Raw genomic sequence first — 112,815 nt, forward strand, 5'->3', positions numbered from 1 at the left:
GACTCGGCGATGGAGGAGGCCACGTTTTTGACCCGCTTTGCCCGCAGTGTGACCCTGGTGCACCGCCGGGAGGAGTTCCGGGCGTCCCGGATCATGCTGGAGCGCGCCCGCGCGAACGAGAAGATCACCATCTTGACCAACAAGGCGGTCGAGGCGGTCGAGGGTGAGCAGACCGTGACCGGTCTGCGGTTGCGGGATACCGGCACCGGTGCGGTCTCGACATTGGCGGTGACCGGGGTGTTCGTGGCGATCGGGCATGATCCGCGCTCGGAGCTGGTACGCGACGTCCTCGACACTGACCCCGACGGGTACGTGCTGGTGCAGGGCCGCACCACGGCCACCTCGATTGATGGGGTGTTCGCGTCCGGGGACCTGGTGGATCGCACCTACCGCCAAGCTATTACCGCCGCCGGCAGCGGCTGCTCGGCCGCCATCGACGCCGAACGCTGGCTCGCCGACCACGAAGAGGCCAGCGCCGCCGCACAAGGCGACGCCACCGAATTTCCGGGCAGTACCGACACATTGATTGGAGCGCCACAATGACCGACGCCGAAAAAGCCGGTGCCACAATAGAAGTCTCTGACGCGTCATTCTCCACCGACGTGTTGTCCAGCAATAAGCCTGTGCTGGTTGACTTTTGGGCGACCTGGTGCGGCCCCTGCAAGATGGTTGCGCCGGTTCTGGAGGAGATCGCCAACGAGCGGGGCGAACACCTCACCGTTGCCAAGCTCGACGTCGATGCCAACCCGGAAACCGCACAGAACTTCCAGGTGGTCTCTATTCCCACCCTGATCCTGTTCAAAGACGGGCAGCCGGTGAAGCGGATCGTCGGCGCGAAGGGCAAGGCGTCGTTACTGCGTGAGCTCTCGGACGCGGTTCCCGACCTCGGCTGACATTCATTTAATTCGTCGCACCACGCCCCGCGCATAGCCTGGGGTTTTCCCGAATTTACGAGACGTCTGCGACAATACGGTTAGCTGTTGCCTACATCTGAGCTTGTCAGTCAGTCCCGGAGGGCCCTTGGTATGTCGAGTCCGCGCCGCGAATACGGCGACGCGCTGCGCTGTGGAGACCGCGGCGCTGCTGTGACCGAGATCCGGGCAACGCTGGCCACACTAGGCCTGCTGGATAGCTCCGAGGACGATCTCAACACCGGGCGGCACGTGGCCCTCGACCTTTTCGACGCCGAACTTGACCAGGCGGTCCGCGCCTTTCAACAGCATCGCGGTCTGCTGGTGGACGGCATCGTCGGCGAGGCCACCTACCGGGCGCTGAAGGAGGCCTCGTACCGGCTTGGTGCCCGCACGCTGTATCACCAATTCGGTGCCCCACTGTTCGGCGATGACGTCGCCACGCTGCAGGCACGCCTGCAGGATCTCGGCTTCTACACCGGTCTGGTCGACGGCTACTTCGGGTTGCAGACTCACAACGCCTTGATGTCGTATCAGCGCGAGTACGGGCTCTCCGCCGACGGCATCTGCGGCCCGGAAACGTTGCGCTCCTTTCACTTCCTGAGTTCACGGGTCACCGGTGGATCTCCGCACGCGCTGCGCGAGGAGGAGCTGGTTCGCTCATCCGGTCCCAAACTGTCGGGCAAGCGGATCATCATCGATCCGGGCCGCGGCGGCGCGGACCACGGCACGATCATGCAGGGCCCGTCGGGACCGGTCAGCGAAGCAGATGTGTTGTGGGACTTGGCCAGCCGCCTCGAGGGACGGATGGCCGCGATCGGCATGGAGACCTTCCTGTCCCGACCGGTCAGCCGCAGCCCCCTCGATGCCGAACGAGCCGCCACCGCGAACAACGTTGGCGCCGACCTGATGATCAGCCTGCGCTGCGAAAGTCAGATCAGCGCCGCCGCCAATGGGGTGGCTTCCTTTCACTTCGGCAACTCGCATGGATCGGTCTCCACCATCGGGCGCAATCTCGCCGACTTCATCCAGCGAGAAGTGGTGGCCCGCACCGGTTTACGTGACTGCCGCACGCACGGCCGCACGTGGGACCTGCTGCGCCTGACCCGGATGCCGACGGTCCAGGTCGACGTCGGCTACATCACCAACCCGCGGGATCGCTCGATGCTGGTCTCGACCCAGACCCGTGACGCCATCGCCGAGGGAATCCTCGCCGCGGTCAAGCGGCTCTACCTGTTGGGCAAGAACGACCGGCCCACTGGCACATTCACTTTCGCCGAACTGCTGGCGCACGAGCTGTCGGTGGAACGTACCAGCCAACTCGGCGGTTCCTAGCTTCTAACCACCCTGGGTGGTTTTCAACGCATTCGCCGTCGTGGACCCCGCGCCCACCGGCTGCTCCAGATGCGCGCTCTCCAGCAGGCGCTCCAGGGCCGCCTCCACTTCCGCCTTCCACCCGAGGCCCTTGTCGAGCTCGAGGCGCAGTCGAGGGAAGTACGTATGTGGCGCCACCACAACGAAACCCGTATCTTGCAAGAACTCGGCGTCCATGACGCAGTGGTCGACCGAGCAGTCGCCGACGGCTTCCAGGACAGGCCGCACGTCCGGACCGACGAGGTGCGGATCCTGCAATTCTGACGCCGCTGGGGTGCGGCCGAACGCTTCGAGCGCGCGGACGCCGCGGCGCACCAGTTCGTCGATGACGCGGGCGATCAAACCGTGCGGTAGGTCGTCGGCCGCCGGCCCGGGTTCGATGCCCATCGACGTCAACAGCACCGCGTCCGCGGACACCGGACCGGTCGGGAATCGCTGTGCCCGCGGCACCGCCCGCGGCGGCGCATAGAAGACGTAACCCAGGCACGGCGGCTCGGCTTGGCTTCGCTCGTCCGGGACGGCCGTCGCGACCTGCCCGCACGAGCCCCACTCCAGCATCACCATCGACAACCACGCCTCTTTTTCGAATTCGGGATCGGCGAGGTGGTCGTGATTACCGAGGGTCGCGGGATCGACTTCCCAGAAGACGCACCGGCGTGCGTGCTTGGGAAGCTGCTCGAATGCCTCGAGCCGTAGCGGCATGATTCGAGCGGACACTAGCCTCCTGGCTCCTGTGCGGTACTGCGGCGATCTGCACCGGCAGCCCCTCCAGGATAGGAGAGGTGGTCGTGATCGGGCCAGCTTTGGCCTGGCCAACAGGGGTTGGCGGGCCCGAACGGCCGGCGCCGCGCCGCCGCAACGGGTCTATAGTCGAAAGTTGTTGATGCGCATGCCGTTTCGTCGAGCCGGAGCCCCTAGGGTGGGTCAATTTTCCGCAGAAACGGCCTCGGTGTCACAGTGACGTAATTACACGGTGTCCTAGTTCATGCCTTGGGCGGGGACATGACGTCGATGATCCGCTGCAGATCGTCCACCGAACCGAACTCGACGACGATCTTGCCCTTGCGTTTGCCCAGACTGACCGTGACGCGGGTGTCGAAGGCCGTCGAGAGCTTGTCAGCAACGTCTTGCAGACCCGGCATCTGGATCGGCTTGCGACGCGGGGCGGTCGGCGTGGCCGCACCACCCCGGTTGGCCAAGGTGACCGCTTCCTCGGTGGCCCGCACCGACAGCCCCTCGGCGACGATCCGGGTGGCCAGCTCCTCCTGGGCTTCCGGGCCCGCCTCCAGCGACAGCAGAGCGCGCGCGTGTCCGGCCGACAGCACCCCGGCGGCCACCCGCCGTTGCACCGCGATCGGCAGCTTGAGCAACCGGATCATGTTGGTGATCAACGGCCGCGACCGACCGATGCGCGCGGCCAGTTCATCGTGGGTGACCCCGAACTCGTCGAGCAGCTGTTGGTAGGCGGCCGCCTCTTCCAACGGGTTCAGCTGCACACGATGGATGTTTTCCAACAGGGCGTCGCGCAACAGGTTGTCGTCGCCGGTCTCGCGCACGATGGCCGGGATGGTCGCCAGGCCGGCCTCTTGGGCCGCGCGCCAGCGCCGCTCCCCCATCACGATCTGATAACGCACACCGCTCGTGGAATCCTTGACCGCCCGCACCACGATCGGCTGCAAGAGACCGAACTCGCGGATGGAGTGCACCAGTTCCGACAGCGCTTCCTCGTCGAAGACCTGTCGGGGCTGACGCGGGTTGCGTTCGATGTCGGCGGGCGCGATCTCGCGATAGACCGCCCCCACGGAGGACGCATCCTGTGGCGGCGGTCCCCCGATCAAGACGTCGGCGGCGGCGTCGCCCATCCGCGGGCCGAGCGTCGCCCGTCCCGAGTCACCCTCCGCGGGTCCAGTCGGAATCAGCGAAGCCAGGCCCCGTCCGAGGCCACCCTTCTTGCGTAGCGGCTGCGTCATAGTCGTCCCTTCGCGGATGGTGGTCAATCGCGCTCGGCGAGTTCGCGGCTCGCATCGAGATAGCTCATCGCCCCGCGTGAGCCGGGGTCGTAATCGATGATGGTCATGCTGTAGCCGGGCGCCTCGGAAACCTTGACGCTGCGCGGAATGACCGTGCGCAACACCTTGCTTCCGAAGTATCGGCGTACCTCTTCGGCGACCTGGTCCGCGAGTTTGGTGCGGCCGTCGTACATGGTCAGCACGACGGTGCTCACCTCGAGCTTGGGATTGAGGTGGGCCTTCACCATCTCGATGTTGCGCATCAGTTGCGAGACGCCCTCGAGGGCGTAGTACTCGCATTGGATCGGGATCATCACCTCCGGCGCGGCGACGAGCGCGTTGATGGTCAGCAATCCGAGCGATGGCGGACAGTCGATGAAGACGCAGTCGAAGTCGAGGCTGTCGAGGTCGGCCAGCGCGGTGCGCAGTCGGTTCTCGCGCGCCACCATGCTGACCAATTCGATTTCGGCACCGGCTAGGTCGATCGTCGCCGGGATGCAGAACAGGCGCTCGTTGTGCGGACTCTGCCGTAGCGCGTCCTGCACGGCGACCTCGCCGAGCAGAACCTCGTAGGACGACGGAGTCCCGGATTGGCGGTCCGTGATGCCGAGTGCCGTGCTGGCGTTGCCCTGAGGGTCGAGGTCGATGACGAGGGTCTTGAGTCCCTGCAGCGCGAGGGCCGCCGCGAGGTTGACGGCCGTGGTGGTCTTCCCTACGCCGCCCTTCTGATTCGCGACTGTGAACACCCGGCGATGGGACGGCCGGCGCAGCGGCGGGTAGGTAGTGTGCAACACCCGCATCGCGCGCTCGGCGGCCGCCCCGATCGGGGTATCGAATTCGTCCGCTGTTTCACGTGAAACATTCGTCGCCGGCGCCGGGGCTGGTGCTGCCGCCTGCTGAACGTCTGCCGGCGCCTGCGGAGCCACCGGCCAATCTCCTGAAGAACTCATCGGGTTCCGGCCTTCCCGGTCCGTGCCGGCTTGTGGTGTGGCGGCTTTCCGCGTCGCGCTGAAACTACGGTTGCGGGGGGACGCAAATAGGTCGCGCCACATGTCACCACCCTGACATCAGCGGCGCCCGATGCTGCCATCACACGCCGGTACTGTTCAACTTCATCGGAAGCCCGCTCCCCCTTGATGGCGAGCATGCGCCCGTCGGGGCGTAGTAGGGGCAAGCTCCACCTCGTCAGCTTGTCCAATGATGCAACCGCTCGCGACACCGCAGCATCCCTCTCCCCGAACCGGTTGCGCACTCTCGGTTCCTCCGCACGGCCACGGACCACCTCGACGGCTAACCCTAGTTCGTTGACGACCTCGGTGAGAAATTCGCTGCGCCGCAGCAGCGGCTCGAGCAACACGACGTCCAGATCGGGTCGCGCGATCGCCAACGGTATCCCGGGCAGGCCCGCCCCGCTGCCGATATCGATGATCCGTTCGCCCGAGCCGAGGAGCTCGCTGAGGACCGCGCTATTGAGTATGTGGCGGCCCCAGATACGGTCGACCTCTCGCGGGCCGAGCAGCCCCCGCTCCACGCCCGCGGTTGCGAGCAGCTCCGCATAGCGCCGCGCGGTTCCCAGCCGGTCGCCGAAGATCGCGGCCGCGGAGTCGGGGGCCGCGCCGATCCCGGCGCCCTCCCCGGGAGGTTCCGCCGCGGCGTCGGCGCGACCGACATGTTTCACGTGAAACATCCTCTAGTTGGAGCGTGCACTTGCAACCTTCGGAGGCCGGGACGGGCGATGGGAACTACACCGCTGTAACTCTGGATCAGTCGTGCAGGACGACCACACGGCGCGCGGGCTCGACGCCCTCGCTCTCGCTGTGCACGCCGGCGACCGCCGCGACCGCGTCGTGGACGATCTTGCGTTCGAACGGCGTCATCGGTGCGAGCTCTTCGCGGTCCCCGGACTCGAGGACCCGGCGCGCGACCTTGTCGCCCAGCGCCGCCAATTCCTCCCGGCGCCGCCGGCGCCAGCTCGCGATGTCGAGCATTAACCGGCTCCGCACGCCGGTCTTCTGGTGCACCGCGAGGCGGGTGAGTTCTTGCAGCGCGTCGAGCACCTCGCCGCCGCGGCCGACCAACTTGTTCAAGTCGTCGCTGCCATCGATGCTGACGATCGCGCGGCTGCCCTCGACGTCCAAGTCGATGTCGCCGTCGAAGTCCAACAGGTCCAACAACTCTTCGAGGTAGTCGCCGGCTATCTCGCCCTCGGCGACCAACCGCTCCTCGAGATCATCGATTCCTTCCGCACCGGACTCCGCGGCATCCTCGGAGGCCGCCTGGGTGTCGAGCTCCGTGTCGGCGTCGCGCTCGGTGGTGTCAGCGTCTGTCATGTCTTCTCTCCCTCATTCCATGGGCCCCAGCCCAATTGGGATCGCCCTGTCCGGGCGGCCCCCGATAGCTATTCCGCCCGGATCAGCGTTTGCGTTTTTTCGGTCGCGCGCCGGGCCGCGGCGTGCGGTTGGTCGGGCCGTTGCCCGCGTCGCCCGCCGGGCCGTCGGCCACATCGGAATCCGCCGCCGCGGAACCTGATGCATCGGTGTCGCTGTCGGCCGTCGACGAGCCGTTCCCACCCGGTGATGCCGCCTTGGGATTCCGCTTCGGCTTCGCTCCCGGCGCCGGCGCGTTGGCCGCCCGGCGCTGGATCGCTTCCTGCTTCTTGGCTTCGTCCTCTTTTTCGATCATCCCGAAGACGTAGTGCTGCTGCCCGAAGGTCCAGATGTTGTTGGCGAACCAGTACAGGATGATCGCGAGCGGAAGGAACGGCCCACCGACCACCACGCCGAGCGGGAAGACGTAGAGCGCGAGTTTGTTCATCATCGCGGTCTGCGGGTTGGCCGCCGCCTCCGGGCTCTGCCGCGCCACCGAGGCCCGGCTGTTGAAGTAGGTCGCGACGCCGGCCAGGATCATCACCGGCAGGCCCACCGCGATCACGGCCGGCCGGCTGAAGAACGTGAACGCGTCCAGCCCGGTGCGCTGCGTCATGAAGGCACCGATGGGTGCGCCGAATAAGTTGGCGTCCAGGAAGTGTCCGACGTCGGTCGGGGTGAAGACGTAGTTTCCGGTCAGGCGGTTCTGCGCCACCGACAAGTGGGGCTGGCCGAAGCCGCCGGTGGTCCGGTTGAACGAACGCAGCACGTGATACAGACCGATGAACACCGGGATCTGCGCCAGCATCGGCAAGCAGCCCAGGATCGGGTTGAAGCCGTGCTCGCGCTGCAGCTTCTGCATCTCGAGCGCCATGCGCTGGCGGTCCTTGCCGTATTTCTTCTGCAGCGCCTTGATCTGCGGCTGCAGTTCCTGCATCTGGCGCGTGGTGCGGATCTGCCGCACGAACGGCTTGTAGAGCAGCGCCCGCAGGCTGAAGACCAAGAACATCACCGACAGCGCCCAGGCGAAGAAGTTCGACGGCCCCAGCATGGAGGCGAACAACTTGTACCAAACCCACATGATCCACGACACCGGGTAGTAGACGAAGTCGAGGCTGAAGAAATCAAACAAAAGATCCACTCTCCCCTCGCGCCGCCCGGACAACCCAAGCGTCGCTGGCGTTTTGGCAATTCACGTGGCTTTCCGGGCGGTCCGGTATCGGATCCCATCCGCCTTCATGCCATGGTCCGCACTTGGCGAGTCTGGCCGCAGCCAACCAGCTCCCCCGAATCAGCCCGTACTCATCGAGCGCATCGACCGCGTACTGGCTGCAGGTCGGAACGAAGCGACAGGTCGCCGGACGTAGCGGCGACACCATATGCCGGTACAGCTGGATCAGAAAAATCACTCCGCGCGCGGCGGCCCTTCCGGTCGTACGGGTGAACGCGCGCAGCCGCGCCGGTGCCGTCACGGCTTGCTCCCCGCCGCAGGCACCCGGCGCAGACACCGGCGCAGTTCCTGCTCGAGCCGGGCCGAGGATGCGGTGCGGCTGCTGGGCAGTGCACGGATCACCAACTGATCGGATGGGCCGAGCTCGCTCAGTAGCGTGCGCGCCACATGCCGCAGCCGACGCGAGACCCGGTGGCGTTCAACGGCGGATCCGACGGGCTTGCCCACAACCAGTCCGACGCGGGGCGCATCGATTTCGTCGCCGTCCACTCCCCGACGTAAGTGCACGACGACATCGGGCTGTGCCAGGCGAATCCCGTGCTTCACCGTCGCGTCAAAGTCAATTGACCGCGTCATGCGGTTGCGTGCGGGAAGCACCGCCGAAAGACCTGACGTTGCGATCAGGCAGAGAGCGCGCGGCGACCCTTGCGGCGCCGACCGGACACGATCGCGCGTCCGGCACGAGTGCGCATCCGCAGGCGGAAACCATGCACGCGGGCTCGGCGCCGGTTATTCGGCTGGAAGGTCCGCTTGCCCTTGGCCACGACGTTCTCCTCGTTGTGTTGCCATCCGGCCGCTCAGACGTTTCGCATCGGGCTCGTCTGCGGTTCGACCGGAGGTGGTCTTGGTGCTGCTGGCCGGCGCGGTCCCCAGGGTGGTTCGGGTCGCAGCCGTATCGCCGACTTTCGGGCGACTGTTTGAGGGTACTTACGAGGCTTCGCCTGGTCAAACCTGGCTTCCCGCAACGAACCCGCGCGGACGCCCGAAGAAAGATTTCCGTTTCGGTCACACCCGCCACCGACGTGGCTACCATAACGAGCCGAAGTAAGCCTCACGTACCCTAAACGACCCGATTGGAATGCAACGGAACGGTTGGCAGCCGAACGGAAAACTGTTAGCTTCTGCGAAGTCGTTTTAGACTGAAGCAGCGCTCGACAACGAAGCGAGGATGGTAGATCGACTAGCTGCCTAGACAACCTTTCGAGGTTCTCTTCCAGCGCGGAGATCGCGAGCCGTCGCCGGTAGGTTGTGGCTCACCTACGATCATCCTGTCCACACCTGTGTATAACTATGTGGACAGTTGTTTTGTCGCCAAGCGTGGTGTAACTCGGGTCGGGACGTTCGAGAACCAGGGAGATGCGTCGTTGACCGATGACCCCGGTTCCAGTTTCACGACAGTGTGGAATGCGGTCGTTTCCGAACTCAACGGAGAGCCCACCACCGACGGCATGGTCCCCAACCGCACGACTCTGGTCACTCCCCTCACCCCCCAGCAACGAGCGTGGCTGAATCTGGTTCGCCCGCTGACCATCGTCGAGGGATTTGCTCTGCTGTCGGTGCCGAGCAGTTTCGTCCAAAACGAGATCGAACGACATCTGCGGGCCCCCATCACCGATGCGCTCAGCCGCCGGCTCGGGCAGCAGATCCAACTCGGCGTCCGCATCGCTCCCCCGCCCGACGATGTCGACGATGCGCTCATCCCGCCGGCGGAACCCTTCCCCGGATCCGACCCGTCGTTCCCCGCCGACGCCGCGGCCGTCGACACCGAGGAAGCTTTCGAAAACAGCGAAACCGTCAGCGACAACCAGCCGGGCTGGCCCAACTACTTCACCGAGCGCCCGCACGCCATCGATCCGGCCGTCGCCGCCGGAACGAGCCTCAACCGTCGCTACACCTTCGACACCTTCGTCATCGGCGCCTCCAACCGGTTCGCCCACGCGGCCGCCCTGGCCATCGCCGAAGCGCCGGCCCGGGCTTACAACCCGCTGTTCATCTGGGGTGAGTCCGGTCTGGGCAAGACCCACCTGCTGCACGCCGCCGGCAATTACGCGCAGCGGCTCTTCCCCGGGATGCGGGTCAAGTACGTCTCCACCGAGGAATTCACCAACGACTTCATCAACTCGCTTCGCGACGACCGCAAGGTCGCGTTCAAGCGCAGCTATCGCGACGTCGACGTGCTGCTAGTCGATGACATTCAGTTCATCGAGGGCAAGGAAGGTATCCAGGAAGAGTTCTTCCACACCTTCAACACCCTGCACAACGCCAACAAGCAGATCGTCATCTCCTCGGACCGGCCGCCCAAACAGCTGGCCACCCTGGAAGACCGGCTGAGGACGCGGTTCGAGTGGGGCTTGATCACCGATGTGCAGCCCCCGGAGCTGGAAACCCGCATCGCCATCTTGCGTAAGAAGGCGCAGATGGAGCGGCTGGCGGTGCCCGACGACGTCCTCGAGCTGATCGCCAGCAGCATCGAACGCAACATCCGTGAACTCGAGGGCGCCCTGATCCGGGTGACCGCGTTCGCGTCGCTGAACAAGACGCCGATCGACAAGGCGCTGGCCGAGATTGTGCTGCGCGATCTGATCGCCGACGCCAGCACCATGCAGATCAGCGCGGCCACCATCATGGCGGCCACCGCCGAATACTTCGACACCACCGTGGAAGAGCTCCGCGGTCCCGGCAAGACCCGGGCGTTGGCCCAATCACGCCAGATCGCCATGTATCTGTGCCGCGAGCTCACCGATCTGTCACTGCCCAAGATCGGGCAGGCATTCGGGCGTGATCACACCACCGTCATGTATGCGCAGCGCAAGATCTTGTCCGAGATGGCCGAGCGGCGTGAGGTTTTTGACCACGTCAAGGAGCTCACCACTCGCATCCGTCAGCGCTCCAAGCGCTGAGTTCCCCACTCCCCCAGCGCACCGAGCGCTGATTTCGTGCCTTCGCTGCACGTGGTTTTGTAATTTTTTTCGAGAAACTTCACGCCCGTCTGTCACATCCGCCACACCCAAGGCATGTGCGCAGGGCTGTGCACAACGCAATCAAACGCCGGTGTAGTACCGGGCCTTGCGTGCACAGCCGTCGTTCGTCCCCATCCGCCCAACATGTCACCCACAGGCGTTGGTGCCGCGATGCACAACCCGATCATGGCGCTAGCTGCGCCGAGACCATGCTGTCCCCAGAATGCACAGGCCTTAATACTGGTACTGAGATCTCTTCATCGGTTCTTCTTTGAAATACAGGCTTGGGGACGCGCGGCAGGCACCCGTCGTCGGAGGCGTCGTCAGCTCGGGTTGTCGGGGTTTGCGATTAGCTTTCAAGATGGCGTCGGAGGATCTACGGTTGTTCTTCGACTGCCGTTGCGTTCGTCGTTGGCATTACGTGTCATCGGCGCGCGTGGCGGAGCCCCGTGCTAGCGGGGGGCGGCTAGCCAATGGATTCGAGAACGCTGGGTAGGTGAAGGGACGCTATGGACGCGGCGACGACAACGGCTGGCCTCAGCGACTTGAAATTTCGTTTGGTCCGGGAGTCTTTCGCAGACGCGGTGTCCTGGGTGGCGAAGAACCTGCCGTCCCGACCTGCGGTGCCGGTGCTCTCCGGTGTGCTGCTCTCGGGAACCGATGAGGGCCTGACGATCTCGGGATTCGACTACGAGGTTTCCGCAGAAGCACAGGTTGCAGCCGAAATAGCTTCTCCGGGAAGCGTTTTGGTATCCGGCCGGTTGCTGTCAGACATCGTGCGGGCGCTGCCGAACAAGCCGATCGACTTCTACGTCGACGGTAACCGGGTGGCGCTGCACTGCGGAAACGCCAGGTTCTCGCTGCCGACGATGGCGGTTGAGGATTACCCGACGCTGCCGACGCTGCCGGAAGAGACCGGGACGCTGCCCGCCGACCTGTTCGCCGAGGCGATCAGCCAGGTCGCCATCGCGGCCGGCCGCGACGACACGTTGCCGATGCTGACCGGAATCAGGGTCGAGATTTCGGGTGAGAAGGTGGTTTTGGCCGCTACCGACAGGTTCCGCTTGGCGGTTCGCGAGCTGACGTGGTCGGCGGCCTCGCCCGATATCGAAGCCGCGGTCCTGGTCCCGGCCAAGACGCTGGCCGAGGCCGCGCGGACGGGCGCCGACGGCTCCGAGGTCCGGCTGTCATTGGGTGCGGGGTCGGGCGTCGGCAAAGACGGATTGCTCGGCATCAGCGGTAACGGCAAGCGCAGCACCACCCGATTGCTCGACGCGGAATTCCCGAAGTTCCGTCAGCTGTTGCCGGCGGAGCACACGGCGGTCGCGACCATCAACGTCGCGGAGTTGACCGAGGCGATCAAGCTGGTGGCGCTGGTGGCCGACCGGGGCGCCCAGGTGCGGATGGAATTCAGCGAGGGCTCGCTGCGGCTGTCCGCGGGCGCCGATGACGTCGGCCGGGCCGAGGAGGACTTGGCGGTCGATTTCGTCGGTGAGCCGCTGACGATCGCCTTCAACCCGACCTATCTGACCGACGGACTGGGATCGGTGCATTCCGAGCGGGTGTCGTTCGGTTTCACGACGCCGGGCAAGCCGGCGCTGCTGCGTCCGGCGTTGAACGACGACAGCCACCCGACCGGCACGGGGCCCTACAGCGCCCTGCCGACGGATTACGTCTACTTGCTGATGCCCGTCCGGTTGCCTGGCTAGGTGTACGTCCGGCATTTGGGACTGCGCGACTTCCGGTCCTGGGCACATGTCGACCTCGAATTGCAGCCTGGTCGGACGGTATTCATCGGGTCCAACGGCTTTGGGAAGACGAATCTTCTTGAAGCGCTGTGGTATTCGAGCACCATGGGCTCGCATCGGGTGGGAACGGATGCGCCGTTGATCCGCGCGGGCACCGACCGCGCGGTGGTTTCTACGATCGTGGTCAACGAAGGCAGGGAGTGCGCGGTCGATCTGGAAATCGCGGCCGGCCGGGCGAACAAGGCGCGGCTGAACCGCTCACCTGTGCGCAGTACGCGCGAGGTGATCGGGGTCTTGCGGGCGGTGTTGTTTGCTCCCGAGGATCTGTCCTTGGTCCGCGGTGACCCGTCCGACCGGCGGCGCTACCTCGACGATTTGGCGACGGTGCGCCGGCCGGCGGTGGCCGGGGTGCGCGCCGACTACGAAAAAGTCCTGCGCCAGCGCACGGCGCTGTTGAAATCCCTGTCCGGTGCGCGCTACCGCGGGGATCAGAGCGCCCTGGACACGCTAGACGTCTGGGACAGCCGCCTCGCCGAATACGGCGCCCAATTGATGGCCGTCCGTATCGATTTGGTGAACCAGTTGGCACCCGAGGTGGAGAAGGCCTATCAGCTGCTGGCGCCGGGATCGCGCGCTGCCTCGATCGGTTATCGGTCCAGCCTGGGCGCCGAGGCCGCGGCAGACATCGCCGGCGCTGACCGCGAGTTCCTCGAGGCCGCGTTGCTCGCGGCGCTGTCGGCGCGCCGCGATGCGGAGCTGGTACGCGGCATGTGCCTGGTCGGACCGCACCGCGACGACCTGGAGTTGTGGCTCGGCGACCAGCCCGCGAAAGGTTTTGCCAGCCACGGGGAATCGTGGTCGTTCGCGTTGTCGCTGCGGTTGGCCGCTTACGAATTACTGCGAGCCGAAGAAAGCGACCCCGTGTTATTGCTCGACGACGTGTTCGCCGAACTCGATGCGGCGCGCCGCCGTGCGTTGGCCACGGTGGCCGAATCGGCCGAACAGGTGCTGGTCACCGCGGCGGTGCTAGAAGACATTCCGGCGGGCTGGGAGGCTCGGCAGGTGTACGTCGACTTACGGGACAGCGATTCGGGACGGATATCGGAGATGCGCGCGTGACCGGCACGGATGACGGTCCGCGTCCCACCGAGCCGTTGAACGCGCTGAGTGGGATCGATCTGGTGCGGCGCACCCTCGAGGAGGCTAGAGCGGCCGCGCGGGCTCAGGGCAAAGACGCCGGTCGCGGCCGCGCGAGTGCCCCCGCCCCGCGCCGGGTGGCGGGCCAGCGCCGCAGTTGGTCGGGTCCAGGACCCGATGTTCGCGACCCCCAACCGCTGGGCAGCCTGGCGCGTGATCTGGCGAAAAAGCGGGGTTGGTCTGCGCAGGTCGCCGAGGGCACCGTGCTGGGCAACTGGGCGACGGTCGTCGGACACCAGATCGCCGACCATGCCACGCCGACCGCCCTCAATGATGGTGTGCTGAGTGTGGTCGCCGAATCGACGGCGTGGGCCACCCAGTTGCGGATGATCCAGTCGCAGTTACTGGCCAAGATCGCCGCCGCCGTCGGCAACGGTGTGGTGACGTCGGTGAAAATCACCGGCCCGGCGGCGCCTTCGTGGCGCAAGGGGCCGCGTCATATCGCGGGAAGAGGCCCGCGCGATACCTACGGTTAGGGAGTTTGATGGCATCCGCGGATCCCCGGGGGGGTTCGTCCACAGGCCCCTGAAATCCGCCAGGACGACGCGGACCCCCTCGACGCACGTCGGGACGCGCCCAGAATAAAGAAATCGTGCGCACGGCGCGGTTAGCTGGGTAGAAACGCGGCCAGAAAATCGGTGCGGACGGCTGCTCACGCTAGACTGGCAGGATGCGACTGTTGCGGTGACTGGAACCGCCCGCATGAAACCCCAAGGAGAGCATTCCGACCGTGGCTGCCCAGAAGAAGAAGGCGCAAGAAGAATATGGCGCTTCAGCGATCACCGTGCTCGAAGGCCTGGAGGCCGTCCGCAAACGCCCCGGTATGTACATCGGGTCGACCGGTGAGCGTGGTCTGCACCACCTCATCTGGGAGGTAGTCGACAACTCGGTCGACGAGGCGATGGCCGGCTACGCCGACAAGGTCGACGTCCGCATTCTCGACGACGGCAGCGTCGAGGTCTCCGACAACGGCCGTGGCATCCCGGTGGCGATGCACGCCACCGGCGCCCCCACCGTCGACGTCGTGATGACCCAACTGCACGCGGGTGGCAAGTTCGGCGGGGAGAACAGCGGCTACAACGTCAGTGGTGGTCTGCACGGCGTCGGTGTGTCGGTGGTCAACGCGCTTTCGACACGGCTCGAGGTGGATATCGCCCGCGACGGCCACGAGTGGTCGCAGTATTACGACCGCGCCGTGCCCGGCACCCTCAAGCAGGGCGAGGCCACCAAGCGCACCGGCACCACGATCCGATTCTGGGCCGACTCGGAAATCTTCGAGACCACCGAGTACGACTTCGAGACGGTCGCGCGCCGGCTGCAAGAGATGGCGTTCCTCAACAAGGGTTTGACGATCAACCTCACCGACGAGCGGGTCAGCAATGAGGAGGTGGTCGACGAGGTCGTCAGCGACACCGCCGAAGCCCCCAAGTCGGCTCAGGAGAAGGCCGCGGAATCCACTGCGCCACATAAGGTTAAGCACCGCACCTTCCACTACCCCGGTGGGCTCGTCGACTTCGTCAAGCACATCAACCGCACCAAGAGCCCAATCCAGCAGAGCATCATCGACTTCGACGGCAAGGGCCCCGGCCACGAGGTCGAAATCGCGATGCAGTGGAACGGTGGTTACTCCGAATCGGTACACACCTTCGCCAACACCATCAACACCCACGAGGGCGGCACCCACGAAGAGGGTTTCCGCAGCGCGCTGACGACGGTGGTCAACAAGTACGCCAAAGACAAGAAGCTGCTGAAAGACAAGGATCCGAACCTCACCGGCGACGACATCCGTGAGGGCCTGGCCGCGGTGATCTCGGTCAAGGTCAGCGAACCGCAGTTCGAGGGCCAGACCAAGACCAAACTGGGCAACACCGAAGTCAAGTCGTTCGTGCAGAAGGTCTGCAACGAGCAACTCACGCACTGGTTCGAAGCCAACCCCGCCGACGCCAAGGTCGTGGTCAACAAAGCGGTGTCGTCGGCGCAGGCCCGCATCGCCGCCCGCAAAGCGCGAGAGTTGGTGCGCCGCAAGAGTGCAACCGACCTCGGCGGCCTTCCCGGCAAGCTTGCCGACTGCCGCTCCACCGACCCGCGCAAGTCCGAACTGTATGTCGTGGAGGGCGACTCGGCCGGCGGCTCGGCCAAGAGTGGCCGCGACTCGATGTTCCAAGCCATCCTGCCGCTGCGCGGCAAGATCATCAACGTCGAAAAGGCGCGCATCGACCGGGTTTTGAAGAACACCGAAGTCCAGGCGATCATCACCGCGCTGGGCACCGGTATCCACGACGAGTTCGACATCGCCAAGCTGCGCTATCACAAGATCGTGCTGATGGCCGACGCGGACGTTGACGGCCAGCACATCTCGACCCTGTTGTTGACGCTGCTGTTCCGGTTCATGCGGCCGCTGATCGAGCACGGCCACGTGTTCCTGGCGCAGCCGCCGCTGTACAAGCTGAAGTGGCAGCGCAGCGATCCCGAATTCGCCTACTCCGACCGCGAGCGCGACGGCTTGCTGGAGGCCGGCCAGAAGGCGGGCAAGAAGATCAACAAGGACGACGGGATCCAGCGCTACAAGGGTCTCGGTGAGATGGATGCCAAGGAATTGTGGGAAACCACAATGGATCCAAGCGTCCGGGTGCTGCGCCAAGTCACGCTCGACGACGCCGCGGCCGCCGACGAACTGTTCTCCATCCTGATGGGCGAGGACGTCGACGCGCGCCGCAGCTTTATCACTCGTAATGCCAAGGACGTTCGCTTCCTGGACGTCTGAGCGATCAGACCCGGCCCACCGTTGACCAACCAACGAGGAATACATGACTGACACCACGCTGCCGCCAGGCGACGACTCCGTCGACCGCATCCAACCGGTCGACATTCAGCAGGAGATGCAGCGCAGCTACATCGATTACGCGATGAGCGTCATCGTCGGCCGCGCGCTACCCGAGGTGCGCGACGGTCTCAAGCCGGTGCACCGCCGGGTGCTCTATGCGATGTATGACTCCGGGTTCCGCCCGGACCGCAGCCACGCCAAGTCGGCGCGCTCGGTCGCCGAGACGATGGGTAACTACCACCCGCACGGCGATGCGTCGATCTACGACACCCTGGTGCGCATGGCGCAGCCGTGGTCGCTGCGCTATCCGCTGGTCGACGGCCAGGGTAACTTCGGTTCGCCGGGTAATGACCCGCCAGCCGCCATGCGGTACACGGAGGCGCGGCTCACCCCGCTCGCGATGGAGATGCTGCGTGAAATCGACGAGGAGACAGTCGATTTCATCCCCAACTACGACGGCCGCGTGCAGGAACCGACCGTGCTGCCCAGCCGGTTCCCCAACCTGCTGGCCAACGGGTCCGGCGGCATCGCGGTCGGCATGGCGACCAACATCCCGCCGCACAACCTGCGCGAGTTGGCCGAAGCCGTTTACTGGTGCCTGGACAATCACGAGGCCGACGAAGAGGCCACGCTGGCCGCGGTCTGCGAGCGGGTCAAGGGCCCGGACTTCCCCACCCACGGTCTGATCGTCGGATCGCAGGGCATCCACGACGCTTACACCACCGGCCGGGGCTCGATCCGGATGCGCGGAGTCGTTGAGGTAGAAGAGGATTCACGTGGCCGCACCTCGCTGGTGATCACCGAGCTGCCCTACCAGGTGAACCACGACAACTTCATCACCTCGATCGCCGAGCAGGTCCGCGACGGCAAGCTGGCCGGCATCTCCAACATCGAAGACCAGTCCAGCGACCGCGTCGGTCTGCGCATCGTGGTGGAGATCAAGCGCGACGCTGTGGCCAAGGTGGTGCTGAACAACCTCTACAAGCACACCCAGCTGCAGACCAGCTTCGGCGCGAACATGCTCTCGATCGTCGATGGGGTGCCGCGCACCCTGCGGCTCGACCAAATGATCCGCTACTACGTCGCGCATCAACTCGATGTCATCGTCCGGCGCACCACCTACCGGTTGCGCAAGGCCAACGAACGCGCCCACATCTTGCGCGGTTTGGTCAAAGCGCTCGACGCGCTGGACGAAGTGATCGCCCTGATCCGCGCGTCGGAGACCGTGGAAATCGCGCGGGCCGGCCTGATCGAGCTGCTCGAGATCGACGAAATCCAGGCGCAGGCGATCCTGGACATGCAGCTGCGCCGGCTGGCTGCCCTGGAGCGCCAGCGCATCATCGACGACCTGGCCAAGATCGAGGCCGAGATCGCGGACCTGGAAGACATCCTGGCCAAGCCCGAGCGGCAGCGCGCGATCGTGCACGACGAGCTGTCCGAGATCGTCGACAAGCACGGCGACGAGCGTCGTACACGGATCATCGCCGCCGACGGCGAGGTCAACGACGAGGACCTGATCGCCCGCGAGGACGTCGTCGTCACCATCACCGAGACGGGCTACGCCAAGCGCACCAAGACCGACCTGTACCGCAGCCAGAAACGTGGCGGCAAGGGCGTGCAGGGCGCCGGGCTCAAGCAGGACGACATCGTGCGGCACTTCTTCGTGTGCTCCACGCACGACTGGATCCTGTTCTTCACCACTCAGGGCCGGGTGTATCGCGCCAAAGCGTATGAACTGCCCGAGGCCTCGCGGACGGCGCGCGGTCAGCACGTCGCGAACCTGCTGGCGTTCCAACCCGAGGAGCGCATCGCACAGGTGATCCAGATCCGCAGCTACGAGGACGCCCCGTACCTGGTGCTGGCGACCCGCAACGGTCTGGTGAAGAAGACCAAGCTGACCGACTTCGATTCCAACCGTTCGGGCGGAATCGTGGCGATCAACCTGCGCGACAGCGACGAACTGGTCGGTGCGGTGCTCTGCTCGGCCGACGAGGACCTGTTGCTGGTCTCGGCCAACGGCCAGTCCATCCGGTTCTCGGCGACCGACGAAGCGCTGCGTCCGATGGGCCGCGCCACGTCCGGCGTGCAGGGCATGCGGTTCAACACCGACGACTATCTGTTGTCGCTCAACGTCGTGCGCGAGGGCACCTACCTGCTGGTGGCGACGTCGGGCGGATACGCCAAGCGCACCGCGATCGAGGAGTATCCGGTGCAGGGCCGCGGCGGCAAGGGAGTCCTGACTGTGATGTACGACCGCCGGCGTGGCAGGCTGGTTGGTGCGTTGATTGTCGATGAGGACAGCGAGCTGTACGCGATCACCTCGGGAGGCGGCGTCATCCGCACCGCAGCGGGCCAGGTTCGCAAGGCGGGACGGCAGACCAAGGGCGTGCGCCTGATGAACCTGGGTGAGGAGAACACGCTGCTGGCCATCGCCCGCAACGCGGAAGAAAACGCGGACGAAGTCGTCGAGGAAAGCGCCGGTGCCGCGGAGTCGGACAGCTAGCGGTGCCGAGCCACTAGACTCAGCCCGACCAGACATAATGCGAGTGCCACCGCGTGGGCGGCCAGGGTAGGAGACCTAAGGAGTCGGGGTGACCTCACCGAACGAGCCGGGCGCCCCCAAAAAGGGGGACGGCCCCAACGGGGATGGTTCGGTCGAGCGTGCTGGGGTGCGCCGCGCCGCGCCGCCCGCGCAGGGTGGCCGCAGCCAAGAGGGCGGGGATGGACCGCCCTGGCAGCGCGGCGGCGCCCGGCCCCAGCAGCCGGTACCTCGGCAGAGCGAGCCGCCCACCGAGAAGCGGCCATCGGGCCAGGCCGGCGGCGTCGAGGCCCGGCTGAACCGTTTCATCTCCGGTACCGCGGCACCCGGCGCTCCGTCGCATGCCAAAGAGCCCGAGCCCGCGCGTGGTGAGGCGTCGCCGACGGAGGCCTACGCCAGCGAGCTACCGGATCTGTCCGGCCCGCTGCCGCGCGGCCCGCACCGCAAGCCCGCCCCCGAGCGGCCCGCGGAGTCGCCGAGCTCGTCGGGCACCGGCCGTACGGCCACCACCGAAACCCGGGACGGAAGGGACAGCCGCGACAACCGGGTGCAGGTGTCCCGGCGCACACGGGGCCCGGTGCGCGCGAGCATGCAGATCCGTCGCATCGACCCGTGGAGCACGTTGAAGGTGTCGCTGCTGCTCTCGGTGGCGTTGTTCTTCGTCTGGATGATCGCCGTCGCGTTTCTCTACCTGGTGCTCGGCGGCATGGGTGTCTGGTCGAAGTTGAACAGCAACGTCGGCGACCTGCTGAACAACACCAGCGGCAGCAGCGGTGAACTGGTGTCCAGCGGGACGATATTCGGCGGCGCCGTCCTGATCGGCTTGGTCAACATCGTGCTGCTGACCGCGATGGCGACCATCGCCGCGTTCGTCTACAACCTGACGACCGATCTGATCGGTGGCGTCGAGGTCACGCTGGCGGACCGCGACTAGCAGTGGATGCTGCACTTTTGGGAGTAGGGCGGGGATTGCGGTAATCTCGTCGCTCGGCCGTACGCGAGTACGGGCCTATAGCTCAGGCGGTTAGAGCGCTTCGCTGATAACGAAGAGGTCGGAGGTTCGAGTCCTCCTAGGCCCACAACCATGTGCCCGTCAAGACGTTGCGTAAGGCTCGCACTGCCATTGGGACTCATCGTCGTATTGGCAGCGGTGGCGTGGTCACGACGTGGAGTCGAGGTCTGGCACGTGGCTGTGGATGACCAAGGTCAGCCACCCAGTCACGATGAGGGGCCTTAGCTCAGTTGGTAGAGCACCGCCTTTGCAAGGCGGGTGTCAGGGGTTCGATTCCCCTAGGCTCCACAAGTCAAGGCCCCTGCTCTTTCACTGCCCTCGTGTAGGACGAGCCGAGAAACCGTTCCACCAAGGCGCGCTCGGCGATCGGATCTTTGAGCGGCCAGCCCCAGAGCGCCAGGAAGACGCGGATCAGCCACTGCGCCGCCAGCGGGTCGTCGTTGTCGGGCCCCAACATCTCGGCGGCCAAGGTCGTCACCGTGGGTGAGCTGATGACCCAATCGCTGACCGGGGCCGCGTGGATCGACCGCATGAGCTGAGCCAGCGGATCGGAGCGCAGGCGTTCGAGCGCCATGATCGTGGCGGTCACGACCCGCTCGGGGCCCCGAAGGTCCTTGATGGCTTGCCGTGTGGCGTCGATAATGCGGTCCGCTTGAATGCCGATAACGGCGTCGCGGATGGTCGCCTTGCCGCCGGCGTGCCGGTAGATCGTCGCGGGTGAGCAGTGCACCCGGGCGGCCAAGGCCTCGATCGTGAAACCGTCGTATCCCCGGCGTGCGATGAGGTCGGCCGCCGCGGTGTAGATCCGTTCGGCGGCTTCGCTACTGCGATCCCGGCCCACCAACCAGTCGTCACGCGGCATCCACCCATGCTCCACCACAGTGCACGACGGAGAAAGACATTTCGCAGCATGAGAAATTTGAGGCTACTTCTCTCATGCGTACCGCCTGTTCGTGACCGGTCGCCGAGATCGTGCACTGTCGACCTCGGCCGCGACGGTTCCTCAACTTCTCGGTACCCCGTTGACGCCCCCGGTGAGCTGCGTCGAGCCTGAAAACATGGCGGTCTTGGACAGCGCGATCGAATTTTTCAGCAGCGAGGCGATACAAGATCCCTACCCGCTGTTCGACCGCATGCGTGCCGAGGCACCTGTGCATCGCATCGGCGATTCCGTGTTCTATGCGGTATGCGGTTGGGATGCCGTACTCGAGGCAGTCGAGCGCGTCGAGGATTTCTCCTCGAATCTCACCGCCACGGTGGTCTTCCATGACGACGGTTCCGTCACCCCGCTCGACATGGGACCACCGGGAGCCCCGATGCATACATTGGCCACCGCGGACGACCCGGTCCATGCGATGCACCGGAAGATCCTGCTACCCCACTTGTCGGCCAAACGTGTTCGGGTGATCGAGGAGTTCGCTGCACAGACCGCAGACCGTCTCTGGGAGGAGAGCCTGCGTGATGGTCGGATCGAGTGGATGAGTGCGGTCGCCAACCGGTTGCCGATGATGGTGGTCTGCAAGCTGCTGGGTCTGCCCGACGATGATGTCGACAGGCTCATCCGGCTCGGCTATGCCACCACCACCTTGCTCGACGGGATCGTCACACCCGACCAGCTCGCGGCGGCCGGAGCCGCAGCAATGGAACTCTCCGGCTATGTCCTTGAGCACTTCGAGAAGGCAGGCGCCAATCCTGAAGGCGGTCTGATCGCCGATCTGGCCGCCCGCTACGCATCGGGTGAACTTGAACAGCTGCCTGCGCTCGGGATCATGCTCACCCTCTTCAGTGCCGCGGGAGAATCGACGGCGTCGCTGCTGGGCAGCGCGGCGTGGACCCTTACCGATCGCCCCGCGGTCCAGCAGCAACTTCGCGAAAACCCAGAACTACTAAGCGCTTTCATCGAAGAGACGCTGCGCTTTGAGTCGCCGTTTCGCGGTCATTACCGCCACGTCTGGCGCGACACCACACTGGGTGGGGTCCGGGTGCCGGCCGGCGCGCACTTGCTGCTGATGTGGGGAGCGGCCAACCGCGACCCAACGCACTTCGCGGATCCGAACGAGTTTCGGCTCGACCGCGCGTCCGCCAAGGGCCACGTGAGTTTCGGCAAGGGCGTGCATTTCTGCGTAGGCGCCGCGCTGGCCCGTTTGGAAGCCCACATCGTGCTGCGGATGCTGCTCGAGCGCACCGCATGGATCGATGCGACCGACATCGGTGCATGGCTGCCGAGCATCCTGGTCAGGCGCCGCGAACGGCTTCAGCTGGCTGTGCGGTGATCCTAGGGACGCGGTTGCACGTCGACGCTGGGCGGACGCGACTGCGGGTCCTGAGGCTTCGCCCGCACGGAGCGCCGAACCAGGCTGAACGCGACGGCGCCGCCGGCGAGGACCGCGACGGCCGCCCCCGCTAAGACCAAGGGGCGCTTGCCGCGACGCTGCGCGCGCCGCGCGTCCTGCAGCGCCTGGGGCAGGCTGGTGACGACTTCCTGTGCGGCGGCAAGTTCCTGGGCCAGGGTTTCCTGGGCCGCGGCGAGGTCTCGAGCCAGCTGCCCCTCTTGATATCGGCGACGCAGCTGCGAGGCGGTCGACTGCGCCGATTGCACGCTCAGGCCGACCACTCCCCGGGTGACGTCCACCGGGCCCTGTGCCGAATAGCTCAGGCCGCGCGCCAGTCGCTGCCGCGGGGTCAGCCGGGAATCCGTCTTCGCGCTCATCTGTCGCCCTTCCGTCCCGTGGATGGAGCCTGCCGTGCAGCCGGCCCGGTATCTGACCAGACTGCCAGCATAGGGACGTCGGCGTCGCCTTGGGTGAGACCGCGTGCGGCAACGCCCGCCCGTAGTGGCAGACTCTGATGCCGTGACCAACAGCCCCTTTCAGACTGCTACTGCCACGCTCCACACCAATCGCGGCGACATCAAGGTCGCCCTCTTCGGAAACCACGCGCCCAAGACCGTCGCCAACTTCGTTGGCCTGGCGCAGGGCACCAAGGAGTACTCGACGCAGAACGCATCGGGAGGCTCGTCCGGCCCGTTCTACGACGGCGCGGTCTTTCACCGGGTGATCCGGGGCTTCATGATCCAGGGCGGCGACCCGACCGGAACCGGCCGAGGCGGCCCGGGCTACAAATTCGCCGACGAGTTCCACCCCGAACTGCAGTTCGACAAGCCCTACCTGCTGGCGATGGCCAACGCGGGCCCCGGTACCAACGGCTCGCAGTTCTTCATCACGGTCGGCCAAACCCCGCACCTGAACCGGCGCCACACGATCTTCGGCGAGGTCACCGACCCCGAGTCGCAGAAGGTCGTTGAGGCGATCTCGACGACGGGCACCGACGGCAACGACCGTCCCACCGAGCCGGTCGTCATCGAGTCGATCACCATCTCCTGAGCCGGCGGTAGTCCGCGGGCCGGTCAGCCTTGCTGACGGCCCGCGTAGCCCGCTGCCGTGAGCGCGTCGAGCACCTCCAGCGGATCCGTTCCGAGGTCCCAGCGGGAGAACAGCACCAGGCCGCCCTCGGCTGTCTCGACCTCGAGCAGCCGCACTTTGCGCCCGTAACGGCGGAACTCGATGATGCGGATGATCTTGGTGTCGGACGGCTGCAATTCCTGCGTCCGAAACCAGCCGCGGAGCGCCAGGCCGCCCGGCGTGATTGCCAGCCTGGGACGCGCGTGCCACGACACGCTGGCAAACAAGATCAGACCCGCCGCGGCAACGCCCGCCAGAACGCGGCCCGGCGGGTCTGTGACCACGGTCACAGCCGCGATAGCCATCAGAACACCCGCGGCTCCACAACCAGCGATTCCCGCCGTGTGCGGCTGCCATTGTGTTTGCTGCATGCGGTCCTTAACCCCTCCCACCATGGCCTATGCAGTTATCCACATCAGCTATCAACAGTGGGGATAAATCACACGCGTGTGATTGGGTGGTTACAAAGTTGCTGACGCGATGACAAATCAGGCCGAAAATGAATTCATTAGGGCGACGGTCCTGCTCAGTGCCAGCGCATCGTGAGCAACAAACCGGTGATCATGAAAGCGAACGCGATCGCGTAGTTCCACGGCCCCAGTTGAGCCATCCAATTGAGAGCGGTCGGTGCCTGGCTCCCAACGGCGGCCAACTGGAACACCATCAGCCAGACGAGGCCGATCAGCATCAGACCGATGAACAGCGCGACGAACCACACGCTCGACGGCCCGACCTTGACTTTCACCGGGGTGCGGCTGACCGCGCTGACGGTGAAGTCGTTCTTCTTGCGGACCTTGGACTTGGGCATGATTACCTCGCGGATTACCTCAACGACACGGTGAGCGGGACGGGGTGCAACGATAAGCACTGCAGCTGCTGCACCCATAGCTTGGCTACGAGACTAACTCACCTGGGGCGGTGACCAGGAAATGGAGAGGCGATGATCCAGACGCGCCGGTCGCCATGGCGCTTGGGCGTCCCGGTCGTGTGTCTGCTGGCCGGACTGCTGCTCGCCGCCACCCACGGTGTCTCCGGGGGCACCGAAATCCGTCGCAGTGACGCCCCCCGGCTGGTGGACCTGGTCCGGGAGACCCAGTCGTCGGTGAACCGTCTCAGCGCTCAGCGCGAGGCGCTGGCGGGCAAGATCGACGCCGCGCACGGGCGGTCGTCGGATGCCGCGCTGGCGGCCATGCTGCGGCGCTCCGGCCAGCTCGCCGGCGAGGCGGGAATGAGCCCGGTGCACGGGCCGGGCCTGGTGGTCACCCTCGCGGACGCGCAGCGCGACGCCAACGGCCGTTTCCCCCGCGATGCCTCCCCGGACGATCTGGTGGTGCACCAGCAAGACATCCTGGCCGTGCTCAACGCGCTGTGGAGCGCCGGCGCCGAGGCGATCCAGATGCAGGACCAGCGGATCATCGCGACCTCGGTGCCACGCTGCGTCGGCAACACCCTCTTGCTGAACGGGCGCACCTATAGCCCGCCGTACACGATCACCGCGATCGGCAACGCGACGGCCATGCAGGCCGCCCTGGCCGCCGCGCCCCTGGTGATTCTGTACAAGCAGTACGTGGTTCGCTTCGGCCTCGGTTACGCCGAAGAGGTCAAGTCCGACGTGCAGGTGGTCGGTCATTCCGAGCCCGACCGGCTGCACTTCGCGCAGCCCAACGGCCCGGTCGGCTACTGAGGCCTACTGACCAGCGGCGCGAGCGCCGGCGGACGGTAACCTGGCACGATGCGGATCCTGGTTGTCGACAACTACGACAGCTTCGTGTTCAACCTGGTGCAGTACCTCGGCCAGCTGGGTGTGGACGCCGAAGTCTGGCGCAATGACGACACCCGGCTCTCCGACGAGGCCGCCGTCGCCCGCCAGTTCGACGGGGTGTTGCTCAGCCCAGGGCCGGGCACCCCGGAACGCGCGGGGGCGTCGATCCCGATGGTTCGCGCGTGTGCAACAGAGCGGACCCCGCTGCTCGGGGTCTGCCTGGGGCACCAGGCCATCGGCGTCGCATTCGGTGCGATTGTCGACCGGGCCCCCGAGCTGCTGCACGGCAAGACCAGCAGCGTCCACCACGGCAATATCGGTGTGCTGCAAGGACTTCCGGACCCCTTCACGGCGACTCGCTACCACTCGCTGACCATCCTGCCCGAGTCGCTGCCGCCAGTGCTTCAGGTCACGGCCCATACCGAGAGCGGCGTGATCATGGGCGTGCGGCACACCGAATTACCGATTCACGGTGTCCAGTTCCATCCGGAGTCGATCCTGACCGAGGGCGGCCACCGGATGCTGGCGAACTGGCTCGCCGACTGCGGATGGGAGCGCAACGACACGTTGGTGCGCCGGCTCGAGAACGACGTGCACGCGGCGGTGCGACCGTATTTCCCGGCCGACCCGACGGCTACTGACCGAACTTCAGCGTGATGATGCCGTCCCGGTTGACCCCGGAGCCGACCGGCGGGTTCTGATACACCACCCGATGGGACTGCGAGCCACCGGCGTCGACGTCGGCGCCCTTGTCCAAGATCCCCGTCCACCCCAGCGCGCGTAGCCGTGGCTCGGCGTCGGTCCAGAACATGCCGGACAGGTCGGGCATGATGAACTGGTTGCCCTTGGACACCTGCAACTCGATCACCGAGTCGACCGGAACCGACTGTCCCTTGGGCGGATTGGTACCGATCACCTCACCGGCCGGGCGGGTGCTGTCCACCTGCACCTGGGTCACCTTGCTGAAGCCGTAGACGGTGAGATTCTTCTGCGCGATGTCGACGTTCTGGCCCGCGATATCGGGAACCTGCTTGGTCTCCGGCCCGGAGCCGACGATCAGCGTGACGACGTTGGTGATCGCCGAGGTCTGATTGGCCGGCGGATTGGTCCCGATCACCTTGCCCAGCAGTTCCGGGGTCGACGGCGAGTTGGCCTGTTTGAACTTGCTGAATCCCGCGGCCTTGAGCTTGGTGACCGCATCGGAGTAGCTCAGCGAGGACACGTCGGGCACCTCGCGCTGTTCGGGCCCGGTGGAAACGTTGATGGTGATCTCGTCGCCCGCATTGACCGAGGCGTTGGCACCCGGGTCGGTGCCGATGACGTGGTCGGGCGGGATCGTGGAATCCGGCTTCTGCAGGGTGCGGGTCTTGAAGCCGCGGTTCTGCAGCGCCGCGATGGCGTCGGCGGACACCTGCCCGCGCACGTCGGGCACCTGCACGTCGCGGGCGCCGCCGCCGAACGTGTTGAAGGCGATGACGACGACGATCGTCAACACCGCCAGCGCGGCGACCGCGACGATCCAGCGGCCGACCGAGCCGACGCTGCGGTCCTCGCCCGCGTCGGAGAGAACCTGACGCGGCAACGGATCGGTCCGCGACGGGCCGACGGCGCCGGGAGCGGACGACAACAGCGAGCTGCGATCGGCGTCGGTGAGCACCTTTGGCGCTTCGGGCTTTTCGCCGTTGTGCACCCGAATCAGATCGGCGCGCATCTCCGCCGCCGTCTGATAACGGTTGTCGGGATTCTTCGCCAGCGCCTTGAGCACGACGGCGTCGAGGTCGGCGGAGATGCCCTCGTGGCGCTGCGACGGCGGGACGGGGTCTTCCCGAACATGTTGGTAGGCAACGGCAACCGGCGAATCACCGGTGAATGGCGGCTCACCGGTGAGGATTTCGTAGAGCACGCAGCCCAGCGAGTACACGTCGGAGCGGGCGTCGACGGTGTCGCCCCGGGCCTGCTCGGGTGAGAGATACTGCGCGGTTCCGATCACCGCGGCGGTCTGGGTGACGCTGTTGCCGCTGTCGGCGATCGCGCGGGCGATACCGAAGTCCATCACCTTGACCGCATTGGTGGTGCTGATCATGATGTTGGCCGGCTTGACGTCGCGGTGGATGATGCCGTTCTGGTGGCTGAAGTTCAGCGCCTGGCACGCGTCGGCGATGATCTCGATGGCCCGCCGCGGCGGCAGCGGGCCATCGGTGTGCACGATGTCGCGCAGGGTGACGCCGTCGACGTACTCCATGACGATGTAGGGCAGCGGCCCCGTGGGTGTCTCGGCCTCGCCGGTGTCGTAGACGGCGACGATGGACGGGTGATTCAGCGCGGCGGCGTTCTGCGCCTCGCGCCGGAAGCGCAGGTAGAAGCTGGGATCACGGGCCAGATCGGCGCGCAGCACCTTGACCGCGACGTCGCGATGCAAACGGACGTCGCGGGCCAGGTGAACCTCGGACATACCGCCGAAGCCGAGGATCTCGCCCAGTTCGTAACGGTCGGACAGGTGCTGCGGCGTGGTCATTGATGTGTTCCGTGTCGGGCCGGCACGTTGTGTAAGCCGGAGGTCCCTATTGTCCCGTCATCCGGCCAATCGAGTCGCATTTCGGCCCGGGCCCCCGAACCGCTCGGCGTCTTGCTCGGCGGCGGTGGTGCCGTGGCCGGCGGGGTCCCGGTGTCGGTCACCGTCGGTGGCTGTTGCTGCTGGTCGGCCTTCGAGTTGATGACGATGAGCACCGCGATGATGATCGCCAGGGCGCCTAGCACGCCGGCCGCCCAGAGCAGTGCGCGCTGACCCGAGGAGAAGGTACGCCGGGCCGGGGGGGTGCGGTGGCCGCCGGTGGTCGGCCGCGACCGACGGGGCGCCGCGCTTCGACTCGGCGACACCGCGGCCGCGCGGGTGGTCGGGCTGGACGGAATGGCGGCCGGTGAGGCGCGGCCGGCGGGCGGTGTCGCGCTGGGCCGCGGCGGACGACGACCGGCACGCACCGCGGCCACGGCGTCGGCGAACGGTCCCCCGCTGCGGTACCGCATCGCGGGGTTCTTCACCAGCGTGATCTCGATGAGCTCGCGCACATTGGGCGGCAGCTCGGCGGGCAGCGGCGGTGGGGGCTCCTTGATGTGCTTCATCGCCACCGTCAAAGCGCCGTCACCGGTGAACGGCCGCTTGCCCGACACAACTTCGTAGCCAACGACTCCCAGCGAGTACACGTCGCTGGACGGGGTGGCGTCGTGGCCCAAAGCCTGCTCGGGTGCGATGTATTGGGCGGTGCCCATCACCATCCCCGTCTGGGTCACCGGTGCGGCGTCGACGGCCTTGGCGATACCGAAGTCGGTGATCTTCACCTGGCCGGTCGGGGTGATCAAGATGTTGCCGGGCTTGACGTCGCGGTGCACCAGCCCGGCGGCGTGCGCCACCTGCAGCGCGCGTCCCGTCTGCTCGAGCATGTCCAGCGCGTGGCGCAGCGAGAGCCGGCCGGTGCGCTTGAGCACCGAGTTCAGCGGCTCGCCGTTGACCAGCTCCATCACCAGATAGGCGGTGCGGCCTTCCCCGTCCAGCTGGCTTTCGCCGTAGTCGTGGACCGCCGCGATCCCGGGGTGGTTGAGCATCGCGGTGGTACGTGCCTCGGCGCGGAACCGCTCAATGAACTCGGGGTCCTGGGAGAACTCCTGCTTGAGCACCTTGACCGCGACGCGGCGGCCCAGCCGGCTGTCTACCGCCTCCCACACCTGACCCATGCCGCCGGTGGCGATCAGGCGCTGTAGGCGGTACCTGCCAGACAGCGTCACACCAACTCGCGGGCTCATGGTCCTCCCTGTAGCGCGGCCTCGATCACAGCCCGTCCGATCGGCGCGGCGAGTGCACCCCCCGTCGCGGACAGGCGGTCGGCGCCATTCTCCACCAACACCGCCACAGCGACCTTTGGGGTCTGTGCGGGCGCGAAAGCGATGTACCACGCGTGCGGCGGGGTGTGCCGCGGATCGCTGCCATGCTCTGCGGTACCAGTCTTAGATGCGATCTGCACGCCGGGAATGGCCCCTTTCTGCTGTGCGACCTTCTCGGCGCCGACCATCAGCTCTGTTAGCTTAGCGGCGACCTGCGGCGACACGGCGCGCCGCTGCTCATACGGTGCCGTGGTGCTAATCGTGGTCAGGTCCGGCCCCTTGAGGCTATCGATCAGGTAGGGCTGCATCGTCACCCCATCGTTCGCGATGGTCGCGGCGATTTCGGCGTTCTGCAGGGGTGTCATCGCGACATCCTTCTGGCCGATGCTCGACATTCCCAGCGCCGCGGCGTCCGGAATGATCCCCACGGTCGACTCCGCGACCTGCAGCGGGATGACGCTGGGCGTGCTGTCCAGCCCGAACGAGCGCGCCATGTTGCGCAGCGCATCGGACCCGGTGAGCATGCCGAGCTGGACGAATGCGGTGTTGCAGGATAGGGCGAAGGCTTGCCGCAGCGACACCGTCGGCTCGTTTCCGCACGATTCCCCACCGTAGTTCTCCAAAGTCGCCGTGCTGTTGGGCAGCGGGATGGAGGGGGCGGCCGTCAGCTGCTCGGTGTCGGAGGCCCCGGCCTGCAGCGCGGCCGCGGTGGTGATCACCTTGAAGGTGGACCCGGGCGGGTACGTCTCCGAGATCGCGCGGTTGGTCAGTGGGTTGTTGGGGTCGTCACGCAGCTTCTGCCATGCCTGCGCCTGCACCTCGGGATCGTGCGACGACAGCAGGTTGGGGTCATAGGACGGCGAGGACACCATCGCCAGGATCCTGCCGGTCGACGGCTCGAGGGCGACGACGGCGCCCTTGCACGGCGGGCCGCCGCAGCCCTGTTGCATCGCGTCCCAGGCGGCGCGCTGGATCCGCGGCTTGATCGTGGTGTCGACGTTCGCGCCGCGCGGGTCACGGCCGGTGAAGAAGTCGGCCAGCCTGCGCCCGAAGAGCCGCTCGTCGGAACCGTTCAACAGCGGATCCTCGGCGCGTTCCAGGCCGGTGCTGGAATAGCGCAGCGAGTAGAAGCCGGTGACCGGTGCGTACTCCGCGGGGTTGGGGTAGACGCGCAGGAAGCGGTAGCGGTTGTCGGTGGCGGCCGAATAGGCCAGCAGCTGGCCGCCGGCCACGATCTGGCCGCGCTGGCGCGAATACTCGTCGAGCAGGACCCGCTGGTTGCGCGGGTCGGCACGCAACGAATCGGCGGCGAACACCTGCGTCATCGTGGCGTTGATCAACAGCAACACGATCAACGCCATCACGGTCACCGAGATCCGGCGCAGGGAGGCGTTCATACTTTCTCGATCACCTCGGTGCTGGCCGCCGCGATCGGCGGCTTGCGGGTGCGGCCGCGCAGGGGACGACGGGCGCTGTGCGAGATGCGCGCCAGGATGGCCAGCAGCACGTAGTTCGCCAGCAGGGACGAGCCACCGTAGGACATCCACGGTGTGGTCAGCCCGGTCAGCGGAATGAGCTGGGTTACCCCGCCGACGACGATGAACAGCTGGAGGGCCAGCGTCGACGCCAGGCCTGCGGCCAGCAGCTTGCCGAAGCTGTCGCGGGTGGCGATCGCCGTGCGCAGGCCCCGCACGATCACGATCGTGTAGAGCATCAGGATGCTGGCCAGGCCAACCAGCCCCAGTTCTTCGCCGAACGCGGCGATGATGAAGTCGGTCGAGGCGGCCGGCACGGTGTCGGGCTGACCGTTACCCAGGCCGGTCCCGAAGATCCCGCCGGTGGCAAAACTGAAGAGCGACTGGACAATCTGGTAGCCGCTGCCGTCGGGGTCGGAGAACGGGTCCCACCACATCTGCACGCGGACCCGGACGTGGGCGAAAATGTAATACGCGACAACGCTTCCCGCGACGAAGAGCACCAGGCCGATCCCCACCCAGCTGAAGCGTTGGGTGGCGAGGTAGACGACCACCAGAAACGACGTGTACAGCAAAAGCGATGTGCCGAGGTCTTTTTCGAAGGCCATCACGCCGACCGAGATCACCCACGCCGCCAGCAGGGGCGCGAGGTCGCGGGGACGGGGCAGGGTCAGTCCCATGAAATGCTTACCGACGCTGGTGAACAGGCCGCGTTTGGCGATCAGCACCGCGGAGAAGAAGATCAGCAGCAGGATCTTGGAGAACTCGGCGGGCTGAATTGAGAAGCCGGGGAAGCGAATCCAGATCTTGGCGCCGTTCTGCTCGGACAGCGATGCCGGCAGCAGGGCGGGGATCACCAGCAAGACCAGGCCGACCAGTCCGCAGATATAGCCGTAGCGCGCAAGTTGCCGATGGTCTTTGAGGAACGTGACCACCAGCGAAAAAGTCACCACACCGATCAGGGTCCACAGCATCTGCTGGGTCGCGCTGGGGTGGTGTCGTCCGCTGAGCTGATTGGTGACCAGGTCGAGCCGGTGAATCATCACCAGGCCAAGGCCGTTGAGCAACGCCACGATCGGCAACAGCAGTGGATCGGTGTAGGGCGCGAAGCGCCGGATGGCCATGTGCGCCGACCCGAAGACGATGAGGAACACCAGCCCGTAGCTGATCGCGGTCCAGTGCAGCTCGCGCTCCTGGTTGGCTTCGACTATCAGCAGCGCGGCGACGGTGATCAGTGAGGCGAAGCCCAGCAGCAGCAACTCGGCGTTACGCCGGGTAGGCAACGGGGGTGTGACCGCGACCGGCGGCTGCAGTTGGGTCGTCATGCCACCGTCCGGCAATCGATGCCCGGTTGAAGTGGCGGCCCGGGAAGCGCGGTGACTGTCTGCGACGTGGTCGTCGGACCTGCCGGCGCAGAGTTCGCGGGGCCGTTGGCGCTCGTGCCCGGTGAGGGGCCGGCGCTCGAAGAACTGGTGGTCGGTGGTGCTGGCGATGCTGTGGTGGCGGATTCTGGTGGTCCGCTGCGGGCGCCCGGTGCGCCGGGCGGCGACGTTGCGCGCGGAGGCGGACAGATCGGCAACAGATATTCGGCCAGAAGCTGCCGCAGCTGTGACTCGGCCTGGTCCAGGCTGCCGCCCGGCAGTCCGGTCTGAACTTGCACTTGCCCGGGGCGGCGCAGGTCTTTCAGCGTCATCTGCTGGCAGTTGGGGTGGCCAGCGGATTGCCCGTAGCTGATCAGGGAAAGCTCGTTGCGGGCGTTGAGGCAGCCCACCAAGTAGGGCTCCTGCAACGGGATGCCCAGCAGGGTGCCCTGGATCCCGCGGACGATGGAGATCCTGCCGCTGTATTCCGCGACGTAGTAGTTGCGTTGGATGATCCACCATCCGACGGTGAGGCCGGCGAACACCAACAGCACCGCCAGGGCGACGGCCATGTACATCTTCCGGCGTGACCAGCGCGGCCGATGCGGTGTCTCCGGTTGCGGCGCAACGCGTTTAGCGGATTCATCGCGGGGCCGAATAGCCGAGGCGCGGCCGGCCGAGGTGTTGGGCAACGTCATCTGATCCTCGTCACCCGACACCGCACCGGCGAGAATCGGCTGGGTCTGCCCGTAGTCGTAGTCGACCACGTCGGCGACCACGACGGTCACGTTATCCGGGCCGCCGCCGCGCAGCGCCAACTCGATGAGGCGGTAGGCGGCCTCGGCGACGTCGGGGATCTGCAGGGCCTCGAGGATCGTCTCGTCGCTCACCGGATCCGATAACCCGTCCGAGCAGAGCAGGTAGCGGTCCCCGGCGCGCGCCTCGCGCATGGTCAACGTCGGCTCGACCTCATGGCCGGTGAGCGCCCGCATGATCAACGACCGCTGCGGGTGGCTGTGAGCCTCTTCCCGGGTGATGCGGCCTTCGTCGACCAGGGTCTGGACGAACGTGTCGTCCTTGGTGATCTGGGTCAGCTCCCCGTCGCGCAGCAGGTAGCCGCGCGAGTCGCCGATGTGCACCATCCCGATGCGGTCGCCCGCGAACAGGATCGCGGTGAGCGTAGTGCCCATCCCCTCCAGCTCGGGCTCGGCCTCCACCTGTGCGGCGATCGCCGCGTTGCCGGAGCGCACCGCGTTGTCGAGCTTGGCCAGCAGATCGCCGCCCGGCTCGTCGTCATCGAGGTGGGCCAGCGCTGCGATCACCAGCTGGGATGCCACCTCGCCGGCGGCATGACCACCCATCCCGTCGGCCAGCGCGAGTAGCCGTGCACCGGCATAGACAGAGTCCTCGTTATTGGCGCGTACCAGGCCGCGATCACTCCGCGCGGCGTATCGCAGGACCAGGGTCACGGGCGCAACTCAATCGCCGTTTTGCCGATTCGAATCGGGGTTCCGATCGGGACTCGTACCGCAGTCGTCACCTTCGCCCTGTCAAGGTAAGTGCCGTTGGTAGATCCTAGATCCTCGACGTACCATTCCGAGCCGCGCTGAGACAGCCTGGCGTGCCGCGTCGAGGCATAGTCGTCGGTGAGCACCAGCGTGGAGTCGTCGGCCCTGCCGATCAACACCGGCTGTCCGCTCAGCGTGATGCGTCCGCCGGCCAGCGCGCCTTCGGTGACCACCAGATAGCGGGCGGCGTGCCGGCGCTGGCGCGAAGGCAACAGCGTGCTGCGCAACGCCAAACCGCGTCGCACCATGACAGCACCGGTGGGCGCGTAGATATCCGTCCGAAGGATTCGCAGCACGGACCAGATGAATACCCACAGCAGCATTAAAAATCCGGCGCGCGTCAGCTGCAGTACCAGTCCCTGCATCTGGCGTCCTTTCCGTCCTAGCGTCGCATTCCTGGCGCCCGTGACTCCGAGCACATCGGCTACGTCACGATACTTTGACGGCGGACGACACGGGGCGAAGCACGGCAGCGTTAAGCCCAGTGGCTTAGTGGATCCGGACGATGATCTCCGAGTGGCCCAAGCGGATCACGTCGCCGTCGGCCAACTGCCACTCCTGGATCGGTGCGTTGTTCACCGTGGTGCCGTTGGTCGAGTTGAGATCCGACAGCAGCGCGACCTGTCCATCCCAGCGGATCTCGAGGTGACGCCGTGAGACGCCGGTGTCGGGCAACCGGAACTGGGCGTCTTGCCCGCGGCCCACGATGTTCGAGCCCTCGCGCAGCTGGTAGGTGCGGCCGCTGCCGTCATCGAGCTGAAGGGTGATCGTGGTTCCGCCGGCGCCGTAGCCGCCCTGGTCGTAGCCGCCGTAACCACCCTGTTGGCCGTAGTCGGCGGGCTGGCCGTAGTCAGCCGGTTGCCCGTAATCGGCCTGCCCGTATTCCGCCTGCTGGCCGTACTCGTACTCGGGGCTGGCCGCCTCGGGGTAGCCCCCGGCCTGGCCGCCGTACGTTCCGCCCTGCACGTGCTCGGAGTACTGGGTGTACTCGGCGGAACCGTAATCCTGGCGGCCGTATCCGCCGCCCTGCTGGTAGCCCTGGTCGTACCCGCCGCCCTGCTCGGGGTAGCCGGGTCGGTGCTCGGGCGGGGCGTAGCCGCCCTCGTCCGGGCGGCCCGGACCGCGACCGTAGTCGCCGTATCCGCCGTAGCCCTGCTGGCCGCCGCCCTGCTGACCGCCGGGAGGAGGGCCGTAGCCGCCGCCCTGGCGGTACCCCTGGTCATAGCCCTGGCCGCCGTAACCGCCAGGAGCGGGCGGACGCTGCTCGTACGACTGCGGATAGCCGCCCTGACCCTGCTCGGGGTAGCCGCGCTGATCTTGGTAGCCCTGCTGCGGGGGATAGCCCCCCTGACCCTGCTCGGGGTAGCCGCGCTGGTCCGGGTAGCCCTGCTGCGGGGGGTAGCCGCCGCCGTGCCCCTGCTCGGGGTAGCCGCCCTGCTCCGGATAACCACCCTGCTCGGGTTGGCGGGGCGGCGGGTAGCCCTGCTGAGGCGGGTAGCCCTGCTGCTCGGGTGGATATCCACCACGCTGGTCGGGTGCTCCCTGCGGGTCCGGGCCACCGCGCGCGTCGTCCTGCGGACGCCCGTAGCGGTCGTCGTAGTACTCGTCGCCGGATCGCCCCGGCCCCTGAGCCCCGCGGTAGCCAGAATTGTCAGTCATTGGTGCTACTCCTCGTTCTTCGCCGAACGCGTTATTTGATTGTGGCCGGACGGGGTCGTCGACCGTCGGGCGGGGCTGGACATCGGGGTTGACAGCACCGCGGGCGCGGTACTGGCCGGTGCGCAGGTTCGACGACTGGTCGAACCGAACGACCACCTCACCATACGTTTGCCACCCCTGTTCGTGGATGTAGTCAGCCAAGTACCTCGCGAAAGCGCTCGACGTGAGATCCGAATCGGCGCTCACCTTCTCGAAGTCGTGCATATCGAGGGTAATGATGTATTCGTTGGGGGCCAAAAGGCGGTTTCCGTGGAGCTTCTGGACCCCGGCACGCGCTTCTCGGCATAACAGGGCTTCGACCTCCTGCGGAACGATCGATCCACCGAATACCCGGGCGAAGGCGTTGTCCACCGTCGCCTCGAGTTTGCGCTCGATCCGCGCAACCAGCCCCCGTTGGCTACCCATGTCCTACCGTTCGCGTGCACTTGCCATCAGGTATTGCCAATGGACGGCAAACGAATCACCCCGGTGCTGATCACTTCCGCATGGTATCGGGACACCGTGTCGCTGCGGCACTTTCGAAATCGTGAGAATTACATCTGTCCAGCTCAGGCGGGTATTGGCCTACGGGTGCGCAGTGGGGCACCGCTTCGGGGCCCACTGCGGCGGTTCGGGGATTAGGCCATTAGAGTGATATGGTCCATCGGTTGTTTTTCCGGGCGAGTGGCGGAATGGCAGACGCGCTGGCTTCAGGTGCCAGTGTCCTTCGGGACGTGGGGGTTCAAGTCCCCCTTCGCCCACACTGAGCGGTTCAACGAAAAGTCGCGACCTCGAAAAGAGGTCGTGACTTTTCGTTTGTGGGGTGGGTGGTGTTCGAACCCGCGCGCGACGGATGCCGGGGACTTGGTGGTTGCGATCCCTCGTCCACCGTCGAACGGCATATCGCGAGTGGGTTGTCGGTCGAGCCGGTTCCGGGTCGCGCAGGATGCAGAGAACACCTACTGAGCGCCGCGGATCGCGGCTAAGCGCATCGACGGCGCCGCGGCTTTCCTGCTTTCCCGGACAGCGCCGTGGTCGCGGCACCGACGCGGTACCTCGGATGCTTCGCAGCAACCTCCGGCGACGAGTTCCGGCTCGCCGTCGCGAACGATGTGCAGCGTGCTCAAGTTCCGTCCAGCAGCTGTTATCCAAGATGTGCTTGTTAAGCGGCAGGGGAAGCGTAAGCCGGAGAAACGAGGTCCATCACACGCGGAAGCTCGTGTTGCGACATTGAGGCCGAGGCAATGATTGACCGACTCGTGCACGGGTCCCAACGCCCACTAGCGATTCTCTTCGCACCCCTGGCGAACTTTTCACCCGAAAACTTCGCCGACTAAGCATCGTTATGGTGTTCGACGACAAACTCACGGATACAAGCATTCACCTCGTCCGGAACTTCTAGTGGCAGGGCATGTGAAGCGTTATGCCACAGGCGATGTCGCCATGTGGGCACTACTGACTGGACCCGTTGAAGCGCCTTACCTGAGTTGTGAATAGTCGTGCCGGCCAGGAGAACTTGTGCTGGAACTTCTATTGAACGCACGAGACGGTCACTAGGAAGGAGCAGTGGTGCCGTACGCATAGGCGGCACGAAAGCAGCAAAGCCGGCCACAAACAGTCCCGCAAGCGAATCTATGGAACTACCCGGTGCGGGGTGACCCATCACCCACGCCGCGGCGCGTTTAGCCCGCACGGAATGCGGGCGCGACAACAAGAGTCCGAGGCTTCGCCAGAACCTTGCTGAGAGTCGAGTCACCGTACTGGCCGGATCAACCAGCGTCACTGTGGCCAACCGGAGGGACGCCCGCGCTGCCGTGTGGGTGGCAAGCCAACCCCCATACGAGTGCCCAACCAGATGCACATCGTGTAACCCCAACCCCTCAAGCACCGCGTCAACGTTGCACGCGCAATCTGCGGCCGTAGGCATCATTTTCGATTGAACGCTTGCTCCAGGCTGGCCAAGCACATCCATCACATAGACAGTGAAATCGCGTGTCAGATCGGGGATCTGTTCCCACCACATGGCCGAGCTCAGGAAGAAGCCGTGTATCAGCACGACCGGCACTCCCCCAGCCGGCCCGTGCTGATACACCCGAACCGTTCCGAACTCGGTTGGAATGTCGTGCACGACATCGGGTTGCGGACTAAGGGCCCGCATCTCCTCATAGGCTGCCAAATACCGCTGCCGTGCGTCCGCGTTCCTGAAACCACCGCCAGCCATGCCCAAGACTGAACCTCTCCGGTCGACGAAGGCCACCGCCGAAGCCACGGTATCTAACTTCACGTTTCGCTCAATTAAGTGTTCAACCCAGCCAGACCTGTTTTCGTGCGGACGACGTAGAGTCGGGCGCCATGGTCGATGACAAGGGGGCCCGATTTCAGGCTGAGGTCAATCGCGTGGCCGCATTGCTGAACGCCCGACCAATCGAGGTCGGCATCGTGTTGAAGAATGACGACCGCAACATGTACATCGATGACGAAGCCCGGTATCACTACGACTACTGGGAGCGTGGCAGGCAGAAGTTCGACCATGTCGGCGACCTCGATGAGGCGCTCTACTCGTTCGCGAAAGACGCCGCCTTCGATGTCGGCGGATCCGTGGCTGCCCTGCACAGCCCACCGCACGAGGACTCCCGCAGGTTGTTGTGGGCCAAGCAGTATGAGTTGCTGAATCGACTCAACCCAGGTTGGGCCAAGCGCTGCGTACGCGAAACGGCGGACGAACTCCGGGGTTGGGGCCTAGACGCAGATGTCGAGCTGTTGCCGGACATCCCCGAACGAAACAGCTGATCGGACCCTTTCGAACGCGACCGGTCCACGGGCTGCGTCTCTGTCAGTCAGATACCCGATAGGTTCCGTGGCCCTCGATGACCGCGTCGTCCCGGAAGGTCAAGACCTCGTTGACCCGATCGCCGTTCTGGTTGCGGTACGCGATGACGATCGTGTCGACGCCTTGGTAGACCCCGTCAACGGTGAACCGCAGATCCGGGATGTGTGCGATGGCCTCGGTCCAGTACTGCCGCAACGCGGCCTTACCGCGGACCACGCCGCGCGTCTCGGGCAGGAGCTTGGCGGCCACCGGCGACGTGAACACGACGTCGTCGTGGAAGTCGGCGAGTACAGCGTCGACGTCGTGAGCGTTCCAGTTGCGCACCCACCGTTCGCTGAACGCGACCGCATCGACATTCATGCCGGCACTGTAGCGCCGGGCCGGGTTTCTTTGCCGGCTCATAGCTGGCGGCGAATGTCGAGAAGGTGGTGCTGCAACTCGTGTGCGGTGTGTACCGCGACCCAGCGCAACGACCGCTCCCTGGTCTCGGGATAGTGATAGACCACCGTGCGGTCCCAGTCGTCGGCGGATAGCCGTGCCAGCACATTGCTGAATAGCATTGCGGCGTCGGTGAGTTGGCGGGCCATCTCGAGGGGGTCTTGCTCGTTGTAGCCGTCGTGCTCAGCACGCTCCTCGCGACCCATCGATGCGCAGTCGGCGCCGTTGACGCGCCGCGCCGCGAGCACCCGTTCGCGCTGCACGAGCAGCACATCGCGCAAATGGCACGCGTACTCCAGCGCAGACCAGACGTCGGGTCGTGCCCGCCGCCGCACGCCTACGTCGCTATTGCACAGAAGCGCAACAACTTCGGCGGCAGTGGCGCGGATGCCGTCGCCGGCGGTTTCGGCTCGCCGCAGGTCATAGGTGAATCCGCATCCCGCGCAGGGGTCTGTCACGGGACCATCATTTCAGACCAGTTCCTGCGGTTCGCGAGAAAATGGTTGTGCGTGCGCGGCCGACGCTGACGCCACGAAAGTTGTTGTGGCGGCGGTGAATAGGCGGCACCGATGCAAGTTGCCGATGGATGCGCGCACGCCGCAGCCGGTCGGCATGCGCGAGCAGTGCGTCGAAGCATTCCTTGAGGGTGACCCCACCCACACATTGCGGATGAGGGTAGCCTCACCTAAGTACACCCGGGTATGGTCCCGGCACATGACCTCCTCCAATCCCCCTGTGCCCCGCACCGTCGACGATCAGTTGGTCAGCTTCCCTCACAATCACCTGGACCTCGGAACCGAATCGATCCTTGGGACAACACATTTGACCGGCGCCGGAGACCGCGCGTGAACGTCCTCGCTGCCGCGATGCGCGAGGCGATGATCCGATCGCCGCATGACTTGGTGGTGCTGGACAAAGAAACCGATCAATGGACGGCCCGTCCATGGCCGGAGGTGCACGGGCTGGCCGAACGCATCGCGACGCGTCTGCTGCAGCAGGACCACATCGGCGCCGTCGGGCTGGTCGGCGAACCGACCGTCGAGCTGATCGCGGCCATCCAGGGCGCGTGGCTGGCGGGCGCGGCGGTGTCGATCCTTCCGCGTCCCCGACGTGGCGCCGACCCGGCTGACTGGGCGCACAGCACGATGACTCGGTTCAGCGGAATCGAAGTCACCACGGTCCTCAGCCATGGGGCTACCCGGCGCCTCCTGCGTGATGCCGAATCGACGCTGGACGTCTGCGACCTGGCCGAAGTTGCGCTTACCCGCGCGTCGAATGACCTTCGGATTCCGCGTGATTCAAAGGCCGCGATCCTGCAGGGGACGGCCGGCTCGACGGGTGATCCGCGGACGGCGGTCTTGTCGCCGTCCGCGGTGTTGAACAACATGCGCGGCATCGCCGAACGGCTGCAGCTCGACGGCGCGTCCGATCGGGGGTGTTCGTGGCTGCCGATCTATCACGACATGGGGTTGGCTTTCCTGCTGACCTGTGTGCTGAGGGGGATGCCCGTGTGGCAGGCGCCGACGGGCGCCTTCTCCGCGGCGCCCCTCCGTTGGGCGGAGTGGCTTTCGGCCAGCGCGGCAACGTTCACCGCCGGGCCGAACTTCGGGTACGCCACGCTGGGGCGCTTTTCGGGGCGGGTGTCGAACGTCGATCTGGGGCCGCTTCGCATTGCGATCAACGGTGGAGAACCCGTCGACTGCGAGGGATTCCAGCAGTTCGCAACGGCGATGGCGCCCTTCGGTTTCCGGGCCTCGGCGGCGACCCCGGCCTACGGGATGGCCGAGTCGACGTGCGCCGTCACCATGCCTGACTGCGCGGACGGATTGCGCATCGACGAGCGCACCGAATCCGGGACCCTCCAGAAATACGCGCTGCTGGGCCGGCCGATCCCCGGCATGGAGCTACGAATAAGCCCGGCCGAGGACACGTCGGACGATCAGATCGGCGAAATTGAAATCCGTGGAACATCCATGATGACCGGATATTTCGGTGACGCCGACACCGCAACGGGTCCGGATTCGGGGTGGTTTCGCACCGGAGACATCGGCTACCTGGCCGACGGCGAGCTGGTCATCTGTGGCCGCTCGAAAGAGGTCATCACTATCGCCGGCCGCAACATCTTCCCCACCGAAATCGAACAGGTAGCGGGGCAAGTCGACGGTGTACGGCAAGGCGCGGTGGTTGCGGTCGGGTCCGAATCCGGGGCCGCCCAGTCCCGGTTGCTGATCGCCGCGGAGTTCCTGGGTTCGGACCATGACGTGACCCGCAGCGCGGTCATCAAACGGGTCATCTCGGTGTGCGGCGTGACTCCGGCCGACGTCGTCTTAATGCCGCCAGGATCGCTACCACGCACCTCGTCGGGCAAGCTAAGGCGACTCGAGGTGGGCCGGCAGCTTGCCACCTGAGGCCCGCGGCTTCGTGACCACGGGCGCACCCGCACTCCCCCGTGAGCTCACGGATATCTCCGAGGCTGTCCGCACCGTTCCGCCTCCGCCGATACCGGAACTACTGTCGCCGAGCAAGATTCGCGTCGCGGACCCCGACGGAGCAGATGCGGAAATGGTGGCAGAGTGGATGAACCGGCCACATCTGGCCGCCACCTGGGAGTACGACTGGCCGGTGGCCCGCTGGCGCAACCACTTGCGCGCCCAGGTCGACGGCGCCTACTCGCGGCCGCTCATCCTCAGCATCAACGGTGTCGATCGCGCCTATATGGAGATCTACCGGGCTGCCAAGGATTCCATCGCCCGCCGCTATGACAGCCACCCGTACGATCTGGGACTGCACGGGGCCATCGCGGACGAGGAGCTGGTGAACCGCGGCCTGGGTCCCCTGATACTCCGCAAAGTCATCGTCAGCATTCTGGCCATTGAGCCTGCGTGCCAACGGATTATGTTCGACCCGGACCATCGCAACACGACGGTACGGCGGATCTGCGACTTTCTGCGTTGCGAGTTCTTCGGCGAACACGACATGCCGAATCGCAGGATGGCGCTTTACGCGCTGGAGCGGGCGGCGCTCTCATAGGCGTGCGTTCGGCACCTCGGGAAAGGCCGCCAACGCGTGGTGAATTGACCGGTGTGCCCGCGTCAGTACCCTTATGTGCAGCTCAGGAGGGTTGGGAATGCGCATCGACGTGGAACGCCTGTATCCGACGCGCCTGCGCGCCGGACCGTCCGCGGTGACATGCATATCGCTAGCTAGCCATCGACGGTGTCATGGGACTTCCCTATATAGATGAGAGGGCGCTGGTCGCCGAAGCCGGCGGCGACCCCTGGGCGATCAATGCGAGCCTGCAGGCTGGCAGCCCATTGCAGATCTCGAATTTGGCCGGTGCCTTTCATCGCGCGGGTCGATGCACTGCCAAGGCCGACAACGCTTTTCAGCAAGCCCGCACCCGCTTCGAAGCCGCCTGGAATCACCAAGACGGCGGCCACCCGATCAACGACTCCGCAGAGGTGCAGCGGGTCGTGAAATCCCTTGGAGCGCAGTCGTTGCAGCTGCCCAAGATCGGTGCCGACCTGGAAAACATCGCCGCAGCATTGGCGGACGCACAAAGGGCAGGAGCGGCGCGGATCGCCGCGTTGGAAGCGCAGTTGAAGAGTATCTCGGATTTGGTGGTGCAGGCCGTCAATCTGTTGAACAACGACAAAAGCCTCACCGCCGCGGACAAGGACGCATTGCATGCGTTCATCAACACATGCGAAGACGACGCCCTCCGCGACACCAAGGCGGCGCTCGCCGCGTTGCAGACGATTCGCAACGACTACTCCGACGGCCTGCAGAAATCGCTGAATAGCCTTCATGCCGAAGGCTATGACGGCGCCCCGCTCCATGGCGCCGACGCTGACGGCGTCGCCCCGCCGTCTCCCGCCCAGCAGGCAGCATTGGCAGAGATCCGCCAAGTCACCAAACAGGCGGTGGCGGACCAACTGGCCAAGGTACGCGCCGCGCGGGACGCTCTGAATAAGGCCGCGGCCGACGCGTACACCCACGGCCCAGGGTCGCCGGAAGCCGAGGCCGCCAATACCAGGCTGCCCAAGCTCAAGGACGATCTTGCGAAGGCTCTCGACGACCTGCGCAAGATGCCCGACTACACCGGCATCGATCCCACGTCGGTGAGCATCACCCCCGACGGGCATTTCATGTTCACCTACAACGACAAGGGACAGCCGGTACAGGTCATCGGCCAGCTCAAGAACGGAACGGGCGAGTTCTTCGACCAGGCCACCGGCACCTACTACAGCTTCAACGGCGGCAAGTTGACCGGCATGCGCACACCGGATCCCGGGCGAGTGGAAGCCACCCCCGAACCGCTATGGACCGCCATCACCCTGGCGGTCGGGGGGCCGGGGCTGAAGGCCGGCGGGGAGGCGCTTTTGCAAGGCGCGAAGGCGCTATTCGGTCGAGAAGCGTTTGAGGGCCTGACGTCCGAAAGTCTGACGGCCAGTGGCATGACCGGGCCAGAGTTGCGTGCCGCGCTGGCCGGGGCGGATCCCCCTCCGCACGGCGCACCAGGGATTGGAGGTGAACCCGTCCCCGGCACGCATCCTCTTGAGCCGCCTCCGGTCGAGCACGCTCCGCCAGCCGGGCACACGCCGCCGGCCGCCGTACCCGGCGAGCACGCGCCAGCGGCGCCTCACGTACCGGCGCTGGATGCGCCGCCGCCGATTGCGATCGATCCAGCGCATCCGGAGTTCCACCTCGACAACCCACTCAACTACATGCCGCCCGAGTTGCGAGCGCTATCCGAACAGCATCTGACCGGCAGCGGCGAAACCGTCCTCGGACCGTTTAGACACCCGTCCGGGGGCCCCTCCTACATCGACTTCGCTCAACAGCGCGGTGCCAGCTACTTCGATATCGGGGATGCATGGAATTCGGCTACACCTATCCAGCGACTCGCAGCCAACCAGCATCTGCTCGATCTGACTATTATGAACCGCGACAAAGTGACTCTGTCGGTGCCGTTTTACCGAGTAGCCCCAGACACATATACGGGAGCCGAGCTCCGATACTTGGAAGCGCATGGGTATCGACGAGTCGGAGAGAATACGCTGGTACCGCCACCCGAAGGAGCACGATAGCAGTGAAAACCCTTCTCGAATTCTTCCTACGGAATTTCGATTTCCTGTACTTGGACCCCAACTATCGCATTACCGACTCGACGACGTCAGGAAACCCGTCAATCAACGCTTCTCTCAGTCTAGTTGGGCCGGTTATCAGTTGGGACCTTTCCAATGACCGTGGTCAGGTTCGTTTTAGTGCTGCACCCACCAAATTGTCAACGGAGCCAGATAACTGGTTCCGGATACCGCTTATCCGCCAGTACCTGGATGGCTTCGATGAGATGAACTCCCCATCCCCAGAGGAAACAGCAGCCTGGATCCGCGCAAATTTGGGGCGCCTGGAACAACTCTTTAGCGATGCTGAAGCTGACCGGTCGTGTCAGGAACTCCTCGACCTCGCCAAGTCGCTTGCAATCAAATACTTCGGTGCTCCCGAGAGTGAGTAGCTGAGCTTGGCACGCCGATCCGTTTTCGGGTCCGATTTTCGATCGTTGGGGCGGGGTTACCGCTAAATGCGATCCCTCGACCGCTGACTCCATCTACGAGCGCACCCACCGCGTGATCTCCGGAGTGACCGCGTCGGTGATGTCGTCGAATTCGGGATGCTTCTTGAGCACCGTGCCGATCATCGAGCACACCGGAACGATGCGCTTGCCCTCATCCCGCGCCTCGTTGAGCGCCTGCTCGACAAGGATTGTCGCCAGCCCGCGTCCGCCATAAGCCGGATCGATTTCGGTGTGGTAGAAGACGCGCTGATCGCCGCGGTCGGCGAAATCGGCCAGTCCCACCGTCTTACCCTCGACGGAGATCGTGTACTTGCCGTCCTCGAGGTTGACGGTGGCTTCGGCGCCGGTCTTATCGGTTGTCATCTGTGCTTCCCCTTCTTTGCGGTGTCGGTCTGGGCCGCAGCCTGGTGGTCGGCAGCGGTGGAGCGGGCAGCCGGGCGAGCGCTCCCCGGTATCCCTGGACGGCGCCGAATCGGTCGTCGGCGTCCTCCCACAGTTGTCGGTAGTTGACGATGTCCTCGTGGCTTCGCCCGACGAAGTTCCACCACATCACCAACTCTTCCGTGAACGGCGTGCCGCCCAGCAGCAGCACTCGCGCGGGGCCCTCCCCCGCATTCTGTATCTGCAGCCGGGCCCGGCCAGGGCTTCGGTATGCCAACTCGGCGATTGCCAGTGCCGTTCCGTCCACGCGTACGGTCCCGGAATCGCACAGCACCCCGTGCTCGAAGGCCGGGTCCACGTCGATGTCCAGGGCGGCCCCGGCGTCGAGGTCGATCTGGGCACCCAGCAACGGTGTAGCCGTCGGCACCGGCGATCGGCCGACAGCCAGCTCGCCAAGAAAGACCCGCGCGGTTGCGCCCGGCAGTGCCAGGGGCGCGGGCGTGTAATGGGCGAAGTCGCGTCCGGTGTCGCGGTCGGACCCAGGCAGCGCGACCCAGAGCTGGACACCATGTAACAGCGCGCCGGAATCGAGTGAGACTTCCGAATGGCAGATACCCGCCCCCGCGGTCATCAGGTTCAGCTCGCCGGGCCGAACAACCGCGTGTACGCCGGCGCTGTCGCGGTGCTCCACTTCCCCACTGAACAACCAGCTGACGGTTTGTAGTCCCGAATGGGGGTGCGGCGGGACGTCCATTCTCGCGTCGACCGGACCGTAGTGGTCGATGAAACACCACGCCCCGACGAGCGAGCGTTGTCGTTGCGGCAGGGTGCGTTGCACCCGGATCGCCCTGGGGCCGCCCAACGGAACCTCTCGCGGCTGCAGCACTTCTACGCCCGACGAGGCATCCAGGTGTCGCGAAGCGGCGCAGGCGACTTCGGCCGGCGCGGCTTCAAGATTGCTCATCGTCCACCCTCCGTCGCGGGGTCCTCGCGCGAGCGTCGTCCTCCGCGACCGTACCCGCCACGCCTACTTACGTGGGGGCCGCAGCACCTTCATGGCCAGTCGCATGACGGGCTCGGGCACGCGATCCTTCATCGACAGGGCGCTGTCGGCTGCGCGCGAGCGCAGCGGGGTGCCCCGCCCGAACACCCGGTTCAGCGCTCCGCCGGACGGTTCGAGCACCACATGCAGCGGCGGGGTATCGACGGCGGCACCCAGCGCGTTGGAGATGACCATCCGCTGAATCTCGCTGGTTCCTTCAAAGATGGTGTACAGCTTGGCATCCCGATACCACTTCTCCACCGGATGATCGGTGATGTAGCCCCAGCCGCCCATGGTCTGGATCGCGCGTTCGGTGGCCTTGACCGCGACTTCGCTGGCGGCCATCTTCGACATCGAACCCTCGCCCCGCTCGAAGGGAACGTTGTTGGCCGCCATCCACGACGCACGCCAGGTGAGCAGCCGAGCGGCGTCGATCTGGGTGGCCAACTCCGCCAGCGGGAACGCGATGCCCTGGTTGTCGATGATGGGGCCGCCGAAGGCCTCTCGCTCGGTGGCGTACGTGGTGGCGTACTCGAGGGCCGCGCGCGCGATGCCGATGGCCTGGGCGGCGACCATGGGCCGGGTCTGCTCGAAGGTGCCCAACGTTGCCGAACCGGACCGCTTTCCGCCCGCCACGACTTCCCTGGCCTTCGCGAGCTTGTGTTCGAGCTTCTCTTCTCCCCCAAGAAGATTGGCGCCCGGAACGCGCACTCCCTCGAAGAGCAACTCGGCGGTGTGCGATGCCCGGCAGCCCAGTTTGTCCAGCTTTCGCACCATCTTCAGTCCGGGCGTGCCGCCCGGCACCACGAACAGTGCCTGACCGCGATGGCCGAGCTCCTCGTCGACCACCGCGTTGACCACGTGCACGTTGGCGATGCCGCCATTGCCGATCCACATCTTGTGGCCGTCGATGATCCAGTCGTCACCGTCGCGGCGCGCATGGGTGCGCAGGTTACGCACATCGCTGCCGCCCTCGGGCTCGGAGATGGCCAGGGCGGCCAGTTTGAGATCTCCTGGTGTGCCGAAACATTCGGGCGCCCACTCCAGCATCTGCTCCGGGGACGCGGCCTGGCCGATGGCGGAGAGCGCCAGCGCCGGCATGACGATCGCCAAGCCGATGCCCGCGCAGCCCCAGAACAGCTCCTCCATAAACATCGGCAGGGAGATGCCGGTCGGGTCGCCGATCAGATCGCGGTAGAACAGCGGGCTGTAGAAACCTTGTTGGGCCGCCTCCTCGAGCACGGCCCAGGGAAATTCCTGTCGCTGGTCGTAGTCGAGGGCGACTGGGCGTATTACGGATTCGGCGAACTCGTGCGTGCGCCGGGCAAGGTCGTGTTGTGCTGCCGTCGGGGTCAGGTCGAACGTCATGGGTGCGCCTTTAGGTCGACAGACTGGTCCTGCCGACCCCGACTACCCCGTTGACCGGCTCAGCAAACTGCCGTCCCGACTTTCGGCGAAATGTCAGGCAGCCGAACGGGGTTTGACTTGCGCCAGCGGCAGGTGCAGCACGACTGCGGCCACCGGCACGGCTTCGTGTTCGTGGCGTGCCAGCAGCGCCGCGTTCTCGGGCAGCTGCCGTGCGTTGATCTCGCCGGAGGCGATGCGCTGGAGGACGTCGTGTGCGTGAGCGAGTTGGTCGCGCTTGCGGTATTGGCCGCCCGGCAGCTTCACCCCGGCCCAGACGCCGTACTCCTCGCGGTGCGCGATGGCGTGGGCGGCGCAGCGGCGCTGTTGTGCCAGTGGGCAGCGGCGTAGGCACTGGATCCGCGCCTCGGTGGCCGACCGCTCGTATGCGCGCGCCTTCGCGGCGCCGTCACCACCGTCGTCGTCGGGGTAGCCGAACCATAGTTCCGGGTTGGCTGCGCAGGGGTGTCCCATGTCGGTCTCCTTGGTCGAACAAAACGTAGATGGAAGCGTATACAGAACCTGCGGCGCAGCGCAAGAGAAACGAGACAAAAACGTATATACCGATAGTAGGGACGCTGGCTGTGTAATATCCGGCCCATGGCCGGAGCGTGCGGTGACCCGTGAATCGGCCGGTGCGGCTATCCGCGCGTTGCGTGAATCGCGTGATTGGTCACTAGCCGACCTCGCCGCCGCGACCGGGGTCAGCATCATGGGACTGAGCTTTCTCGAGCGTGGGGCCCGCAAGCCGCACAAAAGCACAGTTCAGAAGATCGAAAACGGCCTTGGCCTGCCGCCGGGCACCTACTCGCGACTGTTGGTGGCCGCCGATCCGGACGCCGAGCTGGGGCGTCTGATGGCCGCGCAGCCGCCGGCCCCCATGCCCACGCGGCGCAGCGGACCGGTGGTGGTCGACCGTCACAGCGACACAGAAGTGCTGGAAGGCTATGCCGAAGCGCAGCTCGATGCCCTCAAATCCGTCATCGATCGATTGCCTGCGACAACATCAAACGAATATGAGACGTATATTCTGTCTGTGATCGCGCAGTGCGTGAAGGCAGAGATGCTCGCCGCCAGCTCCTGGCGGGTGGCCGTGAACGCCGGCGCCGACTCGACCGGTCGCCTGATGGAACATCTGCAAGCCCTGGAGGCGACGCGTGCTGCGCTGTTGGAGCGGATGCCCACCAGCTTGAGCGCCCGTTTCGACCGCGCGTGCGCGCAGTCGTCGTTGCCGGAGACCATCATCGCGGCACTGGTCGGTGTCGACGTCGACGAGATGTGGGACATCCGCAACCGGGGGGTGATCGCGCCGGGTGCTCTCCCCCGCGTCCGCGCCTTCACCGACGCGGTCGAGTCCGGCCAAAACGAGGCAAGCCAAGCCGACGACGAGGGGGCACCGTGAGTCGAACCGAAGTCGAGGCATTGAGCCGCGCCCATCAACTCTTCGCCGGCAGCACGCATCCGCCGTCCCTGGACGCGGGCACCGCGCACTACCGCAACGTGTTGCAGCAAGCCGCCCGGCTGGGCGACAAGATGGCGCACGGCGGATACCAACTCGCGGTGGACCACACCCGGCAACGCCTCACCGCGGCGGCCGGCACCGACGCCGCGGCCACTGGCGTCATCGCCGGCGCGCACCGCGATCGGGCGCAGGCCCGCGATCTGACCCGAAGCGTGCTGGACGCGGCCCGCGCGGATACCGATAGGCCGGCGACGCCACTGGCCCAGCGGGAGGCGATGCGGCGCCGCGCGACTCGCCTGCGGGCCCAACGGGCGCACGTCTTGTCGGCGCGGTTGCGTGCGCGACGGCGCTACGCGGAACTGCTCGCCTTGCGGTACCGGCTCCGGCACGACCGCCGGCTCGGGATCGCGGGACTGCCGAGCGACCGCGCCGCACTCGCGGTACGCGCCGCCTTGTCTCGCTTGGGCCGACCGTACGTCTGGGGCGCAACCGGACCCGACCGGTTCGACTGTTCCGGGCTGGTGCAGTGGAGCTACGCGCAGGCCGGTATCCACCTGGATCGCACCACCTATGAGCAGATCAACGACGGCTACCCGGTGGCCCGATCCCAGGTGCGACCCGGAGATCTGGTGTTTCCCCACGCCGGCCATGTGCAGCTGGCCATCGGGAACAACCTGGTTGTGGAAGCGCCCTATTCGGGCGCCTCGGTGCGAATAAGCCGACTGGGCAACAACGTTGCGATCCGCCGACCGATATGACAAGCCAAGACCGCCCGGCGATGCGGGCACGACGAATAGGGGTGAGCCGATGCCGGAACAGCAACCGGGGCCCTCGTTAGAGGCCGTTGAGGCGCGGCGGTCGGCGCTGGCGAGTCAGCACGGCACCGCGTCGGAAGCCGATCGGATGCTGACCGAGGTGCTGACCAGCGCCCACGAGGCCGCCCGCGAGAGCGTCAGGCGACTGGACGCGATCGCGGAGCAGATCGACCACGCGACCGTGAACCAGGCGGACCTCGCGCTCGATACCCCCTTGGGGGCGCGCGAGTTTCAGAGATTCCTGATGGCCAAGCAACGCGAGATCGCCTCGGTCGTGACCGAAGCACGCGAATTCGGCCAGGCGAAAAGGGCTGTGTTGCAGAGCCTTCGGGCCCAGTACGCCCCCGACAGCGGCTAGCCGGAACTAGTCCACACCGTGCATTGCAGTGAATTGTCGGCAGCTACACCCCTGAGTACTGTCGCCGAACATGGAGGGGCCGCGTCACATCCCGCAGCAGCGTTCGAGCAGGCTGCGGCGCCGCCTGCCTGGCTGATGTCGGCATATGACGACCTGCTTGCCGCGGTCAAACACGTCCGAGATCGCACCGGTGATCCGAACGCATGGCAGACGGGATTGGCGCCCGCCGAAGTGACCGCCGTGATCACCCCGACCACTCGCCCCGAACAGGTTGAGGCGATCCTGCTGAAGGTCCGCCAGCAGCACGCCGGCGTCTTCGGCGCCGCAACGGCGGCCAATCCGCCCGCGCCGCCGTCCGCGGAAACCTCGGCACCGGCGGATCGCGAGACGGGCGCTGCGGCCGATGCCATCGCGAATGCCGAAGCCGCTCTCGCGCAACAGAACTCGGCGAGCTCCCAGCTGGACATGCAGGTGGTCTCGGCGATCCTGAACGCGCACCTGCGTGCGGTCGACGGCAGAGAAGCCCTGACCAGGTTGCAACACGAAACCGAAGTCGCGGTACAGACCAGGTCAGACCTGGACACCCCGGCGGGGGCGCGTGACTTCCAGCGGTTTCTCATCGGCAAGCTCCGAGACATCCGCGAGGTCGTCCTGAACGCCAGCCTGGACGACACGTCGAAGTCAGCGCTGATGGCCGCCTGGACGTCGCTGTACGACGCCTCCAAAGGCGAACCGAACGCCCCAGGCGAACAGCGGCGGGCCACAGTGCCGGTCGGTGACACATCCGCGGGCGCCGCGACCGACGATCTCGACGCCGAATGGGATCCGCTGCTGGACTCCTTGTTGGCCGACGACGACGGACTGTCCGGCGATGCCGCGGGGCCGGGTCCGGGCGCCGGCGCGGCGATGCCAGCGGTAGCGCAGCCGTCGATGACGCCCACCATGCCCAACTTCGGTGGTGGCTCCCTCCCGGGGCTCGGCTCCATGCCGTCGACGGCCGGTTGGGAGCCCGGCGGACTTCCGCTCTCTGGACTAGAAGGTGACGACAGGGCCGATCCGGCTCTTCAGGACCTGGCCGACGAGGAGCTGCAGAATGACGAGGACCCGGCCGCACGCGACGCCTCGGACGAGGCGGCCGACGGAAGCGACGCCCAGCGGGGCACGTCGTCCGATGAGCCGGCGGCCGGTCCGACGCCGGTGACCTTGCCCGACGGGGAAACGGTGACCGCCGCCAGCCCACAGTTGGCGGCCGCGATCACGGCCGCCGTCGGCGGAACCCCGATAGCGGAAGCCTTTCAACAGCAGGGAATGACCATCCCCCCACCGGGAACCGCGGTGCCCAGCCCCATCGATGCCCTACAGGTAGCGCCCGGCGATATCGGGATGTTCACCGATCGTCACGCACTCGGGCTCGGCTCCGGCAAGGCGCTCCTCGATGGCCAAATTCAACACATCGCCACCGTGAGCGGGCCGACCTTCCTAGGCTGGGAGCATCCGCCGGCGGCGGCCGCGGCAATACCTTCGCCGGCCAAGCCTGACCCACCGACACCTACCCGGCCGGCGACCTCGTCGACCACCTGACAAAAATGAATCCGCCGGCACAACCGGCGGTCGTCAACAGGAGATAGCGGATGGCAGATTCGATTCATGTAGTGCCTGCGCACCTACGTCAGGCTGCCGCGCATCACCAGGACACCTCGGAGTACTTGCGTACCGTTCCGTCGTCGCACGCCGCGATCCAAGAGAGCCTCGATTCGCTCGGGCCGATCTTCAGTGAGCTGCGCGACGCGGGCCGTGAGCTGCTGGAACTTCGACGCCAGTGTTATGAGCAGCAAGCTGCTGACCACGCGGATCTGGCCGACAAACTGACCGTCTCGGCGACGATGTGGGAACAGCACGAGCAGGAGGCGGCAGGGAAGTTCGGCGACATCGTCGACCGCGGTCGATGACCGACGCGAATCCCGCTTTCGACACCGTTCACCCGAGTGGACACATCCTCGTCCGCTCTTGCCGCGGCGGCTATATGCACAGCGTCGCGCTGAGCGAAGAGGCGATGGAAACCGATGCCGAGACGCTGGCGCAGGGCATTCTGCTGACCGCCGACGTGTCATGTCTCAAAGCGTTGCTGGAAATTCGCGACGAGATCGTCGCGGCCGGGCACACCCCGTCGGCCGAGGTTCCGACCCCCCGAGATCTCGATGCTGCGATCGAAAAGTTGCTGGCGCACAAACTGCGTCGCCGTAACGGCGTGATTTAACGGGCCGTCAGACGAGCTGCCGCCCTAACGCAACCACGGCTTAGCCACGCTGGGATCGGGGGCGATGCCGGTTGGCGGCTCTACCGGGTTGGGGCCGAACAACTCTCGGGCGCGAGCGAGCAACGTGCGCACCTCGTCGAGTTGCTGCTGCAGTGCAGAATCAGCCATGGCCTTACGCTACCCAGGGCCTCGCGACCGCACAATTCACTGACCGCACAAGTCGCCCGCCGGGTCCCGGTACGCTTAGCCGGTGGCGGTCTTCGGTCGGATGTCGGCGCGCCAGCGCCTCCGGAGAGCTACCCGGGAATCACTGGCGACGCCGGCTTTCAGCTCCCCTATCGACTGCACCCCGTGGGTGACAGGCGGGTTGTGGCCTGCCGAATTGTCGACGGTGACGCCCGAAACCGCCACCCTCGCCGAATATCTCAAGGCCGACCTGGAACGAATTGCTCACGCCGCCAACGACGAACTGAAGCTGCTGAAGCGATCGGGAATGACCGACCCTTCCCGGCAGGCGGCGGAGGCGCGGGTCATCGACGCCGCCCGCGGCCGTGCGGTACGCCGAGTCCAATCGACGATCCGCTATTTGCACGCCGTGCAGAGCGGAGCCCAAGCCCCCGTTGCTCCCCCACCGCGGGACGAGCCGTTCGACCTGGAAAAGACGCAGGTGCTGCCCGCACTCCGCGAGGTGAAGCCCGTCGCCGAAGCCCCCGCGCCGAGTCCGCCCGAGACAACCCCGCGACCGGGCCGAAGGCGCCGTCGTCGAGAGTCGGCGGAAGAGGCCCTTGCCGACACCGGCAACGCCGATGCGTCGCACCTCGACGAGACACAAATCATCCCGGTGGTCAGGGACGAGCCAGTTTCGCCGACGCCGGCGGAGCCTGCGCCCTCGGAGCTGACCGACTCCGGTCGGCACCACGCGGTCGTCGAGCCGGTCGGCGAGGATGAGCCGCGGGGGGCGGCGCCCGCGGACGAGCCGGTGAGCGCCGCCGAGGCGCCGCATCTCGAAGAGACGCAGGTCATCCCGGTGGCCACCCAGTCGGAACCGGTGTTCGAGGCGCCGGCGCAGCGCGCGCCCGAGCCGGCCCCGGATCAGGCCGACTCCGGTCGCCACCACGCGGTCGTCGACGAGCCGGCCGTCGCAAAGCCGGAGCGCGCCCCGCAGGAACCTGCGACGGTCGACGCGACCCCTGCGGAGGCCGACACGACCGCTTTTGCCGCCGCCCGGCAGCGGGCCGAAAAGCCAACGCCGCCAACAGGATTCGACAGTGAGCGGCTGAATCGGCTGCTCGAGTTCGTGGTCCGGCAGGAGCCACGGGTGAATTGGGCGATCGGAGACCGCGCCGACGGCACGACGGTACTGGTCACCGATCTCGCTCATGGATGGATACCGTCCGGCATCACGCTTCCGGCGGGTGTGCGGTTGCTGGAGCCCGAGCGGCGCACCGGCAGGGTGGCCGCGCTGATCGGCGAAACGGCGCGCGTCGTCACTTACACTCCCGGTGATTCGCTGCGCCGCTCGGTCGACTTCGCCGCGACCAGGTCATCGGTGGAGCCGCGCACCCTGCCCGCGATCGACGATTTGGCGAGCGTGCTCAGCGCGGCCACCAGAAGACGTGACGATCTGCCCAAGATCGTGCCCAGGTTGGCAGAAGCCGCCGCCGCGGGAACGGTCATCGTCGACCAGGAGGTCGACGTGCTGCGGGTGCACCTCGATACCGCGCGTTACCAGCTCCTCGTTCAGTACCCGAGCGTCAACCCCGCGCTCCTACTCAAGTGCCTGTTGATGGCCGCCACCGAGGGCATCGCCAGCGGCGACGCGGTCTCCGCGAACTACCACCTCGCCTGGTATCAAAAGCTCGGCGGGTGAACGCGCAGCGGGTCGGCCGCAAACCTACTCGCGTATGAATTGACGCTGGTCGGAGGGGTCGACGATACTGTCATGGTGGCGGGTTCGGGCAGTCGCGCGAATCTCAGCGAGAAGGATCTCGTCGAATCGGTTCTTCGGGAACTGAGCGAGGCGGCCGACAAGTGGGAAGCCCTTGTGGCGCAGGCCGAGGCCGTCACCTACAGCGTCGACCTGGGCGACATTCACGCGGTCGCGAACTCCGACGGCCGGTTACTCAAACTGACTTTGCATCCCGGGGTGATGACCGGGTACGGCCACGGAGAGCTGGCCGAGAGACTGAACCTCGCGATTACCGCGCTGCGCGAGGAGGCCGAGGCCGAGAACCGGGCGAGTTACGGCGGGCCGCTGCACTGACGCGTGCTCCCCACCCGCTCATCGACCGGGACCGGGTGGCCCCGCGAAAGCCTGCGCGATCTGCAACCAGCGCTGGGCGTCGTCGCCCCGGGCGGTGATGTCGAGGGCGCTCAACGGGCGCCGCTGGGTGACCAGGAAGCAGAAATCCTCCGCGGACCCGCTGATCCGCTGCTCGGCGTCGGGTGGCCCCCACGACCAGGTATCGCCGGCGGGCCCGCGCAGCTCAACCAGGAACGGCTCGGCCGGTGGCGCCAGATTGTTGACGGCGAAGGCGAAGTCGCGGGTGCGCACCCCGAGGTGAGCGATCGACCGCAGGCGCTCGGTCGCGGGCCGCGTCACGCCCAGGGCGTCGGCGACATCGAGGCCGTGCGCCCAGGTCTCCATCAGGCGCGCGGTGGCCATCGAGGCCGCACTCATCGGTGGCCCGAACCACGGGAGCTTGCGACCGGACTGCACGGTGAGCAGCGCGTCGTGCAGCCGTCCCCGGGTGACCCGCCAGTCCGCGAGCAACTCGGCCGGCGCCAGCGCCGCCAGCTCTTCGGCGCCCTTGTCGACGAAACCCGCCGGGTCGGCGGCCGCGCCCGTCAATACCTCGGCGAATCCAGCCTCGTCGGTGACCGCGATCAGGGCGACCCGATCCGTCCACAGCAGGTGGCCGATCTGGTGGGCGATGGTCCAGCCGGGTGCCGGTGTGGGGTCGCCCCAGCGGTCGGGCGACAACGGCGCGACCAGTTCGTCGAGCGCGGCGCTTTCGGCACGCAGGTCCGCGACCATGGGCGCGGGGCCGGTCATCGGAGCCCTCGACTGTCGGCTGCGGCCGTCGGACACGTCACGTCTGTACCTTAACGATCGTCCGCTTGCTCGCCGCGGCGCCCGATGATGCTGTGCACGGCCAGACCGATCAGGTAGAGCACCGATCCGAACAGCGCGAACGCGGGTGCGTGCCCGTCGTCGGGAATCAGGGTGCCGGCCACCGTGATCGAGACGATGAACGCGACCCAGAACAGCGCGTCCTGCACGGCGAACACATGCCCGCGAAGGGCGTCGTCGACGTCCATCTGGATCGCGGTGTCGGCGCATAGCTTGACCATCTGCCCGGTGACGCCGAGCAGGAAGCCGCACGCGACCATGACCGGGACAAGCAGCTCGGCGCCGGCGACCTCGATGATCGCCGACGCCGCCAACGCGCCGTTGGCTGTCGCGTAGCGCCCCCAGCGGCGGATCGCGGGCGGCGTCAGGACGTTGGCCAGGAAGGCGCCCAGGCCCGCGGCGCCGAAGAACAGTAAGGCGGTGCCGAATCCCCCGCCCTCGAGGTTGGGCATGTGGTGGACCAGCAACAAGACCAGCAGTGAATTGATGCCGATGACCTTCCGGTGGGCGGCCAAGCCGGACAGAGTGGCGGCGACCGTGGGGCGCTGCGCCACCGTCCGTGCGCCGTGCAGCCAGCCGGTGATCACCGCGTAGATGACCGGCCCGTGAATCGCTTGCCAGGTGTCGTCGGGCCCCAGCACCCGCGCACCGAACCGCAGGGACAACAGCAACGCGATCGACACGGGAACCGCCGTGAGGAACACGATCGCCGAGGCGCCCTTGTCGCTGGACCCGAAGATGAACCGGGGTACCAGCATGAAGTTCGCGCCGAAGAACGCCGCGATGGCCCCGGTGGCGGTCGCAACCGAGTTCATCGTCACCACCTGTTCGCGCGGCACCACGTGCGGCAGCGACGCCGACAGGCCGGACCCGACGAAGCGGGCCAAGCCGTTGGCGAACAAAGCGCCCAGCAACAGCGGCAGATCACCGGCCCGCAGCGCCAGAATGGTGCCGATCGCGGCGAAGAGGATCAGCCGGCCCACGTTGGCGCCGACGAGCACCAGCCGCCGATCCCATCTGTCCATCAGCGCACCGGCGAACGGACCGAGCAGCGAGTACGGCAAGAACAGGACCGTGAAGGCGCGCGCGATGGAGAGAGGATCGGCGGCCCGATCCGGGTTGAACAGCAGCGCGCCGGCCAGCGCCGCCTGAAACAAACCGTCACCGAATTGGCTCGCAATGCGCACCTGCAGCAGCCGCCAGAAGTCCGGCAAGCCGCGCACGGACCGCCAAACTTCGACGGGTGCACTGGACTGCATCCGGGTTGGGATCACCGAAACCGACTTCCACGATTGGGGCTGGCAAAGCTCGCGCGATCAGAGCCGTTCCAATAACAGTACAAATCTCGGTGGCCCGCGCTGTCGATTGCCCTGGGCCACGATGCGCCGGATGCGATGATGGTGGGGTGCCGCCGCCGGAGGATCCAGAGGACTACGTCGCACCTGCCGCGCAACGGGTGCGTGCGGGCACTTTGCTGCTCGCCAACACCGATCTCCTCGAACCGACGTTTCGGCGCAGCGTGATCTACATCGTCGAGCACAACGACGGAGGCACGCTGGGCGTCGTCCTGAACCGCGCCAGCGAAACCGCGGTGTACAACGTGTTGCCCCAGTGGACCAAGCTGTCGGCCAAGCCGAAGACGATGTTCATCGGCGGGCCGGTAAAGCGTGACGCCGCGTTGTGTCTGGCGACGCTGCGGGTCGGCGCCGATCCCCAGGGCGTGCCGGGCCTGCGGCACGTGGACGGCCGGGTGGTCATGGTCGACCTGGATGCCGATCCCGACGTGATCGCGCCGCTGGTCGAAGGGGTGCGGATCTTCGCGGGGTACTCGGGCTGGACTATCGGTCAGCTGGAAGGCGAGATCGAACGCGACGACTGGATCGTGTTGTCCGCCTTGCCATCCGACGTGCTCGTCGGACCGAGGTCGGATCTGTGGGGTCAAGTCCTGCGTCGCCAGCCGCTGCCGCTCTCGCTGCTGGCCACTCACCCCATCGACATCAGCCGGAACTAGGGCCCTCTCCCCCGGCTTCAGTTCACTGGCACGACTGCGTGCAGCCGGCGCAGCTGCCGGCGCAGGCGGGTGCCGCCGCTTCCTGGCGCAGCGCGAAGCGCGCGCTTTGCCACGAGCCCGCGGCCAACGTTCCCAGCGCGCCCACCACACAGACGACGAGCACGACCAGCGCCGTGTCCGGGACGGCGGCCATGGCCACCGCTCCCCCGGCTGCCAACATCACCGCGGCCGCCAACTGGGTCGGCGCCATCGCCCGCAGCGCCAACGCGGTGGCGCCGAAATTCCGGTTGTGGGCAAGCGACCAGGTGCCGAACCCCGCCGAGGCCACCGCCGCACACATGCACAGCACGCCCGCAATCAGCATGGGCTCACAATACGAGCCCGGTTAGCGGCGCGCGCACCCGGCTCTATGGGCGCCGGTGCCGCCGTCGTTTAGTGCTGCAGGAACGAGAAGTTGGGCAGCGGGGGCAGGCCCGGCACCATTGCCAGCAGGCTGGGGGTGCGCTGCGGGTTCGTCACGGGCGCCTGCGCGGGGAGCCCGACCGGGGCCGCGGGTGACGTCTGGGCGAGCGGTACCAGCGGTGCCGCACCGGGCGCCGGGGCGACGGGGGCGACTGGAGCCACAGCCGGTGCCGGGGCGACCGGGGCGATCGGAGCAGCAACGGGTGTTGGGGCGGCAGGCGAGAGGGGAGCCACAGCGGGTGCCGGGGCGGCAGGCGCGACCGGAGCGGCGGCGGGAGGCTGAGCGGGCAACCCGACCGGAGAGGCCGCGGAAGCTTGGGCCGGCGCCGGGGCGGCCGCGCCCGGAGCGCTCACGCGGAATCCGTTGACGATCGCGTCGGTGGCCGGTGCGTCGGCGACGCTCACCGCACGATCGGTGGTCACCGCCAGCGACACGAGGTATTTGTCGTGTCCCGACGTGGCGATGACGTGGCGCCGCGACGTGTTGAGCGTCAAATCACCGTCGCGGTAGGTGCCTTCGACGATCGACGACGGGAAGCCGCCGAAATCGGCCATCGCGGCGTTGGTGGTTTGCCACGCCGGAAGCTTCTGGCTGTCGACGTAGCCGTGGGTGATGGCCTCTTTGGGGTCGAAGGCACCGACCAATTTGTACACCACGACCTGCGCATTCGACGAATAAATGCTGCTGCCGTGCCGGTCGGCGATAACCGCGAACGCGTCGGGCACGTTGGGGTCAGGAACCTGGGTCCAGCGTGCGGGCACCGGCAAGGTGATGTCGAGTGCCTTGAAGTCCTGAGGCTTTTGCGCCTCGAGCTTCACCCCCTTCGACTGCAGGAATTCGCGGATCGTTCCGGACGTCGCGGGAGCCGGAGCCGGAGCCGGGGCCGGCGGGGTGATCGCGGTCGGCGCCGCGGCCCCCGGGGCGGTGGCGGTTGCCGGCGGGGCGATCTGGTTGCCGGCCGGCGGGGCCGCGAGGTACCTGCTCGGCGGTACCAGCTCGGGCCCGAGGTTCTGCGGTGCCGTCGCGGGAACCGCGGGGACGGGCGCCGGCGCTGGGGGCACCGGGTCTGCCGATGCCGTGCCGCCCGCAACAACCGCCAGGCCCATCAGGCCAGCGACCATACCGCCGAGGAGTGCCCGGTGGACGGGGACGATCTCAATCATCTGCGTCGGTCCTTCCAAAGGCGTCAGTACCAGAAGCCGTCGATAGTGGCTGACTGTAACTAGAGGTCAAAGGTGGTGAACAGGCTCGAAACACACCTGGGATGAACCTCTGATCGGCGCGCAACGGAACCGAGACCAACCTGTGGCCGGGAGACCCGCCGTGTCGGCCCTTATACCCTGTTCAGGTGACCGACTCCCCGACCGCTTCGCCGGCAAGCAGTTCCGGCGCCGCTGTGCCCGACTCTGATGCGCCGCCGCATCGCTACACCGCGGCGCTGGCGGGCCGTATCGAGGGTGCGTGGCAGGAGAACTGGGCCAAGCTCGGGACGTTCAACGTGCCCAACCCGGTCGGTTCGCTGGCTCCTCCAGACGGAGCCCCGGTCCCGGACGACAAGTTGTTCGTGCAGGACATGTTTCCCTACCCATCGGGGGAGGGGCTGCATGTCGGCCACCCGCTCGGCTACATCGCGACGGACGTATACGCCCGCTATTTCCGGATGACCGGTCGTAACGTGTTGCACGCGTTGGGCTTTGACGCTTTCGGGCTGCCCGCTGAGCAGTACGCGGTCCAGACCGGCACCCACCCGCGCACCCGGACCGAGGCCAACGTCGTCAATTTCAAGCGCCAGCTGGGACGGCTGGGCCTCGCCCACGACAGCCGGCGCAGTTTCTCCACCACCGACGTCGAGTTCTACAAGTGGACCCAGTGGATCTTCCTGCAGATCTACAACGCCTGGTTCGACACCGCCGCCAACAAGGCCCGCCCCATCGCCGAGCTGATCGCCGAATTCGAGTCCGGTGCGCGGCGCCTCGAGGACGGGCGGGACTGGGCCGGGCTCTCGGCGGGGGAGCGAGCCGATGTGATCGACGGCCACCGGCTGGTCTACCGGGCCGACTCGATGGTGAATTGGTGTCCCGGTCTGGGGACCGTGCTGGCCAACGAAGAGGTGACCGCCGACGGCCGCAGCGACCGCGGCAACTTCCCGGTGTTCCGGAAACGGTTGCGGCAGTGGATGATGCGGATCACCGCCTACTCCGATCGGCTGCTCGACGACCTCGACGTGCTGGACTGGCCCGAACCGGTCAAGACCATGCAGCGCAACTGGATCGGCCGGTCCACCGGCGCCAAAGCGCTGTTCGCGGCGACCGGCGGCGATGGCGAGACGGTCGACATCGAGGTGTTCACCACCCGGCCTGACACGCTCTTCGGTGCCACCTACCTGGTGCTGGCGCCCGAGCACGACCTGGTCGACGAGTTGGTGGCGGCCACCTGGCCGGACGGCACCGACCCGCGCTGGATGTACGGTGCCGCCACGCCGGGTGAGGCCGTCGCCGCCTACCGGCAGGCGATCGGGTCGAAGTCAGACCTCGAGCGCCAGGAGAGCAAAGCCAAGACCGGCGTCTTCCTGGGCGCTTACGCGACCAATCCCACCAACGGCAAACCGGTGCCGATCTTCATCGCCGACTACGTGTTGGCCGGGTACGGCACCGGGGCGATCATGGCGGTCCCCGGCCACGACCAGCGCGACTGGGACTTCGCCCACGAGTTCGGCCTCCCGATCGTGGAAGTCATTGCCGGCGGCGATATTTCGGAGTCCGCCTACGCCGGCGACGGGGTGCTGGTCAACTCCGGCTACCTCGATGGGCTGGACGTGGCCGCCGCCAAGGAAAAGATCACCGCCCGCCTGGAGGCCGAGGGCCGTGGCTGGGCGCGCATCGAATTCAAGTTGCGCGACTGGCTTTTCGCCCGCCAACGGTACTGGGGCGAGCCGTTCCCCATCGTCTACGACGCCGACGGGCGCGCGCACGCGCTCGACGAAGCCGCACTGCCGGTCGAGCTGCCCGACGTCCCGGATTACTCGCCGGTGCTGTTCGACCCGGACGACGCCGACAGCGAGCCGTCGCCGCCGCTGGCCAAGGCGACGGAGTGGGTGCACGTCGAGCTGGACCTCGGCGACGGCCTGAAGCCCTACAGCCGGGACACCAATGTGATGCCCCAGTGGGCCGGTAGCTCGTGGTATGAACTGCGCTACACCGATCCGCATAACTCGGAACGGTTCTGTGACAAGGAGAATGAGGCCTACTGGATGGGTCCGCGGCCGGCCGAGCATGGGCCGCAGGATCCCGGTGGCGTCGACTTGTACGTCGGCGGCGCCGAACACGCGGTGCTGCACCTGCTGTATGCGCGGTTCTGGCACAAGGTCCTCTACGACCTGGGCCACGTGAGCTCTCGGGAGCCCTACCGCCGGCTGGTCAACCAGGGTTACATCCAGGCCTTCGCCTACACCGACGCGCGCGGCTCGTATGTGCCGGCCGAGGAAGTGGTCGAACGGGACGGCGGCTTCGTCTACCCCGGACCCGGGGGAGAGGTGGAAGTCTTCCAGGAGTTCGGGAAAATCGGGAAGAGTCTGAAGAATTCGATCTCACCCGACGAGATCTGCGACGACTACGGCGCCGACACGCTGCGGGTCTACGAGATGTCGATGGGCCCGCTGGAGGCCTCCCGGCCCTGGGCGACCAAAGATGTCATTGGAGCCTACCGCTTCCTGCAGCGCGTATGGCGTTTGGTGGTCGACGAGCAGACCGGTGACACCCGCGTGGTCGACGGACCCGCACAGGACTTGGCAACCGACACGCTTCGGGCGCTGCACCGCACCATCGCCGGGGTCGCGGAAGACTATGCCGCACTGCGCAATAACACCGCCGTGGCCAAGCTGATCGAATACACCAACCATCTCACCAAGGAGCACCGCGACGCGGTACCCCGCGCGGCGGTCGAGCCGCTGGTGCTGATGTTGGCGCCCCTGGCCCCGCATATGGCCGAGGAGTTGTGGCTCCGACTGGGCCACCAGACCCCGTTGGCGCACGGCCCGTTCCCGGTCGCCGACTCCACCTATCTGGTCGACGACACGGTGGAGTACCCGGTGCAGGTGAACGGCAAGGTGCGCGGCCGGGTGGTGGTGGCCGCCGACGCCGACCAGGACACCCTGAAGGCCGCCGCGCTCGCCGACGAAAAGGTTCAGGCGTTTCTGGCCGGCGCCAACCCGCGCAAGGTGATCGTGGTCCCCGGCCGGCTGGTCAACCTCGTCGTGTAGTCCCGCCCTAGCGCCCGGCGGGCCGCAGCACCACCTCGTGCATGTGACCGTCGCGCGGGGTGGCCACCGCGTGCGCGACCGCGGCCGCGACCGTTTCGGGCTTTAAGAAGTTGGCGGGGTCGTAGGTGCCGCCCTCGAACTCGATGAGTTCGCGCTGCATGTCGCTGTCGGTCCGGCCCGGATAGACCGTCGTCACCCGCAACTCCGGTTCGTCGCTGCGCAGCGAGTCCGCGAAGGCGCGCAGCGCGAACTTGCTGGACGAATAGGAGGCCATATCCCGCGAAGCGGTGCGCCCCGCACCGGAGTTGATGAACACCACCTGCCCGCGTGCCCGTCGCAGCGCAGGCAACAGCGCCAGCGTAAGTTCCACCGGTCCAAAGACGTTCACGGCGAAGGTGGCGCGCCACTCGTCGACGTTCGAGTCGGCGACGCTGCCGGGGATGGCCAGCCCCGCGTTGTGCACGAGCACGTCGAGCTCGTCCACGATTTCGCAGGCGGCTTCGATATCGCCGGAGTCGGTGAGGTCCAGTGGAAACGTGGTGGCGCCGAGCCGCTGCGCGACTGCATCGAGCCGATCGGATGGCCGGCCCGCCAGCAGCAGGGTGTGCGTGGGTGCCAGCGCTGTGGCGATGGCCGATCCGATACCGCCGCCGGCGCCGGTGATGAGTGCATTGGGCATGCCCTGCAGTTTACCGGCGCCGCAAATGCGCGCGAAAAGCGTTGACGGACGGTTCTTTTCAGGCTTCCTTGCGTGCGGGTGGCACGCCGGCGGGTCCGGACGTCGGGTCACCGGAGGCCAGCCGCTCCAGCGGCGCCAGTGCCTGCATCAGGGTGTTGAGGTCGGACGCGGGGAGCTGGCTGAGCATCGCGGCCAGCGAGGCGCGCCGATTGGCCAGCGACTCACCGTGCACGGCCCGCCCCCGCGGGGTGATGTCCACGAGCACCGCACGCAGGTCGGACGGATCGCGGGAACGCTTGACCAGCCCCACCTTCTCCAGCCGCCGGATCGCCACGGTCGTGGTGGGAGTCCGCACCCGTTCGTGTGCGGCGAGATCGGTCATCCGGATCGGGCCCTGGTCGAGCAGCGTGACCAAAATCGATAATTGCGCCAGGGTCAGCTCGCCGGCCGCCGCGCCGCTGGGGTCCCCACGGCGCAGAATCGCAAACAATTTGGACAGCGCTCGATGCAAACCCTCGGCGAGCTCGGCTACCTCGGCCGGGTTCGATTCGCTGTCCGCCATAAATCGGGAGTCTATCCCGATATGAGGTGCTTACAAGGTAGCTATTGCCCATCAGTTAGTGGCGATCAAAGCACTTGGGACAAGAACCGCTGCAGCCGTTCGGTCTCCGCGGCGTCGAAAATCTGCTCAGGAGGGCCCGATTCCACGACCTTGCCGTGATCCATAAACACCACGGCGTCGGATGCCGACCGCGCGAAACCCATTTCGTGCGTCACCACAACCATTGTCATGCCATCGGCGCCGAGGTCGGCAATGAGTTGCAGTATTCCTTTGACCATTTCGGGATCCAGCGCCGAGGTCGCCTCGTCGAAAAACATCACCTGCGGCCCCATGGCCAGCGCGCGGGCGATCGCCACGCGCTGCTGTTGCCCGCCGGACAACATGTTGGGACGGGCATCGGCCTTGTGCTTCAGGCCAACTCGATCCAGCTGCGTCATCGCCAGGTCGCGGGCCTCGTCGGAGGGCAGCCGTCGCAACTTTCGTGGTGCCATCGCCACGTTGGCCAGGACGCTGAGGTGCGGAAAGAGATTGAAATGCTGGAACACCATGCCGATGCGCTGGCGCAACTCGTCGGGATCATCGCGCAGCACCGATCGGCCATCCAGCAGGATGTCGCCACTGTCAGGCTCATACAAGCGGTTCAGCGTGCGAAGCAGTGTCGACTTGCCCGAACCGGACGGCCCGATGATCGCCACGGTGGTGCCCGCGGGTGCCTCGATATCGACGCCGCGCAGCACCTTACTTCCGCCCAGGGTTTGGTGAACGGCTTTGGCCGCCAGCGAAACTGACGCACGCCCGTGGATGCCGAAGGTCACGTGATCTCCTGGCCGAACGTAGTCGCGAGCAGGTCGGCGTCGTCCTCCGGCGCGGTGGCGCGGCGGCCGCGACGAAGCCGGGTGTCGATGTAGTTCACCAAATGCGTTAGCGGGATGGTCAATAGCAGGTAGAAGAGACCCGCGGCCACCAACGGCGAGAGGCTCCCGGTCTGCGCGTTGAGGTCTCGTCCCACCTGGAACAGCTCTCGCTGATCGGCGATCAGGCCGAGGAAATAGACCAGCGCGGAGGCCTTCAACAGCCCGATGGCCTGATTGACCAGGGCGGGCAGCACGCGGCGGACGCCCTGCGGCACCACCACCAGCCGCATCGCGGTGACATAGCTGAAGCCCAGCGCCCGGGACGCTTCCAGCTGTCCGGGATCGACGCTCTGAATGCCGGAGCGCAGGATCTCGCCGATGTAGGCGGCTGCCATCAATCCCAGCGCGGCGATGCCGAGCGGGTAGGGGTTCTTGTTGGTCAGCCCACTGACCAACGGGCCGATACCCATCCCGATCAGCAAGATGATCACCACTTCGGGCAGGCCCCGGAAGATGTCGGTGTACACCCGGGCCGGCCAGCGCAGCCAGCGCCGGTGCGAGATCCCCGCCATCGCCAACACCATCCCGAACGCCAGGCCGATGACCAGGGCGCTGTTGGTCAGGATCAACGTGTTCGGCAGACCGGTGGTCAACAGTATGGGAATGGCCTGCCGGTACATGCCCCAGTCGAAGAACGAATCACCCAACTGGGCCAGCGCCGACTTCGGGGCGGGCGGACCGGCGGGCGAGCGGTGTTGCTTCGCAATCGCTGCGAAGTCCGGCAGCTTGGGGATGGGCGCGGTTCTGGAGCCGGGTTTCCAGCCGGGCGGCACCGTCCGCGGCACCCATTGGCTGTACAGGTGCGCCCACGTGCCGTCGGCGATGACGGCATCCAGCCCGGAATTGAGCGCGTCGATCAACGGCTTGTTGTCCTTGGCGACCGCATAGGCGACGAAATTGCCTGGGCTGTAAGTATTCGCGGCGACCACCGCCGGATCGCCCGGGCGAATGACGGTCGCCGCAAGCGTCCCCGGCGCCACCCACGCATCGATTTGGCGGGACTTCAGGCTGGCGTACAGGGTGGCGAAGCCCGGATATTTCACGGGTTGCAGATGCAAGACGTCGACGACGTACGACTCCTCGACGGTGCCTTGCACGACGCCGATCCGCTGGCCGGCGGCGAGGTCGCTGAATTTGTGGATGGCCGAACCCGGCGGAACCACCAGCGAATAGAACCCGAAGTCGTAGCCGTTGGTGAACGAGACGGTGTGCCGGCGGGCGTCGGTCGCTTTCACCGCTGCCGAGCCGACGTCGAACCGCCGGGACGCCACCTGGGCGAGCAGCGCGGAAAAGTCGGTGCTGACGAAGCGGACCTGCAGACCCAGCTTGTCGGCGATGGCGCGCAGCAGTTGGTTGTCGAAGCCGCTGAATTCGCCAGTGGGATTGATGCAGATGTTGGGTGGGGCGTCCGACAGCGTGCCCACGGTCAGGACACCCGGCACGCCGAGACCCAGGGCGCCGACGTCGACCGCGCCGAGCGGCTCGACCGACGCCGTGGTGTCCCGGTCATCCTCGCCGGTGGTCGGGCTCTGGGTCAGGTCCTTGGGCAGGGTCCGCGCGCTGTCCACGCCGGCCGGTGCGCACTGGTTCCAGTCGGCGGCCGCCGGCGCGACCGGGCCAGCCAGCACGAGGCCGCACACCATCAGGACGGTCGCGGCCAGGCCGAATGCCCTTCCGCGGCGCTCGGTGTGCCGGCCCACGCGCGAATTCATCAGTGTCACCGTAACGACCGAACGGCGACCCGGCCCGCTCAGCGTCGGTTCACAGCACCAGGGATGCTTCGTCGCGGATCGTGTCCGGGTCGGCGACCACCCGCAGCGGGCCGGGAACGACCCGACCGACGTCGTCGTGCGGGATGAAGACCCGGCGCCGGAACAGTTCGGCCAGCATGGTCTGGGCCATCAGATAGGAGCGGTCGACGCACGCGGCCCGCGCGGCCTCGGGGTCGCGCCGCTGTATCGCCGCGGTCTCGTCTTCGTAGAACGGCAGCATCTCGTCGCGCCCGCTCTGATAGGTCGTCCAGAACAGGCGGGGGATGAGATTCTGCGAGGCACGGATCGTGGCAAGCAGCCGCGGGCCGGCGTACTCCTCGTTGACGGTGCGCCGATATTCGGCGGCGATGTCGGTGAAGGCGCGCGAATCCTTGGCCGTGCGCAGCGAACGCACCAGCGTGTCGAGCTGTCCCAGGATCCTTGGCGTGGGACTGGTCGCCGCGCGGGCGGACGCGATCCCATTGAGCATTCCGTCGAGCTCATGGTGCTCGAGGACGGTGGCCTCATCGAACCGCTCGACGAACGCGCCACGGTGATAACGCGTGGACACAATGCCGTCGTGTTCGAGTTGGACCAGCGCCTCTTGAATGGGCACCCGGCTCACTCCCAAGCCCAGCGCAATTTCATTGCGGTCGACACGGTCCCCAGTGCGCAGCTTCCCGGTCAACAACAGGTGGAGAATGTGCGAAACAACCAGGTCCTTTTCTTTGACCCCGTATTTCTTCGGCATCTTTTTGTTTCAGTCTCTTTCACACCCGGTTCGGCCATCTAGCGGTGAGAGTTTCTCACGAATTGACGCGCGCGTTTAGGTGTTTGACCGATGAACTTTGAATACGGTGCGGCCGGTTTACCGGCTGTCGCGCCATTTGCATAGCGCTTCGGCGGCGGTCAGGTCGTAGTCCGGACCATTCACGCCGACGGTCAGCAGCGTCACGCCCAGGGCCGTGAGGCCTTCGGCGTTGGCGATCAGCCCGTCGAGGCCCTCGCCGCGACGCACGCCGCTGTTGTTCTCTACGCCGGCCGACCTTTCGATGGTGGACGGGTCACGCCCGACGGCGGAGCAATGTTCTTCCAGCACAGCCGCCGCTGCCGGATAGGTCTCGACAGTGGTGAAGCCGTGCCAGATGTCGCCGTATTCGGCGACCATGCGCAATGTCTTTCGCGGGCCCTTGCCGCCGATGAGGATCGGGATGTCGCGGGTGGGAGCCGGGTTCAGTTTGGCCAGCCGCGCGTTGATCCGGGGCAGTGCTTTAGCCAGGTCGTCCAGGCGGCTGCCGGCGGTGCCGAATTCGTAGCCGTACTCGTCGTAGTCCTTTTGTTTCCAACCCGAACCGATGCCGAGGATGAGCCGGCCGTCGGAAATGTGATCGACGGTGCGGGCCATATCGGCCAGTAGCTCCGGATTGCGGTAGGAGTTGCACGTGACCAGCGCGCCGATCTGGATGCGCGATGTCTGCTCGGCCCAGGCGCCGAGCATCGTCCAGCATTCGAAATGCGCACCGTCGGGATCGCCGTAGAGCGGGAAGAAATGATCCCAATTGAAGGCGATGTCGACGCCGATGTCCTCGCAGCGGCGCACGGCATCGCGCAGTTGGCCGTATTGCGGAGCGTGTTGCGGCTGCAGTTGGACACCGATACGGATTCCGAACTCAGAAGTCATAACCCCACCGTAGGCTCAGCGTGCGTCGAGCACTCCACGCAGAAGGTCGATCAGCGCGCGCGGCTGGTCGCTTTGCACCGAATGGCCCGAATTCTCCACGACGTGCGCGGAGCGGAAATTCTTTGCGCGACGGGCTAGCTCGGCCGCGTCGTCGTCGCTGACGAAGCCCGATGTGCCACCGCGCACCAGCGTCACGGGGGCGGACAATGCGTCGACGTCGTCCCACAGGCTGGCGAAGTCGGGGAAGGTGCGGATGGCGTCGTAGCGCCACGTCCACTGGCCGTTCTCCAGCTTGCGCGAGTTGTGGAACACCCCGCGGCGCAGAGCCTTCACCTCCCGGTGCGGCGCCGCCGCGACCGTCAAGTCGAGCATGGCCTGGAAGCTGGGGAACTCGCGTTCCCCGTGCATCAGAGCCACGGTGCCCTGCTGCTCCTTGGTCATCTCGGAATGCCGTTGCAGCGCCGACGGGGTGACGTCGATCAGCACTAGTTCGTTGACCAGTTCGGGCGCCACCGCGCCCAGCCGGATCGCGGTCAGTCCGCCCAGTGACATGCCGACGACGAGGTCGGCCGACGCGGCGTGTTCGCGCAGGATCGGCAGCAAGGTGTCGGCGTTGTGCTGCGGCGAGTAGTCGCCGTCCTCGCGCCAGGCGGAGTGGCCGTGACCGGGAAGGTCGACCGCCAGGGCGGGTTCGCCGAGGCCGACGATGACGGTGTCCCAGGTGTGCGCGTTCTGCCCGCCGCCGTGCACGAACACGATCCGTGGGGGAGTGCTGCCCCAGCGCAGCGCGCTGATTTTGCTTTCGCCCGTGCCGGACTCGACGCGCTCGGCGTCGGGCAGGGGACCGGAGACTCCGGCCTGCTCGGCGTTCTCGGACAGCAACGAGAATTCGGACAGCCCGGCCAGTTCGTCTTCGGAGATCTCGGTCACGATCTTTGACACTAGCTATAGGACGTAGCGGCGGCGAACACCATGGAAGCGCTGCCACATCGCGGCGGCGCGCTCCGGCGCGCTCACCATGGCGGTTTCCCGGGGCAGGGCGCCGAGCAGTGCGTCGTGCTTGACCACCCGGGTGTCCAGCACCGCGGGTTCGCCCTCGAGCATGTGCCGGTAGGTGAGGTTGCCGCGCTCGAAGCCCTGGGTGTCCAGCCAGTTGTGCACGCCCGGATCACGGTGAGCCATAACCAGGCGGATGCGGCCGTCGCGGTCGACCTTGGTGCGGCTCGGCGTGTAGCTCACGGGGCGGTACAGGTAGTCCATGCTGTTGAAGAAGACACCCATGTTGGTGAACATCCACAGCCCGTCATGGGCGTCGAACTCGACGATCAGCGCCTCGTCCGCCGCCAGCTCCCAGTACATGTTGGCGGCGGCCCGGCCGCGTTTGGTGTCGGCGTCGCTGGCGCCGACGCGCGGGAACGTGTTGGGGTGCTCGGCGTCGACGCCGCCGTAGGTGAAGGGGAATTCGGGCCAATCGGACATCAGGCCGGTGACGAAATCGCCGGCCCAGCGCATCGCGTCGACCATGTCGGTGGGGGTGGGCAACGGCTTGGGGGAGGCCATGTCGACGCGTTCGATGCGCAGCTGGGCCGGCGACTCGTCCCAGCGGTCAAAACCCTGGCGGATGAACAGTTTTCGGGACTCCGCCGTGGTGGGCAGCCAGTGCGGCGCGCGTTCGGGGCCTCCGATGTAAACCTCGAACCGCCCGTCTTCACCGATGTCGAGTTGGTGGCCGAGCAGGTTGGCCTCCGGTGTGTCGCCGAATGGCTCGTGCAGGACGCCCGGGCCGGGCGTGCGTCGTCCCTGCACGGTGACGTTGAAAAAGCGTGAGGTGCCGCGGGTGCCGGTGAGCCGGTAGGCGGAGTGCCCGTCGATCCATGCCTGTTGATAGGTGAAGTCGGCGCAGTCCCCGCCGAGCTTGCGGGTAGGTCCGCAGAAGGCGTGCAGCACCGGGTAGCCGGTGTCGCGGGTCTCGAGCGCCAAATCGAAAGCCTGGCCGAGGTTTTGGGTGAGAAATCGGTACGCGTCGACGCGCTGTGATGCGGCAGCAGGGTTGGCGTCTTTGAACACCTGCCGGCCCGCGCGCTCGAGCTGGGCGCAGAATTCGGTCCACGCCGATTGCAGTGCCGCGTCGTCGGGGCCGTCGCCGAAACCCATCGTCATGCGCCTAATCTGTTCAGCATCGCGCCGACGACGTCGCAGGCGCGCCGCGCCGCTCGCAGGCGGCCCTCGGTGTCGATGCGGGGCCCGATCAGTTCCAGGTCGAATCCGTGCGCATAGCCGCCGGCCAGAGCCTGGGCGACGAACGCTTCAAGCGGGATCGCGCCGTCGCCGGGCACCGCGCGACCCGGGAGCGCCCGGTCACCCAGCACGTAATCGCTGAGCTGGATGAGCTCGGTTCGTGGCAGTGCCCGTTGCACCATCGCTTCGAAATCGCCTTCCGCCCAGCAGTGGAACAGCTCGATGCAGATTCCGAGTCCGCTCATCTCGGCCAGCGCGACGGTATCGCGCAGGGTATGCGCGAGATGAATGTCGGCGTAGAGGCTCGACGCGTTCTCGATCGCCAGCGCCACCCCCGCCTGCCTTGCGTGCTCGACGCAGGGAGCGATCGTGGCGCTGAAGCGGTCGGCGGCCTGCGGCCAGGTCAATGCGCCCCGGCCGCCGGTGAGCATGTAGACCACCCGTGCGCCCACTGCGGCCGCGGCATCGATCACCGCCAGCAGCGCATCCCGTGCTGTGGTCGGCGGTGTATCGAGCCGGCCACCGCCGAAGATGTGGCACACCGCCTCCACGGTGTAGGTGTTGCGCTGCACCAGCTTTGGGAATTGGGGGTCGAGCAGCTCGCTGTCCAAGACGCTGAGCCGCGACACACCGAGGGCCGCCCAATGCTGTGCCACCTCGGCCAGCGGCGCGCCGAAGAAGGTGACGTCGTGGACGGACAGGCGTTTGTGCGGCGCCGTCACGTCAGCCCCGGGTTTCGATCTCGACACCGAATCGCTCACGGAATGGCCGGAATTCGGCGTGCAGCGCGTCGAGGTCTTCGCCGATGTCGATCAGCAGCTGGGTGGAGTAGCGGAACTTGCCGTAGCGGTCGCCGCGGTTGTTGGCCAGGTAGTCGCGCATCGCCGATTCGGCCTCAGGCGTGAGTTTGCGTCCGGCGAACTCGTAATACCGGCGGACCGTTGCGATTTGATCGGCGACGAAGTCGGTGTATCGGATGTGCAGGATGCGCGGATCGTCCACCATGGGGTTGGTCATGGTGTTGGCGACGCCATCGCGCGTCAACTCCAGATGCATCTTCGCCAGGGCGTGCAGGTCGACGGAACCGACCATGCCTTCGGCGATGTCGGCCATCATCATCGTGCGTGAGGCCGCGACCTGTACCGGGTCGCGGTGCAGCCAGACCAGGGTGGCGTCGGGGTAGGCGTCGAACATCTCCTTGAGCCGGAAGCCGTGAAACCCCTTCAGCACCCAGTACTTTCGGGGTCGTTGGTATTGCAGCTGTTGCAGCATGGCCTTGTGCAGCCGGTACTGCGCGGCCGGGTCGGTGGCCAGACCGCCGACCAGGGACTGCATGGGCACCCGCCACCACGCGGTCGGCGTCATCACCCGGAAGTCGAATGCCCAGGTGCGCTCGTCTTCGGGAAGACCGTCGCCCAGCATGTCGTTGTAGGGGTGGCTGTGCAACCACTTCGGCATCTTGGCGTTGATCTCACGCCAGTCCGCGTCGGCGCGCGCCCGGCGGTCGTCATCGGGTGAGGCCAGCCCCGGCGGCGGGGAGGGATACATCACCTCCCAGAACCGCAGCGCGCGGGCCTGCGGGTCGACGGACATCAGGGCATGCATAAGTGTTGTCCCCGAACGGGGTTCGCCCGTGACGAACATCGGCGACTCGATCACCTCAGCACCGATCGGGTAGCGGTTGCGGTCTTCGATGAGTTCAAGGCGCGACGTCAGCAGCCAACGACACACCTGCGCGGCTTCGAAACGGCCGTCGGCATCCATGCCCAGACCGTTGAGGTGGTCGACGGCGACGGCGAAGCGCTCGGGCAGGGTGGGATCGCCGTAGTCGCGCAGCCCGGTCTCCGCCTCGGCGGCCGCGAGCATCTCCGCGGCGTCCAAACGTGTTGTCACGACAGGTCTCCACAGAGCCGCACCAGTTCGTCTTCGGCCGCGCGGACGTTGGCCGCCGAAACCTGCGCGTATTTCACGCCGGCCATGGCGCCGTAGTCGAGGATCTTGGGCACGCGCAGGCCGGCGTCGACGTATGTCTTGACGATCTTGGCGACCTCTTTCGGCGTGCCATGGGGTACGACGGCCAGGACCATCTCGGGTCGCACTTTGTCCAGGAACTCCACGATCCGCTCCCGGGTGAGCACGGCGGGGTCGATGTCCTGGAATCCGCGCCAGCCCTCGCCCATGGGGTGCTCGAATCCGAAGTCGTGCAACGTCTTTGCGGAGACCTGCAGCAGAAAGGCCTTGACCAGGGGAGCCCGCAGGATCTCGGCGAGGGCGGCGTCATCCGCACCGATCAGGCACACCTGGATGAAGCACGGGGTGATCGCCATCGGGTCGCGGCCGGCGCGGTCTGCGGATGCCCTTACCGCGGAGAGCATCTGGGCGTAGTGCTCGGGTGTCCAGGCGCCCGCGGGCCACCACCCGTCGGCGTACCGGCCCGCGATGTCGAGCATCCGTGGGCCACTGGCGCCGATCCAAATGGGGGGCACCCGACCCTCGTAGGGTTCGGTATCCAGGCGGGCATGGTGCAGCGAATAGAACTGGCCGTCGAAGTCGACCGGGCCGTCGCTGCGCCACAGCAACTGGATCACCGCCAGCGCTTCCTCGAAGCGGCTGACCGAACGCGAGAAGTCGAAGCCGTAGGGCAGCGTGTTTTCGCTCTCGCCGCTGCCCAGCCCCAGGATGAAACGCCCCTCGGCGAGGTGATCGATGGTCAGCGCCGTCTGCGCGAGCATCGCGGGATGGCGGCGCACGGTGTCGACCACGGCGCTGACCAGCGGAACCCGCTCGGTCAGCACGGCCGCCGCCGCGGCCACCGCGAGCCCGTCCAGGTGGCGGTGCGGCGATGGCGAAGCGGCGGCCAGGTCGGTGAACTCGGGAGTCCAGATCGAGTCCGGCCAGAAGCTGACCATGTGGTCGGGCAGCCAGATTGAGTGGTACCGGCCGCTGTCGAGTCCCGCGAGCCCGGACAGGTCAAGGGGGAGAGTGGTGCGCAGGAACGCTGCGGGTTGAACGGTCATCGAGACATGATGCTAAGCACCTGCACAGCATCGTGTCGATGGTTTGGCGATTGCGCCGCACCGACCCGATCGGTTCGCACCCCGACCATTAGGTAATTCGAGAAAGCGCTAGCACATGGGCCAGCGCATTCGAAGCCACACCTAATGGTCCGGAGCGCTACCGTGTCGGAAATCCGGGCGCAGGCGACCGGTCGAACGTCGGGCCTTAGCCCGAGATGATGAACTCTTCGAGCTGGGTGCGCGCGACGTCGTCGGGCAGCTGCTGCGGCGGGCTCTTCATCAGGTACGCCGACGCCGGGATCACCGGGCCGCCGATGCCGCGGTCCTTCGCGATCTTGGCGGCACGCACCGCGTCGATGATGACGCCCGCGGAGTTCGGCGAGTCCCACACCTCGAGCTTGTACTCCAGGTTCAGCGGCACATCACCGAAGGCGCGGCCTTCCAGCCGCACGTAGGCCCACTTGCGGTCGTCGAGCCAGCCGACGTGATCGGACGGGCCGATGTGCACGTCGCGCGTCTTGAACTCGCGCTGCACGTTGGACGTCACGGCCTGCGTCTTGGAGATCTTCTTGGACTCCAGGCGCTCGCGCTCGAGCATGTTGAGGAAGTCCATGTTGCCGCCGACGTTGAGCTGCATGGTGCGGTCCAGCTGCACGCCACGGTCCTCGAACAGCTTGGCCATCACGCGGTGGGTGATGGTCGCGCCGACCTGGCTCTTGATGTCGTCGCCCACGATCGGCACGCCGGCGTCGGCGAACTTCTTGGCCCACACCGGGTCCGAGGCGATGAACACCGGCAGCGCGTTGACGAACGCCACGCCCGCGTCGATGGCGCACTGGGCGTAGAACTTGTCGGCCTCTTCGGAGCCGACCGGCAGGTAGGAGACCAGGACGTCGACGTTGGCCTCGCGCAGCGCCTGGACCACGTCGACGGCCTCGACGTCGGACACCTCGATGGTGTCGGCGTAGTACTTGCCGATGCCGTCCAGCGTCGGGCCGCGCTGCACCGTCACGTTGGTGGGCGGCACGTCGGCGATCTTGATGGTGTTGTTCTCCGACGCGAAGATCGCCTCGGACAGGTCGAAGCCCACCTTCTTGGCGTCCACGTCGAACGCCGCGACGAACTTCACGTCGCGGACGTGGTACTGACCGAACTTCACGTGCATCAAGCCGGGCACGGTGCTGTTCGCGTCGGCGTCGTAGTAGTACTGCACGCCCTGAACCAGCGAAGACGCGCAGTTACCGACGCCGACAATGGCGACTCGTACCTCCGTCGACGCCTGCGGCGCGTTCTGCTCACTCATATGGGCGTTCTCCTAACCTCTAACCACTGGGATGCTGGGTTGTGCAGGGATTTACGTTTGCTCGGAGAGGCCGGGCATAGCCCGCTCCGCAGCAATGAGCTCGTTGAGCCACTTGACTTCGCGCTCACTGGACTCGAGCCCCAATTGATGAAGCTGACGGGTGTAGCGGTCGAACGAGCTACTGGCCCGCGCAACGGCTTCGCGCAGGCCCTCCCGTCGTTCCTCGACCTGACGGCGGCGGCCTTCCAGAATGCGCATCCGCGCCTCTGCCGGAGTCCGGTTGAAGAACGCCAGGTGTACCCCGAAGCCGTCGTCGGTGTAGTTGTGCGGACCGGTGTCGGCCACCAGCTCACCGAAGCGCCGGCGGCCCTCGTCGGTCAGCTGGTAGACGCGCCGGGCCCGCCGGACCGGCGTCCCGGCCGGGGCGGCATCCTCGGCAATCAACCCCTCGGCCTGCATGCGCCGCAGGGCGGGGTAGAGCGATCCGTACGAAAACGCCCGGAACGCACCGAGGAGACCGGTCAGCCGCTTGCGCAACTCGTAGCCGTGCATGGGCGACTCGATCAGGAGACCCAGGATGGCGAGCTCCAGCAATCGAATCACCTCCCTGAAAAAGATTTGCGTGGCTGGTTACGACGGTTCGACGCCTCGCGCAATCGTATCGTCTCGATATATTAGCCACAACACCACTGACTGTTGGTTTGTCGTTCGTCACAGTGCAAGGTGTGAAATAAGCCCCCGGGACCGGGCTTTACGTGGGCAGACTCATCTGCTTGACGGTGCCGTCGCCCGCGAAGGTGATATGCCCGCCGCCGTAATCGCTCGAGACATAGAGCGACAGCGAGAGCGCACCCGGTGTGGTCGGGTCGGTGGCCGGCTCGATGATCAGGTACGTGGATTTCACGTCGGACGGCCTCATGTGCAGCGTTTCCGGGGCGCCGCGCATGATGCCGACGGTCTTCGTCACGTCGAATTTGCTCAGGTCGACGGGAGCCGGCGCGTCCGAGGAACTCTTGGCCGAACTGGTCGGATCGCCCCAGCCGCCGCGGTAGGTGTAGGCCAGCATCCGGCGGTCGTCGGAGGGGTCCTGGCGGTCCAACACCGCGTAGGTCGGGTAGATCACCAACCGATAGCCGACGGTGTCGCCCAGACGCTTGCGCATCTGCTCGAACAGCCCGGTGAGGCCGCCGACCGAGTGCAGCTGTGTGGGCGGCGTCAGCACCACGGCGCTGACTCCGTCGGGCTTGGCCCCGGGATCGGTGGTGAAGTCCAGCGGCGAGCGCGTGTTCCCGTACAGCCCCCAGCCGATGCCCACTCCCAGCAACACCGACACCACGAAGGCGGCGGCCGGCACTCCCCACCCGCCGACTCGAGGCAGCTTGGGCCGCGAGTCGAGGGCGGGCAGTTGCCGCCCGGCGTTGATCTGCAGGTCGGTCACCAGGGCGTGCAAATCGCCCATCGTCACCGCCTTGGTGGCCGCGCTGACCCGCTCCCGGTGCTCTTCGGCGGAGAGCTCGCCGTCGGCCAGGGCGTCATCGAGGACCGTGCAGGTGTCTTGGCGGTCGCTGTCCTTGGCGCGGGTCGTCGTCGTCACCCCGCCTCCCAGCGGTGCCCCGAGCCATTTCGCCACGGGGATGATCGTAGAAGTCCGAGGCCGGTTTGGCGCAGAAACCACTCCCGATTGCCCGGCACGGACCGCCACGGAACGTTGCGTATCACTGGTCGGGATGGCGACGTACTCTGGTGGGCGTGCGACTGCAGCGACAAGTGGTGGACTACGCGCTCCGGCGGCGCTCACTGCTGTCCGAGGTGTACTCGGGCCGCACCGGTGTGTCCGAGGTTTGTGACGCGAACCCGTATCTGCTGCGCGCCGCCAAGTTTCACGGCAAACCGAGTCAGGTCATGTGCCCGATCTGCCGCAAGGAGCAGCTGACGCTGGTGTCGTGGGTGTTCGGCGAGCACCTCGGTGCCGTGTCTGGCTCGGCGCGCACGGCCGAAGAATTGGTGATGCTGGCAACCCGCTTCGAGGAGTTCGCCGTCCACGTGGTTGAGGTTTGCCGGACCTGCAGCTGGAACCATCTCGTCAAGTCCTATGTGCTCGGCGCGGCGCGCACGGCGCCTCCTCCCAGAGGCACCGGACGCACGCGGACGGCGCGCGACAACGCCCGCACGGCCATTGAATAACGAAGGACGCCACAACCAGTCGTCCGGCGACCAACGTGGTCCAGCGACTGAGCATGTAGGCAATCAGAGTTCTGACAAGCGCCCGGAGCCCGACCGTCCGGACGCCGGTCGTCGGGATCCCGAACGCCGAGAGGCGCCGCCGACGATCAACCGCCGCCGTAAGGCCCCGCCCGACGATCGGCTGACGACGATCCTGCCGCCGGTCCAGGACGACCGGGCGCCCCGGCGCTCCGATCCCATCGAGGAAGTCAAGGCCGCGCTGGCCGGCCCCCCGTCGACCCCCTCGCGACGGGACGCGCTCGACGAGGTCAAGGCCGCACTGGACGGCCGGGGCCCGACGGCCGCCCGGCGCGAGCGGGCCGGCCTCGGTGGTGGTCCACCGGGTGGGCCGCCCCCACCGCCCCGGCGGCCCGGACGCCCGGGAGGACCCGCCGGTCCCGGCGGGCTGCCCGTCCCACCCTGGCGCGACTGGGCCTGGACCGAGCAGATCAACTGGCTGTGGGTGCGGCGAGGGGCGTACATTAGCGCGGCCGTGCTGGTGCTGTTGCCGATCGTCACGTTCGCGATGGCCTACTTCATCGTCGACATCCCCAAGCCGGGTGACCTTCGCACCAACCAGGTTTCGACGATCCTGGCCAGCGACGGGTCAGAGATCGCCAAGATCATCCCGCCGGAGGGCAATCGGGTCGACGTCAACATCAACCAAGTTCCCGTGCATGTGCGCCAGGCGGTGATCGCCGCCGAAGACCGCAATTTCTACTCGAACCCGGGGTTCGATTTCAGCGGTTTCGTGCGCGCGGTGAACAACAACCTCTTCGGCAGCGGTGATCTGCAGGGCGGGTCGACGATCACCCAGCAGTATGTGAAGAACGCGCTGGTCGGTTCGGCCCAGCACGGGGTCAGCGGCCTGATGCGCAAGGCCAAGGAACTCGTCATCGCCACCAAGATGTCGGGGGAGTGGTCGAAAGACGATGTGCTGCAGGCCTATCTGAACATCATTTATTTCGGCCGGGGCGCCTACGGGATCTCGGCCGCCGCCAAGGCCTACTTCAACAAACCCGTCGAGCAGCTCACGGTTTCCGAGGGCGCACTGCTGGCCGCGCTGATCCGGCGCCCGTCCTCGCTGGACCCGGCGGTCGATCCGCAGGGCGCGCGTGCCCGCTGGGCGTGGGTGCTCGACGGCATGGTGGAAACCAAGGCGCTGGCTTCGAGTGATCGTTCTTCGCAGCAGTTCCCGCCGACCGTGCCGCCGGATCAGGCGCGCGCGCAGAACCAGACGACCGGGCCCAACGGGCTGATCGAACGCCAGGTGACCAGAGAGTTGATGGAGCTGTTCAACATCGACGAGCGGACTCTGAACACCCAGGGCCTGCAGGTCACCACGACCATCGACCCGAAGGCCCAGCAGGCGGCGGAGAAGGCGGTGTCGAAGTACCTCGACGGCCAAGACCCCGATATGCGTTCGGCCGCAGTGTCGGTCGATCCGCACGACGGCGCGATACGCGCCTACTTCGGCGGCACCGACGCCAACGGGTTCGACTTCGCTCAGGCCGGGCTGCAGACCGGGTCGTCGTTCAAGGTGTTCTGCCTCATCGCCGCGCTCGAGCAGGGGATCGGCCTGGGCTTCCAGGTGGACAGCTCGCCGCTGACCGTCGATGGCATCAAGATCACCAACGTCGAGGGCGAGAGCTGCGGGACCTGCAACATCGCCCAGGCGCTCAAGATGTCGTTGAACACCTCCTACTACCGGCTGATGCTCAAGCTGAAGGGCGGCCCGCAGGCCGTCGCCGACGCAGCGCACCAAGCCGGCATCGCGACCAGCTTCCCCGGCGTCGACCACACCCTGTCCGAGGACGGCAAGGGCGGACCACCCAACAACGGAGTTGTGCTGGGCCAGTATCAAACCCGGGTGTTCGACATGGCCTCGGCGTACGCCACGCTAGCGGCCTCCGGCGTCTATCACCGTCCGCACTTCGTGCAGAAGGTCGTCAACTCCGACGGCCAGGTCCTATTCGACGCCGCCAACTCCGACAACAAGACCGAGCAGCGCATCCCCAAGGCCGTCGCCGACAACACCACCGCGGCCATGGTGCCGATCGCCTCCTATTCGCGCGGCCACGCCCTGGCCGGCGGCCGGCCGTCGGCGGCCAAGACCGGCACCACCCAGCTCGGTGACACCACCTCGAACAAGGACGCCTGGATGGTGGGCTACACGCCGTCGCTGTCGACGGCGGTGTGGGTGGGCACCGCCAAGGGCGATAGCCCGCTGGTAACGGCTTCGGGCGGACCGGTTTACGGCTCGGGGCTGCCGTCGGACATCTGGAAGTCCACCATGGACGGCGCGCTCAAGGGCACGTCCAACGAATCCTTCCCCAAGCCGACCGAGATCGGCGGTTACGCGGGCGTGCCCGCGGCACCCCCGCCGCCCCCGCCGCCGTCGGAGACCGTCATCCAGCCCACCATCGAAGTGGCGCCGGGCATCACCATTCCCGTCGGTCCGCCCACGACGATCACCGCGGCGCCACCGGCTCCCGCCGGCCCGCCGGGTGGCCCGGAGCCGGGTGGCCCGCCTGGTGGCCCGTTCGGCGCCCCGCCTGGTGGCCCGTTTGGTGGCCCGCCGTTTGGTGGCCCGCCGGGTGGTGGCGTCCCGCCGGGTGGACCCCAAGCGCCGCCGCCGCCACCGTGACCGACGCCGCGGAGCAGGGCGCGACTACCTCACCGCAGCGGCTCGCCGCGGATCTGCGCAGCGCCGACAACCGAGATTGCCCGAGCCGCACCGACTTTCTGGGTGCCGCGCTCGCCGACGTCGTCGGCGGACCGGTCGGCCGGCACGCGCTGATCGGCCGCTCCCGGCTGATGACCCCGGTGCGGGTGATGTTCTTGATCGCGCTGGTGCTCCTCGCGCTCGGCTGGTCGACGAAGGCGGCCTGTCTGCAGAGCACCGGCACCGGGACCGCCGACCAGCGGGTGGCCAACTGGGACAACCAGCGCGCCTACTACGAGCTGTGCTACTCCGACACCGTGCCGCTGTACGGCGCAGAGTTGTTGAGCCAGGGCAAGTTTCCCTACAAGTCGAGCTGGGTCGAGACCGACTCGACCGGCGCCCAGCAGATCCGTTACGACGGCCAGCCCGCGGTGCGCTACATGGAGTATCCGGTGCTGACCGGGATCTACCAGTACGTGTCGATGGCGCTGGCCAAGACCTACACCGCGCTGAGCAAGCTCGCGCCGCTGCCGGTGGTCGCCGAGGTGGTGATGTTCTTTGATATCGCGGCTTTCGGCCTGGCGCTGGCCTGGCTGGCCACCGTCTGGGCCAGCGCCGGCCTGGCCGGGCGACGGATCTGGGATGCGGCCCTGGTGGCCGGCTCCCCGATACTGATCTTTCAGATATTCACCAACTTCGACGCGCTGGCAACGGCTTTCGCGATGACCGGGCTCCTGGCCTGGGCACGCCGAAAACCGGTGCTGGCCGGGGTGCTGATCGGATTGGGTGCCGCGGCGAAGCTGTATCCGCTGCTGTTCCTGGGCCCGATGCTGCTGCTGGGAATCCGGACCGGACGTCTGCGTGCGTGTGCCCGCACCGCGGCGGCAGCGGGGATGACCTGGTTGTTGGTGAATCTGCCCGTGCTGGTGTTCTTTCCGCGCGGCTGGTCGGAGTTCTTCCGGCTCAACACGCGTCGCGGCGAGGACATGGACTCGGTGTACAACGTGATCAAGTCGTTCACCGGCTGGCGGGGGTTCGATCCCAAGCTCGGGTTCTGGCAGCCGCCGACGGTGCTCAACACCGTCGTCGCCGTGCTGTTCGTGGCGTGTTGTGCGGCAATCGCATTCATCGTGCTGACCGCCCCGCAACGGCCACGGGTGGCGCAGCTGCTGTTCCTGGTGGTCGCCGCTTTCCTGCTGACCAACAAGGTGTGGAGCCCGCAGTTCTCGCTGTGGCTGGTGCCGCTGGCCGTACTCGCGCTCCCGCATCGCCGGCTACTGCTGGCGTGGATGACCGTCGACGCAGTGGTGTGGGTGCCGCGGATGTATTTCCTGTACGGCAACCCCAACCGCTCGCTGCCCGAACAGTTCTTCACCACCACCGTGCTGCTGCGGGACATCGCGGTTATCGTTTTGTGCGCGTTGGTGATTCGCCAGATCTATCGGCCCGGTGAGGATTTGGTGCGCTGGGGCGGCCGGGTGGACGATCCGGCGGGCGGACCGTTCGACCGTGCACCTGACGCGCCGCCCGGGTGGGTGCCGGACTGGCTGCGACCGGCTGGTTCGCGCCGCTCGAGCGTCTCGGAATCCCACGACGCCGAGGAGCAACCCGCGGTGGCCAGCGGAGTGGCGCCGTGACGCAGGTCGCCATCCCGATCTTCCCGCGGTTCACCGCACTCGACGCGGTGGGCCCTTACGAGGTGTTGCAACGCATTCCGTCGATCGACGTCGTGTTCGTCGGGCACCAGCGCGGTGAGGTGCGGACCGAGAACGGAATGCTCGGTGTCAGCTGCGACGCCACCTTCGACGAGGTGGACACACCCGATGTGGTGGTGTTCCCCGGCGGCATCGGCACCCGGCAGCTCGTTCACGACGAGGCCATCCGCGCGTGGCTGCAGGCGGTACACCCCAACACGACGTTCACCACCTCGGTGTGCACGGGCGCCCTGCTGCTGGCCGCGGCCGGTCTGCTGAACGGGCTCACCGCCACCACGCACTGGCGGGCCGCCGACCTACTCAACGGCTTGGGCGCCCGCTACGTGCCGGAGCGAGTCGTCGAACACTTGCCGCAGCGGATCATCACCGCGGCAGGGGTGTCCAGCGGCATCGATATGGCCCTACGTCTGGTGGAACTGCTCGTCGATCGCGAGGCCGCGCAGGCGGCTCAGCTGCTCATCGAATATGACCCGCAGCCGCCCTTCGACTCGGGCGCGTTCGCCAAGGCCGATCCCGCGACGGTGGCGCGGGCCGACGAATTCTTGGCCGCCCGGCAGTAGTGAGGTTGCCCAATCGGCCGGATTTTTCTGGTCAGCCCGCTATCCGGTACCCTGATGCGGTTGCCGACGCAGGCGACCCTCCTGCCACGGAACGTCCGTGGCCGCACAGACCAGAGGAGGTGGTGAGGTTTCCATGCGTCCATACGAAATCATGGTCATTCTTGACCCCACGCTCGACGAGCGCACCGTTGCCCCGTCCTTGGAGACGTTCCTCAACGTCGTCCGCAAGGATGGTGGATCCGTCGACAAGGTCGATATCTGGGGCCGGCGCCGGCTGGCCTACGAGATCGCCAAGCACGCCGAAGGCATCTACGTCGTCGTCGACCTGAAGGCCGAGCCGGCGACGGTATCCGAGCTCGACCGCCAGCTCAGCCTCAACGAGTCGGTACTGCGCACCAAGGTGATGCGCACCGACAAGCACTAACAGCCTTGGCTGCGTCGCGTGCTTCTCGTCGGCGCACCTGCTTAGGCTGTGGAGAGCTCAGCGAAAGTAGGCTCATGACACCCACCACCCGAGCGGCGAGGAACAGGTCGGAACGAGGAGGAAACTGTGGCTGGTGACACCACTATCACCGTTGTTGGAAACCTGACCGCCGACCCCGAACTGCGGTTCACCCCGTCGGGTGCCGCCGTCGCGAACTTCACCGTGGCGTCGACCCCCCGGATCTACGACCGCCAGAGCGGGGAATGGAAAGACGGTGAGGCGCTGTTCCTGCGGTGCAACATCTGGCGGGAAGCCGCCGAGAATGTCGCGGAAAGCCTCACGCGTGGTGCCCGGGTGATTGTCACGGGCCGGCTCAAGCAACGCTCTTTTGAGACTCGTGAAGGTGAGAAGCGCACCGTCTTCGAGGTCGAGGTCGACGAGATCGGCCCTTCGCTGCGGTATGCCACAGCCAAAGTCAACAAGGCCAGCCGCAGCGGCGGTGGCGGTGGTGGCGGCGGCTTCGGCGGTGGCGGCGGCGGCGGATCCCGCCAGCAGTCCGCGCCGGCGAGCAGCGCGCCCGCGGACGACCCGTGGGGCAGTGCCCCCGCATCGGGCTCGTTCGGCGGCGGGGACGACGAACCGCCCTTCTGATTTGAAAAGACTTCAGTAATAGAGAACGGAAAGAAAAACAGACATGGCCAAGTCCAACAAGCGGCGGCCGGCTCCGGAAAAGCCGGTCAAGGCACGGAAATGTGTCTTCTGCGCGAAGAAGGATCAAGCGATCGACTACAAGGACACCGCGCTGCTGCGCACGTACATCAGCGAGCGCGGCAAGATCCGTGCGCGTCGCGTTACCGGCAATTGCGTGCAGCACCAGCGTGACATCGCCATTGCGGTGAAGAATGCCCGCGAAGTGGCGCTGCTGCCCTTTACCTCCTCGGCGCGATAGTCGCCGCAGGCCTACCGAAAGTACGAAACGATGAAGCTGATTCTGACGGCTGACGTCGACCACCTTGGTACCGTCGGCGACACTGTCGAGGTCAAGGATGGTTACGGCCGTAACTTCCTGCTCCCGCGCGGTTTGGCGATTGTGGCCTCCCGCGGCGCGCAGAGGCAGGCCGACGATATCCGCCGGGCCCGCGAAACCAAGGCGGTCCGCGACCTCGGGCATGCCAACGAACTCAAGACGGCGCTCGAGGCGCTCGGCCCGGTCTCGCTGCCGGTGAAGACCGCGGCCGATTCCGGCAAGCTGTTCGGCTCGGTGACGGCCAGCGATGTCGTCGCGGCGATCAAGAAGGCCGGCGGCCCCAACCTGGACAAGCGGATCGTGCGGCTGCCCAAAGCGCACATCAAGGCCGTCGGGACCCACCCGGTGGCGGTGCACCTGCACCCCGAGGTCGACGTCGAGGTCGCGCTCGAGGTCGTCGCGCAGAGCTAAGCACCCGACATTTGCTCGAAGCCCGGCGGTGGCCCGATCGGCCGCCGCCGGGCTTCGTTGTGCTGCGGGCACGCGGCCGCACTCCGCTGACAAGGATCGCGGACGGGGTCCCTGGCGAACTATTTCTGGGGTGCATTTCGCCAGGGTGCTTTACCGGCTCGTAACGCTGGGAAAACACGGCCGAAAGCCAACACGCCCGGGGCAGTAACCTGGCCCGACACGCCGTAGAGATTCTTGTCCACACGAATTCCATGGCGTTGTATGGCCGGTATCTGCACTGATGTCCTTGCCCTTTGCATTAATCCACAGGTTCTCCACACCCCGCTCAACACAGGTGTCGACGGATATGCACACACGATGCACAGCTTCATAAACAGCACCCCCTTTGCGTACTAGCCAGCAACGTTTAACGTCGTCCCGGCGCCGGGCGTTCGGGTGCTCTGCAGCGCAGGTTGTCAGCACCTTGACTTACGCTCGAGGTCCACTATCGAATGTATGTTCGGATGCGTGAATCAGGGGAGGAGGGAATCCGTGGCGGTCGTCGATGACTTGGCGTCGGGCATGGATTCCTCGCCGCCAAGCGAGGACTTCGGCCGTCAGCCACCGCAGGACCTGGCGGCCGAACAGGCGGTGCTGGGCGGCATGCTGCTGAGCAAGGACGCCATCGCCGATGTCCTGGAACGGCTGCGGCCCGGCGACTTCTACCGCCCCGCTCATCAGAATGTCTACGACGCGATCCTCGACCTCTACGGGCGTGGCGAGCCGGCCGACGCGGTGACGGTCGCCGCGGAGCTGGACCGCCGCAACCTGCTGCGCCGCATCGGCGGGGCACCGTATCTACACACGCTGATCTCGACGGTGCCGACCGCGGCCAACGCGAGCTACTACGCGACCATCGTGGCGGAGAAGGCGCTCCTGCGGCGCCTCGTGGAGGCCGGCACGCGGGTCGTGCAGTACGGCTACGCGGGCGCCGAGGGCGCCGACGTCGCCGAGGTGGTCGACCGCGCGCAGGCCGAGATCTACGAGGTGGCCGAGCGCCGGACGTCGGAGGATTTCGTTCCGCTCGAGGATCTGCTGCAGCCGACCATGGACGAGATCGACGCCATCGCCTCGAACGGCGGCGTCGCGCGCGGCGTGCCGACCGGTTTCACCGAGCTCGACGAGGTGACCAACGGCCTGCACGCCGGGCAGATGATCATCGTGGCGGCTCGACCTGGAGTGGGCAAAAGCACCCTTGGATTAGATTTTTTGCGTTCGTGCTCGATCAAGCACCGCATGGCGAGCGTCATCTTCTCGCTGGAGATGAGCAAGTCCGAGATCGTCATGCGGCTGCTGTCGGCGGAAGCGAAGATCAAGCTCGCCGACATGCGGTCCGGTCGCATGAGCGACGAAGACTGGACGCGGCTGGCGCGGCGGATGAGCGAAATCAGCGAGGCGCCACTATATATCGACGACTCGCCGAACCTGACGATGATGGAGATCCGCGCCAAGGCTCGCCGGTTGCGGCAGAAATCCGACCTGCGTCTGGTCGTGGTCGATTATCTGCAGCTGATGTCGTCGGGCAAGAAGGTCGAGTCGCGGCAGCTCGAGGTATCCGAGTTCTCGCGCCACCTCAAGCTTTTGGCCAAGGAGCTCGAGGTCCCCGTCGTCGCGATCAGCCAGCTCAACCGCGGTCCCGAGCAGCGCACCGACAAGAAGCCGATGCTGTCGGACCTTCGCGAGTCGGGCTCGCTGGAGCAGGACGCCGACATGGTGATCCTGCTGAACCGGCCGGACGCCTTCGAGCGCGACGACCCGCGCGGGGGAGAGGCGGATTTCATTCTCGCCAAGCACCGCAACGGCCCCACCAAGACGGTGACGGTCGCGCACCAGCTGCACCTGTCGCGATTCACCAACATGGCGCGGTGACGTAGGTCCAAGTTCTATCGTGTTCGACCGCCGCCGACCGCTGGGTGGCGAGCGGACCGGATGCATGGTTCTCGTACGGTGAACAGACTTCTGTGCCGCAGCGCTGGTCCGCTATAAACGCTGAACCTCATTGATGACACTGTGGCAGAAGATTTTTCAACACCCGCTTGCCAAACCCGGCCATCCGAGCTATATAGAAATATATGCCTCAAGGCATAGATAATCGATGCGGACAGACAGATAGATGGGAGTGTTGGAGGTGACGGCCATGTTGGTGCGTAGCGATCCGTTTCGTGACCTCGATCGCTTCACTCAGCAGGTGTCAGGTACCGCGGCGCGTCCTGCGGTGATGCCGATGGATGCCTGGCGTGACGGCGAGCAGTTCGTCGTCGAATTCGATCTGCCGGGAATCGACGATCAATCGCTGGACCTCGATATCGAACGGAATGTGGTGACGGTGCGAGCAAAACGCCCCGATGTCGACCCACGCCGGGAAATGCTGGCAACCGAACGGGTGCGGGGGGTGTTCAGCCGACAGTTGGTGCTCGGCGACAACCTCGATACCGACCGGATCGATGCGTCCTATAACGCGGGGGTTTTGCGATTGCGCATCCCGGTAGCTGAGAAAGCCAAGCCACGCAAGATCGCGGTCAAGCGCGAGGACAGGCAGCACGCCGCCATCAGCGCGTAGATCGACTGGATCGATGCTGGAAGGCGGTTAGTGATGACGCACTGCAACACCGGGGCAGCGGTGGCGCCCCGTACGGCCACCGAGGGTTTCGCGGTCGGGCCGGCCGCGCTCCTGCTGGAAGAGAGCCCAGAATTGACCGGATTATTCGCCGAGGTCGACGCCATCTTGTGCGATGCGGCGGCAAGCCTGCTTCGTCCGCCACCATCGCGCGAAGTGACAGGTTGCGCTTTGGCCGCGCCCCGGTCACCTGGTCGGCCCTCGGCGGCATGTCTGCAGCCCTGGAGTGCGCCTGCGCCCGACGTGCGAGCCGTGCAGCGCAGCCCTCCGCGAGCAACATTTGCGAAAACCAGCGACCCAACTTAGAGGAAGGCAGGTGATGGCATCACAACGAGGATGACCGGGCCAGTCCGCCGGCCGGGCAACACCGTGGGCGCTACCTGAATCCCGATGCGGAAGAGGCACGCCACCGCCACAGCCAGGCGACTCGTTTCCGGGGCGGGCGGCCCGCCCTCACATAATCCAGTCACGGTGTCATCGAAGCTGAAAACTGTTGCTAACTGGTGCTATTCGCAGGTAGGCAAGGAAGGGGTAGCCGTGATCACACACGCAATCCGCAATGGCGCGCTACGCGGAGATTCGGGCGCGCTGCGCAGCTTTCTCCCGGTAGAGGCAGACCCTGCCGACTGGGCCGAACAACAACAATCGGTTCCGCTGCCCGACGACGAATATCCCTATGCGCGTGGCGACCACCGCGTCTGGTAGGTGCGTGACCGGATCGGAGTGTGTCGTGCCACATCGGCGACGTGCCGACGGTCAGGGTCTGCCCGAGGGCCGTGTCGAATGACTGCCGAGACCGCAGATTTCAAAATGCCATGTCGTAGCAGTGCAAGGCCACTCCGAACCCGTGCTGGTGAACAACATCGGTGCAACGAAATTACCTGCGGGACAGAGTATTGTGTGCAATTGCCGCGCGGAGTAGCGTGAGGTTTCCAACAGCAGGAGGCCAGAACCCTAGCTAAGTGGGCACACCGTGGGACAGTCGGAGCTAACCAGCCTCATCGGCCTGCGAGACGGCGATGGGAATCGAATCCATCTCGTCCGCGTGGATCGTCCCAACGGGACGAGCGGCTACATGCTCAGGGTCGGGACGGGGAAAGTGTTCCTGAGTGCCGGCGACCTTGCCAGGCTCAACCACGTCATCCGGTTCGAGCTGCATTCGGCGCACCGGATCCATTTATTGATTCGGGCGATCCAGCTGCTGATCTTGTGCGCACTGGCATGGCTCCTCGCATACGGCATCCCCGGGCCGCTGTTTGTCTACCCCTGGTCCTATTGAGTCACCGCCCATCAAGCACGGATTGTGCCGCGGGCAAACGCTTCTGGCGCACTTTCTCGCTTTCCTAGAAGGTCGCGGCCAGCTGCCCCCGCGTCGTAGTGGGTATCGTTGGCCAGTCGAAGCAGCAGGTCACCCGAAATGGCGGGCACGACCATCCACATCAGGCCGAAGAATTTGAGATAGCTGAGCGCATCGGGACCGATATCGGCCAAGTGGTCCGTGAGCGGAGCAACGAAAAAGACTGTGCGGCAATAGAACTGCAAACAGCTGGCCGCGACGAAGAACCGGATCGTGGCCGCAGTCCGGTTGTGGAGGAACAGGATCACGAAGACGATCTCGACGACGCCGATGATTCCGGACCGTATTCGACCAGAATCATCAACGGGGTCGCTACGCAAGAAGCGAGGGGCGGCCACCGCGTAGGCCCAGAAGTACCACGGGCCTGCGGCGTGTCACTGCCAAGACCATGCATACTGCGGGGATCGACAGCGAGATGGCCAGCCAGAACAGCTGTAGGCGGACAAAACGGGCATCGTCGGCCTCCAACCTGACGCGGGCGAACGCAGCGCTGCCCGCTTCACATGGTGGGACTTTAGATCCAGAGAGCGGCATCCAGGTGGTCGCCTGCGCATGAGCCCTGCGGTCAAGGAGTTGTCCGCTCGGGTCCCGGCGGTGTAGCGAAGTTATAGTCGGTGTGTGTTGCCTACCTATGATCGCGATTCATGACCGAAGGAGCACTGGGACCGGCGTCGGCGCAAACCCAGGCTGGCGAGATCGCCCCGCTGGATGTCGTCGGGTCCGGAGTCCTTCCCCCGGTCGCTGCCCGAGTGCGCCGACTTTTTTGGCTGCTCGAGCGGTTGGCGCCCTCACTGGGATCGCGGTGGGCAGTCGAGTTGTGGTGTACCCCACCGGTTCTCGAGTCGAGTCTGCGCATGCCGCCGGGTGTGTCCCCGGGCAGGCCGATAGAAGCGTATTGGGATGGGCATCGGATCGCTGGTGAGGAATGGGGCGAGGGGCGGCCGATATATCTGGTACATGGTTGGGGCGGGCAGCGCGCGCATTTGGCAGTGTTCGTCAAACCGCTGGTGGAGGCGGGGTATCGGGTCGTTGCGTTCGACTTACCCAGCCATAACGAATCGGATCCGGGTGCGCTCGCACCCGGGCGCACTACTGCCACCGAGTGTGCCGACGCGATTGCGGCCATGATCGAGGCCCACGGTCCCGCGCACGCGGTGGTAGCTCACTCGCTCGGAGCGAACGCGACCGCATTGGCGGCGGCGGACGGCGCGCCCGTGGGGCGCTTGGTCTTCTTGGCGCCCATGGGTGATTTCCCGCTCTATCTAGACTGGTTTGCCGCCCGCCACGGCTTCGGCCGCCGAATCCGCGCGGGCCTGCACCGTCGTCTGGAAAAACGAATCGCCATGAGGTTGGAAGAGACGAACATGACGCGGGTTGGTCGACGGGCCAACTACCCGCCGTTGCTTCTCATCCACGACCCCGACGACCCGGACAGCCCGTATGCCGCCAGCGAACGACTGGCCACGGCATGGCAAGGCGCACAATTTTTGACAACGCGGGGGCTCGGCCGACTAGCTCATTACCGAATCCTGCGCCACCGCCCCGCTATTAATGCCGGGGTAGAGTTCATCGGCGACCAAGCGGCTGAAAGTTGATCGCAGGCACCGTTACGTGCCAACCCGGTTTAGCTAATTGGTGGCGGCCCGTTCTGCACCGCGGCAGGCCTCAGCGGAAGCGGATATTCAACGTCGCCAGGCCAAAGATCTTGCGGCCGGCCGACTTTGCGCCGACGATCACGACCCCGGTGCGGGTTTCCGGGTCCAGCGACTTGATCCGGCCGCTGTATTCGATGTCGGCGCCCTCGGCGGCCGACACGATCACGGGCTGGGACAACCGCACCGCGTAGCGGGTAACCGCACCGGGATCGCCCGACCACGCGGAGCCGAATCCGGCACCCAATCCCATGGTGAGCATGCCGTGGGCGATCACGTCGGGCTGCCCCGCCAGTTTGGCGAGGTTCTCGTCCCAATGAAGCGGGTTGGCATCGCAAGCCACCCCGGAGTAGTTCACCAGGTCGCCGCGCGACAGCCGGGCGTGGTGGACCGGTAACTCGTCGCCGACCTTTACATCATCGAAGTTTGGTGTCCCCGGGATGCGGGTCGTGCCCCCGTGGGCGATCCGAACCTCGTCCGCGGGGCGCACCGTCTTCTGGTAGTCCGCCTCGGAATAGTCGATTCCGGCGAGGTTCACGTCATGCATCATCACTTGCTGAGCGACCGTCCTGATAGCCGGATCGACATCCTCGGCGGTGACACCGACGACGGTGGTGTGCAGGGTGTGCACCCGCTCACCGGCGGTGTCGGTGAATGTATTGGTCACGGTGATCAAGTCCCTGCCGGCGATCCTGCGCACCGATGACAGTTCGACGTCGATGTGCAGTTCGTCGCCGGCCACGATCGGTCGGTGCTGCTCGAAGACTTCCTCGGTCTGCAGATACATCTCGTAACCGATGACGACCGATTCGAAGAGGTGGCGGTTGGCTGCCATAGCCGGGGCGGACGTGAACGTCAGCGGAGCCACCAGGTCCGAATATCCCAGTTCAGCGGCGGCGGCGAGTTTCCAGTGCGCAGGGTGATAGTCCTGCACGGCACGGGCGAACTCGCGCAACTTTTCGCGGCCGACCTGGTACGTGTCGTCGATCCGGTAGTAATGGCCGACCCTCGATTCGAGCGCCGACGTTTCTGCTGCTGCTGTCATGAATGCCCAACTTTTCTATCGGCCTGTTCACGGATGCCGACCCACGCACACTAACGCGCCGACACCAGGCCACCGGAGGGGCCGAGACGGCCGATTTCAAAAGGCCATGTCGTAGCAGACCCACAGCAACGGGCCGACCAAGATCAAAGCCAGCAGGGTAAGGCCTCCGATGAGCCGCCACGTAATGGTCGAGCGAAAGATCACCGCCGTTACGGCCGACGCGGTCGCCAGGACTATCAACACGGCCGCGATGACGACTTCGGTGCGTGCCGATTGCACCGCGGATTCGGAGAACAGCGGGAATAAGCCGGTTTTCAATTTGAACGCCAGAGCGCGATTGCTCTCGGCGATCAGCAACAGCAGAAGCGCGAGCATCATCGCCGCCAAACCGGCCAGCGACACACAAGCGCCGAAGATATTCCGGTTGCGGGGATCTATCGGACCCGTGTACTCGGGCATATCGTCCACAATCCAGATCGTAGGGGCTCGGCCCGCGGCGACAGGGGCGAAGCGCAGACTGCGCCGTTGACCGCAGTTGGCCGGCTGATCACGTGGTGGATACCTGGTCATGTCACCGTGCTCATGTGCGAGCGGAACCGTCGACGGGCCAATCACGCCTGGCCGGCCGGTTCCATACCTGGTGCGAGGTGTTCGTCGCACGGCTGCCGCTCGGGCTCGGGGCATTCGTCGCACCGACGTTCGTCGGCTTCTGCGTGATCAACGGCTTCACCTTCGGCGTCGATCTGACCATCCTCACGGGTTTGCGTGGCGCGCTCGGCGCTCCGGTGCCGATCGCGGTCACGGTTGCTTATGTCTGCGCGTTCACGCTCAGCTACGTGCTCAATCGCATGTTCAATTTCCGGTCCCACGCACCCGTCGGGCCCCAGGTCGCGACCTACGTCGTAGTGGTCGTCGTCAATTACCTGGCTTTCATCCTGGGGGTGACGACCGCGCTGACCTCCATTGGAGTGCAGTATCAGCTGTCGCGGCTGGCGGCGGGCATGTGTGAAGCGGTGTACATGTACAGCGCGATGAGGTGGGTGGTTTTCCGCCGCTGACCCGCACGCCGGCTCGCACTTGTTGGCCGAGGTGTGGCCGGTGCGTGACCTTCTCGCGACGGTGGCGAAGGACGCTCGACACGTGACGGTAATCGCGGTCATCGCCGCGCTCGCGACAGCTACCTGCATCGGCTACTACTTCGGACGGCGCGCGGCCTCGGCCCCGCCGAGCTGGAAGAAGAGAACGAGCCGGATCGCGCTGAGCAGGCAGGCCGTCAACCTGCTCGCGATGATCACCGCGCGCCGGATCCAGCAGCGCTTTCGGGTCCAGCGCAGCGTCTCCGACGTAGCCGCCAGATACGGGCTGAGAGTAGTTGCGCCCCTCCAATTTCGGCGCGATGGCGTGGTGCGGTTGCGGTCCTATTAAGGTGCATTGGCATGGCTGCACTGCAGGGCAAAGTGGCGTTGGTGACCGGAGCGTCGTCGGGCCTGGGCGCCGAAACGGCAAAGTTGTTTTCCCGCGAGGGCGCAACGGTTTTCGGCATCGGCCGTGACACCGGACGCTTGACCGACGTTTTCACCGACATCGAACATGGCGGATTCGCGTCGGTGGACATCGGATCGGTGCAGGCCTGCCGGGACGCGGTCGAGCAGTGCGTCCGCGACTTCGGCGGTTTGGACGTCCTCGTCAACGTCGCGGGGCGCCACCAGATGCGGCGGACGGAGTCGATGACCGACGACGACTGGGAACAAGACCTTGCGGTGAACCTCAATGGGCCGTTCTACCTGTGCAGGGCGGCGCTGCCTCACCTGCTGCAACGGGGCGGAAACATCGTCAACGTCAGCTCCATCGCCGGAGTCGAGGGGCAGGCGTATTCGGCCGGTTACTGTGCCGCCAAGCACGGCCTGATCGGCCTCACCCGCGCATTGGCGGTGGAGTACACCGCGGATCGGTTGCGCGTCAACGCGGTCTGTCCCGGCGGCATGCTCACGCCGCAGATCGAACAGTTCAGCGCGCCAGACGATCCCAACTACGACCTGATCATGCGGACGGCGTCGCCACGCGGCATGATGCAACCCCTCGACGTCGCCAACGTGATCGCCTTCCTCGCCAGCGATGCCGCGGCCGCGATTCACGGCGCCGTCTATCGCGTCGACAACGGTAAAGGCGCGGGCTGAGCAGCGCTCGTTACCGGACGACGAGCGCGTCGAACATGAGCGCGGTGCCGGCGGCGGTGGACGCCTGATACAGCGGTTCCCACCACACCGCTCGCGCGGTGGTCGGCACCCGGTTCATCCGGCGTTCGCCGACGAACCGGTAGGACCAATACAGTGCCACGGCGGCGAACGCCGCCACCCCGATCCAGTTCGCCGCGGAGACCCAGGGGAAGCCGACCGTGGCCGGGGCCATGTCATGTGAGGGCAGCTTCATGCCGGGCATTTCCATGACCTCCGAATCCGGTTGTGAATGCCGGTGTGTGGAAACGCCCGACACGGCCCCGCTCATCAGCGCGTACATCCATGCCATCGCCGCCATCATCACGGCGTAGTAGCAGGTCTTCAGCCGCTGACGCGATGCCGAAGACGCCCAGACGGCAATGCCCACAAACCAGACGCCGGCCAGGAGAAAAAAGAGCGTCGGACCGATCGCCGGCAGGTCGAGCCCAACGCGCCATACCATCAAAACCATCGCGACCGACATGGTCAGGTGCAGCAGGTGAGTGAGCCGACTCGTCCATCGATCATGTTGGGCGACAGCGAGGTACGCGTACATGGCGACACTCACGCCGAACAGAACGGTGACGGTCCAGCGCAGCGCCGGTTCGCCGATCATGGCATGCAACATCGTGACCTGACGAAAATCATCCGCCGTGTGCCCATGGGACTACGTACCCCTACGGGGTATTCGAGCCAACCATAGTCGAGGGTGTCGGCGAAGAGCCGGAAAACCCAGCCTATGTACCGGGGGCGCGATAACGGTTCGGGCACGTTTCAATCACCCCCCGACACGTCGTGCGGCACCACGCTTCTCGTCGTTGACAATTCGGGGCATGACGCAATCGCGGGAGTCCGACGATGGCGCGTGAGTTCTCGCGGCAGACGTTTCTGCGAGGCGCGGTCGGCGCGTTGGCCACCGGCGCGGTCCTCGGTGCACCCCGGGTCGCCGCCGATCCAAGGGCTACCGGTTGGGAGGGCCTATCCACCGCCCTCGGCGGGAAGGTGCTGCTTCCCGATAGCCCCCAATTCGCCGGAGCCAAACAGGTTTTCAACACCAACTACAACGGGCTGACACCCGCGGCGGTAGTCACCCCGACATCGGCGGCCGACGTGCAAAAGGCGATGGCCTTCGCGGCCGCCCACAACCTCAAGGTCGCCCCGCGCAGCGGCGGGCACTCCTACATCGGCGCGTCGACCGCCAACGGCGCGATGGTGCTGGACCTGCGCCAACTGCCCGGGGATGCCAATTACGACGCCGCCACCGGGCAGGTGACGGTGACGCCGGCGACGAGCCTGTACACGATGCACCGGACGCTGGCCGCGGCCGGTCGCGGCATCCCAACCGGTACGTGTCCGTCGGTCGGTGCCGCGGGGCACGCGCTGGGCGGCGGCATGGGAGCCCAATCCCGGCATGCCGGACTGCTCTGCGATCAGTTGACGTCGGCGTCGGTGGTGCTGCCCAGTGGCCAGGCGGTCACCGCGTCCGCCGCCAGCAACCCGGACCTGTTCTGGGCGCTGCGCGGTGGTGGTGGCGGTAACTTCGGCGTGACGACCTCGCTGACCTTCGCCACGTTTCCCACCAAGGACGTCGACGTCGTCAACCTCAACTTCCCGCCACAGTCGTTCGCGCAGGTCCTCGTCGGATGGCAGAACTGGCTTCGCACCGCCGACCGCAACAGCTGGGCGCTGGCGGATGCCACCGTCGACCCGATGGGCGTGCATTGCCGGATCCTGGCAACATGCCCGGCCGGGTCGGGTAACAGCGCTGCGGCCGCGATCACCCAGGCGGCGGGGCTGCAGCCGTCGGGTACCGAAAACCACACCTTCAATTACATGGACCTGGTGAATTATCTGGCCGTCGGCAACCTCAACCCGTCACCGCTCGGTTACGTCGGTGGATCCGACGTCTTCGCCACGGTCGACGCGGGGGTGGCGCAGGGGATCGCCTCGGCGGTCAATGCCTTTCCCCGCGGCGCCGGCCGCATGCTGGCCATCATGCACGCTATGGACGGCGCGCTCGCCTCGGTGGCGCCCGCCGCCACCGCCTTTCCGTGGCGCAGGCAGTCGGCGCTGGTGCAGTGGTACGTGGAGACGGGCGATCCGGCGGCGGCGACCAACTGGCTCACCACGGCACATCAAGCGGTGCAACAGTATTCGGTCGGTGGGTACGTGAACTACATCGAGGCCAACCAGCCGCCGTCGCGCTATTTCGGCCAAAACCTGCCCCGGCTGAGCGCCGTACGGCAGAAATACGATCCCGGCCGCGTCATGTTCTCGGGGTTGAACTACTAGCCGCCAGTCGCCCGACGGTTAGCCCGGCTTCGCACGGGGTACATCCAGTATGTCTGTGGCGAGTTGAGGGGTTGGCGAATGGCAATCGAGCACGGTCGTACACGGTGCCCCCGTTGCATGGCGTGGGCGCAGTACCGGTTTCTTGAGCGCGATGACGACAAGCTCGAGTATCAGGTGCATTGCGATGCGTGCGGGAACCTGTACTCCGAGGTGACTATCGCGTCGTCGGTTAGCACGCCGGCCGCCTGAATGGCTCACCCGGCTCACGTTCCACGCCGAGGCGGCGGGCACTACCTGCTACGTTACGGAACTGCGTCCTGGTGTAAGGTCTGGACCGCGAGCTAAGACGCCCCCCATTCTGGAGCAGCGCCTAGTGCGCGCAACGCCGTGCGAAACGCGTTGAAAGGGGCGGCGTGAACGAGGTATTGGCGCGGGCCGGCATCTTCCAGGGGATTGCTCCCGATGCGGTCGATGCGTTGGCTCGCCACCTGCAGCACGTATCGTTCCCGCGCAGGCGCACCGTCTTCGTCGAGGGCGAGCTCGGCGACGACCTTTACGTCATCCTGTCGGGCTCGGTGAAGATCCGCCATCAGACGACCGACGGTCGCGAAACCGTCTTCGCGGTGCTGGGTCCCGGGGACGTGTTCGGTGAGCTTGCGCTGTTCGACCCCGGCCCGCGAACCTCGACGGTGATCACGCTGACCGAGGTGGAAGCCGTGCGGATGGACCGGCACGCGTTGCGGACCTGGATCGTCGAACGCCCCGAAATCGCCGAGCAGCTGTTGCGGGTGTTGGCCCGCCGACTTCGGCACACCAACAACACGCTGTGCGACCTGATCTTCACCGACGTACCCGCCCGGGTGGCCAAGCAAATCCTCGATCTGGCAATGCGATTCGGCACCAGTAACGGGGCCTCGGTGCTGGTCGAGCACCACCTCACCCAGAAGGAACTCGCGCAACTCGTGGGGTCGTCACGTGAAACCGTCAACAAGGCGCTATCGGACTTCACCCAACGCGGATGGATCCGGCAGCAGGGCAGGGCCCTCATCATCGACCAACCCGCGAAGTTGGCCCGCCGCGCAAGGGCTTAACGCCCCGCGTAGCGCAGTTCACGCCCTAGGTGATCGACCAGAACTCCAGGAGGGTCCGCAACGTCGCCACCAGGGGGAGCGGTTGGTCCAGCATGGGATGGTGGCCGGCCAGGGCCAGCTCCACGAACGGGCCACGCAGCTGAAGCAGGGAACGGATCCGTTCGGCCATCTCGGGCGGCACCAAGCCGGCTTCGCAGCGCAAATACCCTACGCGACAACGCATCGCGGCCAGCATCGTCTCTAACGACTCCTCGTCGGCGGGTGTCGGCTCGAGAAACTCACCGCCGAATATCGCCGGGTCGAACTTCCAAATCCATCCTTCGTCGGTTTTGCGCACCGACTCTCCCGCGATGTGCTCTTTGACGTAGGGCAAGATCAGTTCCTGCGAGGGCACCGCCGTAAAGCGGGCCAGGATCTCATCTTTCGTCCGGTAGTGGTTGTGTTTGCGCCTACGTAGCCGCCCTTCCTCCGGCGCACGCTCCCACAACGGCGAGTCGATCACCAGCATGCTGTTGATCTGCTGGCTGTAGTGCATCGCCGCCGTGGACACCACCCAGCCGGCCATGCTGTGGCCGATGATCGTCGGCCGCCCGGCGGGCCCGGCGGCCGCGGCGGCCGCCATCACCTCGCCCGCCCAGATCCGCAGGTCGTAACTGCCACGTGCTTCGCTGTCGCCGTGCCCGGACAGATCCGGCGCGATCACCCGATGAGTGCGGGAAAAGAACGGCGCGACGTGATCCCACCACCCTGAATGCGCTCCGCCACCGTGGACGAGCACCACCGGAGGTTGGTCAGCATCGCCCCAGACGCGCAGGTGTATGCGGCAACCGTCGACGTCGACGTCACAATGGTCCGGTTTTTGATCGAGCGCTGTGGTGAACCAGGATGGTGTAATAGGCATCTGGCGCGAGCGGTAAAACAGTTTCCGACCTCCTGAGGATTCAAACGCTCTGTCTTGATTCAGGTTTCGCTCGACGCGGCCAATAGCAATTCGCCTGGGCGGCAAATGTGGAATTCACGAATTCGTCTCGGCCAGCCGCACCGTGACGGTTACCGCTCCCTTTTCGTCCCGCGTGGCGACGGCATGTCCGGCGCGCTCGGCTTCGTCAAGCCGCAACGTCAAGGGCCCGCCGGCGTCGAGAAAGTTCCGCCACCACGTCTTCGCGTCGGGCATGTTGACGCTGATGACGATGTCGCCACCGGAACGGCGGTAGGCCACCGGGATGCTGTACGAGCGTCCGGAGCGTCGACCCGTGTAGGTCAGCATCGTGATGTTGCGATTGATCAGCCGGCCGAAGCGGCGCGAGTTTGCCAGCGCGGCTATCGGCGCATTGAAAACAGGCGCGGCCCGCATCAGGAGGCGGCCAAGGTTGTTGGGACTCACGTTGCAAGTATCGCAGCAAATTCCGGCGAATAGTCGACCGATGCAATTCGGCGTGATGTCGCCCCGCTACCCATGGAGGTAGCATCCCGCGCAGATGCTCCAGCGGCCGCGATAAACGAGGAAGGGGGCGCGGATGACTGTTCCTGTCGACCCTTCGGTTCCGCCCAGCGGTCTGGGTTGCGCCGAGTGCGATGAGGTCGGTGGTTGGTGGGTGCACTTGCGGCGCTGCGCCGCTTGCGGGCACATCGGTTGCTGCGACGACTCCCTTTCCCGTCATGCGACCAAGCACTGGCAGCTGACCGGGCATCCGATCATCCGGTCGTTCGAGCCCGGCGAGGACTGGTTCTGGAATTACGAGGCCAACGACTATTTCGACGGCCCGGAGCTGGCGCCACCCGCGTGCCGTCCCGAGGAGCAGTCGGTCCCCGGGCCCCGCGGACGCGTGCCACATAACTGGTTCGAGCTGCTCCGCCATCGGGACGGCTGATGCGCTGGTCTTCGTGAAGCTTCGCGTGGCGGGTGCGCGGGGTCACAGTTAGCGGCTGTATCACGGTGTCGGACAACCCGATACATTTGGCGAAAGATTCAATTGCTTGCGCTGCGCCTGCGCCGATGATGCCTTGAGCGGTGCCGCGGAGTCGGCGAACCAGTTAACATAAAGCGGAAAACCATTGGCGGCAGCCGATTTAACCGCCGCATGCCGAGTGCGCGGCGTCGCCCTTTTGGAATTGGTCAAGCCGCGATGCGAATGTGAGGCATTTCGCGCCCCGGCTCCGATGAGAAATATGCCGAGCCATGCTGTACAGTTCTCGACGACCCGGACCACGGAACTCGAGTTCCGTCTAGGTCCCGGGCGCTCGCGGGTGGCGTTCGGCGAGGGTGCCGCGCTGCGCGCTGGCACGGTCGCGCGAAGAGTGAGGGAGGCAACGGATGCTCGGCATTGCGCGAAGAGCATGGATTCCCCTGCTCCTTGTGGTCGTGATCGCTGTCGGCGCCTACGCGGTGATCCGTATCCGTGACACGTTCGGCACGCACGGCGGTGTCACGAGCGGCGAAGGCGGTGGCGACAACACGAAACCGTTCCACCCCAAGCACATCACGTATGAAATAACCGGTGCCCCAAGCGGCACCGTGAACGCCAATTACCTCGACGAAAATGGCCAGCCCCACCTTGTCGAAGCAGCCCCGCTGCCGTGGTCGTTCACCATCGTGACCACGCTGCCGTCGATGTCGGCCAATATCGTCGCTCAGGCCAGCACCGAGGTACACGCGCTCCGGTGCCGCGTCATCGTCGATGACCAGGTTCGTGACGACCGCAAAACCAATGACTACCAACCGTTCATCTACTGCTTGGTGAAATCCGTATGAGCAACCCGCACCTACAGCCCAGGCCCCCAAGAATTCCGCGGCTGATTCGTGGCCTTTCGCTACCGATCACCTTGGGCTGGCTGTTCATCGCCGTCGCCCTGGGCGTGCTGTCGCCGTCCCTCGACGACGTGGCTGCCAAGCACTCGGTGCCGATGACTCCGAGGGACGCATCGGCGTTCAAGTCGATGATGCACATCGGCGACAAGTTCAACGAATTCCACACGGACTCGACGGCGATGGTGGTCCTGGAAGGTCAGGACAAACTCGGCGACAGCGCGCATGACTTCTACAACCGCATCGTCAGCAAATTGAAGGACGATCACGCGCATGTGCAGAATGTTCAGGACTTCTGGGGCGACCCACTAACCGCCGCCGGGTCGCAAAGCCCCGACGGCAAGGCGGCCTACGTGCAGGTCTTCCTCAATGGTGCGCAAGGCACGACTCCCAGCCACGAGTCGGTCGCCGCCGTCCGCAAGATCGTCACCGACACGCCCGCGCCGCCGGGCGTCAAGGCGTACGTGGCCGGCAACACGGTGCTCAACGCCGATACCAGCATCGTCGGCCATAAAAGCATGGCGACGATGGCGCTGGTTTCCATCGTCGTCATCTTCGTCATGCTGCTGGTGGTGTATCGCTCGATCGTCACGACCATCCTGTGCCTGGTGGTGATCGGCATCGAACTGTTTGCGGCGCAGGGCGTTACCGCCACCGCGGGCAATCTCAACATCATCGGCCTCACGCCGTACGCGGTCAGCATGGTCACCATGCTCAGCATCGCCGCGGGAACCGACTACATCATCTTCCTGCTGGGCCGCTATCACGAAGCGCGGTCGATCGGGCAAAACCGCGAGGAGGCCTTCTACACGGCGTATCACGGGGTGTCGCACGTGATCCTGGGCTCGGGCCTGACCATCGCGGGTGCCTGCCTGTGTCTGACCGCCGCCCGGCTCCCGTACTTCCAGACAATGGGATTGCCTTGTGCCATTGCGTTATTGGTGATCGTCTTCGCCGCACTGACGCTCGCGCCGGCGGTACTAGCCGTCGGGTCGCGCTTCGGTTTATTCGATCCCAAACGCGCGGTCGACGTGCGCGGCTGGCGCAAAGTGGGCACCGCGGTGGTGCGCTGGCCCAAGCCGATCATCGTCGTCACGGCCGCTATCGCGGTCATCGGATTCATCAGCCTGTTGACGTATGTGCCCAACTACGACGACCAGAAGTTCACCCCTAAAGATATGCCCGCCAACGTCGCGATGACCGCGGCCGAACGGCACTTCTCCCAAGCCCGAATGAACCCGGAATTGCTGATGGTCGAGGCCGATCACGATCTGCGCGACCCAGCGGACATGCTCGTCATCGATCGAATCGCCAAAAGCGTCTTTCATCTTCGCGGCATCGAGCGAGTCCAGACGATCACCAGGCCGCTGGGTGCGCCGATCGAGCACAGCTCGATTCCGTTCCAGATAGCGATGCAGAACTCGGGCACGCTACAGACGGCCAAGTTCATGAACGACACGATGGCCAACATGCTCGAGCAGGCAGACGAGCTGGACAAGACGATCGCCGTAATGGAACACATGTACGGCGTGATGAAAGAGCTCACGGCGACGACGCACAGCATGGTCGGCAGGACGCACGAGATGGTCGACACCACCAACGAATTACGCGACCATATCGCGGATTTCGATGATTTCTTCCGACCCATCAGGAGCTACTTCTATTGGGAAAAGCACTGCTTCGACATTCCGGTCTGCTGGTCGATGCGGTCTCTCTTCGATGCGCTCGACGGCATCGACGAGCTCTCTGACCAGATATCCGGGCTCACAGTCGATCTCGATCATATGGATCGCCTGATGCCGCAACTGCTGGCCGACTTCCCGAAGACCATCGACTCGATGAAGACGATGCGCAACTTCATGCTGTCGACCCATAGCACGATGGCCGGCATCCAGGCCCACCAGCAGGAGGGGGCCGAAGGCTCGACCCTGATGGGACAGTACTTCGACGAAGCCAAGAACGACGACTCGTTCTACCTGCCGCCGGAAGTCTTCAAGAACCCCGACTTCAAGCGCGGGCTGAAGATGTTTGTGTCGCCCGACGGCACCGCCGTGCGGTTCATCATCACCCACCAGGGCGACCCCGCTTCGGTCGAGGGAATCAAGCATGTCGCCGGCGTCAAGGACGCGGTCGCCGACGCCATCAAGGGAACTCCGCTGGAGAGCTCGAAGGTGTATCTGGCCGGGACCGGCTCGATGTACAGCGACATGCAGGAAGGCGTCATCATCGACTTACTGGTCGCCGGCATCTCCTGCCTGATCCTGATCTTCGCGATCATGCTGATCATCACCCGCAGTGTGGTCGCCGCGTTGGTCATCGTCGGCACGGTGGCCGCATCCCTGGGCACAGCCTGCGGCCTGTCCGTACTGATGTGGCAAGACCTCATCGGGCTGGGCGTGCAATGGATCGTGCTGCCGCTGTCGATCGTCATCCTGCTGGCCGTGGGATCGGACTACAACCTGCTGCTGGTCTCCCGGCTCAAAGAAGAAATCCCGGCCGGGCTCAACACCGGCATCATCCGCGGCATGGGCGCCTCTGGCCGGGTCGTCACCGCGGCCGGGCTGGTGTTCGCCTTCACCATGGCCTCGATGATCGTCAGCCAGCTACGCGTGATCGGACAACTCGGCACCACAATCGGTTTGGGCCTGCTCGTTGACACCCTGATCGTGCGCTCCTTCATGACCCCGTCGATCGCGGCTGCGCTCGGGCACTGGTTCTGGTGGCCGATCAACACCATCCGGATGACCAGGCAGAAAAATCGAGGAGACCGGCACGACGATGCGCACACCGCACCGATCCCACAGCTGACGGCGAGGTGAAACACATCGGCCGGTCTGCCAAGCTGTCGACAATGACAATGTCAGCTGACAGGCCGGGACCCATGGCAGAACTTGAATCGAAACTTCGCCAGCGCACCGAGGGGCGCCTGGATCGATCCCGCGATCCCGCGATCCTTGATGCCGCGTTGGCGGCTCTGGCCGAGCACGGGTATGACGCGGCGAACATGAACGACATCGCGGCACAGGCCGGCGTCGGCAAGGCCGCAATCTATCGGCGGTGGTCATCGAAAGCCGCCCTGATGACCGACGCCCTCGTTTACTGGCGGCCCGATCTGCTCAAGGACGACGCCCCCGACACCGGCAGTCTGGTCGGCGACCTCGACGCCGTCGTCAAGCGCGCCAAGCGCAATGACAATTCCCTGATCACCAATGACCTCGTGCTGCGTGTCGCCTTGGCGGCTGCGCACGATCCCGAACTCGCCACCGCGCTCGATGACCTGATCCTGTTCAAGGGCAGACGCGTGCTGTCGGCCGTGTTGGCTCGAGCCGCAGACCGCGGCGAAATCTCCGCGACCCGCGACTGGTCAGTGGTCGCCGATGTCCTGACCGCAATGGGGCTATTGCGCGTCATCAGCGGACAGAGCGTCGACGCGAAATTCATCCGGCAGGTGATCGATACGCTGATACTCCCCGCCGTGCAGACCCCGGACGGCGGCCGCGGCGTCAGCAAGCGGTGAAATTGGTTCGGCGCCGGCCTGCCGGATCAGGTTGCGGCGGCCAGTAAGTCGCGTACCGCGCTGTCGACGGTGCCCAGCAGCCCGGGGTCGATGCCGGTACGACCGCGGACCAGAATAGAAGCGCTGTTGGCAGACGGCAGTCCCTCGGCCGGGCTGAGCCCGTCGGGGAACTTGCCGATCATCGGCAGCAGTGCCACACCGAGCCCCGACCGCACCGAAGCGTAGAGACCGGACAAGTCGCTGCACTCGGCGGTGATCTCGTACTCGATGTGCTGGCTTTCCAGAATTGCGAAGGCCGGCTCGCGCAATGTGCACGGCTCGGCGAAAATCACCAGCGGCAGCGGCTCTCGCGGCGAGAGCGTCAGTGTGCGCGCTGAAACCCATTGCAGCTGGACCAATCCCGACGCGTTGGCGCGATCCAGACCTGCCCCGTCCAGCATGACGGCCAGATCGACCAAACCGCGATCGATCGCGTCGGCCAGCGACACGTTGCGGTCGAGCCGGAAGCGCACCCGCAGGTCGGGGAGTCGCTCGCGCAACACCCGGGACAGGCCGGCCAGCATCACATCGGCGCCGTGTTCGGTGGCGCCGATGGTCAGTACCTTGTGTTCGGTCGCGCCCAGGTCGTCGAGCGCGCTGTCGTGCGCGGCCAATATCGTGCGGGCATGCCGCAGCGCCTTCTGCCCGACCTCGGTGAAGACGATGCCGCGTCCCGAGCGTCGCACTATCGGTTCGCCGACCACAGCTTCGATCCGGCGCAGATGCTGGCTGACCGCGGATTGGCTCAGGTGTAGGGCGGTGGCGGCACGGTGGAAGCCGCCGCAGTCGGCGACGGCGACAAGGCTGCGCAGCGGCGCGATGTCGAGCACCTGGGCCATAGCCGCACTGTAATCCGATCAGTGTGACTAATCAATCAGCCCTGGCGTCGCCCGGATTATTGTCGCTGATAATACGATCGATAAGGCTGCGCAATCAATCGCGATCGCCAATAATCGTTGGACTGCGTCGGTCGATCACGCGAACATGGGTGTCATGTCTTTGCCGCGCATGCCTGCGACCACTGCCACGGCGGTGACGTTCTTTTACGCGCTCGGATATCCCATCGGAACGCTGGCGGTGACGGCGATGACCCCGATGGCCGCCCTGGTGCTGCGGTTCAGTTTGGCCGCAACGATTTTGGCGCTCTGGTCGCTGCTGGCCAGGGCCCGCTGGCCGCGGGGAGCGCAATTCGGCCACGTTCTGGTGACCGGCCTGCTGATCCAGGGAGTGCAGTTCTGCTGCCTGTACGAGGCCGTTCAGCTCGGAGCGCCTGCGGTGCTGTGCGCGGTGGTGATCGCAATGAACCCGGTGGCTACCGCGATCCTGGCGGCGGTGTTCCTTCGGGAACCGCTCGGCCCGTTGCGCGTGATTGCGCTGGTGTTCGGCGTTGTCGCGGTGCTGGCCGCCTGCTCGCACAGGCTGATGAGCACCCGTGGGGCGGACCCGGTCATCGTGTTGCTTGTCGTTGGGCTGCTTGGCCTTTCGGCGGGCGGCGTCTATCAGCAGCGATTCTGCACCGGTGTCGACTTCCGGGTGATGAGTGCGATGCAGAACGCCGTTGGATTGCTACCCGCGTCGGCACTCGCGATGGTCACGCCGTTCACGGTGCACGATGGCGTCAAGGCAGTGATCGCGGTCAGCGGCATGGTGTTGTTGAACGCCACGCTGGCGGTCAGCCTCTACGTGCGGGCCATCAACACCCACGGCGCGACGGCGGTCGCGATGCTGTTCGCCGTCATCCCCGCGGTGGCCGGAGTGCTGTCGTGGATCATCCTCGGCCAACGTCCCGACGAAGGTATTGCGGTCGGGCTGGTGCTGGGCGGACTCGCATGCTGGATCAACACCCGGGCATCCGGCCGGCGCCGAGCAGCCAGTGCGAGCATGCCCGCCGCCGCGCTTCCGCAGGTCGAGCTGCAGGACGCACCGCGATGAGATCCCGCCCCCCTCCAACGGAAAGGCCCTGCCCATAGGCTTGTCCACCATCCGCTCATCCGCCGCAGCCGATCTGTGACAATGCACCCTGCGAAACATTCAACGGAGGCGTGGTGAACTCGATCAGCGGGTGGCGTATCGGATCACGGTGGGTAGCGGGGACGGTCGCCCTCGCGACGGCGGTCGCATTAACCGGCCCCGCGGTCGCCCGCGCCGACGTGCAATTGTGCAATCCGGCGAGTGTCGATGCGAATCAAATGTGCCATTTCGATGCCTCGGGGCCATTGTCGGACATCAGCATGGCGTTTCCGGCCAACTATCCCGATGAGCAGGCCATGATCGGCTATTTGACCAAGGTCGACGACGATTTCGGCAACGCCCGCGGACCGCTGAACACGTTGAAATCGCCTACCGCGCTGAAGGTTACCGGCACGCGATACAGCTCCGGCCGCCAAGCGACGGGTACCCAGTCGGTGGTCACCGAGATCTACCAGAACCTCGGCGCCGCTCACCCGTTGGTCTGGTACAAGTCCTTCAACTACAACCTGGCCAATCAGCAGCCGATCACCTTCGATTCCTTATTCCAGCCGGGCACCCAACCGCTGCAGGCCATCTTGCCGATCGTGCAGAAGGCCCTGGCCGACCGCTATCGGGCGACCGTGTCGATTCCGCCGGCCACCGGACTCCAGCCGGCGAACTACCAGAGTTTCGCGATCACCAACGACGCGATCGTGTTCTTCTTCGACCAGAACGCGCTGCAGCCGGCCATGGAGGCCACCCAGGTATCGGTGCCGCGCAGCACGATCGCCTCGATGATCAGTCCCGACATCGCGTAACCGGCCGCTATAGTGGTGCAACTGCGGGAGGCATCATGACAAGCGGGGACCGGCGAGCCGACGAAGAAGCCATCCGTGCGCTCATCGATCAGCAGGTAAAAGGTTGGGCCGCAGGCGATCCAGCGGCCTACGCCAGCGTCTTCACCGCCGACGCCGACTACATCACCTTTCTGGGCAGCCGTTACACGGGGCGCGACGCGATCGCGGCATCGTATGTTCGGCTGTTCCGAAGGCTCCTCAGGGGAACACGGCTGCTCATAGACATCACCGAGGTCCGATTTCTCACCCCCGACGTCGCGCTGGTCCACGCGGAGGCGTCGGTGGTCGAAGGGGCGCGACGGCGTAATCGGCGCACCGCCCGCGTGAACACCAGTGTCGCCGTTCGGGCAGACGGCCGCTGGCAGCTCGCCGCCTCGCAGAACACCACACACCGGCGGGTCGCTGAAGCACTTATGGCTAAATTGTTTTCCTGACCGTTGCCGCCCGACTAGCGTTGTGTGGTCATGAGGGCGCGAATGGCGACACCGCAGGATGCCGATGCGGTGGCGGAAATCTACCTGCCCTATGTGCGCGACACGGCGATTTCCTTCGAGGCGACGCCCCCGGATGCCGAAGAGATGCGGTCGAGGATCACCACAACGCTCGCGCATTTACCCTGGCTCGTCGTTACCGATGACGAGCGCGTCAAGGGGTTTGCGTATGCGAGCCCGCATCGGGCGCGCGAGGCCTACCGATGGTCTGTCGATGTGTCGCTGTACCTGGACGAGTCGATTCACCGCCGCGGGCGCGGCCGCAGGCTCTACACCGCGCTGATCAATGTGCTTGTCGCGCAGGGCTACATCAACGCCTACGCGGGCATCGCGCTACCCAATCCCGCCAGCGTAGGGCTGCACGAAGCGTTGGGCTTCACACCGGTAGGCGTCTTTTCCGGCGTGGGCTTCAAGCACGAAACATGGTGGGATGTGGGCTGGTGGCATCGCCGGCTGGTCGACCCGCCCCCGGCCCCGGCCGACCCGCTGCCCTGGTCCCGACTGTCCGATCAGGCCCTCGGCGCCGCGCTCGCGGCAGACACCCGATAGCGGACCTGGGAGAGACCGCATCGATGACCACTCTGCTCTGGGACCAGCACACCTGTCTACCGCTCAAGACGGACGCCGACATTGACCCGCTGACTCGCTACCAACGCGCCGCCGGCACTTTGCTTTCCGTCAACGCGGGGTACTCGCCCCACAGTTTCGACGACGCGGTGGCGCTCCTGCGCCACTACCGTGGCGCGATCGATGCCCGCGCGGATCTCGTCTTGGCTGCCACCATCGACGATGTGGACGAGGCGTCGCGTGCGGGCCACATAGCGGTGGTGTTCGACTTGGAAGACTCACGACCGTTGAATGACGACCTCGCGAACGTGCGAAGGTTGGCCGACCTCGGTGTGCGCACCTTGTTGCCGACCTACAACAATGCGAACCGCGCCGGTAGCGGTTGCCTCGACCGTACCGATGCGGGCCTGACCGCATGGGGCCGTGCGGTCGTTGCCGAGCTGAACGCCGCCGGCGTCGTCCCGGACGGCTCGCATTGCAGCGCTCGCACCGGTCTGGACATGTGCGAGGTATCAACCGGCCCAGTCATTTACAGCCATTCGTGCATGCGCGCACTCTGGGATCACCCGCGCAACATCACCGATGATCAGGCACGAGCCTGCGCTGAAACCGGCGGCGTCGTCGGTATCACCGGAGTCGGCATCTTCCTGGGACCCAATACGCCCACACTGGACGCGATGACGCAGCATCTGGAATACGCGGTCGACCTCATCGGGATCGAGCACGTCGGGGTCAGCACCGACTTCTCCTTCGACGCGGTCGACTTCATCGATGAGCTGCAGCGCAATCCGCATCTGTTCGACGACAGCTACACCCGATGGGGCCCGATCCAGTGGATGCCCCCGGAGACGTTCCTGACGCTCGGTGAGCACCTTCGCTGCAGGGGGTGGAGCGCCGGCGATATCAGCGCGGTGTTGGGCGGAAACTTCCATCGGGTGGCCCGAACTGCCTGGCGCTCCTGACCACACCGCGTGTGGCGCAACGGTTTTACGGCAACTCGACCTTGCTGGCCAGCCAGCGGCCGTCCACCTTTTCCATGGTCATCTTGACCCGGCTGCGGTCCAGCTGCGGCGCCGGCGCGGCCCCGTTGCTCACCGACTGATCGACGAACAGCACGACGTCCACCTTGTCTTCGGTGGCAGACTGGACCGCGGCGTCGATCACACTGCCATGCGCCGCTGCCTTGTTGTCGATGAGCGTCTGACGCAGCTGCGCACTGGATTTGGTGTACATGTCCTTGAATTCACCGGTGGAGCCGTCGAGCACATCGGTGAAGTTCTTGTCAATCGCATTGGTGTCCACGCTGGTCAACGTGATGATGTACTTTTTTGCGGCTTCGAGTGCCTGGGCGGCGGCGACATCCTTCTGGTGATGCTGAAACACCAGCCAGCCCTCGTAGCCCGCACCCGCGAGCACCGCGGCCAACAACCCGGCCGCCGCCCAGCGAGTGAGGTTGACTCGGCGTCCCTTTCGGCCATCGGAGTGCACATCGTCGGTGGCGGCGTCGTCTTCGCCGCGCGCCTCGTCCGGCACGGCCGTGTCCGCGTCGTCACCGTCCACGTCGGGCGTAGTGTCGGCCGGCGCCGTATCTGCTTCGGCCCCATCGGCTTTTGCCGTTGTGGGCGCTGGAGGGTGCGGCACTTCGTCTCCGGCTCCCTCCGCGGCGAGGCGGAAGCGATTCACCAACCATGTTCCCGGGTTGCCGACTGTTCGTAGCGATGGGCGAGAGTTCATCAGTTGCATGCGCCTGAGTCACGAAGCGCGTTCGCCCAGCCGGTGGCCGAGACGATGTTCGCGTGGGTGACTCCTGACGGATCCTTTCTCTTGATGCTGTCGCTGATTCGCGACAGCTGAAATGCCAAGTGCGTCATCGATTCGCCGCCGTACACCGGCGAATACGGCCCGAAGTTGTCGGGTTGATTGGTGATGATCAGCGGCTTCACCCGAGGTGCCAGGAAGGCCGTCGACTGGTCGATATTGGCGACCACGGCGTGAGCGTTCCCCTGCACGCCACCGACCGAATAGTCGTCATGCTGGTCACCGAGGTACCGGTTGAAGTCGTTGATCTGGCCCATCAGCGGATCGAATTGCGATTTGAACCACTGGCAGGAGTCCGACATGCCGCCGATCATCTCCGGTGTCACGCGTGCCGTGAACGTGTTGTACGGCCAGATGTCGAAGTTCGGCGACCAATCGCTGGGCGCCGGCGTGAACACCGGCAACGGTGGCGGGGGCTGGCCCGGATCGGCGGCGGCCTGCCCGGCGAGCACGATGGCGGCCGCGAGTGCCGGTCCGGCGCACGCCAGGCCGCTCCCTGCCCGTCGCAAGCTCGTCAGATTCATCCGCTCTTCCCCGAGAAGTACGATATCCCGCGGCCACCGACTACCGAACCGTCAATTTTATTGCAAAATCGCGATTAACATCTGTGCCCAGGTAGGCGATCCTCTCGCGAAGTGAGCAACGCGTCAAGTGCCTGCTACCAGGCAAATACCGCAGTGACCGCCAGTGATCACGCTTGCGTAAGCACCTTTGCGGCTGCGGGACCGGCCCGGTTTGTTAACCGAGACCTTCCACTGAAGCTGAGCAGCGGTTAACATATCCGCCCGTGGGGGCACAGCGAACGTTCACCGACGAACATCGGCACCTGCGAGTGATCGCCTTGGGACGCATCCGGCGATGAGCGCCCAGGACGACCGCTTGCTCAACGACGACCGAGCGCCCGACAGTGTGGCCACTATTCAAGAGTGGTCCGCCGGCTACGTCGTACGGCACCCCCTGGCATCGCTCAATACTCTCGGCGAGCAGTACATCCTGGCGATACGCACGGTTGAGTACTGCGTGGTCGACCTGTTCACCGGGCGGTTCCAATGGGCGGAGTTCATCCGCCAGGGCGCTTTCATGGCCGCCACGGCGGTGCTGCCGACGGTGTTGGTGGCGCTGCCGATCGGGGTGACGCTTTCCATCCAGTTCGCTCTGCTGGCCAACCAAGTCGGCGCGACGTCACTCGCCGGGGCGGCCAGTGGACTCGCGGTGATCCGGCAGGCCGCGTCGCTGGTGGCCGCGGTGCTCATGGCATCCGCCGTCGGCTCGGCCATCACCGCAGATCTCGGCTCCCGCACCATGCGCGAGGAGACCGACGCCATGGAGGTCATGGGAGTCTCGGTGATTCGCCGCCTGGTGGTGCCCCGCTTCGCCGCGGCCATCATGGTTGGTGTCGCACTGACCGGAATCACCTGCTTCGTAGGGTTTTTGGCCAGCTACCTGTTCAACGTCTATTTCCAGCGCGGCGCACCGGGAAGCTTCGTGGCGACGTTTTCGTCGTTCGCCACCACGGAGGACATGATCGTCGCGCTGCTCAAAGCCGTGATCTACGGCGCGATCGTGGCGGTAATCGCCTGCCAGAAGGGGTTATTCACCAAGGGCGGTCCGGCGGGAGTCGCCAACTCGGTGAATGCCGCGGTGGTGGAATCGATCCTGGTGCTGATGATCGTCAACGTCGGGATCAGCGAGCTGTACAACGCCCTGTACCCCCGGACGGGGTTGTGACATGACCGCGTCCACCTACGTCCCCACGCTGGCCCGGCCGATCGTCGACGCCTATCGGGCCGCGGCCGTCCCGACCATGCGGTTGGGGCACATGCTGGTGTTCTTCGTGCGGGCCGTGCTCGCCGTCCCCTCCGTGCTGCGCCAATACCGCACGGAATTCCTGCGATTGCTGTCGAATATCGCTTGGGGCAACGGCTCGATCGTCGTCGGCGGCGGCACCGCCGGCGTCGCGGTGGTGCTCGGGTTCACCGCGGGCGCCCTGGTCGCCGTGGAGGGTTATAACTTCCTCAATCTCCTCGGCCTGGGGCCGGCCACCGGCATCATCTCCTCGCTGGTCAACACCCGTGAGCTGGCGCCGATCATGGCGTCGCTGGCTTTCGCGATGCAGGCCGGCTGCCGGTTCACCGCGCAGCTGGGTGCCATGCGCATCGCCGAAGAGATCGATGCCCTGGAATCGTTGGCCATCCGTCCCATCCCGTTCCTGGTCACGACGCGGCTCATGGCCTCCGTTATCGCAGTGATCCCGCTCTACATCGCCTGCCTGGCCGTGACCTATCTGACGTGTCAGGTCGTCGCCGAGGTGATCAGCGGTGGGTCCGTCGGTCCGTACCTGCACTACTTCACGATGATGCTCAGTGCCAAGGATATCGCCTACTCGGTGGTCAAGTGCGTTGTCTTCGTTTGGCTTTCGTCCACCGTGCAGTGCTACTACGGCTTCTATGCCTCCGGTGGCCCCGAGGGCGTCGGGGTAGCCGCCGGCCATGCCATGCGGGCGAGCATCACCGTGGTGATCATGGTCAACATGTTGCTCACGATGGCGCTGTGGAGCATCGACGCCGGCGCGAGATTCGGTGGCTGAATGCCGAATTCATTGGACTTCGACGGGCGGGGCCCTTCAGACCGTCAGCTGCTCGGCATGGGCATCGCGGTGCTGCTGATAGCGGGACTGGTCACGGGCAGCCTCCTGCTGAAGTCCACCGGCCGGCTCAACGACTACATCCGCGTGGTCGCCGAGCTGACGAACGTGGGCGACGGCTTGCCCGCCCGCTCCGATGTGAAGTATCACGGGCTGCTCGTCGGTGCCGTCGACAACGTGATCCCGGCGGCCTACGGCAAGCCCAACTACGTGCACATCAACCTCAAACCCGAATACGCAAAGGACATTCCGGGTGCGGTGACCGCGCGTGTGGTTCCCAGCAACGTGTTCGCGGTCTCGTCGGTGCAACTCGTCGACGGCCGTCCGAGTTCGAGCATCCGCAGCGGGGCACGCATCCCCGAAGACGCGCAGCTTTCGACGGTGATCTTCCAGACCACGATCAGCAAGCTGCGTGACATCCTTGCCGCGACCGGCCGCGGCCGCGAAGACCACAGCCTGGGAATACTGGCGGCCGTCGCGGCCGCCACCAACAACCGGCGCGGCGCGCTGCTCGCCGCCGGTGCGCAGATGACGCGGGTGCTCGATGAGCTCAACGGCATCGTTACCACCGACCCCGGACCATCCACAGTTTCCGCGCTGCTTGATGCCACCCGGGGCCTGCAGTCCACGGCGCCCGACCTTGTCGATGTCCTGCATGACGCGGTCAAACCGATGCAGACCCTGGCCGAAAAGCGCGAGCAGTTCCGGTCTCTGGTTACCGGTTCGCACCACACCTTCGGGGTCAGCCGGCAGGCGTTCGACAACCACACCGATCAGCTGATCGAGATGACGCAGAACCTCACGCCTGCCCTTGGTGTGTTCGCACTGCACAGCGACAAGTTCGTGCCCATCTTCACCAGGCTGAACCGGTTGTCCGACAAGTTCTTCGAAGAGGTCTGGGATCCCGAACTGGACACGGGAAACATGCGGGTCAATCTGGCACTGACCCCGACCTACACCTACACGCGCGCCGACTGCCCGCGTTACGGCCAGCTGCTCGGACCGAGTTGCTATACCGCGCCGACTATCGCGGTGCGCCCCGACCTGCCCGAGGTCCTGCTGCCGCAGAACTACCATCCGCCCGCGGATCTGGCGCCGCCCCCGGGAACCCAGGTCGGGCCCGACAACAACCTCGTTCCCGTCGGACCGCCGCTGTACAACCCCAACCCGAGCCTGCAGGATCCCAATCCGCCGTTGCCGTGGTGGCCGTGGCCGACCGGCCCGGCTCCCCGAGTCCCGGGAACCGCCGATCCCGACGACGCGCCACCCCCTGCGGGTCCGCCGCCGGCGGCAAGCCCGGGGCCGCCCGGCGCGGTCGCACCATCGGGGTACGGCGGCAACGTCGGTCCGGTTGGCAGTCAACACGAGCGCGATCAGCTGGGTTGGATCACCGGCCAGGGGCGGTCGGCGTCGGTGGCGACGCAGTTGTTGCTCGGCCCGGTGGCGCGCGGCACTGCGGTCTCGCTGAAGCCCCGGCAGCAGTCGACGGGTGGACCGAAATGAAAGTGCGGGGCCCGCTGATCGGCCTGTCGATGTTCATGGCGCTCGCCATCGCCGTGACATGGATGGTGTACGCCACCCTGCGACGAGACGTAGCCGGACCGACCACTGGCTACGCGGCGATGTTCACCGACGTGTACGGGCTCCGCATCGGCGATGACGTCCGGATGGCCGGCGTGCGGGTCGGCCGCGTCGAAAACGTCGAACTCACCGGCAGATTGGCGAAGGTCTCGTTCATCGTCGAAAACGAGCAGCACTTGTACGGCAACACGGTCGCGTCGGTGACCTACCAGAACATCATCGGGCAGCGGTATCTGGGCTTGTCGCTGGGCGAGATCGGCAATCGGGGCCTGCTGCCACCCGGGAGCGTGATACCGGTGCAGCAGACCGACCCGTCCTTCGACGTCGGCAAGTTGCTCAACGGTTTCGAGCCGCTGTTCACCCTGCTCAATGCCAAGGACGCCGACGACCTGACCAAGGGCGTATTGCAGTCGCTGCAGGGTGATCAGGCGTCCATCCCGCTGCTGGTGGAGCAGACGTCGACGATCACCCGGACGTTGTCCGCGCGCGATCAATCCCTGGGCGACCTGATCAGCAACCTGACCAAGGTCACCGACACCGTCGCCCGCCAAAGCGACGACCTTGATCACGCGCTCGACCAAACGCGTGATGCGGTAGCCAATTTCGACAACCGGCGTGCGTCTTTACAGGACTCGGTGGGATCGATCGCCAAGGTGACCCGTCGGCTCTCGGCGATCGCCGACGACGTGGATCCGTCGCTGAACGAACTCATCACCCGCGAGCCCGGGTTCAGCAAGCACATGGCCGGCATCGAACCTCAGCTGGCCTTCACCGGTGACAACCTCCCGCTGTTACTCAAGGGCTTCGCACGAGCCGTCAGCGAGGGCTCCTACGGCAACGCCTACGCGTGCGACCTGAACGGCACCGGTTTCTTCCCCGGTCTCAACGACATCACGACCTTTATCGTCAACGCGGCCACGCCGGGCAATGCCTATCCGATCACCACCAAGAACCTGGGGTGGCATACCCCGCGATGCAGAAACATGGCCAATGGCTGAATCATTGAAGGCCCGCTGGGCGCGGCGCCGTCCGCTCGAGTCGTACAACAGGACCTGGCTCGGGCTGGCGGGAGTGGCGCTGGTCGCCGTTCTCGTCGCGGCGGCATTGGGAATCAAGCTGCTCGGCGTCGGTTACACCCACTACACCGCCGAATTCCTGCAAGCCGCCACGCTGCGACCCGGAAATCCCATCACCATCGCCGGCATCGAAGTCGGACACGTCACCAGCATGAAGCTCGATGGCGATCACGTCGAAGCCGGTTTGA

Annotated in this window: 116 protein-coding genes, 3 tRNA genes and 1 pseudogene (1 of these 120 only partly in view); 64 read left to right on the forward strand and 56 right to left on the reverse strand. The window is 66.0% G+C overall.

Going from position 1 to position 112,815, the window contains the following annotated elements:
* From A5732_RS21660 to A5732_RS21670, 3 genes are all read left to right on the forward strand, one after another.
* Window positions 1-543: NAD(P)/FAD-dependent oxidoreductase (locus A5732_RS21660; protein WP_171975071.1), on the forward strand; the 543-nt coding region annotated here is incomplete at its 5' end.
* Entirely contained in the window at window positions 540-893 is a 354-nt protein-coding gene (trxA, locus tag A5732_RS21665; protein ID WP_076054653.1) for a thioredoxin, read from the forward strand. The genes A5732_RS21660 and trxA, both read left to right, overlap by 4 nt.
* 132 nt (window positions 894-1,025) lie before the next feature.
* The gene (locus tag A5732_RS21670; RefSeq protein WP_064953458.1) at window positions 1,026-2,246 is read left to right on the forward strand and encodes an N-acetylmuramoyl-L-alanine amidase; all 1,221 of its coding nucleotides are present in this window, start codon (window positions 1,026-1,028) and stop codon (window positions 2,244-2,246) included.
* 3 nt (window positions 2,247-2,249) lie between these two features.
* On the opposite strand, the gene A5732_RS21675 is transcribed toward A5732_RS21670, so the two are convergent.
* From A5732_RS21675 to rpmH, 9 genes are all read right to left on the reverse strand, one after another.
* On the reverse strand, window positions 2,250-3,002 hold the full coding sequence (locus A5732_RS21675) for an acetyltransferase (protein WP_139334730.1): 753 nt from the start codon (window positions 3,000-3,002) through the stop codon (window positions 2,250-2,252).
* Between the two features lie 266 nt (window positions 3,003-3,268).
* On the reverse strand, window positions 3,269-4,255 hold the full coding sequence (locus A5732_RS21680; RefSeq protein WP_076103271.1) for a ParB/RepB/Spo0J family partition protein: 987 nt from the start codon (window positions 4,253-4,255) through the stop codon (window positions 3,269-3,271).
* Window positions 4,256-4,278: 23 nt separating this feature from the next.
* Window positions 4,279-5,244, reverse strand: a complete 966-nt coding sequence (locus A5732_RS21685; protein ID WP_142256655.1) for a ParA family protein — start codon at window positions 5,242-5,244, stop codon at window positions 4,279-4,281.
* A complete protein-coding gene (rsmG, locus tag A5732_RS21690; RefSeq protein WP_076103272.1) occupies window positions 5,241-5,981 on the reverse strand; it encodes a 16S rRNA (guanine(527)-N(7))-methyltransferase RsmG in 741 nt (246 codons plus the stop codon). The genes A5732_RS21685 and rsmG overlap by 4 nt, the downstream gene beginning before the upstream one ends.
* A gap of 76 nt (window positions 5,982-6,057) precedes the next feature.
* Window positions 6,058-6,624 carry a protein jag gene (locus A5732_RS21695; RefSeq protein WP_065052122.1) on the reverse strand — a complete coding sequence of 189 codons (567 nt, stop codon included), beginning with the start codon at window positions 6,622-6,624 and terminating at the stop codon, window positions 6,058-6,060.
* Window positions 6,625-6,706: 82 nt separating this feature from the next.
* Complete coding sequence (gene yidC / locus A5732_RS21700; protein ID WP_076054604.1) at window positions 6,707-7,801, reverse strand: membrane protein insertase YidC; 1,095 nt, start codon at window positions 7,799-7,801, stop codon at window positions 6,707-6,709.
* Window positions 7,785-8,132, reverse strand: a complete 348-nt coding sequence (gene yidD, locus A5732_RS21705; protein WP_076103273.1) for a membrane protein insertion efficiency factor YidD — start codon at window positions 8,130-8,132, stop codon at window positions 7,785-7,787. The genes yidC and yidD overlap by 17 nt, the downstream gene beginning before the upstream one ends.
* Complete coding sequence (gene rnpA, locus A5732_RS21710; protein WP_076103274.1) at window positions 8,129-8,488, reverse strand: ribonuclease P protein component; 360 nt, start codon at window positions 8,486-8,488, stop codon at window positions 8,129-8,131. The genes yidD and rnpA overlap by 4 nt, the downstream gene beginning before the upstream one ends.
* 23 nt (window positions 8,489-8,511) lie before the next feature.
* Complete coding sequence (rpmH, locus tag A5732_RS21715) at window positions 8,512-8,655, reverse strand: 50S ribosomal protein L34 (protein WP_003874369.1); 144 nt, start codon at window positions 8,653-8,655, stop codon at window positions 8,512-8,514.
* A gap of 600 nt (window positions 8,656-9,255) precedes the next feature.
* On the opposite strand from rpmH, the gene dnaA reads away from it, so the two are divergent.
* From dnaA to A5732_RS21760, 9 genes are all read left to right on the forward strand, one after another.
* Complete coding sequence (dnaA, locus tag A5732_RS21720) at window positions 9,256-10,791, forward strand: chromosomal replication initiator protein DnaA (RefSeq protein WP_076054598.1); 1,536 nt, start codon at window positions 9,256-9,258, stop codon at window positions 10,789-10,791.
* Between the two features lie 569 nt (window positions 10,792-11,360).
* Complete coding sequence (gene dnaN / locus A5732_RS21725) at window positions 11,361-12,560, forward strand: DNA polymerase III subunit beta (RefSeq protein ID WP_076054596.1); 1,200 nt, start codon at window positions 11,361-11,363, stop codon at window positions 12,558-12,560.
* The gene (gene recF, locus A5732_RS21730) at window positions 12,561-13,718 is read left to right on the forward strand and encodes a DNA replication/repair protein RecF (RefSeq protein ID WP_076103275.1); all 1,158 of its coding nucleotides are present in this window, start codon (window positions 12,561-12,563) and stop codon (window positions 13,716-13,718) included.
* Window positions 13,715-14,272: a DUF721 family protein gene (locus tag A5732_RS21735; protein WP_076054593.1), complete on the forward strand. Its 558-nt coding sequence runs from the start codon at window positions 13,715-13,717 to the stop codon at window positions 14,270-14,272. The genes recF and A5732_RS21735 overlap by 4 nt, the downstream gene beginning before the upstream one ends.
* A gap of 254 nt (window positions 14,273-14,526) precedes the next feature.
* The gene (gyrB, locus tag A5732_RS21740; protein WP_076054592.1) at window positions 14,527-16,560 is read left to right on the forward strand and encodes a DNA topoisomerase (ATP-hydrolyzing) subunit B; all 2,034 of its coding nucleotides are present in this window, start codon (window positions 14,527-14,529) and stop codon (window positions 16,558-16,560) included.
* A 43-nt stretch (window positions 16,561-16,603) separates the two neighbouring features.
* Window positions 16,604-19,123 carry a DNA gyrase subunit A gene (gene gyrA, locus A5732_RS21745; protein WP_076054590.1) on the forward strand — a complete coding sequence of 840 codons (2,520 nt, stop codon included), beginning with the start codon at window positions 16,604-16,606 and terminating at the stop codon, window positions 19,121-19,123.
* Between the two features lie 88 nt (window positions 19,124-19,211).
* Window positions 19,212-20,093: a DUF3566 domain-containing protein gene (locus A5732_RS21750; RefSeq protein ID WP_076103276.1), complete on the forward strand. Its 882-nt coding sequence runs from the start codon at window positions 19,212-19,214 to the stop codon at window positions 20,091-20,093.
* Between the two features lie 71 nt (window positions 20,094-20,164).
* Window positions 20,165-20,238 (forward strand) — tRNA-Ile (locus A5732_RS21755).
* Between the two features lie 148 nt (window positions 20,239-20,386).
* A tRNA-Ala gene (locus tag A5732_RS21760) sits at window positions 20,387-20,459 on the forward strand.
* Window positions 20,460-20,463: 4 nt separating this feature from the next.
* Here the strand turns inward: A5732_RS21760 and A5732_RS21765 are convergent.
* On the reverse strand, window positions 20,464-21,033 hold the full coding sequence (locus A5732_RS21765; RefSeq protein ID WP_076103277.1) for a TetR/AcrR family transcriptional regulator: 570 nt from the start codon (window positions 21,031-21,033) through the stop codon (window positions 20,464-20,466).
* Between the two features lie 196 nt (window positions 21,034-21,229).
* On the opposite strand from A5732_RS21765, the gene A5732_RS21770 reads away from it, so the two are divergent.
* Window positions 21,230-22,444 carry a cytochrome P450 gene (locus A5732_RS21770; protein WP_076054585.1) on the forward strand — a complete coding sequence of 405 codons (1,215 nt, stop codon included), beginning with the start codon at window positions 21,230-21,232 and terminating at the stop codon, window positions 22,442-22,444.
* A 2-nt stretch (window positions 22,445-22,446) separates the two neighbouring features.
* Here A5732_RS21770 and cwsA read toward each other — a convergent pair whose 3' ends face one another.
* The gene (gene cwsA, locus A5732_RS21775) at window positions 22,447-22,881 is read right to left on the reverse strand and encodes a cell wall synthesis protein CwsA (protein ID WP_076103278.1); all 435 of its coding nucleotides are present in this window, start codon (window positions 22,879-22,881) and stop codon (window positions 22,447-22,449) included.
* 124 nt (window positions 22,882-23,005) lie between these two features.
* On the opposite strand from cwsA, the gene A5732_RS21780 reads away from it, so the two are divergent.
* The gene (locus A5732_RS21780; protein ID WP_064953480.1) at window positions 23,006-23,554 is read left to right on the forward strand and encodes a peptidylprolyl isomerase; all 549 of its coding nucleotides are present in this window, start codon (window positions 23,006-23,008) and stop codon (window positions 23,552-23,554) included.
* A 23-nt stretch (window positions 23,555-23,577) separates the two neighbouring features.
* On the opposite strand, the gene A5732_RS21785 is transcribed toward A5732_RS21780, so the two are convergent.
* Both A5732_RS21785 and crgA read right to left on the reverse strand, forming a co-directional pair.
* Window positions 23,578-24,003, reverse strand: coding sequence for a PH domain-containing protein (locus A5732_RS21785; protein WP_076103352.1), 426 nt, complete (start codon window positions 24,001-24,003; stop codon window positions 23,578-23,580).
* A gap of 155 nt (window positions 24,004-24,158) precedes the next feature.
* Entirely contained in the window at window positions 24,159-24,440 is a 282-nt protein-coding gene (gene crgA / locus A5732_RS21790) for a cell division protein CrgA (protein WP_003872098.1), read from the reverse strand.
* 132 nt (window positions 24,441-24,572) lie between these two features.
* Between crgA and A5732_RS21795 the strand changes: the two genes are divergently transcribed.
* Together A5732_RS21795 and A5732_RS21800 are read left to right on the forward strand one after the other, a co-directional pair.
* Window positions 24,573-25,316 (forward strand): DUF881 domain-containing protein, encoded by a 744-nt coding sequence (locus A5732_RS21795; RefSeq protein WP_076103279.1) that lies wholly within the window; start codon window positions 24,573-24,575, stop codon window positions 25,314-25,316.
* 48 nt (window positions 25,317-25,364) lie between these two features.
* Window positions 25,365-26,051 carry an aminodeoxychorismate/anthranilate synthase component II gene (locus A5732_RS21800; RefSeq protein ID WP_076054580.1) on the forward strand — a complete coding sequence of 229 codons (687 nt, stop codon included), beginning with the start codon at window positions 25,365-25,367 and terminating at the stop codon, window positions 26,049-26,051.
* Here the strand turns inward: A5732_RS21800 and pknB are convergent.
* From pknB to A5732_RS21835, 7 genes are all read right to left on the reverse strand, one after another.
* Window positions 26,029-27,909: a Stk1 family PASTA domain-containing Ser/Thr kinase gene (gene pknB, locus A5732_RS21805; protein WP_076103280.1), complete on the reverse strand. Its 1,881-nt coding sequence runs from the start codon at window positions 27,907-27,909 to the stop codon at window positions 26,029-26,031. The genes A5732_RS21800 and pknB overlap by 23 nt on opposite strands.
* Window positions 27,906-29,192, reverse strand: a complete 1,287-nt coding sequence (locus A5732_RS21810) for a serine/threonine-protein kinase (protein WP_076054577.1) — start codon at window positions 29,190-29,192, stop codon at window positions 27,906-27,908. The genes pknB and A5732_RS21810 overlap by 4 nt, the downstream gene beginning before the upstream one ends.
* Complete coding sequence (pbpA, locus tag A5732_RS21815; RefSeq protein ID WP_064953485.1) at window positions 29,189-30,667, reverse strand: D,D-transpeptidase PbpA; 1,479 nt, start codon at window positions 30,665-30,667, stop codon at window positions 29,189-29,191. Before pbpA ends, A5732_RS21810 begins: the two co-directional genes overlap by 4 nt.
* A complete protein-coding gene (locus tag A5732_RS21820; RefSeq protein WP_075236298.1) occupies window positions 30,664-32,070 on the reverse strand; it encodes an FtsW/RodA/SpoVE family cell cycle protein in 1,407 nt (468 codons plus the stop codon). Before A5732_RS21820 ends, pbpA begins: the two co-directional genes overlap by 4 nt.
* Window positions 32,067-33,575: a protein phosphatase 2C domain-containing protein gene (locus A5732_RS21825; protein WP_076054575.1), complete on the reverse strand. Its 1,509-nt coding sequence runs from the start codon at window positions 33,573-33,575 to the stop codon at window positions 32,067-32,069. The genes A5732_RS21820 and A5732_RS21825 overlap by 4 nt, the downstream gene beginning before the upstream one ends.
* The gene (locus A5732_RS21830) at window positions 33,572-34,039 is read right to left on the reverse strand and encodes an FHA domain-containing protein FhaB/FipA (RefSeq protein WP_007771646.1); all 468 of its coding nucleotides are present in this window, start codon (window positions 34,037-34,039) and stop codon (window positions 33,572-33,574) included. Before A5732_RS21830 ends, A5732_RS21825 begins: the two co-directional genes overlap by 4 nt.
* A gap of 124 nt (window positions 34,040-34,163) precedes the next feature.
* The gene (locus A5732_RS21835; protein WP_076054574.1) at window positions 34,164-35,798 is read right to left on the reverse strand and encodes a DUF3662 and FHA domain-containing protein; all 1,635 of its coding nucleotides are present in this window, start codon (window positions 35,796-35,798) and stop codon (window positions 34,164-34,166) included.
* A gap of 252 nt (window positions 35,799-36,050) precedes the next feature.
* Between A5732_RS21835 and A5732_RS21840 the strand changes: the two genes are divergently transcribed.
* Window positions 36,051-36,133 (forward strand) — tRNA-Leu (locus A5732_RS21840).
* Between the two features lie 572 nt (window positions 36,134-36,705).
* Here the strand turns inward: A5732_RS21840 and A5732_RS21845 are convergent.
* Window positions 36,706-37,593, reverse strand: coding sequence for an alpha/beta fold hydrolase (locus tag A5732_RS21845; protein ID WP_076103353.1), 888 nt, complete (start codon window positions 37,591-37,593; stop codon window positions 36,706-36,708).
* Window positions 37,594-37,724: 131 nt separating this feature from the next.
* Here A5732_RS21845 and A5732_RS21850 point away from each other — a divergent pair, with 131 nt between their 5' ends.
* The gene (locus A5732_RS21850) at window positions 37,725-38,162 is read left to right on the forward strand and encodes an Imm63 family immunity protein (protein ID WP_076103281.1); all 438 of its coding nucleotides are present in this window, start codon (window positions 37,725-37,727) and stop codon (window positions 38,160-38,162) included.
* Window positions 38,163-38,205: 43 nt separating this feature from the next.
* Here the strand turns inward: A5732_RS21850 and A5732_RS21855 are convergent, their stop codons facing one another.
* Both A5732_RS21855 and A5732_RS21860 read right to left on the reverse strand, forming a co-directional pair.
* Window positions 38,206-38,562: a nuclear transport factor 2 family protein gene (locus A5732_RS21855; protein ID WP_076103354.1), complete on the reverse strand. Its 357-nt coding sequence runs from the start codon at window positions 38,560-38,562 to the stop codon at window positions 38,206-38,208.
* 38 nt (window positions 38,563-38,600) lie between these two features.
* Window positions 38,601-39,098: a DinB family protein gene (locus A5732_RS21860; protein WP_081396077.1), complete on the reverse strand. Its 498-nt coding sequence runs from the start codon at window positions 39,096-39,098 to the stop codon at window positions 38,601-38,603.
* Window positions 39,099-39,485: 387 nt separating this feature from the next.
* Here A5732_RS21860 and mbtM point away from each other — a divergent pair, with 387 nt between their 5' ends.
* The 4 genes from mbtM (at window position 39,486) to A5732_RS21885 (ending at window position 44,158) form a co-directional block, all read left to right on the forward strand.
* Window positions 39,486-41,048, forward strand: coding sequence for a long-chain-fatty acid--ACP ligase MbtM (mbtM, locus tag A5732_RS21870; protein ID WP_076103283.1), 1,563 nt, complete (start codon window positions 39,486-39,488; stop codon window positions 41,046-41,048).
* Between the two features lie 13 nt (window positions 41,049-41,061).
* Window positions 41,062-41,670, forward strand: coding sequence for a GNAT family N-acetyltransferase (locus A5732_RS21875; RefSeq protein ID WP_076103284.1), 609 nt, complete (start codon window positions 41,062-41,064; stop codon window positions 41,668-41,670).
* Window positions 41,671-41,861: 191 nt separating this feature from the next.
* Entirely contained in the window at window positions 41,862-43,730 is a 1,869-nt protein-coding gene (locus A5732_RS21880; RefSeq protein WP_076103285.1) for a hypothetical protein, read from the forward strand.
* A gap of 2 nt (window positions 43,731-43,732) precedes the next feature.
* The gene (locus tag A5732_RS21885; protein ID WP_076103286.1) at window positions 43,733-44,158 is read left to right on the forward strand and encodes a hypothetical protein; all 426 of its coding nucleotides are present in this window, start codon (window positions 43,733-43,735) and stop codon (window positions 44,156-44,158) included.
* A gap of 93 nt (window positions 44,159-44,251) precedes the next feature.
* On the opposite strand, the gene A5732_RS21890 is transcribed toward A5732_RS21885, so the two are convergent.
* The 4 genes from A5732_RS21890 to A5732_RS21905 all read right to left on the reverse strand — a co-directional run bounded on the left by A5732_RS21890 (window position 44,252) and on the right by A5732_RS21905 (window position 47,519).
* Window positions 44,252-44,581 carry a GNAT family N-acetyltransferase gene (locus A5732_RS21890; RefSeq protein WP_065056501.1) on the reverse strand — a complete coding sequence of 110 codons (330 nt, stop codon included), beginning with the start codon at window positions 44,579-44,581 and terminating at the stop codon, window positions 44,252-44,254.
* Window positions 44,568-45,563, reverse strand: a complete 996-nt coding sequence (locus tag A5732_RS21895; protein WP_076103287.1) for a pirin family protein — start codon at window positions 45,561-45,563, stop codon at window positions 44,568-44,570. The genes A5732_RS21890 and A5732_RS21895 overlap by 14 nt, the downstream gene beginning before the upstream one ends.
* Window positions 45,564-45,626: 63 nt before the next feature.
* The gene (locus tag A5732_RS21900; RefSeq protein WP_076054564.1) at window positions 45,627-47,009 is read right to left on the reverse strand and encodes an acyl-CoA dehydrogenase family protein; all 1,383 of its coding nucleotides are present in this window, start codon (window positions 47,007-47,009) and stop codon (window positions 45,627-45,629) included.
* Window positions 47,010-47,102: 93 nt separating this feature from the next.
* On the reverse strand, window positions 47,103-47,519 hold the full coding sequence (locus A5732_RS21905; protein ID WP_076103288.1) for a WhiB family transcriptional regulator: 417 nt from the start codon (window positions 47,517-47,519) through the stop codon (window positions 47,103-47,105).
* Between the two features lie 142 nt (window positions 47,520-47,661).
* On the opposite strand from A5732_RS21905, the gene A5732_RS21910 reads away from it, so the two are divergent.
* The 6 genes from A5732_RS21910 to A5732_RS21935 all read left to right on the forward strand — a co-directional run bounded on the left by A5732_RS21910 (window position 47,662) and on the right by A5732_RS21935 (window position 51,937).
* Window positions 47,662-48,447 carry a helix-turn-helix domain-containing protein gene (locus A5732_RS21910; protein ID WP_076103289.1) on the forward strand — a complete coding sequence of 262 codons (786 nt, stop codon included), beginning with the start codon at window positions 47,662-47,664 and terminating at the stop codon, window positions 48,445-48,447.
* Window positions 48,444-49,265 carry a C40 family peptidase gene (locus tag A5732_RS21915; protein WP_076054554.1) on the forward strand — a complete coding sequence of 274 codons (822 nt, stop codon included), beginning with the start codon at window positions 48,444-48,446 and terminating at the stop codon, window positions 49,263-49,265. Before A5732_RS21910 ends, A5732_RS21915 begins: the two co-directional genes overlap by 4 nt.
* Before the next feature lie 49 nt (window positions 49,266-49,314).
* Window positions 49,315-49,680 (forward strand): DUF4226 domain-containing protein, encoded by a 366-nt coding sequence (locus tag A5732_RS21920; protein WP_076054552.1) that lies wholly within the window; start codon window positions 49,315-49,317, stop codon window positions 49,678-49,680.
* Between the two features lie 135 nt (window positions 49,681-49,815).
* Window positions 49,816-51,261 (forward strand): DUF4226 domain-containing protein, encoded by a 1,446-nt coding sequence (locus A5732_RS21925; protein WP_076103290.1) that lies wholly within the window; start codon window positions 49,816-49,818, stop codon window positions 51,259-51,261.
* Window positions 51,262-51,311: 50 nt separating this feature from the next.
* Entirely contained in the window at window positions 51,312-51,629 is a 318-nt protein-coding gene (locus tag A5732_RS21930; RefSeq protein ID WP_007771671.1) for an ESX-1 secretion-associated protein, read from the forward strand.
* Window positions 51,626-51,937, forward strand: coding sequence for a DUF2694 family protein (locus A5732_RS21935; protein ID WP_064883177.1), 312 nt, complete (start codon window positions 51,626-51,628; stop codon window positions 51,935-51,937). Before A5732_RS21930 ends, A5732_RS21935 begins: the two co-directional genes overlap by 4 nt.
* 24 nt (window positions 51,938-51,961) lie before the next feature.
* Here the strand turns inward: A5732_RS21935 and A5732_RS27400 are convergent, their stop codons facing one another.
* Window positions 51,962-52,105: a hypothetical protein gene (locus tag A5732_RS27400; RefSeq protein ID WP_170880091.1), complete on the reverse strand. Its 144-nt coding sequence runs from the start codon at window positions 52,103-52,105 to the stop codon at window positions 51,962-51,964.
* Window positions 52,106-52,187: 82 nt separating this feature from the next.
* Here A5732_RS27400 and A5732_RS21940 point away from each other — a divergent pair, with 82 nt between their 5' ends.
* Both A5732_RS21940 and A5732_RS21945 read left to right on the forward strand, forming a co-directional pair.
* Complete coding sequence (locus tag A5732_RS21940) at window positions 52,188-53,807, forward strand: DUF5631 domain-containing protein (protein WP_076103291.1); 1,620 nt, start codon at window positions 52,188-52,190, stop codon at window positions 53,805-53,807.
* 72 nt (window positions 53,808-53,879) lie between these two features.
* Window positions 53,880-54,200, forward strand: coding sequence for a DUF2710 family protein (locus A5732_RS21945; RefSeq protein ID WP_064953503.1), 321 nt, complete (start codon window positions 53,880-53,882; stop codon window positions 54,198-54,200).
* Window positions 54,201-54,218: 18 nt separating this feature from the next.
* On the opposite strand, the gene A5732_RS21950 is transcribed toward A5732_RS21945, so the two are convergent.
* Both A5732_RS21950 and A5732_RS21955 read right to left on the reverse strand, forming a co-directional pair.
* Entirely contained in the window at window positions 54,219-54,992 is a 774-nt protein-coding gene (locus A5732_RS21950; RefSeq protein WP_076054547.1) for a TIGR03084 family metal-binding protein, read from the reverse strand.
* A 50-nt stretch (window positions 54,993-55,042) separates the two neighbouring features.
* Window positions 55,043-56,375, reverse strand: a pseudogene (locus A5732_RS21955) (MFS transporter).
* 100 nt (window positions 56,376-56,475) lie between these two features.
* Here A5732_RS21955 and A5732_RS21960 point away from each other — a divergent pair.
* Window positions 56,476-57,081, forward strand: a complete 606-nt coding sequence (locus tag A5732_RS21960; protein WP_065029486.1) for a YqgE/AlgH family protein — start codon at window positions 56,476-56,478, stop codon at window positions 57,079-57,081.
* 22 nt (window positions 57,082-57,103) lie between these two features.
* On the opposite strand, the gene A5732_RS21965 is transcribed toward A5732_RS21960, so the two are convergent.
* Both A5732_RS21965 and A5732_RS21970 read right to left on the reverse strand, forming a co-directional pair.
* The gene (locus tag A5732_RS21965) at window positions 57,104-57,445 is read right to left on the reverse strand and encodes a hypothetical protein (protein ID WP_064953507.1); all 342 of its coding nucleotides are present in this window, start codon (window positions 57,443-57,445) and stop codon (window positions 57,104-57,106) included.
* Window positions 57,446-57,513: 68 nt separating this feature from the next.
* Window positions 57,514-58,707, reverse strand: a complete 1,194-nt coding sequence (locus tag A5732_RS21970; protein WP_076103356.1) for an LpqN/LpqT family lipoprotein — start codon at window positions 58,705-58,707, stop codon at window positions 57,514-57,516.
* A gap of 185 nt (window positions 58,708-58,892) precedes the next feature.
* Here A5732_RS21970 and leuS point away from each other — a divergent pair, with 185 nt between their 5' ends.
* Complete coding sequence (gene leuS, locus A5732_RS21975; protein ID WP_076054543.1) at window positions 58,893-61,802, forward strand: leucine--tRNA ligase; 2,910 nt, start codon at window positions 58,893-58,895, stop codon at window positions 61,800-61,802.
* Window positions 61,803-61,809: 7 nt separating this feature from the next.
* Here the strand turns inward: leuS and A5732_RS21980 are convergent, their stop codons facing one another.
* From A5732_RS21980 to A5732_RS22045, 14 genes are all read right to left on the reverse strand, one after another.
* Window positions 61,810-62,481: an SDR family oxidoreductase gene (locus A5732_RS21980; protein ID WP_076103293.1), complete on the reverse strand. Its 672-nt coding sequence runs from the start codon at window positions 62,479-62,481 to the stop codon at window positions 61,810-61,812.
* A gap of 58 nt (window positions 62,482-62,539) precedes the next feature.
* Window positions 62,540-63,043: a MarR family winged helix-turn-helix transcriptional regulator gene (locus A5732_RS21985; protein WP_076054540.1), complete on the reverse strand. Its 504-nt coding sequence runs from the start codon at window positions 63,041-63,043 to the stop codon at window positions 62,540-62,542.
* A 65-nt stretch (window positions 63,044-63,108) separates the two neighbouring features.
* Window positions 63,109-63,858: an amino acid ABC transporter ATP-binding protein gene (locus tag A5732_RS21990; protein ID WP_076054538.1), complete on the reverse strand. Its 750-nt coding sequence runs from the start codon at window positions 63,856-63,858 to the stop codon at window positions 63,109-63,111.
* Window positions 63,855-65,669 (reverse strand): ABC transporter substrate-binding protein/permease, encoded by a 1,815-nt coding sequence (locus A5732_RS21995; protein ID WP_076103294.1) that lies wholly within the window; start codon window positions 65,667-65,669, stop codon window positions 63,855-63,857. Before A5732_RS21995 ends, A5732_RS21990 begins: the two co-directional genes overlap by 4 nt.
* A 49-nt stretch (window positions 65,670-65,718) precedes the next feature.
* A complete protein-coding gene (locus A5732_RS22000) occupies window positions 65,719-66,459 on the reverse strand; it encodes a GntR family transcriptional regulator (RefSeq protein WP_076054535.1) in 741 nt (246 codons plus the stop codon).
* 117 nt (window positions 66,460-66,576) lie between these two features.
* Window positions 66,577-67,389: an LLM class F420-dependent oxidoreductase gene (locus tag A5732_RS22005; protein WP_076103295.1), complete on the reverse strand. Its 813-nt coding sequence runs from the start codon at window positions 67,387-67,389 to the stop codon at window positions 66,577-66,579.
* 15 nt (window positions 67,390-67,404) lie between these two features.
* Window positions 67,405-68,319 (reverse strand): alpha/beta fold hydrolase, encoded by a 915-nt coding sequence (locus tag A5732_RS22010; protein WP_076054677.1) that lies wholly within the window; start codon window positions 68,317-68,319, stop codon window positions 67,405-67,407.
* A gap of 15 nt (window positions 68,320-68,334) precedes the next feature.
* Complete coding sequence (locus A5732_RS22015) at window positions 68,335-69,549, reverse strand: DUF1214 domain-containing protein (RefSeq protein WP_253189103.1); 1,215 nt, start codon at window positions 69,547-69,549, stop codon at window positions 68,335-68,337.
* Window positions 69,546-70,349 (reverse strand): sugar phosphate isomerase/epimerase family protein, encoded by an 804-nt coding sequence (locus A5732_RS22020; RefSeq protein ID WP_076103297.1) that lies wholly within the window; start codon window positions 70,347-70,349, stop codon window positions 69,546-69,548. Before A5732_RS22020 ends, A5732_RS22015 begins: the two co-directional genes overlap by 4 nt.
* A 1-nt stretch (window position 70,350) precedes the next feature.
* A complete protein-coding gene (locus tag A5732_RS22025) occupies window positions 70,351-71,520 on the reverse strand; it encodes a sulfotransferase family protein (protein ID WP_076103298.1) in 1,170 nt (389 codons plus the stop codon).
* Window positions 71,517-72,644 (reverse strand): LLM class flavin-dependent oxidoreductase, encoded by a 1,128-nt coding sequence (locus tag A5732_RS22030; protein WP_076103299.1) that lies wholly within the window; start codon window positions 72,642-72,644, stop codon window positions 71,517-71,519. Before A5732_RS22030 ends, A5732_RS22025 begins: the two co-directional genes overlap by 4 nt.
* A gap of 205 nt (window positions 72,645-72,849) precedes the next feature.
* Window positions 72,850-73,947 carry an inositol-3-phosphate synthase gene (locus A5732_RS22035; protein ID WP_064953519.1) on the reverse strand — a complete coding sequence of 366 codons (1,098 nt, stop codon included), beginning with the start codon at window positions 73,945-73,947 and terminating at the stop codon, window positions 72,850-72,852.
* Between the two features lie 51 nt (window positions 73,948-73,998).
* Window positions 73,999-74,541, reverse strand: coding sequence for a PadR family transcriptional regulator (locus tag A5732_RS22040; RefSeq protein WP_003874738.1), 543 nt, complete (start codon window positions 74,539-74,541; stop codon window positions 73,999-74,001).
* 157 nt (window positions 74,542-74,698) lie between these two features.
* Window positions 74,699-75,577 carry a DUF1707 SHOCT-like domain-containing protein gene (locus A5732_RS22045; RefSeq protein WP_076103300.1) on the reverse strand — a complete coding sequence of 293 codons (879 nt, stop codon included), beginning with the start codon at window positions 75,575-75,577 and terminating at the stop codon, window positions 74,699-74,701.
* Between the two features lie 119 nt (window positions 75,578-75,696).
* On the opposite strand from A5732_RS22045, the gene A5732_RS22050 reads away from it, so the two are divergent.
* The 12 genes from A5732_RS22050 (at window position 75,697) to A5732_RS22105 (ending at window position 86,907) form a co-directional block, all read left to right on the forward strand.
* Window positions 75,697-76,131, forward strand: coding sequence for a DUF5318 family protein (locus tag A5732_RS22050; protein ID WP_076103358.1), 435 nt, complete (start codon window positions 75,697-75,699; stop codon window positions 76,129-76,131).
* A 145-nt stretch (window positions 76,132-76,276) separates the two neighbouring features.
* Window positions 76,277-78,817: a transglycosylase domain-containing protein gene (locus A5732_RS22055; RefSeq protein WP_081396080.1), complete on the forward strand. Its 2,541-nt coding sequence runs from the start codon at window positions 76,277-76,279 to the stop codon at window positions 78,815-78,817.
* On the forward strand, window positions 78,814-80,472 hold the full coding sequence (locus A5732_RS22060) for a glycosyltransferase family 87 protein (RefSeq protein ID WP_076103301.1): 1,659 nt from the start codon (window positions 78,814-78,816) through the stop codon (window positions 80,470-80,472). The genes A5732_RS22055 and A5732_RS22060 overlap by 4 nt, the downstream gene beginning before the upstream one ends.
* A complete protein-coding gene (locus A5732_RS22065) occupies window positions 80,469-81,110 on the forward strand; it encodes a DJ-1/PfpI family protein (protein ID WP_076054520.1) in 642 nt (213 codons plus the stop codon). The genes A5732_RS22060 and A5732_RS22065 overlap by 4 nt, the downstream gene beginning before the upstream one ends.
* Window positions 81,111-81,243: 133 nt before the next feature.
* Window positions 81,244-81,534, forward strand: a complete 291-nt coding sequence (gene rpsF, locus A5732_RS22070) for a 30S ribosomal protein S6 (RefSeq protein ID WP_007771721.1) — start codon at window positions 81,244-81,246, stop codon at window positions 81,532-81,534.
* Window positions 81,535-81,660: 126 nt separating this feature from the next.
* On the forward strand, window positions 81,661-82,185 hold the full coding sequence (locus A5732_RS22075; RefSeq protein WP_065056525.1) for a single-stranded DNA-binding protein: 525 nt from the start codon (window positions 81,661-81,663) through the stop codon (window positions 82,183-82,185).
* Between the two features lie 43 nt (window positions 82,186-82,228).
* Window positions 82,229-82,483: a 30S ribosomal protein S18 gene (rpsR, locus tag A5732_RS22080; protein WP_003874730.1), complete on the forward strand. Its 255-nt coding sequence runs from the start codon at window positions 82,229-82,231 to the stop codon at window positions 82,481-82,483.
* Between the two features lie 30 nt (window positions 82,484-82,513).
* Window positions 82,514-82,972: a 50S ribosomal protein L9 gene (rplI, locus tag A5732_RS22085; protein ID WP_076054518.1), complete on the forward strand. Its 459-nt coding sequence runs from the start codon at window positions 82,514-82,516 to the stop codon at window positions 82,970-82,972.
* 531 nt (window positions 82,973-83,503) lie between these two features.
* Window positions 83,504-84,880 carry a replicative DNA helicase gene (dnaB, locus tag A5732_RS22095; RefSeq protein ID WP_007771724.1) on the forward strand — a complete coding sequence of 459 codons (1,377 nt, stop codon included), beginning with the start codon at window positions 83,504-83,506 and terminating at the stop codon, window positions 84,878-84,880.
* A 268-nt stretch (window positions 84,881-85,148) separates the two neighbouring features.
* On the forward strand, window positions 85,149-85,571 hold the full coding sequence (locus tag A5732_RS22100) for an Hsp20/alpha crystallin family protein (protein WP_064953619.1): 423 nt from the start codon (window positions 85,149-85,151) through the stop codon (window positions 85,569-85,571).
* 528 nt (window positions 85,572-86,099) lie between these two features.
* Entirely contained in the window at window positions 86,100-86,333 is a 234-nt protein-coding gene (locus A5732_RS27145) for a hypothetical protein (protein WP_142256656.1), read from the forward strand.
* A gap of 268 nt (window positions 86,334-86,601) precedes the next feature.
* The gene (locus A5732_RS22105; protein ID WP_142248503.1) at window positions 86,602-86,907 is read left to right on the forward strand and encodes a hypothetical protein; all 306 of its coding nucleotides are present in this window, start codon (window positions 86,602-86,604) and stop codon (window positions 86,905-86,907) included.
* Window positions 86,908-86,918: 11 nt separating this feature from the next.
* Here the strand turns inward: A5732_RS22105 and A5732_RS22110 are convergent, their stop codons facing one another.
* The gene (locus A5732_RS22110; RefSeq protein WP_142256657.1) at window positions 86,919-87,305 is read right to left on the reverse strand and encodes a hypothetical protein; all 387 of its coding nucleotides are present in this window, start codon (window positions 87,303-87,305) and stop codon (window positions 86,919-86,921) included.
* Between the two features lie 324 nt (window positions 87,306-87,629).
* Between A5732_RS22110 and A5732_RS22115 the strand changes: the two genes are divergently transcribed.
* Window positions 87,630-88,580, forward strand: a complete 951-nt coding sequence (locus tag A5732_RS22115) for an alpha/beta fold hydrolase (protein WP_076103304.1) — start codon at window positions 87,630-87,632, stop codon at window positions 88,578-88,580.
* Between the two features lie 70 nt (window positions 88,581-88,650).
* Here A5732_RS22115 and A5732_RS22120 read toward each other — a convergent pair whose 3' ends face one another.
* Window positions 88,651-89,682: a fused (3R)-hydroxyacyl-ACP dehydratase subunits HadA/HadB gene (locus A5732_RS22120; RefSeq protein WP_076103305.1), complete on the reverse strand. Its 1,032-nt coding sequence runs from the start codon at window positions 89,680-89,682 to the stop codon at window positions 88,651-88,653.
* A 96-nt stretch (window positions 89,683-89,778) separates the two neighbouring features.
* The gene (locus tag A5732_RS22125; RefSeq protein ID WP_142256658.1) at window positions 89,779-90,150 is read right to left on the reverse strand and encodes a hypothetical protein; all 372 of its coding nucleotides are present in this window, start codon (window positions 90,148-90,150) and stop codon (window positions 89,779-89,781) included.
* A gap of 116 nt (window positions 90,151-90,266) precedes the next feature.
* Here A5732_RS22125 and A5732_RS22130 point away from each other — a divergent pair, with 116 nt between their 5' ends.
* The 3 genes from A5732_RS22130 to A5732_RS22140 are packed head-to-tail and all read left to right on the forward strand — an operon-like array spanning window position 90,267 to window position 91,859.
* Window positions 90,267-90,740, forward strand: a complete 474-nt coding sequence (locus A5732_RS22130; protein WP_076103307.1) for a GtrA family protein — start codon at window positions 90,267-90,269, stop codon at window positions 90,738-90,740.
* 40 nt (window positions 90,741-90,780) lie between these two features.
* Window positions 90,781-91,107, forward strand: a complete 327-nt coding sequence (locus A5732_RS22135; protein WP_253189104.1) for a hypothetical protein — start codon at window positions 90,781-90,783, stop codon at window positions 91,105-91,107.
* Between the two features lie 11 nt (window positions 91,108-91,118).
* The gene (locus A5732_RS22140) at window positions 91,119-91,859 is read left to right on the forward strand and encodes an SDR family NAD(P)-dependent oxidoreductase (RefSeq protein WP_076054501.1); all 741 of its coding nucleotides are present in this window, start codon (window positions 91,119-91,121) and stop codon (window positions 91,857-91,859) included.
* 10 nt (window positions 91,860-91,869) lie between these two features.
* Here A5732_RS22140 and A5732_RS22145 read toward each other — a convergent pair whose 3' ends face one another.
* A complete protein-coding gene (locus tag A5732_RS22145; protein ID WP_076054498.1) occupies window positions 91,870-92,514 on the reverse strand; it encodes a DUF5134 domain-containing protein in 645 nt (214 codons plus the stop codon).
* A 242-nt stretch (window positions 92,515-92,756) separates the two neighbouring features.
* Here A5732_RS22145 and A5732_RS22150 point away from each other — a divergent pair, with 242 nt between their 5' ends.
* Window positions 92,757-94,190 carry an FAD-dependent oxidoreductase gene (locus A5732_RS22150; RefSeq protein WP_076103308.1) on the forward strand — a complete coding sequence of 478 codons (1,434 nt, stop codon included), beginning with the start codon at window positions 92,757-92,759 and terminating at the stop codon, window positions 94,188-94,190.
* 413 nt (window positions 94,191-94,603) lie between these two features.
* Complete coding sequence (locus A5732_RS22155; RefSeq protein WP_076054494.1) at window positions 94,604-95,281, forward strand: Crp/Fnr family transcriptional regulator; 678 nt, start codon at window positions 94,604-94,606, stop codon at window positions 95,279-95,281.
* A gap of 25 nt (window positions 95,282-95,306) precedes the next feature.
* Here A5732_RS22155 and A5732_RS22160 read toward each other — a convergent pair whose 3' ends face one another.
* Together A5732_RS22160 and A5732_RS22165 are read right to left on the reverse strand one after the other, a co-directional pair.
* On the reverse strand, window positions 95,307-96,182 hold the full coding sequence (locus A5732_RS22160; RefSeq protein ID WP_171975072.1) for an alpha/beta fold hydrolase: 876 nt from the start codon (window positions 96,180-96,182) through the stop codon (window positions 95,307-95,309).
* Between the two features lie 114 nt (window positions 96,183-96,296).
* Window positions 96,297-96,635 (reverse strand): nitroreductase/quinone reductase family protein, encoded by a 339-nt coding sequence (locus A5732_RS22165; protein WP_076054672.1) that lies wholly within the window; start codon window positions 96,633-96,635, stop codon window positions 96,297-96,299.
* A gap of 163 nt (window positions 96,636-96,798) precedes the next feature.
* Here A5732_RS22165 and A5732_RS22170 point away from each other — a divergent pair, with 163 nt between their 5' ends.
* Entirely contained in the window at window positions 96,799-97,152 is a 354-nt protein-coding gene (locus A5732_RS22170) for a UBP-type zinc finger domain-containing protein (protein WP_076054491.1), read from the forward strand.
* 60 nt (window positions 97,153-97,212) lie between these two features.
* Here A5732_RS22170 and A5732_RS27150 read toward each other — a convergent pair whose 3' ends face one another.
* Window positions 97,213-97,401: a hypothetical protein gene (locus A5732_RS27150; RefSeq protein WP_139334725.1), complete on the reverse strand. Its 189-nt coding sequence runs from the start codon at window positions 97,399-97,401 to the stop codon at window positions 97,213-97,215.
* 194 nt (window positions 97,402-97,595) lie between these two features.
* Here A5732_RS27150 and A5732_RS22175 point away from each other — a divergent pair, with 194 nt between their 5' ends.
* The 3 genes from A5732_RS22175 to A5732_RS22185 all read left to right on the forward strand — a co-directional run bounded on the left by A5732_RS22175 (window position 97,596) and on the right by A5732_RS22185 (window position 101,604).
* Window positions 97,596-98,033, forward strand: a complete 438-nt coding sequence (locus tag A5732_RS22175) for an MmpS family transport accessory protein (RefSeq protein ID WP_196771237.1) — start codon at window positions 97,596-97,598, stop codon at window positions 98,031-98,033.
* Window positions 98,030-100,906 carry an RND family transporter gene (locus tag A5732_RS22180; protein WP_076103310.1) on the forward strand — a complete coding sequence of 959 codons (2,877 nt, stop codon included), beginning with the start codon at window positions 98,030-98,032 and terminating at the stop codon, window positions 100,904-100,906. The genes A5732_RS22175 and A5732_RS22180 overlap by 4 nt, the downstream gene beginning before the upstream one ends.
* A 62-nt stretch (window positions 100,907-100,968) precedes the next feature.
* Window positions 100,969-101,604 carry a TetR/AcrR family transcriptional regulator gene (locus A5732_RS22185; protein WP_171975075.1) on the forward strand — a complete coding sequence of 212 codons (636 nt, stop codon included), beginning with the start codon at window positions 100,969-100,971 and terminating at the stop codon, window positions 101,602-101,604.
* A 26-nt stretch (window positions 101,605-101,630) separates the two neighbouring features.
* On the opposite strand, the gene A5732_RS22190 is transcribed toward A5732_RS22185, so the two are convergent.
* Complete coding sequence (locus tag A5732_RS22190; protein ID WP_076103311.1) at window positions 101,631-102,482, reverse strand: LysR family transcriptional regulator; 852 nt, start codon at window positions 102,480-102,482, stop codon at window positions 101,631-101,633.
* Between the two features lie 169 nt (window positions 102,483-102,651).
* On the opposite strand from A5732_RS22190, the gene A5732_RS22195 reads away from it, so the two are divergent.
* From A5732_RS22195 to A5732_RS22215, 5 genes are all read left to right on the forward strand, one after another.
* Window positions 102,652-103,575 (forward strand): DMT family transporter, encoded by a 924-nt coding sequence (locus A5732_RS22195; protein ID WP_081396078.1) that lies wholly within the window; start codon window positions 102,652-102,654, stop codon window positions 103,573-103,575.
* Window positions 103,576-103,688: 113 nt separating this feature from the next.
* On the forward strand, window positions 103,689-104,411 hold the full coding sequence (locus tag A5732_RS22200) for an esterase (RefSeq protein ID WP_364298447.1): 723 nt from the start codon (window positions 103,689-103,691) through the stop codon (window positions 104,409-104,411).
* 35 nt (window positions 104,412-104,446) lie between these two features.
* Window positions 104,447-104,884: an SgcJ/EcaC family oxidoreductase gene (locus A5732_RS22205; RefSeq protein WP_076103314.1), complete on the forward strand. Its 438-nt coding sequence runs from the start codon at window positions 104,447-104,449 to the stop codon at window positions 104,882-104,884.
* Between the two features lie 42 nt (window positions 104,885-104,926).
* Window positions 104,927-105,490, forward strand: coding sequence for an arsinothricin resistance N-acetyltransferase ArsN1 family B (locus A5732_RS22210; RefSeq protein WP_076054479.1), 564 nt, complete (start codon window positions 104,927-104,929; stop codon window positions 105,488-105,490).
* A gap of 23 nt (window positions 105,491-105,513) precedes the next feature.
* Window positions 105,514-106,470 carry a dipeptidase gene (locus A5732_RS22215; RefSeq protein WP_076103315.1) on the forward strand — a complete coding sequence of 319 codons (957 nt, stop codon included), beginning with the start codon at window positions 105,514-105,516 and terminating at the stop codon, window positions 106,468-106,470.
* Window positions 106,471-106,495: 25 nt separating this feature from the next.
* Here the strand turns inward: A5732_RS22215 and A5732_RS22220 are convergent, their stop codons facing one another.
* On the reverse strand, window positions 106,496-107,251 hold the full coding sequence (locus A5732_RS22220) for an Mce protein (protein WP_076103316.1): 756 nt from the start codon (window positions 107,249-107,251) through the stop codon (window positions 106,496-106,498).
* Complete coding sequence (locus A5732_RS22225) at window positions 107,242-107,850, reverse strand: hypothetical protein (protein WP_076103317.1); 609 nt, start codon at window positions 107,848-107,850, stop codon at window positions 107,242-107,244. Before A5732_RS22225 ends, A5732_RS22220 begins: the two co-directional genes overlap by 10 nt.
* Window positions 107,851-108,184: 334 nt before the next feature.
* On the opposite strand from A5732_RS22225, the gene A5732_RS22230 reads away from it, so the two are divergent.
* The 5 genes in view from A5732_RS22230 to A5732_RS22250 are tightly spaced (at most 1 nt apart) and all read left to right on the forward strand, a layout consistent with a single transcriptional unit that may run on beyond the window.
* Complete coding sequence (locus tag A5732_RS22230; protein WP_064953544.1) at window positions 108,185-109,054, forward strand: MlaE family ABC transporter permease; 870 nt, start codon at window positions 108,185-108,187, stop codon at window positions 109,052-109,054.
* Window position 109,055: 1 nt separating this feature from the next.
* Window positions 109,056-109,913 (forward strand): ABC transporter permease, encoded by an 858-nt coding sequence (locus A5732_RS22235; protein WP_076103318.1) that lies wholly within the window; start codon window positions 109,056-109,058, stop codon window positions 109,911-109,913.
* On the forward strand, window positions 109,914-111,473 hold the full coding sequence (locus A5732_RS22240; protein WP_076103319.1) for an MlaD family protein: 1,560 nt from the start codon (window positions 109,914-109,916) through the stop codon (window positions 111,471-111,473).
* Entirely contained in the window at window positions 111,470-112,549 is a 1,080-nt protein-coding gene (locus tag A5732_RS22245; RefSeq protein ID WP_076054469.1) for an MCE family protein, read from the forward strand. The genes A5732_RS22240 and A5732_RS22245 overlap by 4 nt, the downstream gene beginning before the upstream one ends.
* Window positions 112,542-112,815, forward strand: the beginning of a protein-coding gene (locus A5732_RS22250) for an MCE family protein (RefSeq protein WP_076103320.1). The gene runs 773 nt beyond the window's last position; the window shows 274 of its 1,047 coding nt (coding positions 1-274); it begins with the start codon at window positions 112,542-112,544; the stop codon falls past the right edge of the window. The genes A5732_RS22245 and A5732_RS22250 overlap by 8 nt, the downstream gene beginning before the upstream one ends.

This window comes from Mycobacterium colombiense, from assembly GCF_001953985.1.
Taxonomy (GTDB): domain Bacteria; phylum Actinomycetota; class Actinomycetes; order Mycobacteriales; family Mycobacteriaceae; genus Mycobacterium; species Mycobacterium colombiense_B.

Bases quoted from the DNA above. Each gene is read 5' to 3' on its own strand.
- A5732_RS22175 (WP_196771237.1), top strand. From the start codon at position 97,596: ATGCTCGGCATTGCGCGAAGAGCATGGATTCCCCTGCTCCTTGTGGTC.
- A5732_RS21785 (WP_076103352.1), bottom strand. From the start codon at position 24,003: ATGCAGCAAACACAATGGCAGCCGCACACGGCGGGAATCGCTGGTTGT.
- A5732_RS22225 (WP_076103317.1), bottom strand. From the start codon at position 107,850: ATGAATCTGACGAGCTTGCGACGGGCAGGGAGCGGCCTGGCGTGCGCC.
- A5732_RS21765 (WP_076103277.1), bottom strand. From the start codon at position 21,033: ATGCCGCGTGACGACTGGTTGGTGGGCCGGGATCGCAGTAGCGAAGCC.
- A5732_RS21685 (WP_142256655.1), bottom strand. From the start codon at position 5,244: ATGAGTTCTTCAGGAGATTGGCCGGTGGCTCCGCAGGCGCCGGCAGAC.
- A5732_RS21820 (WP_075236298.1), bottom strand. From the start codon at position 32,070: ATGACGACCCAACTGCAGCCGCCGGTCGCGGTCACACCCCCGTTGCCT.
- A5732_RS21900 (WP_076054564.1), bottom strand. From the start codon at position 47,009: ATGACGTTCGACCTGACCCCGACGGCAGCACAACACGACCTTGCCCGG.
- A5732_RS22180 (WP_076103310.1), top strand. From the start codon at position 98,030: ATGAGCAACCCGCACCTACAGCCCAGGCCCCCAAGAATTCCGCGGCTG.
- A5732_RS22165 (WP_076054672.1), bottom strand. From the start codon at position 96,635: ATGCGGGCCGCGCCTGTTTTCAATGCGCCGATAGCCGCGCTGGCAAAC.
- A5732_RS22230 (WP_064953544.1), top strand. From the start codon at position 108,185: ATGAGCGCCCAGGACGACCGCTTGCTCAACGACGACCGAGCGCCCGAC.
- A5732_RS22190 (WP_076103311.1), bottom strand. From the start codon at position 102,482: ATGGCCCAGGTGCTCGACATCGCGCCGCTGCGCAGCCTTGTCGCCGTC.
- rplI (WP_076054518.1), top strand. From the start codon at position 82,514: ATGAAGCTGATTCTGACGGCTGACGTCGACCACCTTGGTACCGTCGGC.
- A5732_RS22220 (WP_076103316.1), bottom strand. From the start codon at position 107,251: ATGCAACTGATGAACTCTCGCCCATCGCTACGAACAGTCGGCAACCCG.
- A5732_RS21795 (WP_076103279.1), top strand. From the start codon at position 24,573: ATGATCCAGACGCGCCGGTCGCCATGGCGCTTGGGCGTCCCGGTCGTG.
- A5732_RS21985 (WP_076054540.1), bottom strand. From the start codon at position 63,043: ATGGCGGACAGCGAATCGAACCCGGCCGAGGTAGCCGAGCTCGCCGAG.
- A5732_RS22120 (WP_076103305.1), bottom strand. From the start codon at position 89,682: ATGACAGCAGCAGCAGAAACGTCGGCGCTCGAATCGAGGGTCGGCCAT.
- A5732_RS21800 (WP_076054580.1), top strand. From the start codon at position 25,365: ATGCGGATCCTGGTTGTCGACAACTACGACAGCTTCGTGTTCAACCTG.
- cwsA (WP_076103278.1), bottom strand. From the start codon at position 22,881: ATGAGCGCGAAGACGGATTCCCGGCTGACCCCGCGGCAGCGACTGGCG.
- pknB (WP_076103280.1), bottom strand. From the start codon at position 27,909: ATGACCACGCCGCAGCACCTGTCCGACCGTTACGAACTGGGCGAGATC.
- A5732_RS21695 (WP_065052122.1), bottom strand. From the start codon at position 6,624: ATGACAGACGCTGACACCACCGAGCGCGACGCCGACACGGAGCTCGAC.
- A5732_RS21905 (WP_076103288.1), bottom strand. From the start codon at position 47,519: ATGGGACACCCCTGCGCAGCCAACCCGGAACTATGGTTCGGCTACCCC.
- dnaN (WP_076054596.1), top strand. From the start codon at position 11,361: ATGGACGCGGCGACGACAACGGCTGGCCTCAGCGACTTGAAATTTCGT.
- rsmG (WP_076103272.1), bottom strand. From the start codon at position 5,981: ATGTTTCACGTGAAACATGTCGGTCGCGCCGACGCCGCGGCGGAACCT.
- A5732_RS22170 (WP_076054491.1), top strand. From the start codon at position 96,799: ATGACTGTTCCTGTCGACCCTTCGGTTCCGCCCAGCGGTCTGGGTTGC.
- A5732_RS22000 (WP_076054535.1), bottom strand. From the start codon at position 66,459: ATGCCGAAGAAATACGGGGTCAAAGAAAAGGACCTGGTTGTTTCGCAC.
- A5732_RS21855 (WP_076103354.1), bottom strand. From the start codon at position 38,562: ATGAATGTCGATGCGGTCGCGTTCAGCGAACGGTGGGTGCGCAACTGG.
- A5732_RS21810 (WP_076054577.1), bottom strand. From the start codon at position 29,192: ATGAGCCCGCGAGTTGGTGTGACGCTGTCTGGCAGGTACCGCCTACAG.
- A5732_RS22145 (WP_076054498.1), bottom strand. From the start codon at position 92,514: ATGATCGGCGAACCGGCGCTGCGCTGGACCGTCACCGTTCTGTTCGGC.
- A5732_RS21680 (WP_076103271.1), bottom strand. From the start codon at position 4,255: ATGACGCAGCCGCTACGCAAGAAGGGTGGCCTCGGACGGGGCCTGGCT.
- A5732_RS21880 (WP_076103285.1), top strand. From the start codon at position 41,862: ATGGGACTTCCCTATATAGATGAGAGGGCGCTGGTCGCCGAAGCCGGC.
- A5732_RS21965 (WP_064953507.1), bottom strand. From the start codon at position 57,445: ATGCTGATTGCGGGCGTGCTGTGCATGTGTGCGGCGGTGGCCTCGGCG.
- A5732_RS21835 (WP_076054574.1), bottom strand. From the start codon at position 35,798: ATGGGTAGCCAACGGGGGCTGGTTGCGCGGATCGAGCGCAAACTCGAG.
- A5732_RS21890 (WP_065056501.1), bottom strand. From the start codon at position 44,581: ATGACAACCGATAAGACCGGCGCCGAAGCCACCGTCAACCTCGAGGAC.
- pbpA (WP_064953485.1), bottom strand. From the start codon at position 30,667: ATGAACGCCTCCCTGCGCCGGATCTCGGTGACCGTGATGGCGTTGATC.
- A5732_RS22100 (WP_064953619.1), top strand. From the start codon at position 85,149: ATGTTGGTGCGTAGCGATCCGTTTCGTGACCTCGATCGCTTCACTCAG.
- A5732_RS22240 (WP_076103319.1), top strand. From the start codon at position 109,914: ATGCCGAATTCATTGGACTTCGACGGGCGGGGCCCTTCAGACCGTCAG.
- A5732_RS22205 (WP_076103314.1), top strand. From the start codon at position 104,447: ATGACAAGCGGGGACCGGCGAGCCGACGAAGAAGCCATCCGTGCGCTC.
- gyrA (WP_076054590.1), top strand. From the start codon at position 16,604: ATGACTGACACCACGCTGCCGCCAGGCGACGACTCCGTCGACCGCATC.
- A5732_RS21950 (WP_076054547.1), bottom strand. From the start codon at position 54,992: ATGACCGGCCCCGCGCCCATGGTCGCGGACCTGCGTGCCGAAAGCGCC.
- A5732_RS21935 (WP_064883177.1), top strand. From the start codon at position 51,626: ATGACCGACGCGAATCCCGCTTTCGACACCGTTCACCCGAGTGGACAC.
- A5732_RS22035 (WP_064953519.1), bottom strand. From the start codon at position 73,947: ATGAGTGAGCAGAACGCGCCGCAGGCGTCGACGGAGGTACGAGTCGCC.
- A5732_RS22015 (WP_253189103.1), bottom strand. From the start codon at position 69,549: ATGACGATGGGTTTCGGCGACGGCCCCGACGACGCGGCACTGCAATCG.
- A5732_RS21980 (WP_076103293.1), bottom strand. From the start codon at position 62,481: ATGCCCAATGCACTCATCACCGGCGCCGGCGGCGGTATCGGATCGGCC.
- A5732_RS22245 (WP_076054469.1), top strand. From the start codon at position 111,470: ATGAAAGTGCGGGGCCCGCTGATCGGCCTGTCGATGTTCATGGCGCTC.
- A5732_RS21830 (WP_007771646.1), bottom strand. From the start codon at position 34,039: ATGCAGGGACTGGTACTGCAGCTGACGCGCGCCGGATTTTTAATGCTG.
- A5732_RS22235 (WP_076103318.1), top strand. From the start codon at position 109,056: ATGACCGCGTCCACCTACGTCCCCACGCTGGCCCGGCCGATCGTCGAC.
- A5732_RS21930 (WP_007771671.1), top strand. From the start codon at position 51,312: ATGGCAGATTCGATTCATGTAGTGCCTGCGCACCTACGTCAGGCTGCC.
- A5732_RS22215 (WP_076103315.1), top strand. From the start codon at position 105,514: ATGACCACTCTGCTCTGGGACCAGCACACCTGTCTACCGCTCAAGACG.
- A5732_RS22195 (WP_081396078.1), top strand. From the start codon at position 102,652: ATGCCTGCGACCACTGCCACGGCGGTGACGTTCTTTTACGCGCTCGGA.
- A5732_RS21670 (WP_064953458.1), top strand. From the start codon at position 1,026: ATGTCGAGTCCGCGCCGCGAATACGGCGACGCGCTGCGCTGTGGAGAC.
- A5732_RS22150 (WP_076103308.1), top strand. From the start codon at position 92,757: ATGGCGCGTGAGTTCTCGCGGCAGACGTTTCTGCGAGGCGCGGTCGGC.
- A5732_RS22210 (WP_076054479.1), top strand. From the start codon at position 104,927: ATGGCGACACCGCAGGATGCCGATGCGGTGGCGGAAATCTACCTGCCC.
- A5732_RS21850 (WP_076103281.1), top strand. From the start codon at position 37,725: ATGGTCGATGACAAGGGGGCCCGATTTCAGGCTGAGGTCAATCGCGTG.
- A5732_RS21895 (WP_076103287.1), bottom strand. From the start codon at position 45,563: ATGAGCAATCTTGAAGCCGCGCCGGCCGAAGTCGCCTGCGCCGCTTCG.
- A5732_RS27400 (WP_170880091.1), bottom strand. From the start codon at position 52,105: ATGGCTGATTCTGCACTGCAGCAGCAACTCGACGAGGTGCGCACGTTG.
- A5732_RS21970 (WP_076103356.1), bottom strand. From the start codon at position 58,707: ATGATTGAGATCGTCCCCGTCCACCGGGCACTCCTCGGCGGTATGGTC.
- A5732_RS22115 (WP_076103304.1), top strand. From the start codon at position 87,630: ATGACCGAAGGAGCACTGGGACCGGCGTCGGCGCAAACCCAGGCTGGC.
- rpsF (WP_007771721.1), top strand. From the start codon at position 81,244: ATGCGTCCATACGAAATCATGGTCATTCTTGACCCCACGCTCGACGAG.
- A5732_RS21845 (WP_076103353.1), bottom strand. From the start codon at position 37,593: ATGGCTGGCGGTGGTTTCAGGAACGCGGACGCACGGCAGCGGTATTTG.
- A5732_RS21925 (WP_076103290.1), top strand. From the start codon at position 49,816: ATGTCGGCATATGACGACCTGCTTGCCGCGGTCAAACACGTCCGAGAT.
- A5732_RS22140 (WP_076054501.1), top strand. From the start codon at position 91,119: ATGGCTGCACTGCAGGGCAAAGTGGCGTTGGTGACCGGAGCGTCGTCG.
- A5732_RS22030 (WP_076103299.1), bottom strand. From the start codon at position 72,644: ATGACCGTTCAACCCGCAGCGTTCCTGCGCACCACTCTCCCCCTTGAC.
- rpsR (WP_003874730.1), top strand. From the start codon at position 82,229: ATGGCCAAGTCCAACAAGCGGCGGCCGGCTCCGGAAAAGCCGGTCAAG.
- A5732_RS21770 (WP_076054585.1), top strand. From the start codon at position 21,230: ATGGCGGTCTTGGACAGCGCGATCGAATTTTTCAGCAGCGAGGCGATA.
- A5732_RS22185 (WP_171975075.1), top strand. From the start codon at position 100,969: ATGGCAGAACTTGAATCGAAACTTCGCCAGCGCACCGAGGGGCGCCTG.
- A5732_RS22005 (WP_076103295.1), bottom strand. From the start codon at position 67,389: ATGACTTCTGAGTTCGGAATCCGTATCGGTGTCCAACTGCAGCCGCAA.
- A5732_RS22160 (WP_171975072.1), bottom strand. From the start codon at position 96,182: ATGCCTATTACACCATCCTGGTTCACCACAGCGCTCGATCAAAAACCG.
- A5732_RS21920 (WP_076054552.1), top strand. From the start codon at position 49,315: ATGCCGGAACAGCAACCGGGGCCCTCGTTAGAGGCCGTTGAGGCGCGG.
- A5732_RS21945 (WP_064953503.1), top strand. From the start codon at position 53,880: ATGGTGGCGGGTTCGGGCAGTCGCGCGAATCTCAGCGAGAAGGATCTC.
- crgA (WP_003872098.1), bottom strand. From the start codon at position 24,440: ATGCCCAAGTCCAAGGTCCGCAAGAAGAACGACTTCACCGTCAGCGCG.
- trxA (WP_076054653.1), top strand. From the start codon at position 540: ATGACCGACGCCGAAAAAGCCGGTGCCACAATAGAAGTCTCTGACGCG.
- A5732_RS21995 (WP_076103294.1), bottom strand. From the start codon at position 65,669: ATGAATTCGCGCGTGGGCCGGCACACCGAGCGCCGCGGAAGGGCATTC.